Raw genomic sequence first — 115,343 nt, 5'->3', positions numbered from 1 at the left:
GCAACGGGATACAACGATTATAGTAATCCCAATAATCAGGAGCGCCGCTCTAATCCCGTAGATCTCTACGCAAGCCCCACTAATTTTGCTAACGTAGGCATCTCACAGGAGTCTGTAGACGCATTTTTTATGAGCAATGGCAAAACGATTTATGATGCCGGATCGAATTACAAAGAAAATGGATTCACGACAGTCAATAACCCTACCCATGTCAATAATCATGCGGATCAAAACATTTTCAATATGTATGCCAACCGGGAGCCCCGGTTTTATGCTACAGTGGGCTACAATGGAAAAAGTTGGCATATTCATGCAAATGAGCATAATAATCCAAATGGTATATACTATCAATGGTACGGTCGCGGTAAACCTTCGGGAATCGCCGGTGGCGAGAATTGGCCAAGAGCAGGGTATTTACTATATAAATTTAAAAACAGACGTATCGCACAAGGAATTAGTTCCATTAACGTCGCCGGTGCACCAGGTACTCCATTCACCGTTTACACTTCCTGGGCACGACCTTCTATTTTGTTCCGTTTAGCCGATTTCTACTTGTATTACGCCGAAGTCCTCAACGAAATTAATCCCAACGATCCAAAAATTATCGAATATATAGACAAAGTAAGGCAACGCGCCGGGATACCGGGTTATGCAGAAATGGAAGCAAGCGGTATTAAAACCGGTGTTATCGGTAATAAAGCCGGACAGTTTAAAGCGATTGTTCAAGAAAGACATGTTGAATTATTAGGCGAAGGACAGCGCTGGTTTGACATGCGCCGATGGATGATCTGTGATCCTGTAAGCGTAAATCAACCAGACAAAGGCGGAGTTGATGGTGATATGACACGTATGACCGGAATGAATATGAACGGTTTTGACAATGTACAACAAACTTACGGTCAGAATACCACAACAGTAAAACCTTTAGGTGACCCCGATTCTTTCTACAAACGGACATCCGTAGAAAACCGGCGGTGGGTAAAAGAGTATTATTGGTATCCTGTTCCCCAAGATGAAATCAATAAAAGCAAGGGCCGTTTACTCGTTCAGAACCCCTTATGGCCTGTGGTTATTGGAGCGGCGCAGTAAACAATTATAGAAAACCGAGATATATTACCATATATTTCAATCAACTGTTGTCTTTACCATCAAAGGAGCTTATCAGTCAACTTTGATGGTAAAGACAACATAAAAAATTAAACACCCAAAGGCCAAAATCAATAGTTAACGACTGCATTTTTCAGATTAAAACAACTAAGCGTTTGCCTCCATCGATATTCATTTCCCAAGCGTTTTCAATGTTTTTAAGTGGAATATTTACCGTTTCGATTTCTAATTTTCCGTCAGCAGCAAGCTGAAACATTTCGGGAAGTATTTCGGTAATCAATAACTTTATTTCTTCCGGTCTCCAGGTACCTAAACCCGAGCCTGAAAGCTGAATATCTGTACTGCGTAAAATGGAAGATGACAACGTAATTGAATCGCTCATCATTCCGCCAACAGTAACGTAACGCGTATGGTGCGAAAATCCGCCATTGCCTTTTAATGCCGATAAGATCAGCTCTGCACTTTTTCCCCACAAGTAATCAATAACCACGTCAATTGGATTTTGCTGCTGCAAGGTTTTTAGTCGTGTAATAAACGCTTCATCGTCTTGTTTCAACGAAATGATCTCATCTGCACCTAATGATAATAATTCGTTTAAAGACTGTTCGTTTCTTCCTGTCGCTATCACCTTTTTTGCACCGTAATGTTTGGCAATTTGCACAGCAATTTTGCCGGTAACACCTGTCGCACCGTTAATAAGTACGGTTTCACCTTTTTGCAACCCCGCTCTGAAACGTAATGCCAAAGCTGAGCCCATTACTGCATTTGGTAAAGCTGCTGCTGTTGCATCGTCAATATTTTCGGGTAGTCTTACCGTACGTTTTTTTTCAACAACGGCTTTTTCGGCGATCATTCCACTAACGCCAATTCCGTAAACACGTGTACCGTCTACTAGTACCCCAACTCCATCTCCACCGACCACTTTTGCTGCAAACACTTCGTCTTGTGTGGAATAATGTTTTCCACTTGCCTGCATCCGGTCAAGGTTTTTCACGGCAGATGCTTTCACCGAAATCAATAATTCGTTTTCATTTTGCACTATTGGCTCGGCAAAGTTTGCTACATATTTTGGCATTTCGCCTTTTTTCAATACTACTGCTGCTTTCATTTTGTCTAAATTTTATGCAGCAAAATTAAAAACCGATACTTCAGCAGGCGATAACATTTGTTATTAAATCCGCTTTTTTGCCAATATACTTTTTATCCGACTTAAATGGACCGAAGAAATCCCGAGATAAGAAGCGATATAATGTTGCGGAACACGTTTTATAATTTCGGGTCTTTCTTTTAGCAAATTAATATAGCGTTCCTGCGGCGTATTTTTGACCATTGAGAAAAAATAATTCATATAATCGAATGTCCGTTCAAAAATTTTATCTATAAGCATATCCCGTAACTGTGGAATTTCTTTAATTTCTTCGATTATCCTGTTTAGGTCGGTTTTGTGTACCCACCACAAAACGCTTGGTTCGATGGTTTCTATATTGGTCTGGCTTGGAATATTTTTCCGGAAGCTTTCAATGGAGCCAACAGTTTCATTTTCAAAAAAAAATTGGGAAGTAATATCTTTACTATCATTATTGAACCAAGCACGAATCCCCCCCTTTTCAATCAGAAACATTTTTTTGGAAACTTCGCCTTCGTTCAAAAGTATGGTTTTGGCAGGAACTTCAATGCGATGGAAGCAATCTATATATTCGTTCCATTTATCGTCATCAAGTTGGAATTTATTTCTGAATTGTTCAAACATTTACTTGTCGTACTTGCACTGTCGATATATAAAATAGCTCTCTTTCACTTCTACTAACTTACAAAAAATTACGGTAGTGAAAGAAAAGGGCGGAGTAATATGAATCTATATTATTTTTCTCTCAACTGATAGCAGCAATCCAATCATTTAGGTACAAAAAAATGGTTCGACAAATTGCCGAACCAAACTAATCACATTTTTTCTACCCAATTTCCTGTTTCATCAAATTATCTACAGGTAAAGTTCAATAGCCATTTAAACTTTCCGAAATTTACCCAACAACCAAATTGGGCATATTCGATAAACTAGGATTTGGGTAACCGTATGAAAAAAACCTATCCCTCAAATCAAAAATAAAGCTTTGTTAATTGTCTTTTATTAACATAATTATTCCATCACTTTCTTTTTTTATAACATTCACAACATCTCTAATCTAAAACATGGAATAGTTATTTGTAGACAGATCAACTTCTTCCCTAACTTTCCACAACAATGGCCACATCACGCCCGGCCAAAATCAAAAACGTATTTAACACTAAGTTTTCATGAAAGTAGTAGTATTCAGCTTAACGCTAATCCTGAGCCAACAGCTTCTTGACACAAATATTTTATTGATTTATTACATTGTGTTTGATTTTCATCACTCTATTAGCTTGTTACAAGCCGTTTTTCCAACTTTGGCAATATGAAACAGCTTAAAAGAACAGGCCATGTCCAAATTCCCTTCGGCACGCTCGAACTTGTACTCCTGACAGATGGTTATTTTACACTAGAAACATTACAGCCTACCCTTGCCCCAAAAATACCCTCACAACTAGTCGAAATGGAACTGCAAAGGCTTTCACTTTCAACAAAGGACTATCAAGCGCCTATTATCGTTATGTTGATCAAACAACAGGATCGATATATACTCATTGATACTGGTGAGGGACATTATGACACTGACAATGCCGGAAATTTAAAAGAAAGTCTGCTTTTAGCAGATATTGACCGCAATAAGATCACAGATATTCTCATTACGCACGCACATCGGGACCATATCGGTGGTATATTAAATGTCGATGGTTCACCCAATTATCCAAACGCAACATACTACATGGCTAAACGCGAATTTGAATTTTGGATGTCAGATCATCCTGATTTTTCGAAGAGCGAAAATCCTGAAATTGGTCAATCTAACATCGATTTAATACGAAAAACACTTCTAGGTATTGAGGTCAAATTGCAGCTATTTGAACCGGGCGACCAACTATTTTCCTGCATTCATACAGAATCAGCAGCTGGGCATACCCCAGGACATATCATCTATACAATAAAATCCGACAATAGCGCAATTACAAATCTCGTTGATCTAATACATTCACCTATCCTAGTTTCCCAGCCTCATTGGGGAACCCAATGGGATATTGATTTCAATTGTGCTGTGGATACACGGATAAAAATACTTGATCGCTGTTATCGAGAACAAACACTTGTGGTCGCATCTCATATGCCTTGGCCAGGGATAGGCTTCATAGGTCGAAAAAACAAGTGTAAAGAATTGGAGTGGATTCCTAAAAACATCATTGACTAAAATGTCTTTTCCAAAAAAACACGCAGCAGATTGCGCTACTTCACATAGCGCAGTATGCACGTTTGCAATTAAAAGTCCATTAGCTGCAAGGCTCAGCCTCAGCTCGTTTTGGCAGATGTATACTATATTTTTTACTTCAACCGCTATTCTTCAACCTCTTGCATTCCAGAATGCTCCAAAAACTGACGTGGCGATAATCCATTATGCCTTTTAAAATAATTGGAAAAACCCGCCAGATCATTGAAATTAAGATCTACAGCAACTTGCTTGATCGATTTGTCTGTACTCAGCAATTCAGACATAATGACATTAACAACTTCTTTCGCGATAAAAGCATTGGCATTCATATCGAGGTGCTTCCTGCAGAAAACATTCAGGTAATTTGCAGAAACCCCCAATTTATCCGCATAATATTTTACCGAACGATGCTCTCGACAGAATGCTAAAAGTAACAACGAAAAACGTTTGAGAAGAGGTTCAAGTTTACCTTTTTTCTTGGGTTTCAGTTTTCCCAAAACTTCTCGGTTGAACATTAATGCTATAATCCTGAATTTTGAAAAAATAATCTCCTTCATCCCCTGCTTGAACGCAAGCTCTCGATCAATCCCCTAAACTCTCTCAACATCTCTTGAAAAATCCGAGTCGAAAGGTTCATCACAGGATTCTTTTTACAATATTCAATCGGATAAATAAAGAAATTCTCAAATGCCTTAAAAAGTCGCCCGGAAACAAATACGGTATGTGATTTCGTTCCTGCCCAAATATCCCAATTATGAAGCTGGCCAGGAAAGACTATGTGTAACTGCTTACAGTTTATTTCATAAGCAACCCCATCGATAGTATGCGTGCCACCCCCTCTTTCAAACAACAAAAACGAAAAAAATCAAGTCCGATAGGCTCTTTTCTATACATCTGCCGCTCAGTCTTGAAATATAGAATCTCTTCTTTTGTCCCCCTCAATTCCTGAAAATATTCAAAATGCTCTATTTCATAATTTTTGTTTTTCATCATATCCAATTATTTGCAACAAATGACGTTATTTGCAACAAATGACGCCATCCATACGATTCTAGGGAATCTGTCCCATATGTGTGAGAAAATTTATCAATTCTCCCTCAACAGAAAATAATATCGAATTAAAATAACATTGAATTTATCGATTCTCAAAACGTAAGCAGCAAAATGAATGATTTGATAAAGCATATAGATGAATTTTATAAACGATTTTTCATTTCACCTACTACCAAGAAGAAATGATTGCATTAAAACAGGCCCCTATTCACAAAAAATAGATTAGTAATGCAGCACTCTTCCCACTGATATACTTGTTGAACAAATAGCTCTTTTTATCCCTAATAACAGCGACATGCCTAAGGTCATAAAATGTTGTTTGTGGACCAATGAGAAGATCAAACCAGATAATATTCCAAATTTTAATTGGAAATTTTTGTATTCCAGTCATCCAGGAAATTTTCAAGAACATCCAATGGCAAACAACCATATTTTAACACTGCGGCATGAAAAGCCTGAAAACTAAATTTCTCGCCCTGTAAGTTTTGGCATTTTTTTATCAATTCTTTGATTTTTAGCTCCCCGATTTTATAAGAAAGTGCTTGTCCTGGCCAAGCCATATATCTTTCAACTTCTGCCTTTGCGATATTTTCGCTTATTGATTCATGATCCATCATATATACAATTGCCTGTTGTTCAGTCAGCCTTCCGGTATGAATACCAACATCAATTACTAAACGTATTGCACGGTGGATCTCATTATTTAGCGCACCCATCTTTTGATATGGATCTGTATAGCATCCCAATTGTTCACCCAAGGATTCGCAATACAGCGCCCAACCTTCCATGTAAGCATATAGGGCATTTTGTTGTTGGAAAGTAGGAAGTTCGCTATACTCCTGCTGTAATGCAATCTGATAGTGATGCCCAGGTATTGCCTCATGTATAAATGTGCATTCTAGGCCATAAAAAACTGTATTTATCTTAGTCGGGTCAGGTATCGGAACGAAAAAAGTGCCAGCTCTCTTCTCTTTTAAGTTTCCCTTAATATAATAAGGACCTCCTTGTGACGCCTCTTGGTAAGGATCTACGCGTTTTATAACAAATTTCGTTTTGGGCTCCACTAAAAACATATCTTTTAAATGAGGCTGAATCTTATTATATATTTTTTGATAGGCGTCTAGCACCTGTTCTGGGGTTTTAAATGGTCTAAACCTTTGATCTGTGCGCAAAAATCTAAAATAATCTTTTAAAGACCCCTTAAAGCCATTGAGAACCATATTTTGTTCCATTTCATGGGTTATACGGTCCACCTCTTTAAGCCCGATCTGATAAATCTGGTCGGGACTAAGTGTAGAGCTGGTCGTATATAACTTGATGTAGTATTGGTACATTTTATCCCCGTCAGGAAGACTATTTAAGCCCGATTGTAAAGATGCAAAAGGCATATAATCGTATTGTAAATAACTTGCTAACTTCGCATAGGAATTCAAGACATAGTTCGGTATAACTTCGTTATATAGCATTGTCAATTTTTTCCTTTCCTCATGGGAAAAGTTTTCCGGAAATTGTTGCAATGGCCTGTAAAAAGCACTTTTTAAAGTATCTCTTTCACCGAGCGCGATCAATTGTGGAATCATGCGGCCAACCAGAGACCTTGGTAGAACGACTCCCGCTTTCTTCCCTTTCTCGAAATTTGCGATAGCAGTATCTGCCCAGGCCTTAAAAGAGATCATCCTTTTAGACCAATTTGTATAATCTTCAATGGTATGAAATGGCTGGGGACCATTGGTCGAACCAAATAGCGCAAGGTCTGTTGGAACCGAAGCTATAAACTGATTAAAAGGAATATATTCAAAATGCATAGAGAGCCCCTCTAATCCCGTTTTTAACGTATAATCCAATACATCATAGGAAATACGATCTGCCTCTGTCAAGTTTTTCCTATCGAATTGCTGTAATTCGTTTAAACATGACTGATAGAAATTTTTCTTAGCGGCTAAAAAATCAAAAGAACCCTCATTCTGAAGCAAGTCATCGTAGACATGAATACCATCCGCTGTTGCTTGGAGCGGATTGAAATAGCATTCTTTTTCATAGTATTTTTCAAATAGCCTATGTAAAGCACTTAAATGCTGTCCCATAGATTTGCTCGAGTACAAGATAGAGGAGAGCAACAATACAGTTGTTAAAATTTTATTTTTCATTGGAATTAAAGCTTTAATCATAAATAATCCATCTGGACCATTTTCCTTATGATCAAAGTTAAAATCAACACGCTAGACAAAATTGTACCCAATTAGCCTCAACCTTTTTTCTACATCCGTTGATACTGACTCGGCGTGATCCCCATAAACCTTTTGTAGGTTTTAATAAAATGAGCTTGATCAGCAAAGCCACAATTGAATGCGATTTCTGTGAGTGATTGCTTCTTCGATCTGATCATAGGTAATGCCTTTTCAATTTTAATCCGCCGAAGATAATCTCCAATTGTACAACCAAAATATTGAGGAAAATATCGAGAGATGGTAACGGGATGCAAATTCATCTCTTCAGAAATATAACTTAACGATAATGGAATATTCCAATGATCATACAAAAAATCTTTGATCCGGAAAATCCACGCTGGCCCCATACACTTGATGGTAGTGGTACATGTCAAAAGCAGGATGGAAAGTTGCTCCATTGCCAATATGCTTTGTTGGTCGTCTAAATAATGTTCCCCCATAATCCTTACTAAACCGCTTGTGCCCCATTGAATACCATGCGAGAACATGCAAGATTCATCTGGTACATTTAAATCATATTTAGTTAGAAAATCTTCGGTAAATTCAAGATTGAAGATTCTTGTCCCTTTTATATAACCAATATTCTGGTGGATAATACCGGGATAATAATATAGAGAAGTACCCTGTTGCTGCCGATTTTTCTCATTCTGCCTGATTTCAACACTTCCACCATTCAAAATATGTGAAAAATGTGGATTCTGATGACAATGCCAATCAGAGATAATACCAGCCTCGTAATAAATATCAGAAGTAATGATACCAGCAAAAGAACTTTGGCTAACTTCATTCCCAATATACTTGCCAGCTTCTAATACGAGCAGCTTATTGTTTTCATTTTCCACAGCTTTCCCCCTATTTTAAATGTACTTTCATATTTCCGAAATGATAAATATAATTAAAATTCATGTTCTAAAATGATCGACCCGATTAGCCCTATCACTTATCTAAAGATCCCAACATACTTTCTCTCGAACGAAAGTCCAGCCTTTTTATTTTACAACTTCCTCCCGAGCTATTTCTTCTTTTGGGGACATTCTACAAAAAATACCTGAAACCAGTGATAAGGGTTATGGACCAATTCGTCTATTTTTGCAGGAAAGGAGAGTGAAAAATGAGAAAACTAATGGGATGCTATTTAATCATCTTGGTCATCGGACCATTTTGTTCAAAGGCGCAGGAAAATTTAAAATTTGACGATAATTTCAACCTATGGAACATACAAAAGGGTCAGTCGGCAACTGTTTTTGCCACAAAAGCTTATGTGCGTGCTCAACATAGTCTTAAGGCAGCAATCGTAGATTCTTTATCGGTAGGAAATGTCGTTACGATCACCAGCGCGCCTTTCAAAGGAAATACGCTGAAAAATTTTTATGCTCCTTGGTATGAGATAAGTTATTCCGACGGTAGCAGTAAAAAAAATGGTTTTATTTGGCTCGGACTATTAGCGCTCGGAAAACAAACCGCTTCGGACGGCTCGCAATATATTTACGGTTTTGAACGTTTTATCAAAAGTATCAACGAACAGGAACAGGATCATTTCTCCACAGTGGTAAAACTTCTCGACACAAACGGAAATTTTCTAGCTGAACACACCTTCCCTTTCGCCTATTCAGAACAATCGTTCTCCCAGAGTAAATTACTGCCGGCAATGGGCCTTCAAAATGTCAGACAAATCATCCGCATCGAATTTCTGGGGGAAGCCTGTGGTATACCTTCTGAGTACAACTATGTGGCCTGGACAGGACAACGACTTGTGGATCTTCCCAGCAGGTATTCTGTTAGTGATGCTGGTGTTTTCTATTACGATGAAAAGATTCTTTTCCCTTCCGAACACCGAAAAAATAATCAGATTATCTTTAAATACATTGAAGAGGGAGAAGCTATTGACGACAATGCAGAAAATCCCAATTTCAAGATCACAAAAAAAAGTGAAGAATTTCTATGGAATGGTAATGGCTTTGAAAAGATTTCTACAGCTAAATAGTATTTTCCACAGATTTTAACATACTGGATACATATAAAAATTAATAAATGGAAGAAAAGAATATATATGATTTGTTCTACAGCGGACAACTAGACTTATTTATTATTGAAGGAGAAAACCAACTGCGACAAAACGATCAAGATGTTACGCTTTGGACACACCTAGCCATCGCCTATCATGATCAGGCATTCTATGAAGGCCACGAAGCTATTTTTGATGTTATTCAGGAAAAAATGATCCCCTATTTTCAAAAAGCATTGGCCATCGAACCTGATAATGAAACGACCCTATATCATATACTGAATTATGTTTTGGACAATCAAGCGACATTAGCACAAATTGGTCGTCCAAAATTCCATATTACTGAAGGCAATAAAGGTCTATTCATCGAATACGCAAAAAAACTAATCACTTCCCCCAATATGTCCGGATATGGGCACAACTATTTAACCAATATCTACGAAGGGCTCCAGGACGATACAGCGATGCTTCCAGTTTTGGAGGCGAGCATTGATTTCGTTAAAGAAACATTCAAGGATGAGCGGGAAACCTTGGATCATAATTTTTCCATCTTTTGGATAAAGAAAATATACCTGCTTGACCGTACCAAACAGATCAATGAGTCTAATATTTTAGCTTTAATGGAAGCTGATTTTAAGCATTTCATCAGCAGCAATGAAATGAATTATGTGGATCTCGCTGAAATTGCTTACGAAAATAAAGCAATCGACCTAGCACTGCAGATTTTACTTAAGCTTATCAAAGGGGAAAACTCAGCCGTGCATATCCATCAGGAGTTGGTCAAATGGCATACTCGTTTTGAAGAATTGATTGCCGAGGGGTATGAGCACCCTGAGGTCTTCTACTATCAGCTTATCATTGAGCGCAATTACTCAGAAGAAATCGGAATCCCGCTTGACTATTATTATCTCCATGCACTCAAATTGGTCGATGCCTATCCTGATTCTTACGTTGGTTACCATTTTGCGGCAGCCTATCTCTATGACGAGGGGCAGTATGCCGCGGCTATTCCGCATCTAACAATGGTAGGTGAGCGAAAATGGAATGCAACATCCTGGCGACGCCTAGTTGAATGCACCTTTAAAGCCAATGGAACAGTTTACGATCAGGTTCCTACTTTCCATGACCTTCCCCGTGAATGTTATAATGAAGCTGTCGCGCTATCTGATTTTATTCACTCTCAAGACAACTTAACCACAGTTGATCAATCTGCACTACAATTGCTCGTCCTCGAACTTTATCGTCAAGCCTACGACGCTTTCAAGGAGTATTTTGAACAGAATAAATATGAAAGTGACTACTTTGGGGGCTCCCACAACAGAGCCATGAATTGTAATAATCTAGCCTTAGAATATAAGGCAGCGGGAGAACTGGAAATCTGTTATGCTATCGCCACCGAAGGATTAAGCTATTCCGACTTTGAAGAACTTCATTTCACCCGAGCCGATACCTTGTCAGCATTGGAAGATTATGTACGTCTAGAGGAGGTACTTCAACAGTACTTTGACACCTATCAGATCTCGCTGGAAGCCACCCTGGAGCAGCAAGAATTTACCTCCGAAGAAGATGAAGAAGCCGAAGATACGGAGTCTGTTATATTTCCTCCCTGTTACCGCATGCTTATGCATCAAATCGATGTTGAATACCAGCTAGGACGTTCAACAAATATTCAATCCCGGGCCCAACAGCTGCTCGAGTTTATTTACAAATTCTATATTGATCATCCCAATTTAGACGACTACCAGTATCGTGATTTTGAGGCATCAAAGAATGGGATCGAACATATTATCTATCAGATGATCGAACAGGATAATTTGGCACAACGTATCTCCTATTACGAACAGATGGCTAAACAATACCCACACGAAGCGCAGCCTCAATATGTCTTAATGCAACTATATAATGAAAAGAGCAATTACAAGTCCATGAACCTCGCTGCACAGAAATACCTTAAAAATAAACCGGAATTTATCATCGATAATTTCGATAAAGCAAAGACGCTCTATCTCATCGTTAAAAGCCATTACTATCTTACGGAATTTAGCGCGGGTATAGAAACATTCCAAACGTATGACAGCTGGGTACAGTCAGTCATGGAGCCCAATGATTATGTCCTTTGGTTAAAATTTGGAATTGAACTTTTCGCCGAAAACGGAGATATAAACGAAGTAAATAAATACGTCAATGTTTTCAACGGTATTTATCAGCAATGCGATTGGGGCTACGACGATGATGTCGAATCGGTTAAATTAGCAGAGGCATATGCAAACTATAAAACAGGGAATCTGAAAAAAGCACACAATTTGCTTGATGAAGTGCTCGCCTATTCGGATCATTCTCCTTTAGCTGATGAATATAAACGTACCTGGAAAAAGCCCGGCTTTTTTTCTGGTTTTAAGTTTTAAGTATTTCTTTGCTTTCCGAAAAAAGAATTCCAAACGTCGCTCCATGTTATCTGGTCCTCCCAAACTCAAATAACATGGAGCCGATAAAAAAAGTCCATAATGCCAAAAAAAGTTAAAAGTAGAAGCAGATTCTACCCAAAACAACTATATTTGAGCTGATATGGCACTTAAGCGACTTATACTACTATTTTTAACCTTCGGTTTCCTTTTAAGTGCACCCGACGCTTTTGCCTGCCATAAAATGAATGCACACAGTAGTCACACACAAGGTAATGCTACCACTGACAAAAAGGACCATTGTTGTTCAAAATTTAAATCTTCCAAAAAAAAGGCTTTCTGTAAACATCACAAACCATGTAAAAATTGCAATTGTCAATGCACGTATAGTGGTACATTTTTGGCAATTTCCACCCCCCTTGAACAAGGTCATGAACTTTGCGGTATAGCAATCAAAAAAAATTATAAACCCATAGCGCCAACATTTATTTCTGAGGGATATTTTTGTCCTTGGGTCCCGCCAAAAATAAGTTAATCCATACATTGATCATTTATCAATCATTTTTGATTACTTATTTTTATTTATTCTTTCATCCAATCATATGAAAATCAAACATTATATCATAACAGGGGCTTTTGTACTATCCTCTTTAACAAACTATGCACAAAACAACACCGTGAACACCAATGTTAAAATTGCTGGAAACTGCGGTATGTGTAAAAAAACAATAGAAAATGCAGGAGCCTCCGCTCAGGCTAAAGTTGAATGGAACGAAGACAACCAAACAGCGACAATAGCCTATGACGCAAAGAAAACTTCCTTAGATGCTGTATTGAAAAGTATCGCAGGAGCAGGCTATGACAATGAAAAGTACCTTGCCGCGGAAGATACTTATGCTAAACTACATGCTTGCTGCCAATACGAAAGAAATTTAGCTCCTCCAGCTTCAGATAGCCCACAAGACGCAAGCATTGAGCCGGTAGCTTCAGTAGATAACATCAGCAACGTAAGCAATTTTCAAAAGATCTATGACCAATACTTTCTGCTTAAAGATGCACTTGTAGCTGCGGATAGTAAACAAGCTGCAGGCCTAGCAAACGATCTTGCCGATGCAATCGCTAAAATACAAACTGCTGATCTAACGAAAGCGGAACAGGACGTCTGGAAAACCAAAACAACATCACTCAAAGCGACAGTGAAGAGCCTACAACAGGCAAAGGATATCAGTAAACAACGAGAAGCCTTCGCGCTATTGTCGGAAGATATCTATAGTTTGTCCAAAAACTCAAAACCATCTTCTTCTGTTTATTACCAAAAGTGTCCGATGTTCAACAAAGGTAAAGGTGCGACTTGGTTAAGCCGTCATAAAGAAATCAAAAATCCTTACTACGGCACACAGATGCTGACATGTGGCAGCTCAATTCAAACGCTTTAACGAATAACGTCGCTTAATCGACTCTTAAAAGGTTTATCTCCCGACGAGATAAACCTTTTTTTGCAATTGATGCCGCAATGGTGGATTTTTATAAACCAAAATAGTATATTTAGTATCAGCAGAAATTGGTTCGCTTAAATAACAACACGCGTATATTATAAAACAAGGTTCAATTCATGGAAAAAGTAATTATTACAGGTGGTGCTGGAGCTATAGGTCTTCATTTAACAAAGCTATTGGTTGCCAATTTCTATGAAGTTATTATTTTTACCAGAAATCCGAAGTCCCATCCCGTACAAAACAATGTCCGATATGTACATTGGGATCCCAGTAAACAGGAGATTGATGTCAAATCAATTCAGGAAGCCGACTATATCATTAACCTGGCGGGTGCAAACCTCAATTCGAAACGCTGGACAAAATCATATCAACAAGAAATTATTGCCAGCAGGGTAGAAAGTGGGCAACTGCTCTATCAAAGTCTAAAACAAATACCAAATCAAGTAAAAGCAGTCATATCGGCCTCCGCTATAGGTTGGTATGGAACAGACGATCAATACCAAAAGAAACCTTTTGAAGAAGGAGATCCACAAGGCGGAAATTTTCTGTCCTGGGTATGTAACCTCTGGGAAGGAAGCGTGAAACCTATCGAAACATTGGAAAAAAGACTCATTGTCTTCCGTTTTGGGGTAGTTATCAGCAAGGATCAAGGTTTACTCAAAGAAATTAACCGTTTCCTACCCTTTCGTTCAATTCCGGTATTAGGCTCTGGAAAACAGATACTCAGTTGGATCCATATGGATGATCTCTGTCGGATGCTGCTCTTTGGCATACAAAATGATACCATAGCCGGAATTTATAATGCCTGTTCATCTGAACCGCTTCCCCTCGCGGAGTTTGCAAAAAGAATAGCCAAACGTAAATACGGTCCATTCTATATTCCCCTACCCGTCCCGTCATTTTTGATTAAATTTATGCTTGGAAAAAAAGGGCAGGAAATGGTGCTCAATGGCACTTGGGTAAGCAACAAAAAGATAGTACATGAAAAATTCCCCTTTAAATATCCCCTTTTGGACAATAATTGTATAGATAATTTACATATTGATTAATTGTTAATTCGCGTTAATTTCTGCCCTTTTTGGGACAAAATCCGTATATTTGCGGCTTATGAAGATTTTTAGATATGGCGCAAAGGGCTCCGAAAAAGCGGGAGTCATTTTAAACGAAAAGAAATATGATGTTTCAGAGGGAAATTTTCAATACAACCGCGATTTCTTTGCGGATATTGCAAATTTAGAAAGACTTCAAACATATATAAATGAAAAAGGCGATACGCTTAAAGAGATAGCCGACGACGAGCGTATCGGTACACCATTGGAAGCTCCGTCCAAAATCCTTTGTGTAGGGCTTAATTTCGATGATCACGTCAAAGAAACCAAATTGCAACAAGCTTCAGAGCCTATTGTATTTATGAAATCTGTATCTGCATTCAATGGCCCTTTTGATGGAATCACCCTTCCGAAGTTCTCCGTAAAATCTGATTGGGAAACCGAATTTGCCATTGTAATTGGAAAAAAAGCTTCTTATGTTACTGAAGAAGAAGCTTTGGACCATGTGTTTGGCTATGTGCTACACAATGACGTCACAGAGCGTGAATTTCAGATCGAGCGTGGCGGAACCTGGGATAAAGGTAAAGGATGCGACACTTTCGCTCCTATTGGTCCATTTATAGCTACCAAAGATGAAATCACAGATATCGATAATTTAAAAATATGGCTTAAACTCAATGGTGAGCTTATGCAAGATGGCAATACAAGTGATTTTATCTATCGTGTGCCCAAATTGATTTCTTATTTAAGCCATTTTATGAGCTTACTTCCAGGCGACATCATTTCCACAGGGTCACCTGCAGGATCCGGCATGGGCAAATCCCCACAAAGATTCCTGAAAGATGGCGATATCATCGAATATGGCATCGATGGACTAGGATCTGCAAAACAAGTGATTTCAGCTTATCAAGCGTTGTAAAAAACATATATCTGGGTTCTTTCATTCTTTTTCCGTCTGAAAGAACCCATTTTCTTTCACTTGATTTTATTTTATCCCTGGCATTTGTGTACATTTATATCAACATCATCCATTTGTCCAACTAAAATTGCTAAATCCCTACAGGGTCAATGATTCAACTAAACAACATATCCAAATCTTTTGAGGTAAAAGCGATACGTATTGATGCCTTAAAAGACGTCTCACTGTCTATTGAAAAAGGTGAAATTTTTGGTGTAATAGGCGCTTCCGGAGCCGGGAAAAGTACTTTGATCCGTTGCGTCAACCTTTTGGAAAGACCAGACAGTGGTCAAGTAATTATAGAAAATGACGACTTGATGTCACTATCTTCCACTGGTCTTATGTTGAAAAGAAGAAAAATTGGTATGATTTTCCAGCACTTCAACTTACTATCATCACGAACAGTGTATGGAAATATATCCTTCCCGCTCGAACTTGAAGGTAAATCGACAGAATTTATCAGCCAAAAAGTGTTGGAACTATTGCGTTTGGTCGGGTTGGAAGACAAAGCCGACGTGTACCCTGCAAATCTCTCCGGAGGCCAAAAACAACGTGTTGCTATCGCGCGTGCATTAGCCAATGATCCTTACATTCTACTTTGCGATGAGGCCACAAGTGCCTTAGACCCCGCAACTACAAAATCCATCCTCAAACTGCTAAAAAAAATCAATAAGCAGCTTGATCTCACGATATTGTTGATTACTCATGAGATGGATGTTATAAAAAGTATTTGCGATCAGGTTGCCGTATTAGACCACGGAGAATTGATTGAAACCGGCCCGGTAGAATCAATATTCGCCAATCCTCAGGAAACAACAACTAAAAACTTTATTCAGTCTTCACTTGAAGTTGAAATTCCACTAAGTTTTCAGGAACGCTTAAAAAGCGCTGGAAACCCACTCGTAGAGATCTATCTAACTTCAAATGAAGAATCCATCCCATTTATACAGCATTTGGAACAACAATATCAAGTCAAGACAAATATCATTACCGCTCAAATAGATTATATCGGCGAAATGAAATTTGGTGTTATATTGGCCGAACTATCGGGTGAAAAAGAAAATGTAACGCGTAGTCTATCTTTCTTAAAAGAAAAGCATTCACAAACTAAAATATTAGGCTATGTCTGATCAGGTATTTAATCTTCTGCTATCGGGTACTTTAGAAACCCTAACCATGACTTTCCTATCAGGTTTCTTTGGTTTTGTCCTAGGTCTCCCACTCGGGATATACCTGTTCTTGACCCGAAAACATCAACTGCTCGAAAACAAAGCCATGCACCAACTTGTTTCATTGCTGGTGAATGTGTTTAGGTCTATCCCCTTTATCATACTTATCGTATGGATGATTCCGTTTACACGCAACGTTGTCGGAACATCAATCGGTATGGCCGCAGCATTGGTTCCCCTGAGTATAGGCGCGGCCCCATTTATAGCAAGACTTGTGGAAAATAGTCTTCTGGAAATTCCAAATGGCCTGATTGAAGCCGCAAGAGCAATGGGTGCAAATGCACAACAGGTAATTTTCAAAGTTTTGCTTCCGGAGGCTCTTCCCTCACTAGTAAACAATGCGACAATTACCTTAATAACACTTGTTGGTTACTCCGCGATGGGCGGTGCTGTAGGTGCCGGTGGACTTGGACAGATTGGCTATCAGTATGGATATGTCGGATATGATACTTTTATCATGAATTCTGTTCTAATTTTATTAATTTTAATAGTATTCCTGCTACAATATACAGGAGATTACATCTCAAAAAAAGTAAACCATCGTTAACATAAATTATATCATATGAAAAAATTGAACTATGCATTTGCAATCTTAGCCTTCAGTCTCGTATCGATTGTGGCATGCAATAACAGAGAAAAGAAAGAGAATATCCTCAAAGTCGGTGTTGTTTCCGGCCCAGAAAAGGAGCTTGCGGAGACGGCTAAGAAAGTTGCAAAAGAAAAGTTCAATCTTGATGTTGAGTTAGTGGCTTTCAACGACTATGTCGTACCTAATGAAGCCTTAAATCAGGGTGATATCGATGTAAACGTATTTCAGCATCAGCCCTATCTACAAGAGCAATCCAAACAACGCGGTTTCACGAAATTAACCATTGTCGGAAATACGTTTGTATTTCCCATTGTTGCCTATTCAAAGAAAATAAAAACAATTACAGAGTTACAACCGGGAGCCGTTATTGCCATCCCTAATGACCCTACCAATGGTGGACGCTCTCTTTTACTTCTCCAACGCGAGGGAATTATCGGTCTAAAAGAAAATGTAGGTATCCAACCTAAAGTAACAGATATAGTAAGCAATCCTAAACAGGTTAAGATCATAGAGATGGAGGCTCCTCAGCTACCTCGTGTTCTTGATGATCCTCAGGTTACAATTGCCATCATCAACAATAGTTTCGCCTCTCAGGCTGGGTTAGATCCCGAAAAACAAGGCTTATTCACAGAAGATAAGGAATCGCCTTATGTTAATCTGATTGTTGCCCGCTCAGATAATAAAAACGATGAGAAGGTGCAGCAGTTTATTCAGGCGTATCAGTCACCGGAAGTCGAAGCGACCGCAAAAAAAGTCTTCAAAAATGGCGCTATTAAAGGCTGGTAAAATTTTAAACAGACAAGTGATAGAATCAGGTCAATTATGCCCTTGTGGCTCTGGCAATACCTATGGGGAATGCTGCCAGCAAATTCATCGTTTCCATGCCAAAGCAACCACAGCAGAGGCATTGATGCGCGCACGTTATAGCGCCTTTGTGACACAACAGATCGATTTCCTATACGATACGTTCCATCCCTCAACACGACGGTTCCAAAATAAACAGGCAATCGGACAATGGGCGCGGGAGAATAAATGGATGCAACTCTCTATCCTTAAATCTACATTCCACACTGTCGAGTTTGAAGCACATTACCTGGATCCACAGCTGGAAGTTCAAATTCATCATGAAAAGTCTACTTTCAAAAAACAAGGTGATTTATGGTACTACGTTGATGGACGTTGATATAAAATATTTCGCTTGCAAGCTATTGTAAAGGATCCCAGGCCGTCAACAACAGCTTGCAAGCAGCTTTTTATTTTATAAAAAAAATATAGCATCAACAAAGGCTTTATTTTTGCTCGTAATACAAGACATGCCCACCTTCGATGACCACGGTTCTTTGGTGCGGAAATTGAAACTTTCGGTAGTGATTCACCCCAATAGCATAATCCTTTTTACCTGCAATGACCAAAACTGGCACTTTAATCTCTTTTGTTTCTGGCCTAAAATCTTCGCTGAAAGTGCACGCCTCGCCAATGAAAAAGTTGTTAAGATGGAATCTCTGGCTGTAAGCTTGAAGTTGCTATGGATCAATTGGTTAACACGCTCTATCTGATCTTCCAATGAACTATTGAGGTCTAAAGTCGAATTTGCCAATATTAAACCAAACAAATGATCTGGATATTTTTTCGCATAATTTACAGCGATTACCCCACCAAAGGAATGCGCCAATAGATAGATTCTTTCTACCCCTAGAGCATGACGAATAGCTTCAATGTCTTCTACCATGCGATCTAACGAATAATTTCCACTAGTCGACACCTCAGACCTTCCACAACCTCGCTGGTCCAAATACACCATCTTTAGCCGCTTTTCAAAACCACGACCTCCCATCTCCTCAAACGACTTACTCCAGGCTCCAGGCCCTCCATGTACGAAGATACAGACCGGACCATTTCCAGCAGACTTCGCAAAAAGCTTGACCCCATCCTGGGTTTCAATATAAGCAGATGAATCCCGATCGACAGCAGTCGTCTTTGTTTGCGCGAATGCCATATTGATCGTAATCATTACACAAAAAAAATAAAATATAGATCGTCTCATTTTCTTGCATGGATTTGGTTTAAAATTCTATTTGGTTTAAAGAACGGTAGTTATTGCACTAAATATAATAAATAGGCATAGCAAAATCATCAACATGAGCTAAAGACAATAAAAAAAGCAGTCTCAACGGGATGTCAAGACTGCTTTTCTTCAACGAATATTCGTCAGTTATTTCTATTAGATTGCCTCTTCAGTATCTTCGCGGTAAGGAGCTTCTTCATCAAACTCGCCCTCCCATTTAGCAACAACAACGGTTGCCAAACAATTTCCGATTACATTGACAGAGGTACGCGCCATATCCATGAGTTCATCAATACCTAAAATTGCAGCAATGACAAATGTTGGTAAACCAAACTGATCCGCTGTCGCAATCAAAATAATTAATGAAGCCCTTGGAACAGCAGCAACACCTTTAGAGGTGATCATCAATGTAAATGCAATCATTAATTGATGTCCAAACGACAAATGGATACCAGCCGCCTGAGCGACAAAGATCGCAGCCAATGATAAGTAAAGTGAAGTACCATCCAAGTTAAAACTATATCCTGTCGGAATTACAAACGAAACAATCTTACGTGGTACACCAAATTTCTCCATCGCGCTCATTGCTTTCGGTAATGCCGCATCTGAGCTTGTAGTGGCAAATGCAATCGAAACAGGTTCCTTAATCGCATTAATAAAACGTTTCACAGGTATTTTTAGATAAAGTGCTACCGGAAGAAGAACCAGACATAAAAAGCACACTAAAGCAAAATACAGCGTCGCCAAAAGCATGAAAAGATTCTTTAGGATATCCACACCGAGATGCCCCACAGTGTAGGCCATAGCGGCCCCAACCCCAATAGGTGCAAAGTACATAATCATGTTCGTAAACTTAAACATCGTTTCAGACATACTCTCGGTAAAATCAACCAAGGGTTTACGCTTTTTCTCATCTACCATTGCCAATCCAATCCCAAACAAAATTGAAAATACAACAATCTGTAAAACTTGATTATCGGCTACAGATTTGACGATATTTTCAGGAAACAAGTCGCGTATAAAAGAAGTGAACTTGTATATAGGATGCACATGGTCCGGAAGTGTTTTGAGGATATGCTCATCCATACTTTCCTTCGCTACAGGGAGTTCTTCATGTGGCATATGTGCAACATCAACGCCCACTCCTGCCCGAGTCAGATTTATAGCACCTAAACCAATAAAAATAGCACATGTCGTTGCGCAAAAGAAATAAAGCATAGATTTCCATGCCATACGTCCCACCTGTTTCAAATCAGAATGGCCTGCAATTCCATAAACAAGCGTAGAAAAGAGAATCGGTCCCACAATCGTCTTGACTAACTTGATAAAACCTTTACTCAAAGGTTGCAGGGAAATCGCTAGATTTGGAAAATCCAACCCGACAAATATCCCCATAATCATACAGGTCAAAATCCAGGTGGTCAAATTTTTCTTAAAGAGCGCATTTACAACCAAAACGGTAGCAACTATCCAACGGACAGCCATTAGAAATTCATGCGAAAAGCCTACAACATCAAATTCGTATAATACAGCAATGATACAAGCTAATGTAACTGTGATCAGGGTAATCAACCCTATTTTGGTTTTTAACATTTAAAAGATTTTAATGGTCAAAAGAACAAAAATAAAAAAATACTATGCTTTTGCAAATATTATTATTCCAAATAGCCAAGTTTCGCAACAAAATATCGATTTCGCCAAAATAGAAAGGCACAAAAAAGGCAGGAAAATTTCTTATCCTGCCTTATATTTTAACGGAGTACTAAATTATTCCGCGTGTAACCAAGCTTTTTTCGCTAATAGCTCATCGTTCGATTCACGTACATCTTCGTCATCCACACAACAATCCACAGGGCAAACCGCTGCACATTGAGGCTCATCGTGAAAACCTACACATTCTGTACACTTATCTGAAACAATATAATAGACTTCATTAGAGATTGCTTCTTGAGACTCGTTGGCATCTAGTGTAACACCATCGCCAAAATCAATAACCCCATCCAAAGCCGTCCCATCTGAGAATTTCCAAGTTACACCAGCATCGTATATTGCATTATTTGGGCATTCCGGTTCGCAAGCACCACAGTTAATGCATTCGTCTGTAATTTTAATCGCCATTTATAACCTCACAATTATGATAAATAAACTATTTTTGCATTATCAATATGAAACAAAGTCTGATTGAACAATAAGGCTAGTTGATTCACGTTGATTAATGTTAACAGCACAAATATAATACAAATTTGTGTATTCATCTTTTAAAATTTTAATATTTTGACAAAGCAACAACGAATAAATGCATTTGTAAAATTAGGCGAACAGCTGCAAAAGCGCCCTGAAGATTTGATTCAAATCATTCAATTCGCCCAACATAAAAACCCCTGGTATACCCCTCAAAATGTTGAACGCGCCATTCAAGCCATTGCTACCAATTTGACAATAGAAAAGCTGAATCACTGGTTGACGCCTTATCCAGATCTTCATTCAACGAAAATTGTAGGTTTAATTCTGGCCGGCAATATTCCATTGGTTGGCTTCCATGATATCCTATCGGTACTGATCAGCGGCTTTACAGCCAAAATCAAAGTCTCATCGGACGATGCAGGATTGACAAGCTATGTGCTCAACCTTCTTAAACAAATTGACCCATACTTTAATGATGCCTTTGAAATTGTCGACATACTAAAAGATTTCGATCTGGTTATTGCAACAGGGTCTAACAATAGCTCCCGATACTTTGATTACTATTTTGGCACCAAACCACATATTATTCGTCGCAATAGAAATAGTATTGCCGTTATCGGTGGCCAAGAATCTCCCAACCAGTTGGAATCACTGGGACACGACATCTTTAATTATTTTGGGTTGGGCTGTCGCTCTGTATCAAAGCTATTTATTCCAAAAGATTACCCAATAGCACATTTCTTTGAAGGTATCGCTGCTTTTAACAGCATGACAGAGCATTTTAAATACAATAACAATTACGACTATAACAAATCCATCTATCTGATCAATGGCGACAAGCATTTTGATAATGGATTTTTATTGCTCAAAGAAGATGAGCGCACGGCTTCTCCCCTTGCTGTGGTTTATTACGAAACATACGAAACACTGGCTGAAGTTGAAAATAAACTCAAACTAGCGCAAGAAAATATCCAATGTATTGTATCAGAAATAGCATTAAATGTGCCGTCGCCGGTATTTCATTTTGGAGAAAGCCAATGCCCTGCTTTAGATGATTTTGCTGATGGCGTGAATACACTGGATTTTTTATTCGCAAACCAATAAGCTTCCTTTAAATTCATAGTAAATAAATTGCATTAAAAATACTAACTTTGAAATCATGTATATCATTAAAGTAAAAGGTGTCGCCAAAATCCCTGATTATGTTCAATTAAGAGATGATGCCTTCACCTTGTTGGCATATTTTAGAGTCGACCGCCCAGATAAATCACTCGATAAGGTTGGATTAGGAGAAAAGGCAGAATATATCATGCAACTGGTTAAAGAAATGCCTTTTGGGCAAATTAAAAAATTAGAATTTTAGCTTCCATGATTGAAAATAAAGTAATTACATTAAAAAACGTTGATATCTTCCAACAAAAACATTTGGTATTGTCCAATGTCAATTTAAACATTGGTAAAGGAGAGTTTATTTATCTTATCGGTCAGTCCGGTAGTGGAAAAAGTAGTTTACTAAAAATCATTTACGGCGATTTATACATCGGCAATGGTGAGGGAATGATTGCGGGCTTTGATCTTAAAAAGCTGCACGAAAATGATGTTCCCTACCTGCGTAGAAAATTGGGTATTGTATTCCAGGATTTTCATCTTTTATCCGATAGAAGCATCGAGAAAAACCTCGAATTTGCACTGAAAGCAACAGGCTGGAAAGATAAGAAAATGATCGATAGCCGTATATTGGATGTACTGGAAAAAGTTGGACTTCGTTCCAAACTTAAGAAAATGCCGCATGAACTTTCTGGCGGTGAACAACAGCGTATTGTAATTGCCCGCGCATTGCTAAATAACCCCGAAATTATTCTGGCAGATGAGCCTACCGGTAACTTAGATCCTGCTACATCAGAAGAAATCGTCTTATTATTACGTGACATTGCCAATTCGGGAACAGCTATTTTAATGGCAACCCACGATTATACTATTATCCGTAATATGCCATCCCGCATCATCAAAACCGCCGATGGGGTATTACAGGACAATGTCAGTATCTAGACGGAAAACTGACATATAAAAAATGAGATTCCGACAAATTGTTAGGCTTTTTTAATAAAATCTGACAAGCTGTCGGAATTTTATTGTTTGGCAAAAACTTTGACAAACGAAGCATAGAGTAAATTTTTGAATCTAATTTTAGCATTGAAGATATGAATGAGCAAGATAATTATTACGATGAAGGTCAAGATCCAGTAGAAACAAATTCTTCTGAACAACAAGAACAGCCTGCGGATAATATAGCAGAAGAACTGTCTACTGAAGAGAAATTGGCTGCAGAATTGGCAGAGGCAAAGGATAAATACATTCGTCTTTCTGCTGAATTTGACAATTATAGAAAACGTACAAGCAAAGAACGTGTTGAATTGATTCAATCAGCGGGAAAAGATGTCATCAGTAAGCTATTACCTACACTAGATGATTTTGACAGAGCATTAACAGCCATGGAAACAGCGACAGATGTTGAATCTGTAAAAACAGGAATGGATATTGTTAACAACAAATTCAGACAAACGTTGTCGCAATTGGGGTTAAAGGAAATGGAAGCTACAGGCCAAGCCTTCGATCCTGAATTACAAGAAGCTATCACGGCAATTCCTGCACCCACAGCAGAATTAAAGAATAAAGTAGTGGACGTGATCGAAAAGGGGTACTACTTAGGTGACAAAGTGATCCGTCACGCAAAGGTAGTTATAGGTCAATAATATTAAGACGATGTCAAAAAGAGATTATTACGATATACTTGGTGTCTCGCGATCAGCGGACGAGAAGGAGATTAAATCAGCATATCGCAAATTGGCGATAAAATACCACCCGGATAAAAATCCTGGTGATCATGAAGCTGAGGAACAGTTTAAGGAAGCTGCTGAGGCATACGATATCTTGAGCAATCCACAAAAACGTCAACGTTATGACCAATTTGGCCATGCCGGTAATTCGGCAAGTGGTGGCTTTGGCGGTGGCGGTGGCATGAATATGGAAGACATATTCAGCCAATTTGGTGATATCTTTGGTGGAGGACATCCATTTGAAAGTTTCTTTGGCGGCGGTGGTGGCCAGCGTGGCGGCCGTCGGGTAGCTCGTGGAAGCAACTTACGTATAAAAGTTAAATTAACACTCGAAGAAATTGCCAAAGGCGTCGAGAAAAAGGTAAAGGTTAACAAACAAGTGGTCTGTCATTCTTGTGACGGATCTGGTGCTAAAGATAAATCTTCTTTCCATACCTGTAAAACCTGTGGGGGATCCGGATCGGTTAGAAGAGTAACAAATACCATCTTAGGACAAATGCAAACAACAAGCACTTGCCCTACTTGTAATGGTGAAGGCGTTGAAATTACAGCAAAATGTACAACTTGTAGAGGTGAAGGACTCGAACGCGGTGAGGAAACAATCGCAATCAATATTCCTGCAGGAGTAAGTGAAGGCATGCAACTTTCCATGAGTGGAAAAGGAAATGCTGCTCCGCGTGGTGGTGTACCAGGAGATTTAATTATCCTGATCGAAGAAGTACCACACGAAAGTTTAAAACGTGACGGACTAAATGTGATCTATGACCTATACATTAATTTCGTAGATGCGACCTTAGGCACAAGCGTTGAAGTCCCTACAATAGATGGAAAAGCGAAGATCAAAATTGAGCCCGGCACACAAGGTGGTAAAATTTTACGGTTAAAAGGAAAAGGTATTCCTGAAGTCAACTCTTATCACAAAGGGGACCAACTTGTATACGTTAATATATGGACACCAAAAGCCGTATCTAACGAAGAAAAAGAATTATTGAACAAACTGAAAGAATCGCCAAACTTTAAACCTCAACCAGGTAAAAGTGAAAAATCATTCTTCGAGCGAATCAAAGAATATTTCGATTAAAATCGGTCTTTCAAATACAAAAAAAAGCCATTTGTCCGCTGTTGACAAATGGCTTTTTTTATCTTCTTACTTGAAATTGACAATTAAAAACAAAAAGTCAGCCCAATATCATTATTACTAAATAGAATCTATAAAAATAAAAATACATTAAATTTTAATTAATTGAACCACTATTATTTACAATAATGACAAAACATCTAGACAATCTAGTGACAAAAAATCAAAATAAGATTTCGATATTTGACTAACAAATTTAAAAAGTCAGGAAGTAATTACTGGCACATTAAAACAAACTATTAAATAAAAAGACATGAAAAAAGTTTTACTAACATTAACTGCCATTGCAGGTTTAACAATAGCAGCAAAAGCTCAAACTGAACAAGGAAAAATTATGGTTGGTGGTCAAATAGGATTCGAAACTTCTAAAGTGAAAGATACAGACTATAAAAACAATTCATTCTCTATCAACCCAACAGTTGGTTACTTTGTAAGTGACAACTTGGCAATTGGTACTGGAATCGGTTACAATTGGGGCAAAACTGAATCAGACAAAAATAATAGCGTTAAAAACGATGCTTTTCAAGTTTCTCCTTTTGCCAGAAAATACACTGCAAACGGCCCAGTAAGATTCTTTGCTCAATTGTCAGTTCCGATGGCATGGGGTACAACAACCACTGAAGTAAGTAACGTAGAGTCAAAGAATAAATTCGAATCATATGGTGTTGAATTGGCTCCAGGTTTAGCTTACTTCCCAACAAGCAAAATCGGCATCGAATTAAAAGTTAGAGGTTTATACTACAACTATAATAAAGATAAAACTCATGACGTTGCAGTAAATACATTTGGTTTGAATGTAAACTCACTAGCGCCAACTTTAGGTGTACAATTTCACTTCTAGTCGATAAGGAGTTTATCAATAGAAAAGGCTATAATTTACTTATAGCCTTTTTTATATCCCTAATAACCATACATCATACATAACGCTTAACAATCCGGAGTTTGTGTGTATAACGACCGAGTTCTGCATTAAAAATACCCTCTGAATCCATCCGATCAACACCGACTTTCGCTGAGGCATGGATAATCGTATCGCGATCCAGCATAATCCCTACATGGGTAATCCTTCCTTCGGCATTGTCAAAAAAGGCCAAATCGCCTACTTTTATTTCTGAAATAAAATCTACAGTCTCCCCTTTTTCAGCTTGCTGATAAGCATCACGAGGCAAGGAAAGATCAAAACAACTATAAATCAATTGGGAGAAACCGGAACAATCAATCCCCCATTGCGAACGCCCGCCCCATAAATAAGGGGTGTCCTTATAACTCAAAGCCAATCGCGACACCTCAGTCTCAAATTGATTTCTAGTAAACGGATTGATACTACCTTGATAAGTTAATCTCAATGGAGATAAATTGACAGTATTCTCTGCATCTAGGTAAAGCTTGGTTCCATGACAGAGCTGAAATTGTGCGGTATCAGTAAACAGAATTCCCCCTTCCCTTCCAACGATAATTGGTGTTCCGGTCAGATAATGTTGCATATCCAAGTCGTTTAGTTCCTGAAACTGCCCGTTTTGAATCCAGCCTAAATAGTCCGTTTCCAACAGACGTATTGATGTCCAATCGGCCTGTTCATCAAGGATCTCAAAATGTTCACCAAACAATACCTGAGAAACCATCTCACTACGGTGTGCCTGTTCTAAACGTAACGGAACGAGAGCTAGTGTACAAATACCATATTTCATGTGCTAAACAAAACAAAATCGTCAAAAATGTGATTATATATTATATGACGAAGATAAATTAATTATAGTAGAAATGGAGAATACAAATTCAAAATTCAAAAGGATACTCGTCGCTGTTGACGACGAACCATGCTCAGAAAAGGCTATACTATATGCCAAAGAAATGGCCGCGGTATTTGGAGCCTCCATAGCGCTTGTCACTGTTGTTCCCCCTACTTCTCCGGCCAGCTTTGGTGCGGACCCGCTATTAGGTCAGCAACCCATCATCGTTCCAGAAGTATCGGAAATGGAACAGGATAATGCACAAAAATATCTTGAGAAAATAAGCCGCGAATTTACAGGTGCAGGCGAAGTATATCTTTTTAATCGAATCGGATCCATTAAAGAAGAAATTCTGGCTGCGTCCCATGAGTGGTCTGCAGATCTTATTATTATGGGGACCAATGGACGGACGGGCTTTGACCACTTTATTTCCGGCTCTGTATCCGAATCAGTCATTCGTAAATCTACCTGCCCTGTACTCGTTGTTCCAAGTAAATGTGACTGATATTAAACGGTCCATATGTATAAAAAAAGGCTATTTTTTCATTGGAAAAAATAGCCTTTTTGCTTGTATTATATATATAAATTACTTTTTAATCAATCGCGCCACAAACATACTATCCGCTTTCTCTTCATAACCTTTCAAATAGTCCATACGTTCTATTTCAAAACCAAAATTATCTACAATGTAATTGACAACATCTTCGTTTTCTGCTTTAAAAATAGAGCAGGTTATATAAATCAAAGGCTTGCCCGCTTTAACATGCCCCACCACATTACTTGCAATATTCTTTTGTAGTGCATTGAATTCGGCAATCTTAGCGGCCCGAAACTGTCTAACCATTTCTGGTGTACGCCCCCATGTTCCTGATCCAGTACAAGGCGCATCCAATAACACCCCGTCAAATCGTTCGCTCCCAAGAATTGCGAAGCTATCCTTGGTAAGATCGAGTATTTTTTTTCGGTAATGCTTTATTCCGGCACGGTCAAAACGTTCATCGAGATTTCGGAGAATACTCATGCGAACATCGGATACTAAAAGATTAACAGTTGGACAAGCATCCATCAATAAGAGCGATTTGCCACCCGAAGCAGCACATGCATCCCACCATGATTCTCTTTCAGCGGGCTCCATATAATCCAAAGTGCGCTGCGAAGACAGATCCTGCACTTCTATAATCCCATCCAAGACATCAAATCGCTGCAAGGATGTTCCATTATTCAAGGCGATAGTCTGATCGCCAATCACGGAATAAGGAATCTGATTGTTATCCAAAATAGCGCACACGATCTTTGTCTTCCCGCGTTTCGCCCGAATATATAAGTTGGGCTGGATCAACTGGCTCTCTAAAAATTGCACCAAGTCAACCTCTTCAGAAATATAATCCGCAAATGGAAAGAGATCATTCAGTTTAAAAACACCTTCAGACGTTAGAAATGCGATTTTGTCTTTCAGCGGCAGATGGAGTTTATCGCTATAGGAAGGCTCAAAAAGGGCCACCAAAGGACTTTCCTGTTCACATAGAAATTCCGCAAGCACCAATCTACGCTGTTGTGACAACTGCGAAGCCGCCATTCCCAGACGAAAATAATTATAACATAAACGGGAGGTAGATTTCCGGTCCGAAGATCCCATTTGCTTATTCAACTTAAAAAAAGTAGTTAAATAACGCGAAAATGGTTGGTCAGCTTCAAAACCATCCATTGCCCGCTCAAAATTACGTATTTGTTGATGAACACGTCTTTCACTGAATTCAGCCATTCAAAGATTATTTTCTTTCAAATTTTTTGTTGTGATAAACCATTATACCCAAAGCTCTATTAGCATAGCCCCATTTTGGATAAAACTCAAATTTGTAATCGCTATTCAATCCCGAAAACTTATCTTGCGTCATTCGGCTAACATAATCCACGCCGTATTTGTGGATCAATCGACCGAAATACAATGCCGCATCATAACCTTTATAAGAAAACTCGGATGGATCCACTTTATAAGCCGATTTATAATTTCCAATAAATTTTCGGGTATCACTATCACTCTCATTCACTAAGTTGGAAGAGGTAATAGTAAGTCCATAAAAATCCATATTTTCGAAATTCTCAAACGAAAGCTTAGCCATATTTGGATGTCCGTATAACTTAAATTGATTACCAGGATTCAAAAAGCGTTCGTCCATATTATCCAATAGGGCTTTCACAAGATTCTTATTGGCGGTACCACTTACAATATGATTTGAACCGGTCAATACAAGACTGTTATCCAGTTCGGCAAGATTATAAACCGTTTTTACTTTTGCCTGTGCATTAGCCTTTGAAACTTCGCTAACAAAACTGACTAGAAACTGCTTACTTTCATCGTCACCGGCATCATATACGACGATCTGATCACCTGTATAGTACTGGTCAGCAACATATTTTGCTAATGTTTCTGCGTGTGTACGAATAGAAGGTGTGATGGAAACCAAATTGGGTAGGCTAAATTCAGAAGCCATAGTCGCCGCCAACGGAGAAACTTGTAACACATTCTTGTTTGCAAATGTTTGCCCAAAGCTTTTTATCTCACGAGGATATACCGGACCAACCACAAGTACGGCATCTTTGACATTCGCCGAAGTCCCTAAGGTCGCATTATAAGCAACATTGTCTCGAGAATCAATTACTTGTAGATCAAATAAAGCCCCCTCTTTGGCAATTTTGTCAAGGCCCAACTGAAATCCCTGATAAAAATCAAGTGCCAAGGAAGATCGCTCCACATCTTCTTTTGTAATCGTCCCGGCAATACCACTTAACTCGAATGGTAATAGCAAGGCGATGCGATTATTTTTCACAGCATGGCCGTTGACATCCTGGATATCCCCCACTTTGGCAATGGTCTTATCTTTGTCAACTGCTGGTTTAGTCACAGCAGTTTGCTGTTCGCCTTGACCAGAGGAAGGCGAACGCAATACTGTGCTTTTTTTGGTTGTGCAGCTTGCAAGACATAATGCTACAAGTGCCGCAACCCATATTTTATTCCCACTCAATTGTAGCGGGCGGTTTTGAACTGATATCATATACAACTCTGTTTATTCCTTTCACATGGTTGATAATTTCATTTGAAATTTTTGCCAACAGGTCATATGGTAAATGTATCCAATCCGCAGTCATTCCATCAAGAGAACCAACTGCACGTAAGCTAACAACATGCTCGTAAGTACGCTCGTCACCCATTACGCCTACAGAACGCACTGGCAAGAAAATTGTACCAGCTTGCCATACTTTATCGTACCAGCCAGCTTCCTTCAGATTATTGATAAAGATCGCATCAGCCTCTTGTACAATACGTACACGCTCAGGTGTAATATCACCTAAAATACGAATTGCCAAACCTGGTCCAGGGAAGGGATGTCTGCCTAAAATTGCCTGATCCACTTCTAAAGCTTTTCCTACTCTTCTTACTTCATCTTTAAACAACGTTTTAAGTGGTTCTACGACTTTCAATTTCATGAAATCAGGTAAACCACCAACGTTATGGTGTGATTTGATTGTTGCTGAAGGTCCTTTCACTGAAACCGACTCGATAATATCTGGGTAAATTGTTCCTTGTCCCAACCATTTCGCTTCAATTCCTTCAGGTAATTCCTTTTGGATTTCTTTTGCAGCTTCATCAAAAACATCAATAAATGAATTACCAATGATTTTGCGTTTCTCTTCTGGTTCAGAAACCCCAGCTAATCTACCATAAAATAAATCCTTGGCATTTATTCCTTTAATATTTAACCCCATATTTTTGTAAGAATCCAACACCTGCTCGTATTCATCTTTACGAAGCAGACCATGGTCTACGAAAATACAATGTAATTTTTTTCCGATTGCCTGGTGCAACAATACTGCTGCTACTGTTGAATCTACTCCTCCTGACAAAGCCATGATAACGTGATCGTCACCCAATTGCGCTTTCAAAGAGGATACTGTTGTTTCAACAAATGCGTCTGGTGTCCAATCCTGTGCACAACCACAAATGTTTACAACGAAGTTTTTCAATAAGATAGCCCCATCAGTACTATGTGTTACTTCCGGGTGGAATTGTATACCATAGGTGCGGGTACCTTTTACTTGATAAGCAGCAACACGAACTTTATCCGTACTTGCTATAATGTCAAAATTTGCAGGAACTTCTTTGATGGTGTCTCCATGTGACATCCATACCTGCGATTGAGTTGGTACTCCTGCCAATAATTCATTCTCACTATTGACAAACTGCAGATTTGCACGACCATATTCACGGATTTCAGAAGGTAATACTTCACCACCTGATTTCTGAGCAATGTATTGTGCTCCGTAACAAACTCCTAAGAGTGGGAAACGATCCTGAATAGCGACAAAATCAATTTGCGGTGCATCTTCTTGTCTAACAGAATAAGGACTTCCTGAAAGGATAACACCTTTTACGGAGTCATCAAAATCCGGCAATTTATTGAACGGGTGTATCTCACAATACACATTTAGTTCTCTGACACGTCTAGCGATCAACTGTGTGTATTGAGACCCGAAGTCTAGAATTATAATTTTTTCTGGCATGCTGCAAAGGTAAGTATTACGAATGAATTATTAAATGTCAAATCAGGAAATAATGCCTGCTTTTAACAGTTCTACTTCCATTTCTTTCTGTAGAATTAGGGCTTTCTCCCGCGCTCTTTCAGCGAAATCACGTCCTTTTGAAGCATAGATAATTCCCCTTGTGCTGTTTACTAAAAGTCCACAATCTTTGTTCATACCAAATTTACAAACATCTTCAAGCGAACCTCCTTGCGCCCCCACTCCCGGCACCAATAAAAAATGATCTGGTGCATGTTCCCTAATTTTGATAAACCGCTCTCCGCGTGTTGCTCCGACAACATACATCAAATTGTCAGGTGTACCCCAGGTATTGACTTTATCGATCACCTGTTCGAACAATTGCAGCCCTTCTTTGTTTTCAAAATTTTGAAAGTCCAAGCTACCCTCATTCGATGTCAAAGCAAGTACGATTGCCCATTTATCGTTAAAATCCAAAAATGGTGTCACCGAGTCCTTCCCCATGTAAGGTGCGATTGTAATACTGTCAAATCCAAGACCAGACGTCTTTTCATCAAAAAATGCCATTGCGTAACGTCCCGACGTATTGCCAATATCCCCCCTTTTTGCGTCAGCAATACTGAAACAATCCTTTGGTAATGCAGCCCAGGTTTTTTGAAGCGATTGCCAGCCTTTGATTCCATAACATTCATAAAACGCAATATTGGGCTTATAGGCAACGCATAAATCAGCTGTTGCATCTATGATAGCCTTATTGAAGCTATAGATGGGATCCTCATCATCTAAAAGATGCTCCGGGATTTTGGTGAGGTCTGTGTCTAATCCGACACATAAAAATGAGCGTTTCGCTTTTATTTGATGAATAAGTTCTGCTCTTGTCATGCTATATTTAGAGATCTTAAAAATTATTTATTGATTAAATCTTGAATAAATTTACCTACATCAGGGCTCGAATAATCCGCCATACCTTCATGCCGTGTGGCCACCTTTCCTGCTTTGTCCAATATCACCGTTGAAGGAATAGATCCCGAGAGCCATTCTTTTGGAATATCGCTGTTTGGAAAACTGATTGGCAAAGTCAGCTGCTGTCCTTTCACGAAGGTCTCGGCCTTTGCTTTGTCGCCCTCAATCTCCACAATCAAAAACACCATATTGGGATTATCTTTATAACGATCATATAACACATTGATCGAAGGCATTTCTGCGCGACAAGGTGCACACCACGTTGCCCAAAAATTAATAAAAACCACTTTGCCCTTCAAATCCGCTACTTTTACGGTGTCCCCAAGCTGGTTAACAAACGACACATGCGCGAATACATCGGGCGGAGTCGTCACAACGAACTCTTTAGAAGTCGACGGAACCTCCAACTTCGGCTTGAAAAAGCCTATTTTCATTAAAAATTGCTGGAAATAACTTCTACTTGTTGGCCAAATCAACAAACCGATGAGCAGTACAAATACAACGTTTCCGATTATCTTTTTTGTCTTCGGACTCATAGGTAATCCCGCTATTAAGAATCAAACTTATCCAATAGTTTCAACAACGTCGCGAAATCCTTTGGATAAGGTGCCTCAAAAGCCATCTTAACTCCGTTCAATTCAAACTCAACATGTTTTGAATGTAGTGCAAAACGCTTCATAATAGGCTGTTCCTCTTCATCTTTGGACAATGTATATCCTCTTTTCTTAATTTGGGACAAATACACAGGTTTACCGCGATACATGTCATCCCCCACAATAGCGGCATGTTGTGTCGCTAGGTGAATACGGATTTGGTGCATACGTCCTGTAATGGGTTTACATTCCACTAAGGTATAGTTCTTGTAGTATTTGATCGAATTGAAGATGGTCTCTGCTGGTTTGCCGTTTGCACGATCAATAGATACATTTTTATTACCTTGGTTCAAGATGGGCAAATCGACAAGCAAATCCTGAAAAGTATGTGTACCTCCTATGATTGCATGATAAATCTTATTCACCTTTCTTTTTTCAAATGCAATGGAGATTGTACGGTATGTTTCTGGATTTTTTGCAATTAATAAAATACCCGAGGTCTCTTTATCCAGGCGGTGGCACACCTGTGCATCAGGATGATATTTCTTCGCCAAACGAAGAATATTGACCTCCCCACCCTCACGTTCATCTAAAGAAGCGATAAACGGCGGTTTATTGATAACAATCAAATTTTCATCCTCATGGATGATTAATTCTGAAAATTTGGGAAATTTAAATAGACGATTCTCATTTTGTATCATTTTGCAAAAATACAAAACACAAGGCAGAATATTGGTCAATGTATGATAAAAAGCTTACTTTTGAACACACAATATAAGTTAAGATGTCTGTAAACAAAGAAATGAAACGAGTAAGCACAGCAATGCTGCAAGCCATGAAAGAACGTCAGGAAAAGATTTCTATGCTTACAAGCTATGATTACTCCATGGCCAAAATGGTAGATCAAGCTGGTGTTGACGTTATTTTGATTGGAGATTCCGCTGCCAACGTATTTGCTGGCTACGAAACTACCTTGCCTATCACCCTAGATAATATGATCTACCATGCCGCTGCCGTTGCTCGGGGTACCGAGCGTGCCATGGTATTAGCAGATTTGCCATTTGGATCTTATCAGGGCTCTGCCAATGAAGCTTACAATGCAGCTGTACGCATGATGAAAGAATCAGGTGCGCACGCATTAAAACTCGAGGGAGGACTTGAAATCATCGAAAACATCAAAAAAATCATTGCCGGAGGAATCCCTGTATGTGGACACCTGGGCTTGACTCCCCAATCCATCAATAAATTTGGAAATTTTGGTGTGCGGGCAAAAGAAGAGCAAGAAGCCGCTAAATTAATAGAAGATGCACTCGCTTTGCAGGAGGCGGGCTGTTTTGCAATTGTTCTGGAAAAGATACCGGCAAAATTAGCTAAAACAGTAACCGAAAAACTAGCGATTCCAACAGTTGGTATTGGGGCTGGGCCGGATTGCGATGGACAAGTCCTTGTGATTAACGACATGCTTGGAATGAATGCCGACTTCAAACCAAAATTTATGCGTCATTTCGCTAATTTGCACGAACAAATCACAACAGCAGTAGCAAATTATGTGACCGAAGTAAAAGCGGTACAATATCCGAACGAAGACGAACAATACTAGAAGAAAAATATGCGGTTTTTGATCATTGGGCTTATTGTTCTTATTGCTTATCTGATGATACGCAAAAAATTCAATCTATTTGGGTTTACCGAGGATATGTCCAGAAATTTAAAATCAGGTTTTCAGTTGATTGAAGCTTCATCTCCAGTCATCCAGGCAAATCTAAAGAAGAGTGTTTCCAATGCCGTTATGGGGATTATCCTCATTTTGATCACCGTGTTGCTGTTCATGAAGATAAAAATTGTCCTGTTCCTGCTTCCGATTGCCTTTTTCTTGTTGGGCTATCTCTTTCTGTTCAACAACCACTTTAGTAAGCTCAAAAGCCAACAAATATGGTATAATGCCAAAACCAATGAGGTTTTTATTGAACAGCTAAAAGGAGAAAATTATGCTTTTAACATTTTTAAGGACATAGAAGCCGTTCAGAAAATCGAATCAATTCAAACGACCAAAGGGTTATTATACGGCTACTACCGTATCAAGTTAAAGAACAAAATATTGGAAATCCCCTATTTAGTCGCTGAAAACAGGCCTGTCAATAATTTATTTTTCGACACGATTAACCAAAACTTCAACGTAGCTATTCAAAAACGTATTTTTCCAATTATTTAAAAATGAACAGGTTGAACATCCGAAAAGAAAGTGTTATATTTAGGTAATCAATATAATTTGTTAAAACCAAAATATTTTACACTATGGGAAAAGGTGATATCAAGACCAGAAGAGGAAAAATATCAAATGGTTCTTTTGGAAAAAGAAGACCACATGTATCGAAAGCTACCATCAAGCCAAAATTAAAAAATGGGGCTTCAAAAGAAGTGGAACAAAAAGCAAAATCAAAAAAATAGTAATCAATAAAGCTAGAAACTTATTTCTGGCTTTTTTTATTTCAAATCGTTCCCACTACGTCCATTTCGATGTTCATTTGCAAGGTTTTGGTCGTATTGTAAAATCCTTTTGACAACTGATATTGGCATAATAATAAACCTATATTTACCCGTTAAATGTAAAAAGTACATAAGAGACTATATCCGTATGAATAAAAAATCGATCATTTACCTCCTTTTGGCTTGTGCTGTGTTTGGAGGTGGATACTTTCTGATAACTGCTAAAAAAGACAAAAAAGAAGCTGATAAGCCCAATGGGAAAAAAGATATGCCAGTCCCCGCACAGGCTATCATTGCCAAATCTTCCGTCGCCGATAGATCCATTAATCTCTCGGGAAGCATTGACGCAGAAGAGCAGGTTGAAATCAGAAGTGAAGTAAGTGGTCGAATCACCAAAATCTATTTCTCCGAAGGGCAGCGCATCAAACAGGGCGAACCCTTGATCAAGATTGATGATATTGAACTTCAGGCACAATTAAGACAAGCACAAACAACAAACCAGCTGAATGCCGAAAATGAACGTCGGGCCAAACTATTGCTGCAAAAAGGAGCAATCAGTCAGGAAGAGTTTGATATAGCCAGTGCAGCCTTAAAAACCTCCTTAGCACAGATCCAGTTGATTCAGGCACAAATATCCAAAACAACCATCCGCGCCCCTTTTAGTGGCATGATTGGACTTCGGAATATTTCCGTAGGTGCCATTGTCTCATCCAGTACCCTGATTACGAACTTAGTGAAGGACAATCTTGTCAAAATTACTTTTGCAGTTCCCGAAAAATACAGCAATATTATTAAAATAAACATGCCCATTGAGTTCAGCGTAGCCAACGACCCAACCGTCATAAAAGCAAACATTTACGCCGTTGAACCACAAGTATCACTTAACACCAGAACACTCACCGTCCGCGCCAGAGCAACGAACGATCAGGGCAAATTGAAAGTCGGATCCTTTGTCAATGTGATTGTGCCGATCGAAGTGGAAAACGATGCGATATCCATTCCAACAGAAGCCATTGTTCCCGTACAGGACGGAAAAAAGGTCTTTGTATTACAGCATGGCCTTGCCAAGGAAGTGAAGGTTGAAACAGGTGCGCGTACCGACAAAGACATCGTCATTCTATCTGGCATCAGTGCCGGTGACACCGTTTTAACCACGGGCGTTCTGTCGTTAAAAGATGGAGCAAAAGTTAAGGTATCATTAGCTAACTAGTTGTACATGAATTTATCTGCAGTTTTTATTAAACGCCCTGTTTTAACTATTGTCGTCAATATTACCATCATATTGTTTGGCTATATTGGTTTTAGTTTTCTTGGCGTACGCGAATACCCCTCTATTGACCCAGCGATTGTTTCCGTCAGAACAAACTATGCCGGTGCCAATCCAGATATCATTGAATCTCAGATTACCGAGCCGCTAGAAAAGGCCATAAACTCGATCGATGGTATCCGCAACATCTCTTCTTCGAGCAATCAGGGATCCAGTAATATCACCATTGAGTTTGATTTAAAAAAGAACCTTGAGGAAGCCGCAAATGATGTCCGGGATAAAGTATCCCAAGCCGTGCGAAGCCTGCCACAGGATATTGATGCCCCACCGGTGGTATCCAAAGCCGATGCGGACTCCGATCCTATTATTACATTGACATTGCAAAGTGAGACGCGCGATAAACTTTCGCTAAGCGACTACGCCGAAAATGTGATTTCCGAAAGGTTGCAAACCATCCCCGGTGTCAGCAGCACACAGATCTATGGTCAAAAACGTTACGCCATGCGTCTATGGCTCAACCCCGACCGTATGGCTGCCTATGGTATCACGGCTTCGGATATTCGTACGGCATTGAATAGCCAGAATGTTGAGTTACCTTCGGGGAAAATTGTCGGAAACACAACCGAACTCACCGTAAAAACCGTCGGCAACCTGTCTACCCCCGAGCAATTCAATAACATCATTTTAAAGGCCGATAGCAGCCGTATCGTCAAGTTTATCGATATTGGCCGAGCAGAAATAGATGCTGAAAATCTCGAAACAAAAATGGTCAGTAACGGTAAACAGCTGGTCGGTATTGCCATTATTCCGCAGCCGGGAACAAATTACCTCGATATTGCCAACAATTTCTATAAAATGCTCGATCAGATCAAAGAAGATCTGCCGCAAGATATTATACTCAACATCGCTTCTGACAATACAACATTTATTAAAAAGTCTGTTGAGGAAGTCGCCGAGACACTCCTTATTTCGATCATTCTGGTCACCCTGATTATCTATTTTTTCTTCCGCGACTGGGGTATCGCACTACGTCCTCTATTAGACATTCCCGTATCCTTGATCGCGACATTCTTTATTATGTATATTTTCGGATTTTCCATCAATGTACTGACGCTGCTCGCTATTGTACTCGCGACGGGGCTTGTCGTCGACGACGGTATCGTTGTTACCGAAAATATCTTCAAGAAAGTTGAAGAGGGAATGTCGCCTATTGAGGCGGCCCTGAAAGGGTCGAAGGAAATATTCTTCGCTGTTATTTCCATTTCAATCACACTTGCAGCCGTATTCTTACCCGTTATATTTCTTCAGGGCTTTGTGGGACGGCTTTTCCGGGAGTTTGGTGTCGTCATCGCCTCGGCCGTATTGGTTTCCGCATTTGTTTCCCTCACACTCACGCCGATGCTCAACGCCTATCTGATCAAAGGCGGTGGACACAAGAAGACAAAATTTTACGATTGGACAGAACCCATGTTCGTCAAAATGAATAAAGGTTATGCCAATGCGCTGGAAAAATTCATGAAATTCAAATGGATAAGCTTTCCAATTCTGATCCTATGTTTTGTGATTATTGGCATCCTTTTCTCCTCCATTAAAAAAGAAACGGCGCCTTATGATGACAGAAGCAGCATCTCTGTCAACGTGACGGGCCCTGAGGGTGCTACTTATGAATACATGGACCGATACATGCAAGATCTGGATAAATTAGTCTATGACTCCATTCCCGAAAACAAAATCAGTTTAAACATTACCTCTCCTGGTTTCGGAGCGAGTTCGGTCAACTCCGGACGTATACGGATGACACTGGTAGATCCTGAAGAACGTAAAAAGTCTCAGGATGATATTGCAAAAGAACTGACCAAATGGACAAAAAAATACGATGGTGTCCGTGTCAATGTTTCGCAAACGCCAACGATATCCATGAATCGCAGAGGTGGATTACCTGTTCAGTACATTATCCAGGCACAAAATTTTGAAAAACTTCAGGAAAAGATACCCGAATTTATGAATGAGGTCAACAGCGATCCGGCATTCTCCACAACGGACATCAACCTGAAGTTCAACAAACCCGAACTGCATGTCGAAATTGATCGTCTGAAAGCACTCAGTCTGGGCGTTTCCGTACTTGATGTTTCGCAGTCCCTCCAATTATTGCTAAGCGGTCAACGTTTCGCCTATTTTATGCGTGATGGCAAACAATATCAGGTCATAGGCCAGGTTGAAAACGACCGTAGAGCCACGCCAACAGACCTTGCGTCAATTTACGTGCGTAATAACCTCGGACAGCTTATCCAGTTAGACAACGTTGTAAGCGTTAAGGAAGAAAGCAGTCCACCCCAACTCTACCACAATAACCGTTACATGTCGGCTACAGTTTCAGCCGGTTTGGCGCCGGGCATGAGTATGAGCGACGGCATTGCAGCAATGGATCGCATTAAAGAAAAGGTACTCGATCAAAGCTTCACCACCGACCTCTCCGGCGAATCACGTGACTTCGTTGAAAGTAGCTCCAATACACTATTTGCCTTTGGTCTTGCTTTGTTGCTTATCTACCTGATCTTAGCAGCTCAATTTGAAAGCTTCCTCGACCCATTTATCATTATCCTTACCGTGCCCATGGCCGTTGCCGGTGCACTGATAAGTCTATGGTTATTTGATCAAACCTGGAATATATTCAGCCAAATTGGAACGATTATGCTCATCGGTCTCGTGACCAAAAATGGTATCTTGATTGTTGAGTTTGCCAACCAAATGCGCGAAGAAGGAATGGAAAAATTTGAGGCAATTATGCACTCCGCCGAATCACGACTCAGACCGATCTTAATGACAAGTCTGGCCATTGCCCTGGGTGCATTACCAATTGCCATGTCACTTGGCGCTGCTTCAACGAGCAGAATTGGTATGGGGGTTGTTATCGTTGGTGGTACAATATTCTCCCTTATTCTAACCTTGTTCATTATCCCGGCGATCTATTACATGTGGTCAAGACAAAAAAAGCATAGACCTGAATTTGATAACATTAAAAGCTACGAATAATAAAGACATGAAGAGAAATTTCATCCTACTAGTATTACTTTACTCCATCATGTTTCAAGCTCGTGCACAAGAGATACTGACCTTGGAAGATGCGCTAAAAACAACGTTGAGCAATAACTTCAATATTCTTTTGGCTAAAAATGACAATAACATTGATATGGAGAATACCAGTCTAGGAAGCGCTGGTATGCTTCCAGCAGTAACTGGAACGTTCAGCAGAAGCAACTCCATCCAGAATTCAAGACAGGTCAGAGCAGATGGTCAAATACAGCAGATTTCCAATGCAAAAAATGATAACATGTCTTATGGAGTCAACCTAAACTGGACGATATTCGATGGATTGGGCATGTTTGCCCGTCGCGACCGCTTCAAAGAAATACAACGTCAAGGGGAAGCGGAGATTAAATATCAAGTGATTACCCAACTCAGCGAAGTCATGGCAACCTACTACAATCTGGTGCAACAAAAGCGCCTGATAAATGCCCTAGATACAACCATCACCTTATCGAGATACCGTGTCACGCTTGCCGAAAATCGCCTGGAGATCGGAAAAGGCTCCAAGCTTGATCTCCTGAATGCAAAAGTCGATTTGAATACAGATCAGACAAACCTGCTCAGACAGCAGGAAAGCTTCAAAAATACCAAGACTTACCTCAATCAGCTGATGACGCGCGACTTGAGCTTAGATTTTCAAATTGAAGACGAAATGAAACTTGATACGGATCTTAAACTTGGTAATCTGATCGAAATTGCCGATCAACAAAATCCGCAAATTCAGCTTGCCATCATCAACAATCGGGTGGCCGAACTCAACCTAAAAGCAGTTAAGGCCGAACGTTATCCCAAAATTGGCTTAAATAGTGGGTACAACTGGAACGAATCACACTCCTCCCTCGGTTTCTCGACAGAAAACAAAAATAGAGGTCTTACCTACGGCGTATCGGCTTCCCTTAATATATTCAATGGATTTCTTCAAAATAGAAACGAACGGATAGCCAAATTTCAGATTAAAGGCTCAGAACTACAGATACAGCAACAAAAACAAGATATCCAGGCTCAGGTCAGAACCCTATTCCAAACCTACATCACCAATATGGAGCTGGCTAATGTAGAACGGAAAAATGAGGAGCTGGCAAAAGAAAATTTAAACATCACCATGGATAAATTCCGTATCGGTACCATCACAACCTTAGAAGTAAGAACAGCGCAGTTAAACTACATCAATGTAATGACACGTAGCTATACAGCACAATATGATGCGAAGGTATCCGAGATACGCCTAAAAGAATTAACAGGCGAAACGTATTAGAAATTTCTTTTTACAAGAGGTCCTCTTAGAAAGGAACACAATACTGATGCGCTTCTTAACAGCATCCATCATTAAAAGCGAAAGGCTCCTTAACTAAATGAGGAGCCTTTCGTTTGTCTATTTAATAGTCAATTGCTATAATAGATTTCAGTGGTATTAAAACGCCACTTTTAATCTGAATATATCTATCGGTTAACGACCATACAGTGGTCTCGATACGCTTTGGTCCGGAATCAGTCTCAAAGGCGATTTCAGTTTTGGATTTAAACTCATTTCCCAACCGAAGTGCCCCTTTCAATTTATCCATAAAAGTCGCTGTCTTATCTTCACTCGCCGGGATAAATTTAAATTGAGGAATTTCCTCTTTAGCTATTAGTTCTCCAACCATAATACTAGCATTTAATGTGTAAATTATTGTTTTGCGCTATACTACTTTTATAACGCTTTAAAGCCAATCTTATTTTATCTCTTTCTGCCATTGGCTTATTTAAATCTACCGATTCCCATGATAAAAATCAATTAAATCCTTGAAAACTATCATTTATTTTACAATAAAAAAACGATTGTACTTTGTACACACTGCTCCGCTTTGGGGGGCACCAGCAAGCCCAACAGGCATTTATAACGAGATATCTAAATATAGTGTCATTTCATTTTGAATTTATAGTCCAAATCATTCATATTGCCTATTTTTACTCAAAATAATATGTAAATGGAAAAATCTGTTTTTGAAAAAGAGTGGGAAATTTATTTCACGCAATGCTATTCTAACGGCCGCATTCGTTTCTCCGATTTATCCAATATCCTGCAGCTTACCGCCGGAGAACATGCCAATGCTGTCGGATTCGGTTTTAAAGAAATGGCCAAACATAACCAAACCTGGGTACTTAGCCGCATACGCATAGAGATTGTACGGTTACCCAAATGGATGGACCATGTCAAGGTAAAAACTTGGGTTCAAGAATTGGAGGGCGCACGCTCAACGCGGAATTTTGAAATTACAGTCAATGGACAGATCTATGTTACTGCAACCAGTTATTGGGCTGTCATCAATACCGTGAAAAGGAGCTCTGAAACACTCGCAATTTCCACCGAAGATTTTACCACCTACCCTGATCGCCCGGCAACACAACAGCCATTTTCAAAATTGGATATTTCCCAGACCGTCAAAAATATTGATGAATATAGCGTTAAGCTCTCTGACCTGGATATTGTCAATCACGCCAACAATGTAAAATACCTGGACTGGTGTATGGACAGATTGCCCATTGAGCTTGTATTGACCAATCAGATCAGATCTTTAGAGATGAATTACCTGCGTGAATTACGCTATAATGATACCGTTGAAATTAACGGCTATGCGACAGATCAAGGTTACTTTATGACTGTTACTAAACAGCAACGAATCCACTTTGCTTTGGCTATAGAAACAAAATAAAAAGGGAGGCTTTGAGCCTCCCTTCTATTTTACATATAGCATAATGTTATGCAAATGCCTTATCTCCTTTTTTGTAAGGAAGGTTGCCATCAAATCTTCCTGGGATCTTCACAAAACGCAATGCTTTTGTACAACCCAGCTCTGAGTTAAAGAAACCAGTCAACGTCAACTGTTTGAACATCGTGAACCAGTGTGGTGGATCGTTCTCAACATAATTGTACAATTGATTTTGTTTTTCTTTATTTTTCTCCAGAATATCTTTTTGATCTTCAGCTTGCTTTTTATTAAACTCGTTTGCTTCTTTATCCAAAGCAGCGGCAACAGCTGTTCTGTCTTCAGCAGAAAGCTCCAGGAATGGTTTTCCTTTCACCTCTTTTGCTTTATCATCTAAGCTCCCAAAACCAGTTAAAAATGCTTTTTGTTGCTTCTCCGTATAACAATCGCGAACCATGACCGGAATAAAACTTCCTACCCCTGCTTCTTTCGCACCCGGAGTTGCGGTAGCTGGTAAAATTGCTTCAGCCAAGTCACCTAATAAATCGGTTGTCTTCGCTTCAAACAAGGCTTGTACATCTTTTGTTGCTGAGCGTGTACAACCTTCCAAAAATAAATTAGCGCCGATAACGGTACCTCCTAAAATTAAGGCAACTCGTTGTAATGCTTCTCTTCTATTCATACTACTAAATATCTTAATTTTAGAAATTATATTTCATTTCCCAACCTTGTCTGTAATTACGTTTTACATATTGATTGACGTTATCAAAATTGGTGACACGCATGTTATCGTTATCCCACAACAATTTTAAGTTACGTCCAGGATATTTACCATCAATACGTAAATCAGCACCTCTGATCGCTAGGTTAGCCATTAATAAAGCTTCTGTCAACGGACCTGCTATTTCAAAAGGTGAACTCACTTCTTTCTTGCCGTATCCAGCTTGACAAGCTTCAACCCATTGCGCATAATGTCCGCCTTCTTGTCCTTGAACACGGGCATATTTCTGTGCCACCTGCTCTTTTCTTGAAGTTGGCAACAAGCGTGCATTCTGGCCGTAGGTATCAGCAAGGATTTTACCTTTTGTACCAACAAGTAAAATACCATTACCACCATCACCAAAAATTTCGTTTGGACCTAATTCATCCGGACGAGCAGGCTGAATACCACCATCCATCCAATGTAACGTAACAGGACCATTTGTACGTGGCGTTTTAGGGAAAGTTAATGTCGCATGGCTCGATGGAGGGCAACTTTCAGGGAAATATCCGCGTTTGAACTCATCCACATACACCGATCCTACAGTTGCCTGTACATCTTGTACATAAGTCAATCCTAAGGTACTGAAAGGAACTTCCAACAAGTGGCAACCCATATCACCCAGTGCACCAGTACCATAATCCCACCAGCCGCGCCAGTTGAAAGGCACCAATTTATCAACATACTCTTTATGCGGCGCTGTACCTAACCAAAGGTCCCAATCCAATTCTTTTGGAATTTCAGCTTTACCTGTAGGCCATGCAATACCTGAAGGCCATACCGGACGATCTGTCCAACAATATACCGTATGTACATCACCGATCAGACCTGCTTCATACCATTCACGTACAAAACGCGGTCCATCATTCGATGCACCTTGATTTCCCATTTGGGTAACAACCCTATATTTCTTAGCTGCATGCGTCAATGCTCTCGCTTCCCATACATCGTGAGTCAACGGTTTTTGAACGTACACGTGTTTACCCAATTGCATAGCTGCAAGCGCTTGAATCGCATGTTGATGATCTGGAGTTGATACAGAAACGGCTTCTATACGTTTGTGCTCCTTATCCAACATCTCACGGTAGTCTTTGTAATATTTTGCTTTCGGGTAGCGTTTCAACGCACCAGCTGCACGACGGTCGTCCACATCACACAAGAAAGCTAGATCTGCTTTTCCTGAATCATGAAATGCATTGATGTCACTAAAACCTTTACCCCCTACACCAATACCTGCTACTTGTAATTTGTCACTTGGAGCTGTAAAGCCATTTCCGCCCAATACATGGCGAGGGACGATCATAAAAGCCGCAGCAGCAGTTGCTGCGCTCTTTATAAAACCTCTTCTACTCGTCTTATTTGAGTTATTTTCCATTGTTATCAATCTTTAGCTATTAGATGTTACCTTTTTTCAATTCGCTCACTGCGAAATCAACCGCACGAGCAGTAAGCGCCATATACGTCAATGAAGGGTTGACACAACCTGCAGAAGTCATACATGCACCGTCCGTTACGAAAACATTCAATGCATCCCAAACTTGGTTGTTACCATTTAATACCGAAGTTTTCGGATCACGTCCCATACGGGCAGTTCCCATTTCGTGGATACCTTGGCCCAGACCATATACGTTATCGTACGTATACGTATCTTTTACGCCAATGCTTTCCAACATTTCCTTCATTTCATTTTGCATGTCACCACGCATCTTCAATTCATTATCCTTGATCTCAGCGTCAAATGATAATACAGGTAAACCCCATTTATCTTTTTTGGACTTGTCAAGTGTAATTTTATTTTCGTGATATGGCAAGGTTTCTCCAAAGGCTGTAAAGCCAACCGTCCAGTCGCCTGGCTCACAGATTGCATCTTTCCAAGCGCCACCTACTTCCATCTCTGCTACTGCACCAGACCAGCGTCCACGACCTGCAGCACCTTGGTAGCCAAATCCACGTACATAGTCGCGTTTTTTGGTATCACCTTCTACGTTTACAAAACGTGGTACATACAAACCTGTCGGTCTACGTCCAAATACATAGCTATCTAAATAGCCTTCCAACTTACCACCAGCACCACAACGGAAATGGTGATCCATCAAATTGTGGCCCAATTCACCGCTGCTACTTCCTAAACCACCTTCCCAAACATCTGTAGCTGAGTTCATCAATACCCAAGTCGAGTTTAATGCAGACGCACAAACAAAAATTACTTTAGCGAAAAACTCATAGGTTTGGTTTGTTTCAGCATCAACAATCTCAACGCCTTTTGCCTTTTTCGTGTTTTTATCGTAGATAATCTTTGTTACGATAGAAAAAGGACGTAATGTTAAGTTATTTGTCTTTTTTGCTGCAGGAAGAGTCGCCGATTGCGTACTGAAATAAGCACCAAAATTACAACCCAACCAACATTGATTTTGATATTGACAATTTACACGGTCATGATGCGGAACAGTAATGTTTGCTGTTCTACCCATGATGAAATGACGTTGACCACCGTATTGTTTTTTCAAACGCTCAGCCAGGTCTTTTTCAACGATGTTCATCGCCATTGCCGGCATGTAATCTCCATCTGGCAAAGACGGTACACCGTCTCTATTTCCAGAGATACCCGCAAATTTTTCAGCATAACTATACCAAGGAGCAATTTCATTATAACGAATCGGCCAATCTACACCATGACCATCTTTTAAGTTAGCTTCAAAATCCAAATCGCCCAAACGATAAGATTGTCTTCCCCACATTAAAGAACGTCCACCAACATGATACCCACGGTACCAGTCAAAACGTTTTACTTCGGTATATGGACTCTCTTTTTCATTTACCCAAAAATCCAGGTTCTTCTCATTCAAAGGATAATCTCTACGCAAAACCGGATAATCTTCGATCATTTGTTGCGTACGACCGCCAGCATGAGGCCATTCCCATGGATTTTTATTTGGCGCAGTATAATCCTTGATGTGTTCAATGTTACGACCACGCTCCAGCATAATTGTTTTCAGCCCTTTCTCTGTCAATTCTTTCGCAGCCCATCCACCACTTATCCCCGAACCGATTACAATTGCGTCATAAGTATTTGTTGCCATCTCTCTTCTAATTATTTGTTTTTAAATAGTTATTTTTTCTGTTTAGTGTGCAGCATTTGTACTGTCGATCTTTTCATCCTTAAATAGGGCTAAAAAGATAAAAAATACAACCGCTGCGATTATTGCAGGTACAACCCAGGTATGATTCCAGAATGCCGCCATATCAGTTGCTTTCAATTCTTTGTACTTATCTCCAACATAACTTGCTACCCAGAAACCGATCAATTGTCCAACACCATAGGTTGCCAAAGTGATCAAGCCCTGTGCTGCTGATTTGTATTTAACACCAGCTTTGCTATCTGTATAAATCTGTCCTGAAACAAAGAAAAAGTCATAACAGATACCGTGCAATGCAATACCGATCAACAACATAAAGGATAATTCGCCCGCATTGCCATAAGCAAATAGCAGGTAGCGGATTACCCAAGCCAACATACCGACCAAAATTGTTTTCTTAAAGCCAAATCTTGTAAAGAAAATTGGTAAGGCCAATAAGAACAATACCTCAGACCCCTGACCGATTGTCATTTTACCCGTTGGATTTTCCAATCCTATTTCAGTAAGGAACAAGTTCGCATTCGAATAATAAAATGCCAATGGAATACAGATCAATACCGAAGAAATGAAAAAGATAAAGAAGTTCTTGTCTTTTAACAATTTAATAGCATCTAGACCAATAATTGATGCAAAGGATGGTTTTTCTCCTTCATCCAATTTAACCGGTGGTGTTTTAGGTAAGGCAAAAGAAAATACGCCTAGTACCAATGAAGCTACACCAGACATTAAGAATGTATTTTTCAAAGCACCTTCTGAAGCTGCCGCATCCCATCTAAAGATATAACTAATTGCTAAACCTGCTACAATCCAACCAATTGTTCCCCAAATACGTATACCTGAAAATTGCTTTTCTGGATTGGTCAATTGTCTAAAGGAAACCGAACTGGCTAAAGCCAATGTTGGCATATAAAGCACCATATAAGCCAATACATACGGATAAAATGTCGACATGTCTGCAGCACCATACATCTGATACATTAATACTGCACCGACCAAGTGTAAAACACCCAAAATACGTTCCGCATTAAAATAGCGATCTGCAATCATTCCGACAATAAAAGGAGCGATAATCGCACCCAATGATTGTGTTGAAAATACATTGGCCATTTCAAAATCTGTTGCATGTAGATTTTTGCTCAAGAAAGTACCTAATGTGACAAACCATCCCCCCCAAATAAAAAATTCGAGGAACATCATGAAGGATAGTTTAAATTTTATTGTTGATGAAATCATAAAAAAAATGGTGTTTTACAATGCTACTAATTGGTTTTACCTGCTCAATTTAAGAAATTAAATCTAATTGTCAATAGTACACTATTAAAATATTACAAAAAGCTATCGACCTCGCGATAAGCGGCCACCAAGCGATCCTCCCCCTCTTTACCAGGTTTGGAAATGCCATGTTCCATTCCCATGATACCCTTATATCCTTTACTATGAATGTGTTTGAATACGTTTTTATAATTGATCTCGCCTGTAGTCGGTTCTTTACGACCTGGATTATCGCCGATTTGAATATAAGCAATTTCATCCCAGCAACGATTCATATTTGCAATTAAATCTCCTTCGGTACGCTGCATATGATAAATATCATATAAAATTTTACAGGATGGACTGTTCACCGCTTTACATAAAGCATAGGTCTCATGTGTTTGCTGCAAAAATAAATCTGGTGTATCACTTAAGGTTTCCAACACCATTACTAAACCATGTGGTTCAAAGATCTCCGCACCCTTACGCATGGCAGTAAGTATGTTGCTGAACTGATTACCCCAAGGCAGTTTTCTTTCATAAAAGCCAGGTACCACAGTCAGCCATTTTGCATTGCAACGCTTGGCAGCTTCGACGGACTTCTTGCATGTTTCGACAAACTTGTCTAAATACTCTTGTTTACCCGTCGCTAAAGAAGGCATCCAGTTTTGTCCGCCATCCACAACAAATACACCCATGGTCATGCCTAACTTAGCTAATAAATCACCAATCTTCTTCTGCTCGTCCAATGTTCTGCCCAAATAGCCATTATCTTCTATTCCGCGAAATCCCAAATCATACATATACCGAATTTCATCGAGGAAATTATCACCTGCATGATTTTTGAACATCCCCTGATGCGGGGCATAATTTAAGTTGAATGTCTTTCCTTTATCCATCGTATTTGCTGTATTTTGAGTGGTTGACGCAAAAGTCTGTCCAGCTAGTCCTGCCCCGGCGGCCAAAAGACTACCTTTAATAAAATCCGATCTCTTCATTTTATTTATAATTGATTAATTTTTAAATAATTTACCAAATCCATCCGAATAAATCGCTTCAATGGACTGATTTTTATTTTTAAAAATGACAAAAACCTCCACACCCTTCAATTTTTTGGCCTTTGTCTTAATTTGTTCGGGTTCCATGCCCATAAAATAATTATCCAGTGCATCCGCTTCCATAGCAGTCTTCGCATAGACGCTAACACTCAATATATCGGTCATGTATGGGAAACCCGAAACAGGGTCGATATGATGACCCAATTTTTTCCCTTTGTACTTAATAAACTTTTCGAAACTGCCGGCCGTTGTGAGCGCCCCTTCTTTGAGCTGCGCAACAGCGGTCATCAATTCCTCCCCACCCGCATCATCGGGCTGAACAATACCAATGGAAAAACCCTGTCCACCTGGCGGAGTCCCCAAAGCCCTGATTTCACCACCCACCTCTACCATATAATTGGCAATTCCCTTACGGCCAAGATAGTCGGCCAAAACATCCACCGTATAGCCCTGCGCAATACCATTGACATCAATTTTAATCCCCTTTTTCTTTTTGATCAGCCGATTGCCGCTAACCTTCAGATAGTGCATTCCCACCAGTTCCTTCGCTTTTAGCACCGTCGCCGAATCTGGAGCGACCGGGCTCTTATTAGCACCAAAGCCCCATAGGTTGACTAGCGGGGCAATAGTAATATCGAATTGACCTTTCGATAATTTATGATATTTAAAGGAAGCTTTTATCACCTTGGCCATGTGGCTATCCATCACGACAGACATCACCGTATCTGTATTGAACTTGGATATTCTCGAGTCCTTACGGTAAATTGACATCGACAAATCGATCGCCGTTAAAATACTGTCAACTTCCGACCGTCTAACAAGACTGTCGGAAGCGAAGTAAGTGATATGGAATTGAGTCCCCTGCGCGGGTCCTTCCATCCGAATTTTATGGAGTTTCGTTGATGGTATTTGCGCCTGTACATCAATGCAACAAATCGTGACAAAAAATAGAAGACACAAATTCCACCTTAATCCCATCGGCCCAAAAACTTAAATATATAGGTTTGTGTTTTGACCAGGCATCGCTACAGGGTAAAAACCTTCTGCATCGGGAAGTAACTTTGGTTTAGCATCCCAAGCAAGTACATCTGGTCCCAATTTGATGGTCGATTTCAAGGCTTCATCCCACTTGATCACCTTACCCGTATAACAAGCGATACGTCCGATAATACCTGTCAACGTACTATAAGCACCATATTCTGCATTATCAAATTTATATTCGCCTTTCGAAATTGCTGTAAAAAGTTCCTTATGTTCTTGTTGATAAGGATTTGGATTGCCCTTGGCATCATGGCGATAGATTTCTTTTCCTTTCCAGTCGTACAATACAGCCTGTCCACCTGCAGAAAGATAAGCACGTCCTTTTGTTGCCTGGAATTGCTCGTCTACACGGTTATGTATACCCTCAAAGTGTCTACATTGACTATAAACAACACTGTTGTCAGCATACGTTAATTCTAATGCGAAATTATCATAGATTTCACCATACTCTTTGCCGGTACGGTGTGCTCTGCTCCCCGTACCTTGGATTGATACAGGATAAGCACCTTTCACCCAATTGGCGATATCAATATTGTGCACGTGCTGCTCAACGATATGATCGCCACACAACCAGTTAAAATAATACCAGTTGCGCATTTGGTACTCCATTTCAGTTTGCTCTGGCTTACGCGGACGCACCCATACACCTCCTGAGTTCCAATAGACTTGTCCAGAGGTAACATCACCGATTGCACCTTCGTGAATACGTTTGATAGCCTCACGGTAATTCGTTTGATAACGGCGTTGCAAACCAACCACAACATTCAATTTTTTACGTTTAGCTTCTGCAGCTACACGTATGACCTGCTGTACACCAGGGATATCAACAGCTACCGGCTTCTCCATGAAAACATGTTTACCTTGACGGATCGCTTCCTCAAAATGCATTGGTCTAAATCCTGGAGGAGTTGCCAAGATAACAACATCGGCCAATTGAATTGCATCTTTATACGCATCGAACCCTACAAATTTATGGTTGTCACTTACATCGATCTTATCTTGCCATTTTTCTTTGAGCGTTTTATAAGTACTCTCTAAATTATCTTTAAAAGCATCTGCAAGTGCCACCACTTTAATGTTCATTCCCGAACTTAACGCATCAAATGTAGCTCCAGTTCCGCGGCCCCCACAGCCCACTAAGGCAACTTTGATAACATCTGAGCCAGCGGCATATGCACCTGATAAAGGCATTGAGCTCAACACAGCGCCCCCAGCAACTACAGCAGAAGTTTTAATAAAATCTCTTCTTTCTAGATTTTCCATAACAGTTTTATATTGATTATTTTATATTAAAAGTCTTTGATTGGCTGTTTGTCGTAATAAGCCATAATTTCTTCGTGACTTGGTGGATTAAGGGGTCTTACCAGTCTCATACCCACGAATGGGGCTTCCGGAAACCACCAGTTACTTTTTGGAATTTGTGGATCCAACTGTTTCCACACGGGATCTGAAGCACCACGCGCAGCAGAGCGCATGTCCTCTGCCCCGCTGTCAAAAGCACCACCGCGTACAACATGTGGATACAGGGTTGTCGGAACGACTACGGGGTTGGTCAATACCTTTCCTTTGCCTTCATTGTAACTATCGGCCTTATATTGATCATAAGTCCACTCGGCAACATTGCCATAAATATCATAAAGGCCCCAAGGGTTCGGTTTCTTCTGTCCTACAATATGTGTTTTCTGTTCACCATTATCTTTATACCAGGCATAATCTGCTAATGGCGTTGCTTGATCGCCGAAAAAATAAGTTGTCTTTGAACCAGCTCGAGCTGCATATTCCCACTCAGCCTCTGTTGGTAAACGATAAAACACACCGGTACGGACATACAACCACTTACAGAATTGGATGGCATTGTAATGTGTCATCGCCAAGGCCGGGTGCCCCTCTTTTCCAAAACCAAAAGTCATATCCAAATAGGGTTTGGTAGGTCGCGTAACAGCATCAATCTCTTTGGATACTTTACCGTCCTTGCTCTTTGCAATCTCATAATCTTTATACAGAAATGGCTCAAACAGATCCCAGGTTACTTCATACTGCCCCATCCAAAATGGGTCCAACTTCACCTCATGTGCAGGTTTTTCATCCTCTTTCCCCCCGCTTGTAGTTCCCATTTTAAAACTACCACCAGGGATTGCTAGCATTTTGAACGTCAGATTAGTCCCTTCAATGGGTTGCTCATACGGTTCGAACGTCTTCTGAGCCATAGCGTGCACGCCAGCAAATAACAAAACAGGAATAAAGATTCTTTTTAACATATTTAGGTTTGTAATTAGAGACTAAAATATAAAATAAGGTGTATACTTTACACTTTGACACTATAACTTTTTTATTACAGTTTAATTCTTAACATAATAGTCCATTCGTAATAACGATTTAGCAAGATACTGATTAGGGTCCCGGGGGAACTTAACTAGCCTGAAAATCAAGATCAATAAAAAAGGTTTTCCATTTTCATGGAAAACCTTGATATCTTATCACAGCATGCGTGTGTCTAAAGCAGAATCTTACGACTTACCGCTTTATCTATGGTAATATACCCCGGATAGAACACCGACTGCCCTGCGATATTGATAGAAGGTTTAACTTTTAACGTAAATATCCCCTTTTTATTCTCATCGCTTGACATTAAAAAATCCTGCAGGTCCGAATTCTTCAACAAATCATAGATATTGGTCGCTATACGCACATTGGCCACTGTAGATTCTCCGGGCTCTATTTGTAACGATTGATTCACAATCCCTTCCACAAGCTGCTGTCCACCGTAAAGAATGATATACTGGAACTTATTGATAGACGCTTTTTTAAGCGTCGGATTATCAATTTTAAGTCTAATAACTGCTTCCAATGGAATATCTTTCCGCAAATAGGCCAATGCCAAGCTCGGCGCCGCTCCCAGGTCAATTTGATTATTCCTGATCAGTCGTTGCAATGATGTTCCGGCCAATCGAATACTATCTACCGATTCCACATCGAATTTACATTTCGCCAAATTTTCGATCTGTGCCTTTTGTCGATTCACACCACAGCCGGAAATAAACAAACCCAGCAGAACCAAACATCCAAATAAAATTTTCTTGCTCATAGCCACTATTTTCCTCCAAATTTATATAAAACTCCCAGTGTAAACAATGGGTACCCTGCTTTTAAATAGGTATTACTTTTAAAACCGAATACCATACCGTTCGTATATTGCAGCTTCCATCCTTTCCCTAACCCCATTCTTGTATAAAATACAGGTTCAATAAGCATATTATCTTCTTTCTCTGCCGGAAGACCATCAATAGCAAAATTCTTCATACGCATATTGCTCAGTCGGATGATGGTACCGTAATCGATATCATGCCGGTTGCCAAACAATTTCAGGGCATCCTTTTTCTCCGATGAAAAGTTTACCTGCACAAACACCTTGTCAAAATCCATGTCCTTCGTTTCTACAACGGCCTGTCCCATCGTCGACGAACGCTTATCAACCACACTGGTATTACCCAGCCCATAACCCCCGTAAACCTCAAATACACGATTATTTTTTCTGCCAAAGCGTGTATAATAACCTATCCCCGCTTCGCCCATCTTTTGCGCATAGTCTTTGATATTGGATCTATTATCAACATATGAACCATTGGCAATGACAGCCACATGATCAGTTACAGCTACCCCCAGATTTGCAGATACATTGGCCTTTGTATTGATATTGCCGGAAACATAGACCTCGCCAGCTTCTGTAAACATCGGCGCTGAAGGCACATTGGGCATATAAATCGAACTACAGGAATAAAATGAACAGGCAAATAACCCGGCACACAAACCATATCCAAAATTGTTGTATTTCATATGTAAGTATTTATTCAATCGTGCTTGCATCCAGTGATATTTACGAATGCTTCGCCTATTGTCTTAAAAACACCTATCCTTTATAAAAATTGTACCAAAGCGGTTACATTTAACAGAAAATAACAATTTAAACAGTCCAAAAAGCTTAAAAAGCTCAGTACCAAGCCCGATAAATTCAGCATACTAGGTAGCAATTCCGCAGAGCAGCCCGCTATACCGCTCCAAAATCACCCGGTAGCAGGCACATCGGAACAGTAGCTAAAAGTATAAACAACAAAAAAGGCATCAATTTCTTGATGCCTCTCCAATATTGTTGCAAAACCTTATGCTTGTTCTGTAGGAACTACAGATACATAAGATTTATTGTTAGCTTTTTTACGGAAAACTACTTTACCGTCTACTAAAGCGAACAATGTGTGGTCTTTACCAATACCAACGTTTGTGTCAGGATTGTGTTGTGTACCGCGTTGGCGTACGATGATGTTACCAGCGATTGCTTGTTGACCACCGAAGATTTTGATACCTAAACGCTTGCTATGTGACTCACGGCCGTTCTTAGAACTACCCGCACCTTTTTTGTGTGCCATTTCTTTATCTTAATTTAAGACTATTTGTCTGATTAAAAATTCAATTATAACGTAATACCAGTGATCTGGATTTTAGAAAATTGTTGACGGTGACCGTTTTTCTTTTTGTAGCCTTTACGACGTTTTTTCTTGAAAACGATAACTTTATCGCCTTTTAAATGAGACAAAATTTTAGCCGAAACTTTTGCACCAGCAACGCTAGGTGTACCAATGGTGAATTTACCACCGTCTTCTGCTAACAATACATTGTCAAATTCAATACTAGCGCCTTCATCTCCTTGTAAACGGTGTACAAAAAGGAACTGGTCTTTTGCAACCTTAAATTGCTGTCCTGCTATATTTACTATTGCGTACATTGTTAATTAATTAAATGTGTTATTAAATGAAGGGCAAAAGTAATCAGTTTTTATCATAATTCAAAGACAAATTTACTTTTTCGTTTCCATTTAAACGTTATCAGTTGAACAGCATTGTCTTAATCTGTATCGGGACAATGCTGTTCACCCCTGTTTTCGCTTACCAAACCAAAATTCTCTTCTCAGGTGCTACATACATTTTTGCCGTAGGCTGTACATTAAATGCTTTATAGAAGGCCTCCATATTGTATACGGGACCATTTACCCTAAATTGTTCGGGGCTATGTGGATCAACTTTTAAACGTAATCGCATGCGCTCATCGCTGCTCTTTACGCGCCACACTTGCGCAAAACTCAGAAAGAAACGTTGATCTGGTGTAAAGCCATCAATTTTATCCTGCCCCTGCCCTTGCTTGGTTAATTTGAAAGCGTCATAGGCAATATTTAAACCGCCGATATCCGCCAGATTTTCACCTAAAGTAAGCTCACCGTTTACATGTTGATTGTCCAACAGGGTAAAACTACCATATAACTTTGCTACCTGATTGGCGCGTTGCGTAAACTGTTTCGCATCCACTGCGGTCCACCAATCGTTCAAGTTACCGTCTTTATCATATTGACGCCCCTGATCATCAAAACCATGTGTCATCTCGTGTCCGATAACGGCACCGATAGCGCCATAATTGATCGCATCGTCCGCATTGGCATCAAAGAATGGAAACTGCAAGATGCCGGCCGGGAATACAATTTCATTATACGGTGGATTGTAATAGGCGTTCACCGTAGGAGTTGTCATCAGCCATTCCGCTTTGTCAACCGGTTTGCTGATTTTACCTGCCATTTCTTTATAGGCATGCTTTGCAGCAGACTGTAAATTGGCATAGTAGGTATCTTTGGCAACTTCCACGTCACTATAATCTTTCCACTTCTCCGGGTAGCCGATTTTTTTGGTGAACGCTTCCAATTTTTCAATTGCTTTCTTTTTGGTCTCAGGCGTCATCCAGTCCAATTTCTCAATCCGGCTCTTATAGACTTTTTGCAAATTGTCGACCAATTCGAGCATTCGTTTTTTTGCCTCGGGTTTGAAATACTCATCCACATACAGCTTCCCGACAATCTCGCCAAGGTTCTCGTCGGCCGAGCTCACCATCAGCTTCCAACGCTCTTTCTCCTGTTTCTGTCCATTCAGGGTTTTTCCGAATAATTCAAACTTTGCATCCCTGAAACCTTTGCTCAGTGCCGTCGCAGAAGCGTTCGCTAGATCTGCTTTTAGTTTTGTTTTCCAACTATCTAAGGACTGTGATTTCAACAAATTATTTAAAGCAAGATAAAATTTAGGTTGCTGTACCAAAATGGTATCGGTCTTCACATCCAAGCGTTGCAAAATATCTTTCCAATTGAGGTTTGGCGTTTGCTTCTGAAATTCCTGTACCGCAAATTTATGGTAGTTTTTGATGGGATCCCGCAATTCCACAGGTGTAGCATGCGATTTGGCAATTTCTGTTTCCAAGCGCAGCACTTCCTCTGCCGACTTTTGCGCATTTGCCCCTTCGCCGATCAGCCCGAATAATTTTACCAGATACGCAACATAAGCCTCCCGGATTTTCTTCGCTTTGTCATCCTGATCCAAGTAATAACTCGCTTCAGGCAGGTTGAGTCCCCCCTGAAAAAATTGCAATGCATTTTTAGTGCTGATCCGGTCATCTGCGGCCACATAAAATGTAAAAAGATCACCATCACCCTCCTTAAATCCATCCGCAGCATAAGCGATCAATTCATCAATACTTTTCAACCCATTGATTTTTTGAATGGCCCCTTCGATCGGTTTCGCGCCCAATTTATCAATCGTCACCGTATCCATACCACTCGCATAGAAATCGCCGGCCTTTTGCTGATCGGAACCTTTTTTGTTGTCAGACTTCGCCGCACCTTCCAAAACAGATTTTAGGTTTGCTAGGTTTTCATCAGCAAGAATATAAAATGAACCCCAGCCAGTTTCAGAAGCCGGGATCTGGGTGTTTTTCATCCAGCTTCCATTCGCATATTGGAAGAAATTATCTCCTGGATTCACTGTAGTGTCCATGCCTGAGACATCAAAAAAATTTGTGCGGACCTCCTGAGCAGTATCGCTTTTCTTATTTGACTGACATGACATCATCATTAAGACCATGGATAGCGTCCCCCATTTGACTTTTTGTATCATATTTTAAGAGATTAAAAGAGTATTTAAATTTACTTCAAAAGTTTCACTTCATACAAATCCTTCCGTCTATCCTTCTTGACTTTAACAGTACCATACTCATGCAGGTCTCTTAGGGCATAAAGATCAACGTCGGCAATAAGCACCATTTCGGCATTCGGTGTCGCCTCAGCTTTAATGGCATTATTGGGAAAAGCAAAGTCCGAAGGGGTAAAAACAGCGGACTGCGAATATTGTATATCCATATTATTCACACGGGGTAAATTGCCCACAGAGCCGGCAATAGCCACATAACATTCATTTTCTATCGCCCTAGCCTGTGCACAGGTACGCACCCGGATGTATCCGTTTTGGGTATCCGTCATAAAGGGCACAAATAGGATCTGCATCCCCTGATCGGCCAAAATACGGCTCAGTTCAGGAAACTCTACGTCGTAACAGATCAACAGTCCCACTTTACCGCAATCGGTATCAAACACCTTCACCTCACTTCCGCCCACCATACCATAATATTTAAATTCATTTGGTGTGATGTGAATTTTTTTAAACTCATCCAGCTTACCGTTGCGATGACAGAGGTAGGAAACATTATAGAGCTTTTTGTTTTCCATCAAAGGCATCGACCCTGCAATGATATTGACGTTGTAGGAAACGGCAAACTGTTGAATGCGATCGATAATCTCTGAAGTATGCTGCGCAAGCCTTTCCATTGCCAGGCGCTCCGGGAGATCGTTATAGGGGCTCATGAGTGGCGTATTGAAAAATTCCGGAAACATGATAAAATCTGTTCCATAATCACTCACTGTATCCACAAAAAACTCGATCTGATCATAAAATGCCTCTAGGTTATCAAACAAACGCATCTGCCATTGCACCAGACCCAAGCGGATCGTCTGCTTCGTCGTCGAAATCGAGCGCGTCTCTGACTCATAATAAATATTATTCCATTCCAACAGAGTAGCGAATTCCATGGATTCAGCATCTTCGGGCAGATAATGCTTAAGTATTTTTTTGACATGAAAATCATTCGAAAGCTGAAAGGTCAGCGTCGGATCATAGATCTCTTTACGTTTGACTTTCTCGATGTAAACCCGCGGACTCATTTTATCCGCATAGTTATGGTAATTGGGAATACGCCCCCCGGCAACAATACATTTGAGGTTCATCTGTTCACACAGCTCCTTACGTGCATCATAAAGACGGCGTCCAAGACGTAACGCCCGATGTGCCGGATGAACAAACACTTCTATCCCGTACAGTGTATCTCCATCATCACTATGTTTGGTAAACTTACCGTCATCGATAATATCATAATAACTATCGTAAATATTATTCTTCTTTGAATTTAGGATAATCGACAAGGCACAAGCGACCACATGTCCATCAATCTCCACACATAACTGCCCTTCGGGAAATAATTCTATCAAATCCTGAATATTTTCCTTTGACCAGGTTTCGCCGACACCATCATAAGCCTGTTCCATCGATTTTTTCAAATCAACATAATCCTTCTTTGTCAAGTTACGCACTTGAATATCCATATAAATCTCCTTTTTGAAATTAGTTATTTAAATTTAGTAAAAGTAAAGGCCAAGTCCAAAACTAGCAATAGGCAACAAGCGAATACTAGATGGCACCCTATTTTATATTTTAGACAGTGCTTACTCAGTGATTGTTCAGTGCTCGTTCAGTGCTTGCTCAGTGTAGACTGAATATGCACTGACTTATTACTGTCTAAACATTGATTAAAAAATGTTAATAGAAACTACCTGGTATGCAGATGTTTCAATTTTAATATAGATCTTGATGATCTTATCCCTTAACAGGCAGTTAGGCAATCGTCTTTTTCATACATGAACCGAATCGGGGTATCGGAAAGACTTTTCTAAAATTAAGGACATAAAAAAAAGCGCCAATGTTCAATTGGCGCTTCGATATCTCAATGATAGCTGCTATCAACTATGCTTGACCTTGTGGCGTTCCAAAAGGGAATGCAACTGTAGGATCGCCACCTTGTTGAGGTTGTTCAGCAACACCTAAGTCCATTTTAATTGGGCCATTTAATGCTTCGAAACGGTTCACGTTATCAACCAATGCACCTAACAAGCGTTTTGCATGCTCCGGAGTCAAAACGATTCTTGATTTCACTTTTGCTTTTGGCACTCCTGGCATCACACGGATAAAGTCAACCACAAATTCAGTATTAGAGTGAGTGATAATCGCAAGATTTGAGTAGATTCCTTCTGCTACTTCTTCTGTCAACTCAATGCTCAATTCGTTTTGATTTTGGTTATTTTCCATAATAATTCTAATGATAAGTTAATATATTCTTAAATTCTACTTTGTAAATGTTCTAAAGTCTTGTCCGTTCTCAATATTCAATAACGTCTCGTAGATCAATCTGATTACGTTGTCAACATCTTCTTTATGAACCATCTCCACTGTTGTGTGCATATAACGAAGAGGTAAAGAAATCAATGCTGACGGTACACCACCATTGCTATAGGCAAATGCATCCGTATCAGTTCCTGTAAAACGAGAAGAAGCCTGACGCTGGAAAGGAATATTATTCTTCTCAGCAACCTTAACCAGCAGTTTATTCAGATTAATCTGAACCGCTGGAGCATAGGACAATACCGGACCTTTTCCTGAAAACAGATCTCCTTGCGTGATCTTATTGATCATCGGAGTTTGCGTATCATGTGTCACATCGGTTACGATAGCGACATTCGGTTTGATACGATCTGCGATCATTTCGGCACCACGTAAACCAATCTCTTCCTGCACCGAATTTACGATATATAATCCAAATGGCAATTTCTTTTTATTCTCTTTTAGCAAACGAGCAACCTCAGCGATCATAAAACCACCGGCACGATTGTCCATAGCCCGCCCAACATAATAACGGTCGTTGAGGATAGAGAATGTATCTTCGTATGTAATAACACAACCCACATGTATACCCAGGGCTTCAACCTCTTCTTTGGTACTACAGCCGCAGTCCAAAAAGATATTTTTCAGCGAAGGATTTTCTTCTTTCTCTCCCGAACGTGTATGAATTGCCGGCCAGCCGAATACAGCTTTGACAATGCCCTTTTCCGTATGGATATTCACGCGCTTAGACGGTGCAATCTGGTGATCCGAACCACCGTTACGAATCACATAGATCAGTCCATCTTTGGTAATGTAATTGACAAACCAAGAAATCTCATCCGCATGAGCCTCTATAACGACCTTGTACTCTGCTTTTGGATTGATTACCCCCACAGCTGTACCGTAGTTGTCAACGAATGTATCATCGACATAGGGCTTCAAATAATCTAACCACAGTCGCTGTCCTTCCCACTCAAATCCTGTAGGAGAAGCATTATTGATATATTTCTCAAAAAATGAAAGCGAATCTTTAGTCACAACCGCGTTGTGCTTCGGCTCTTTTTTCTTGTTTTTTTCTGCCATCTTTTCCTTTTCTATTTACTTTCGTCAAAATATGAAAATTTCAATGAAATGCAAAAGTAAAAATGTTTTTTGAAATATTGTTTGTGCAATTTATTTTAGGTCATAGCCCCCTATTTTAGTAAAAAGGATCAGCAAAAGACAATATTTCATTCACGATGAATGAATTAGGTTCGCAGTCCAATGATATTATGCTTAAAAACAAATTGTAGGAATAAAAAATGAGATTAAAGCTTATCTTTACTCCAAAGTAATTTAAACAGCTATAAAATTTATGAATTCAATATTAAGTGCAATACATTGGAATATTGACCCGGAAATGTTCAACTTTGGCGCCTTTGCCCTTCGCTATTATGCCTTATGCTGGTTATTAGCGTTTTTTGTTTCATACGTGATTATGTTGCGTATATTCAAAAAGGAAGGCCGCACACAAGAACAGCTGGATCAGCTTTCAATTTATATTTTCCTGGGCACTTTGATCGGCGCTCGATTAGGACACTGCCTATTTTACGATTTTGACTATTACAAAGATCATATACTTGAAATCTTCCTTCCATTTAAATGGGATAAAACAGGATTTCATATCACCGGCTTTGCAGGTTTGGCTTCTCACGGTGGCGCCATCGGAATTATCCTCGCGCTATATTTATTCTGCAGAAAAACAAAAACCGACTTTCTATGGCTAGCGGACCGATTGGTTGTTGTAGTCCCTATTGCAGGTGCACTTATCCGTATCGGAAATTTCTTCAATTCTGAAATAATTGGTACGCCTACAGATCTACCTTGGGCTATCGTGTTTGAACGTGTCGACAATGTACCGCGCCATCCGGGACAGCTTTATGAAGCAATCGCCTATATTTTGATCTTTATTATCATTGGTTCCCTATTCAAATCGAATCCCAATCGCCAAAAAGGTCAATTATTTGGCATATTCATGGTCTTATTATTTGGTGCACGTATGGTCTTGGAACATTTTAAAATTGACCAGGAAGCCTTCGAGCAAAGTATGGCTTTAAACATGGGCCAATTGCTGAGTATACCTTTTATTCTGGTGGGTTTCTACTTTATATTCCGGAAAACCAAAGCTTAAAACAGGGCGCAATATGTCCTTGTTTGCAAATACAAAATTTAACAGGCATCTTTTCTAGAAAAGATGCCTTGTTTTTTTTCCAATACCTGCAAAGATTACTATATTAGGCTTCAATAAATAATATATCCTTTTACAACAAGAAACTTAAGCCTAAAATGAGTCTAGCACAAGCAGCATCTGTCGAAGCAAACGAAAAGATGCTTCAATACAATGGTCAATATGGAGCGTACGGCGGATCCTACATCCCCCCGGTACTGGAAGAACAATTAGATAAACTGGCTGCTTTTTTCGATAGCCATGTCCAAAAAGAAGAATTTCAGAAAGAGTTTATTGCGATCTTAAAACATTATGTCGGTCGCCCCTCACCTTTATATTACGCGAAGAATTTAAGCGAGTATATCGGTTCCAAAATCTATTTAAAGCGGGAAGATCTCAACCATACGGGCTCCCACAAGATAAACAACTGTATCGGTCAAATTCTTCTGGCCAAACAAATGGGAGCAACAGAGATCATTGCCGAAACTGGCGCTGGTCAACATGGTGTTGCAACAGCAACAGCAGCAGCATTGTTAAACATCCCCTGTAAAGTATTTATGGGTGAAATCGACGCTGCGCGCCAGGCCCTAAACGTCAAGCGCATGGAATTGTTGGGCGCCGAAGTTGTAACGACCAACTTAGGTAGCCGTACATTGAAGGATGCCGTCGATGCGGCCTTGATGTATTACGTTGAAAATCCAACATCCTATTATCTACTGGGATCGCACGTTGGCCCACACCCCTATCCAAAAATGGTCGGCTATTTTCAAAGCGTTATCGGTAAGGAAGCACGCCAGCAGATTCTTGATCAGGAAGGGCGCCTTCCAGACAGCATCTTCGCCTGTGTAGGTGGTGGCTCAAATGCTATTGGCTTATTTTCGGGTTTTCTCGATGATCATGAGGTCGAAATTCATGGTGGCGAAGGCGGTGGCACCGGAACTTATCCAAAAACAGCTGCGACACTTTCTTTTGGCAAACCAACCGTATTCCAGGGAACCTTTTCGTACTGCCTTGTCGATGATGAGGGCAATCCGATCCCGTCAACCTCGGTGTCTGCGGGCCTTGACTACCCGGGGATATCGCCGCAACATGCCCAACTAAAAGATAGCAATCGTGCAAACTATCACCCCGTGACAGATGCAGAAGCGATCGATGCCTACAAGTTACTTTCTCGACTGGAAGGTATTATTCCGGCCATTGAATCATCACATGCTGTTGCTCTCGCGGTGAAATTGTTAAAAGACAAAAACAAAGTCGCTATTGTGAATCTCTCGGGACGTGGCGACAAAGATGTTGACCGCGAATTCTAGGCGGCAGCATCAAAATACATGTTTAGACCGAGTGCAGGGCCCTAGGTTAGGCAGTCGGTCTAAACATTTTATCCATTAGCTAACAATCTCCAAGATGAAGCGACCAAGAAATCGTCGAATAGTTTTAAAAACAGTAATCAGCCTCCTCGTCTTGCTTTGCCTGGGTCTGATAGGCTATAATCTTTATCCAGAACCAACGTTGGATCAGCATGCCAAAGTAGACAAGCTTATCGTCTATAAATCAAAAAGAACACTATTGGCCTATAATAAGGGAAAGCTCCTAAAATCTTACCGTATTTCATTGGGCGGCCAACCTGTGGGCTCCAAAGAATTTGAAGGCGATTTAAAAACACCCGAAGGGCTTTACACGATCAACGACAAAAATCAATATAGCAGCTATCACAAAAACCTGGGGGTCTCCTACCCGAATGAACAGGATATCGCCCACGCCAAAAGTTTAGGAAAAGATGCCGGTGGCGACATTAAGATCCACGGACTTCGAAACGGACTAGGCTTTATCGCTAAATTGCAGCGCCACATGGACTGGACTTTCGGTTGTATGGCACTTACAAACGCAGAGATTGACGAACTTTTTTATGCTGTTCCGATAGGCACAGCTATTGAAATAAAACCCTAACTGAAATAAAGACTTAACTGGAATAAAGACTTAACTAAAATAACTCTTGACTGAAACATACCCCTAACGACCTCAAGGCTAAAGCGCCGAATGGCCCGCCCATTACGCCCATTACGCTCATTACGCTCATCCGCTGGCCGCTTAGCCGTTCCCCCCTATTTTACCCTACACCCTGTTTTCAAAATACTACAAGATAAACCCTAAATATTACAACGCCATGTCTAATAAATTATCGATTTTTGAGTTTACATTAGTAACTTGTATTTAAAATAATTCCGATGGAATATCCAATGTGATAAACACAAATACCGATGACCACATCACAGCATGCACGGCATCCAAGATTTAAATATACCTGCATAAAATCAACAGGATATTCCATAGGACCTCTAAAAGACAACATGCGAAGCATTCATGAAACCATAGGATGCAGACACAAATCAGTAATAATTTATATATGAAACTTGCAATAAAGAATATGGTATGCAATAGATGCATTATGGTTGTTGAAAATGAATTGGCTAAGCTCAATCTCCATGTTAAGCATATTTCTTTGGGCCAGGTTGAGATTGAAGAAGAGCTGACCAAAGCGGAGAGCAAGCAACTTGCTTCCAATTTTTCGGCACTTGGTTTTGAACTGATTGACGATAAAAGAACCGTCATCATCGAACAGGTAAAACATGTCGTATTGGATCTTATCCGTAATCAACATAACGATACCACCCTTAATCTTTCCGAAATCATCAGCACGAAAGTGCACCATGATTACAACTACATCTCCAATCTTTTTTCGGATGTTGAAGGCATAACCATCGAAAAATACTTCATCGGCCAGAAAATTGAATATGTCAAAGAATTATTGGTTTACGACGAACTTACCCTGAGTGAAATTGCCTATAAACTCAATTACTCCAGTGTTGCTTATTTAAGCAATCAATTCAAAAAAGTAACCGGATTGACGCCAAGCCACTTTAAGCAAATCAAAGACAATAAACGCAAACCACTTGATAAGATCAACGACTAAGGACCTGCGATGCGCTTCACAGCGCAGGAAGAAATCAAAGTTTGACCGCTTCTGCCTATCGCAGAAAAAGAATTTACAACGCCACTTTTGGGACATTACCAACTGTCAAGACCGCTAATACGTGATTCACAAAAAAAAGAAAAGGCTTCCGAGCGGAAGCCTTTCTTTTAAAATTGCCCTTTCAAATTAGCAACCCTTATCTTAAATATCTCTAATTCTTTTTGTTGTTGATTGATAAAAGAATTTTCCTCCAGTTTTCCTACCACAATATCGCGTTCTTCATCATTGGCATAAACCATGTTTTTGAACTGATTTTTGTAGTCTTTGGCCCGGGATTTATAAATCTGTTCACCAATCCAGATCCGGTGTCCAAGCGCCTGATCCAACAAAGATACAATTTTATCTGTTGATAAAACCATACCTTCCAAATTTAAGACTTCTATTAAAGACAAGAGTGCATGTACACGTTTATCTAAGGGGTATGCTTTACTTTTATCATGATAGAATTCATGAATATCATCCCATGAATCTATTTTTTTTGATTTGACATCATCCAGGAAAGTTTGCAGGGCATTGCTTTCGATCAGCTGTCCACCTATATTTTCCCAGCTTGTACGCGATCTACCCGATAAGGACCCGATAATAATATCCTGCAGTGACAGCCCCTCCTCAAGGGCATCCATCAAGTGCAGTACACCATAGTATTTAATAAACGAGCGATATAAATGATAAGCTTCACCAACCTTCTGAATAACAGTCGGTCTGCGTGAATTTTCGGCTCCTTGCAGCACAATTGTCTGATCTTTTAGGTCCATGTTGTTGGCAAGCAGTGCCCGACCGGCAACAATACGTTCGTGCTTATCCTTCCCCACGGCGGTGTGGAGACTATCTGCCACGGCCAAGGCCAACATATCCATCCCTTCAAACATCTCGTTCACCGTATCCGGTGCCAACATATCGTATTCAAAATATTGATTTTTGAAATGTCGATTGTCCCGCGCCGCATACTTATTGGCATTCCGTACCAAAGCATACATATTGTACATAAACCAATACCCCGGAATCAAGACCAGTTGATCATGTTGTACGTCATTGCTCACTAAGGTAAAAGGCAACTTGATATCCAGTTCATGCAGAAAATCCCCTTTCACAATAAGGCAATACGATGCAAATCTGGAGTTGTGTTTTAGGCTGACGCAGAGCCCAGGCCAAAAACCACGTCCCGCAATAATTTCACCATCCGCAGCTCTGGAGTTGTGATTGGATCCTACGGTTGCTCCGGCAGCCATATTACTTTGGCCCATCACCAATGCCGCACATAAAAACGAGTTGTTATGGTGCTGTTCATGCGCTGGAAAAATCAAGGAATTTAACACTTCACAACAGGAAATTGTCGAGTTGTCACCCAAATAAGAGTTGATCAAACGCGCGCCATATTTCAATTGTGAATAGGACGCCAGGATAAAACGTACAGCTTTAACGCCGTAAAATATACGACAGCCATAGCCAATAATTCCATTAACAAGCTCACAGCCTTCACCGATCTGCGTATACGATTCCTGTGAGGAATTGACGGTTACATTTTTCAGCTTGCTGACCCCTTTGATATAGACATCTGTCCCGATCTTGACATTCTTGATCGTTAACGTATTTTTGATGACGCAACGGTCGCCAATCTGGCTGTAATAGCCCCGTTGACTTCCAAATTTCTGATCAGTCAGTTCTCCAAATCGTTGCTGCAAAGCATGATCATGTCGATTGCGGGTCCAAAGGTATACATCTGCAGCCTGCATACCATCAAAAGGGTAAACCGAACGGGCACCATTTTCGTTGCAGAGCTCCAGCTCGATCCGTTTATCTGACTCTTCACCATCACGGAGAATACCATTCCCGAATTTGGCTGTACTACCAGTCTCCATTTCCTTGATCTGACTCAACAGCACCTCATTACCAACAATAAAGTAGGACAAGTAGCCGACATAGTGGACAGCAACATCGTCGCCAAAGTCTGAACTGATGATCGTCGAATGATACAGGCCAATGGGCAGCTGCAAATTGCGGTAATCCAGGTAACTCGGACTCAAATTGCCGATACGGACCAAACCATAGAATTTACAGTGCTGAACCTGATTCGGATCAAAGATTGCCGATACTTTGACTTTGGACCAGTCGCTGGACCAGTTTCCATTGTTAATCAACTGTTGAACCTCCGTTTCCGTCAGGTCACGGTAGTCATTACGCGGGTTTTGCTGAAAGCGCAGGGTATATTCGTCCTGTCCTGCTGGAATAAACTCATCTGGGATAAATCCATAACCCAGCTGTTCCAAAGGTTTCTTCTTCAATACACTCATCGGCCTCCTTACTCTACAGTTACCGACTTCGCCAGGTTACGTGGTTTGTCCACATCCAAGCCTAGCTCTACACCAATATAATACGATAGTAATTGCAATGGTACAACCGAAATCAATGGAGCAATGATCTCATCTGCCTCCGGAATTTCCATAAAATCATCCGATAGATTTTCAGAAACGGTATCGCCTTTGGTAACCACCGATATAATCTTTCCCTTACGCGCTTTGATCTCCTGAATATTTGAAACAATCTTCTCGTGATAAGTATCTTTTGTAGCGATAAAAACAACCGGCAAGTTCTCATCAACCAATGCGATAGGTCCATGTTTCATTTCTGCTGCAGGATAACCTTCGGCATGGATATAAGAAATTTCCTTGAGTTTAAGCGCGCCTTCCAGGGCAACCGGGAAATTATACCCCCTACCCAAGAAAAGGAAGTCTCGGGCATCTTTGTACTTTTTGGCAATGGCCTTGATTTTATCGACCTGCGTATCCAAAATCCACTCCACCTTTTCAGGCACTTCATTTAATTCCTGCGCAAGTTTTTGATAACGTTCTTCGCTGATCGAGCCTCTCAAAGAAGCAATCTTTAAGGCAATCAGGTTCAATACAGTCAACTGTGCCGTAAATGCCTTTGTACTCGCTACGCCGATTTCAGGTCCAGCATGTGTATAGGCACCTGCATCAGAAAGTCGTGCGATAGAAGATCCAACAACATTGACAACACCCAATATGATAGCGCCTTGTTTTTTCGCATTTTCCAATGCAACCAATGTATCAGCCGTTTCACCACTTTGGGAAATCGCCAAGATAACATCCCCCGGATGAATAACCGGATTACGGTAGCGGAATTCCGACGCATATTCAACTTCTACATTAATACGGCATAATTCCTCAATAACATATTCTGCAATAAGTCCGGCATGCCAGCTCGTACCACAGGCAACAATCACAATGCGATTGGTATTGCTGATCTCATTCGCAAATTTTTCAATGCCACTCAATGTAATCTGATGGGATTGCAGATCCAGACGTCCACGCATGGAGTCAAAGATCGTTTGCGGTTGCTCGAAGATCTCTTTCAACATAAAGTGATCAAAGCCACCTTTTTCAATAGCCGACAACTCCAGATCCAATTTTTGGACATAAGGCGTGATGCGCTCATTACCCAGATTTTTAAGGATCAACTCCTCCGGAGTGATAATGGCCAGTTCGTAGTCATTGATATAAACGACTTCTTTGGTGTATGCTAACATCGGGGAAGCATCTGAACCCAAAAAATGCTCATTTTTACCGATACCAATCACCAAAGGACTTCCTTTACGCGCTGCAATAATACGATCCGGATGACCGGCCTCCAATACAAGGATCACATAGGCCCCTACGACCCGTTTCAAAGCAATACGAATCGCTTCTTCTAAAGAACATTCATTCTGCAATTGGATCTCTTCGATAAAGTTGACCAGAACCTCTGTATCGGTATCACTTTTAAATGTATAACCTTTATTGATTAATTCTGATTTTAAGGAAGCATAGTTTTCAATGATGCCATTATGAATCATCGCAATACGTCCGCTATTGGAATAATGCGGATGTGCATTCCGATCAGAAGGTTCGCCATGGGTAGCCCAACGGGTGTGGCCTATCCCTGTGGTCGACTGTAGATCTTTGTCATACACAAACTCCTCCAAGTTTGCGACTTTACCTGTTTTTTTGTAAACATCGATCTGATCACCTTTATGCAATGCCACTCCAGCACTGTCATAACCACGGTATTCTAACTTTTGTAATCCGTCAATGACGATACCATACGCCTGACGATAACCTGTGTATCCTACAATTCCACACATGTATCTCTCAATTTTAAGTGTATATTTTGTTAATGCGCCGCAATGTAATAAAAAATATCTACGCAATCGATTGATTAACCTAAAATTAACACAAAAAAGGCGGCTAATGAAACATTAGCCGCCTTTTTCTATTGTAAAATGTATTATTTTTTAGTGTTCTGCCACATCTACATGGTCATAATCTTCCTTCATCAAGGCTTCATAATTTGTTTTTTCCTTCTTGCCAAAACGGCGTTGAAGACTATCAAAAATGGAGTACACCACTGGTACAACAACCAGGGTTAAAAATAAAGAAGATAACAAACCTCCGATGATAACAATCGCAAGACCTCTATTCATATCGGCACCGTCTCCAGTAGCGATTGCAATAGGAATCATACCAAATACCATGGCAATTGTCGTCATCAAAATCGGACGAAGACGTGCATGATTGGCTGCCACCAATGCATCGTGCGTGTTATCGCCAGCTTCCTTACGATGGTTGGCAAAATCAACCAGCATGATCGCATTCTTGGCCACTAGACCAATCAACATGATGATACCCAAAATCGTAAAGATATTCAAGGTCTGATTTCCCAAAGCCAAGAATAACAGGGCTCCGATAAACGACAATGGAATCGAGAACAAGACCACAAATGGTGTGATAAAACTATCGTATAAAGCAACCATTACCAAATATACTAGGATAATAGATGCCAATAAGGCAATTCCCAAAGTACCAAAACCTTCGGTTTGGTTTTCCATATTACCACCCCAGATAAAGACGATTCCCGGTTTACGCGGCAATTTTTCAAACTGTGCCTGCCACTCTTGCGCTACGGTACCCATTGGTCTACCGATCGCCTGTCCCTGAATGGATACTGCCGGCGACTTGTCGCGACGTTCCAACAAAGTAGGTCCCGAACCATAAGTTACATTGGCAAACTGCTCTAATGAAATAGACGCACCTTTATCATTGATAAACTTCAGATCACGTACATTGTCGATATTGGCACGACCATTTTCCGCATAGCGGATATTGATATCGTACTCATTATCGCCGGCTCTGTATTTGTTATCCGTATTTCCTGAAAATGCCGTTTGCATCGTCGTACCCACAGTAGAGACATTTAGCCCCAAAGAGGTCATTTTATCACGGTCGATCTTCACATTGATCTCGGGGTTACCCGCTTCAGAGGTCAATTTGACACCCGCTGCTCCAGGGATCTTGCGTAATTGATCTGCCGCCTTCTCCGCAAATTCCTGTGCATCTTCGACAGAAGCACCAATAATGGTCAGCTTTAATGGCGCCTGCTCCGCTCCCATGATACCCACATTGACGGTTTTAATTTTTGCACCGATCAGTTTATTTTCCAGTTCACGCTTTAAGGTCGCTGAATACACCTGTGAGTTGCCCTCAAAATTTTCTTTATCGAGGATCACGTGGATCTCCGATTTGTAACGCGAACCCGTTGTCGAAGCCATACCATCCGAAGACTGCCCCACTGTCGTAATAATTTCTTTGACATCGGGTTTCGATTTAATATAAGCCTCCGCTTTCTGCGTCAATAAGTTGGTCTTCTCCAGGGAAGCATCTTTATCGAGTTCCAACTGGATGAAAAACTCCTTACGGTCGATACTCGGGAAGAAATCCGAACCGATATAACCTTTAGCGATCAGGATAAATGATGCAAAAAGTAAACCGATTGCTAAAAATAAAGTTGCCACCTTGGTTTTCCAGGTTCTTAGGGCCCAAACTAACAATCCTGCAACCCAATGTGTAAAGCTGTTCAAACCGCTTTCAAAACCATGAATAATACGGCCAAAGAAAGAAGTTTTGCTCAAGTGCTCCAATTTACCGAAACGCGAGTATAACCAAGGCACTACCGTAAATGACACCAATAAGGATAATAAAGTCGAGATGATTACAGTCACACAGAATTGTGCCAGGATATTGGCCACCAAGCCCGTAGACATCGCAATCGGTAGGAACACCACCACAATAACTAAGGTGATCGCCGTTACCGTAAATCCAATTTCCGAAGCACCATCAAATGCCGCACGAACCTTGTTTTTACCCATCTCCATGTGGCGGTGAATATTCTCGATAACAACGATCGCATCATCCACGAGGATACCTACCACCAGGGATAAACCTAGTAAAGACATCAAATTCAGGGTATAGCCCATCAAAAGCAAGCCAATAAAGGTAGCAATCAAAGATAAAGGAATCGCCACCATGGTGATCGCCGCATTACGTAAACTCTGCAAGAAGAACAACATGATAAAGCCCACCAATGCAATGGCAATCATTAAGTCGTGGATCACGTTATCGGCCGCATTCAATGTAAATTCTGAAGAGTCATTGGCCACCAGAATTTTAATATTCTGTGCCGCATAATCCTTCTCTACACCACTAATTACTTTTCCACTTTTATCGTGTACAGCAATCGTTTTCTTAACCGCTTCGGACACCGCTACCGCATTTGCATCAGACTGTTTAAAGACCTGCAATAAGATCGTATTCTGACGGTCCAGGCGGGCCACTTTTTCAATCTCTTTGATACCATCCCGTACATCGGCGATATCGCGCAGATAGATCTGCACCCCTGCCGGCGTTGTGATCGGGAGGTTACGCAGCTCCTCGATCGAAGTTACTTTACCCGAAAGACGGATGGTTGTCCGGTTATCGCGGGTACTTACGTTACCTGTCGGGAAATCGAGATTGGATGCAGCTACTATTTGCTGTACCTGAGAAATTGTCAGTCCATAACCTTCAATTTTCTTCGGATCTACAGAGATCTGGATTTCACGCTCCTCGCCACCGATCAGGTCTACTTTTGCAACACCATTGATCCGCGCAAAGACCGGCTGGATTTTATTATCCAAAAGATCATAGAGTTCTTTCTCCGATAAGTTGGAAGTGACGGCCAAACTCATGATGGCCACATCATCCAGGGAAAATTTGGAGAGTGAAGGTGTCTTTACATCATCCGGCAAATCGTTGATTACGGCATTGATTTTCCGTTGAGCATCGGTAAGTAGGAAGTTGACATCCGCGCCGTTGTTGAGGGTAATCATGACAATCGATACCCCTTCCAACGAAGTCGACTCCACCTTTTTGATACTTTCCAGGGATGAAATGGCATCCTCTATTTTTTTGGTCACCGAGCTCTCAACCTCTGCAGGTGAAGCTCCCGGATAGACCGTCTGTACCGTAATGACGTTAATTTCAAATTTAGGGACCAATTCATAGCCCAATCGCGTATAAGAAAACAACCCGCCTAATGTCAGTATTATAAATAATACGATAATTATACTGGGGCGTTTTATCGATATTTCGGTAATTTTCATTCGAATAATTTATTTTTAATAGCCATGCAACCGGGGTTCCATCTGCTACTGATTACAGTATGCTCTATTTAATTATCTCTACAGGGCTTTGGTCAAATAGATTGATCTGACCCGAAACAATCACCTGATCGCCATTTTGCAAACCACCTAAGATCTCGATGTAATCACCAAAGTTTCTACCCGATTTGACATTTGTTTCGATTGCTTTACCGTTTTTCAGCACAAAGATCTTGTTGTCACTCACACTACCCACAAAAGCATTTCGTGGTACGATCAATGTATTGCTGGCAACGCCTTCGCCGAAGATGGCCGTACCATACATACCGGCACGCAATTGGTTCGATGCATTATTTACTTCGATTTCTACTGGGAAATTTAAGCTACCATCCGATTTAGGTGCAATAAAAGTTACTTTACCAGTAAAGCGTTGGTCTGCATACACACTCGCTGTCACATCAACAGATTGACCGATCTTTAAGGTCGCCACATTCTTTTCGTCTACATTGACACGCAATTTCAAGGTAGCAACATTCACAATATCGAAGGCCGCAGCACCGACACTCAGGTAAGTTCCCGGTTCGATTTTACGTGAATTGACGATACCTGATACCGACGTTTTGATGGTTACATCGCCAGCATTCAATTTAGAAGCTCTTAAGTTATTTTTCGCATTCTCAAATTGCAATTTCACCTGGTCTAACTGTTGTTTGGTTACACCTCCCGTAGAAAAAGCACTTTCAAAGCGATTCAGATCAGCCTGCGCGTTGGTATATGCGGCTTGCGCATTCGCCACGTTCACATTCAGTTTATCACCCTCGATGATCGCCAAAGTCTGTCCCGCACTCACATGAGAACCTTCATCAACCAATACTTTCACTACCCGGCCGGCAGTTTCAGCCGAAACAGTTACTTCCTGTTTCGGAGAAAATGTTCCGTTAGCAGTATAGCGTAAATCCATGGAAGATACTTTTGCTGTATCGATACGCACAGCAATAGCCACATTTTTCTTGGCTACTTCTGCTGTTTCGGCTTCGTTTTTCTTTTTATTCTTATTTAACACAAAAAATATTCCTGCTAGACCAGCAGCAATAATAAGTAGGGTAATAATTCCGCGTTTCATATTGTATTAGTCAATTATTCGTTAATGAGTGATTTAAGTTTTCCATTTGCTTTGATCAGCTGAACTTCAGCAATTTTATAATCCAGCAAGGAAGTGTTTAAATTATTTTGTGCATCTGCATAAGCGTTTTCTGCATCCAAAAGATCAGTCAATGTCGCTAGACCATTTTTATAGTTGTTGTTTGTATCTTCCAATACCGATTTCGCCAAATCCACATTTTTGCGATTCGACTCGATCGTCAACAAGGAGTTTTTGATCTGAACCTTTGAATTCTCTGCTGCCATACTTAAGGCCAGTTTCGTATCAGCAATATCCACCTGTAACTTATCAATATCAATTTGCGCCTGACGAACTTTCGATCGTGTCAGGAATCCGTTGAAAATAGGAACGGTCAGATTAAGTCCGATACCCGAAAAGCCGGACCAATTTACACCTTCAGCTTTAGAAAATATTGGGAAAACAGGTCCCAAACCCTGTCTTCCATAGTTGGCAGTCAACGACAGCGTCGGATAATATTTGGAGATCTCTGCTTTTTTATTTAATTCAAGCAATTCATTTTGTTTTGCCAACACCTGAATCTCCGTCCTGTCAGAAACGTCTAGCGGATTATATACAGCATCTAAGGCAACGGTCTCAAAGGTGGAGCTCGGCATGGAAATCTGCTCCGACATGGACATGCCAATCACAAATTTCAACGCATTTTCCTTTAGCTCAACGGCATTTATCAGCTGTTGTCTAGAGGCTTTTAAATTCGTCACGGCAACGTTTGTACGGTCCAAATCAATCTTCTTCGCTAACCCATTTTTAAACAACCCCTCGATAACATCCCTTGTTTTTGTTGTGCTCTCCAAGTTGTTATCTACAGTTTTCAATTGCAATTTGGACTGATAAACATCATAATAACTATTTGCCACTTTCTCAATAAGCTGCTCATCTGTTAAAGTCTTGTTGACTACATAAAATTCACGTGTAGTTTTAGCAGCCTTCAATCCAGTAAATACCGTTTGATTAAACAGCTGTTGGTTTAAACTTATTGAATTTGTGGATTGCCATTTTTGTCCAAAAGCTGCCATAACGGTTGTCCCTGGCTGACCAACAAGCTCTCCTGGTAAAGCAACTTTTTGGATCATTGGATTGTAGGTAATTCCACCATTAAAATTCACTTGTGGCAATGCGCCTGATTTAACTTCCGCGATTTTATGTTCGGCATTTATGACATCGAGCCCTGCCTTTTTCGCATCAGCTTTGTTCTGCAAAGCAAATTTAATGGCATCACTTAAGCTCAATTGTTGCTGTGCATGACTCTGGAAAACCATCGTACCTAATAAAAGGCTGGCTAGTATTCTGATTGTTTTCATTCCTAATTTATTTGTCCTAATTTTATATCTACTTTTTATTTATACCATTAAAGAACAGCTTGGTAGCCAGCTTTTGTTTCTCCAACACTTCATCAAAACGATCCTGATTTGGAATCCCCGAAATGATATCCGAGATATTGCACATCAAGGATAAGCTCTTCATCAATTCCACATAGATTTCGGCCGTTTCATAAAGATGCTCTTCATTCAGTTCTCCTTTTTGAGCGCCCACTTGAAGAATTTCATACAGCGCCTGTACATCACGATTGTGGAGACACTGAAAAAAATCCTGCATGGAAAGTCCCTTGATCCATTCCAGATTTTCGTTCATGTGCAGCATATAGTATTTCCGGACAAATGCATCGCGCAGTTCCAGTATTTTCATGATCAGCTCGTAGGTAGTGCCCACATGCACAGCCACCATCTTCTCCTCCTCTTCCCTATATTCATCCGTCAAACGCACAATCACATCCCGTATAAGTGCATTCTTTTCCGAATAATAGTAGTACAAATTCGCTTTGGTAATTTTTATATCCTCCGCAATTTCATTCATCGTAGTCTTACTAAAACCGTAATGCATAAAACGTCTTATCGCCGCATGAATGATTTGATCTTTTCTATCTTCCATTCTTCAAAAAACTCCTTTCTACTTTCTGACTTTTATCAGAAATTGTTCAAAAATATAAAAAGTAACATGTTGGGCAAAATAAATTTTGAAATTGTAATAATTTTGATATTAACCTGACAACAAAAAAGGCAAACTCTCGAGTTTGCCTTTTATTATACGAACAGATCTGTTAGAATGCGACCGTGTTCTGAAAATGTTTTAAAAATTTTCGTTTATCCAGTTTATAGAGCCGTGCTGCACGATAGGCAACTCCAGTCTGCACTTCGTCGAGTTCTTTTAGAAAGCCATAATTTTGCATTTTCTTTCTAAAATTGCGTTTATCGAGTGGTTTATTCAAGATTCCCTCATACACCAGCTGTAACTGGGTGAGGGTAAATTTTTCGGGCAGCAGCTCAAAAGCAATCGGCTTATAAGCAAGGCGCCGCTGCAATCGCTCCAGACAGAGGTCCAAAATCTGCTTATGGTCAAATGCCAGTTCAGGTACATTCCGAACGGGAAACCACTTCGCCTGTTTCATATAATTTGTAACAGGTTTGGTTTTCAATTTGGTATTATCCAGCTGCACGAGGGCGTAATAGGCCACCGTCAGAATCCGCCCCTTTGGATGCCGTTTTAATCCGGCAAAGGAATGCAGTTGATCCATAAATACATCTTTCAAACCTGTATTCTCATACAAAATTCGTTTTACGGCATCTTCCATCTCTTCGTCATTATCCACGAAAAAACCTGGCAATGCCCACCAATCCTTAAAAGGATATTCATTTCTTTCGGCCAAAAGAACTTTTAATTCTCCTTCGTGAAAGCCTAATATGACACAGTCAACGGTAAAATTACTATACAAAACTTCTAAATTTATTTATGTGCAATATACTGAGCTAAATTTAGCGGTTACTAATCATCGGGTTATCTGTAACAATTATACGCTTCCTAAACGTGATGCGCAAAAAAATATTGAAAAATTTATTCAAAGTGTAGAATATACACTATAAAAATCTTATATTCGTAAAACCTAAAATATAGCGTGTGATAAAAGAAATTAAAAAAATAGGTGTATTGACGTCGGGAGGTGATGCTCCTGGGATGAATGCCTGTATTCGTGCTGTTGTTCGAACAGCATTACATAAGGGATTGCAAGTAACGGGTATTTATCAAGGATACCAAGGTCTGATCGACGCAAATTTCATAGAAATGGATACGCGTTCGGTCAGCAATATTATACAACGTGGTGGTACAATATTAAAAACAGCGCGTTGCATGGAGTTTAAGACGCCGGAAGGCCGTCGAAAAGGATATGACAATCTGATCGCTGCCGGTGTGGATGCATTGGTGGTCATTGGTGGTGACGGTACCTTTACAGGGGCTAATTTTTTCTCCAAAGAATTTGAGATACCTATTATAGGTATACCCGGCACGATAGATAACGATCTTTATGGTTCTGATTATACCATTGGTTACGATACGGCCAACAATACTGTAATTGAAGCTATTGATAAAATCAGAGATACTGCGGCGTCACATGAACGTCTTTTCTTTGTTGAAGTAATGGGCCGGGATTCAGGTTGTATTGCTTTGAATGCAGGCATTGCTGGCGGAGCCGAAGCAATCTTACTTCCAGAGAAAGAAACCGCCATTGACGATTTAATCCGTCATTTAGAAGACGGTGCCATTAAGAAGAAATCGTCGTCTATTGTTATTGTCGCAGAGGGCGACCAAAACGGCGGTGCTTATTATGTCGCAAAAAAAGTAAAAGAAAAGTTTGATCATTACGACACGAAAGTTAGTATATTAGGGCATTTGCAACGCGGTGGTTCTCCAACGAGTTTCGACCGCGTGCTTGCGAGTAGATTGGGCTTTGCTGCTGTCAATGAATTATTGGCCGGAAACACACGAGTTACTGTTGGGCTTCGTGGTAATGAAATCAAGACAACTCCAATTGAAGAAGCAATCAGCAATAAGGAAATTAAACTTAGCCCTGATTTATTGGAGATGGCTGAGATTTTATAATCATAATTTGAACAGACATGATAGCAGTAGTATATAGTGGGTCTCGATTTTCCGACTGGAGATTGGCTGACAAGGGGCGGATCACCACGGGGTTCCGCATGAACGGGATCAATCCTTATCTTCAAGATGAGCGCTCCATACTACAGCATTTGCATAAAAACACCAACCTGATCAACAACGCCGAAAAAATCAGACGGATCTATTTTTTTGGTGCGGGATCTTCGTCGAAGGAACGTAAGGATAAAATAAAAAACGTCCTCGAACGTTTTTTCGTCAATGCGCGCGTACGGGTTGATCATGATGTCATTGCTTCGGCAATTTCGACTTTCGGCGACGAAAGAGGAATTATTGGCATCATTGGCAGTGGATCAAATGCAGCTTTTTATACAGGGAAAAAAATCATTGACAATAACTATGGTCTAGGTTATATTCTGGCCGATGAAGGGGCGACAAACTGGAACAGCCAGCAGTTGCTCAAACATTATATGACAGATACCTTACCTGTTGATCTGCGGGACAAACTGGAAAGAGAATTTAACATCGATAAGAAAACCATTTTGGAAAGGGTGTATATTTCCCCACAACCGACAAATTTTCTGAATTCATTTACCGACTTTGTCCTCGAAAATAAGGATCATCTATTCATGAGTCAATTGGTTAAAAATGGGCTTCGTACGTTTATAAAAACCTACATCAAGCCATTGATGAAAGAATATCCGGACAGTGATGTAAACTTTACGGGTTCAGTAGCGTTTAATTATGAGCACTTGCTTCGGGAAGTTGCCACAGACGAATTTAATATCAGTATTGGTACTGTTGTAAAAGAGCCGATACATAATTTAATTAAATATTATATCAATAAAAATTAAGAATATGAAAATTGGAATTAACGGATTTGGCCGTATTGGTCGTTTAGCATTTAGAGCGGCTATCAATCGTCCAGAAATTGAAATTGTTGGTATCAATGACTTAGTTGAACCAGATTATATGGCTTATATGTTGAAATATGATTCAACACATGGCAAATTTGACGGTTCTGTAGAAGTAAAAGACGGTAATTTGGTTGTTAACGGAAAAACTATCCGTGTTACAGCTGAGAAAGATCCTGCAAACTTGAAATGGAATGAAGTAGGTGCTGAAGTAATCATCGAATCTACAGGTTTCTTCTTGACTCAAGAGTTGGCTCAAAAACACATCGATGCAGGTGCTAAAAAAGTAGTGATGTCTGCTCCAGCGAAAGACGACACCCCTACTTTCGTAATGGGTGTAAACCACAAAGAATTGAAAGCTGATCAACACATCGTTTCAAACGCTTCATGTACAACAAACTGTTTAGCGCCTATCGCTAAAGTATTAAACGATAAATTTGGTATCGTTGAAGGTTTGATGACAACAGTACACGCGGTTACAGCAACACAAAAAACTGTAGACGGTCCTTCAGTAAAAGACTGGAGAGGTGGTCGTGGTGCATACCAAAACATCATCCCTTCATCTACAGGTGCTGCTAAAGCAGTAGGTTTGGTTCTTCCAGAATTGAAAGGTAAATTGACAGGTATGTCTTTGCGCGTTCCTACAGCAGACGTTTCAGTTGTTGACTTAACAGTACGTTTGAACAAAGGTGCTTCATACGAAGAAATCAAAACTGCGATGAAAGAAGCTTCTGAAGGCGAATTGAAAGGTATCTTAGGTTATACTGAAGACGAAGTTGTTTCTTCAGATTTCTTAGGTGATGCACGTACATCAATCTTCGATGCAAAAGCAGGAATTTCATTGAATGATAACTTCGTTAAAGTTGTATCTTGGTATGACAACGAATGGGGATATTCAAACAAAATCGTTGACTTGGTATTAGAAGTTGGTAAATTGTCTTAATCAACTCGACCAGTAATCCTATAAAGGGGCTATTCTACACGAATAGCCCCTTATTTTTTTCCTTAAAAATCAGCAGGTTGGCGTTTAAACGCAAAAAAAAGCGCTTTTAGCTTTCGTAATTCAAATAATCCGTCTATATTTGCATCATCAATAAGGCAGACAGCTAAATTGAAAAGGTGCCATAGCTCAGTTGGTAGAGCAAAGGACTGAAAATCCTTGTGTCGCTGGTTCGAATCCAGCTGGCACCACCAAAAAGGAAGAACGCAAGGTTCTGATAGATTGAAAGAATAATAATTCCAATGCGAAAATAGCTCAGCTGGTAGAGCACAACCTTGCCAAGGTTGGGGTCGCGAGTTCGAATCTCGTTTTTCGCTCACCTGCCTAGGTGGTGGAACTGGTAGACACGCAGGACTTAAAATCCTGTTCCCGTTAAGGGAGTGCGGGTTCGATTCCCGCCCTAGGTACAAAAAGAGACGCCGAATATCGGTTGTCTCTTTTTTTTTATACCAATATAAACCCTTTGCCCCAAATTTAATATTAGGCCATTTCGAGTTCGATTTGAGCGCAGTACTACGATTAATATCATCGTAACATAATTTTTATGTTTCCAATTTGGGATTTTAGAAAAATTAATCGTAATATTGCAATAACATTATGGGACTTACTAAGACAGAAATATTCACAGAAGAGCAGAATCAGCTCGCCACAATGCTCAAAGCATTGGGCCATCCTGCCCGTATTGCGATCCTTCAATCCATCATCCGTGCAAATTCGTGTATATGTGGTGATCTGGTTGAGGAACTAGGATTGGCACAGCCAACAATTTCCCAGCACCTTAAAGAATTGAAGAATGCGGGTATTATCCAGGGCACCATTGAGGGTGTACGGGTATGCTATTGCATTGAACCGAAAGCGTGGAAATTATTGAAAACAAACCTGGCAGCTTTCTTTGACTCTTATAAAGAGAACACAAACTGTTGCTAAAAAAATTTACATCAATTAATCGTTAAATTGCAATATAACATGAGCAACTCCGCATTTATCAACTGGGAAACGTTTAAAACGCAGCTCCAGCAAAACCCGAATCAAATTTTACAATTTGAATATGCAGAAGGTAAATGGGTAGATCCCTCCTACCATATTACAGAAATCAAACAGGCTCCTATCGTATCCGTCGATTGTGGTGGCGTAATGAACTCCTGGACTGAAATCATTGTCCAACTATGGGAACCAAGGGAAACAGAAGAAGGCCGTGCAATGCAAGCAAGTAAAGCGATGTCTATCGTGGATATCGTTGAAAAGAAATTGCCGCTTAATCCCAATGCTATTGTAAAAATTGAATTTGGCAACTCGCAGTTCGATACACGCCAAATGTATCCGGGTAATTTTACCGTGTCCGGACAAGATTTAATCGTTAACCTTACTCCAGATTATACCCAGTGCAAAGCCATTAACCGTGGAGGAAGCTGTGGCAACACGTCAGCTGGAGAAGAATGCTGCGCACCCGTTGCTAAAGCCGAACCTGTAAAGCTGGAAATGGTTAATCTGGCTGCTGATGGCCCCGTTTGTAAACCTGGTGGCGGCTGCTGCTAATCAAAACATTAAAAAATGGAAAAAATATTGGTACTCTGCACCGGCAACAGTTGCCGCAGCCAAATTGCAGAAGGATTTTTAAGACATTTCGCAGGTAGCCGAGCCGAGGTTTATAGCGCCGGTATAGAAACGCATGGCGTTAACCCTAAAGCCATTCAGGTTATGGCTGAAGCCGGCATTGATATCTCATCCCACACCTCTAATCATGTCAATGAGTATGCGGCAATAGACTTTGACTATGTAATTACGGTCTGTGATAATGCCAAAGAGAGTTGTCCATATTTTCCTTCAAGGGCTAAAAAACTACATTACAATTTCCCAGACCCGGCAAAAGCTACCGGGACGGAGGAAGAAGTTATGAATGAATTCAGAAGGGTACGTGATCTTATCAAAACATACAGTGCTGAATTTGTAGCGGAAAATCTCGATAAATAAACATACCCACTAACAAAAAAATATGTCAGCCAACAACTGCGCCCCAGCACATGAAAGGAAAAAACTGAGTTTCCTCGACCGATACCTTACCTTATGGATTTTCCTGGCGATGGCAATCGGAGTATCTATTGGATTCCTTTTCCCGTCTTCATCTGATTTTATCAATTCTTTCTCGAGCGGCACCACCAATATTCCACTTGCCATTGGCCTGATCCTGATGATGTATCCACCACTTGCCAAGGTGAAATATGAAAATATGGGCAACGTATTTAAGGACACAAAGATACTGGGGACTTCCCTACTCCTGAACTGGATCATAGGGCCTATTTTAATGTTTATCCTGGCGATTGTATTTCTTCGGGGCTATCCCGAATATATGATCGGCCTTATTCTTATCGGGCTAGCCCGCTGCATTGCAATGGTCGTTGTATGGAATGAGCTAGCGGAAGGAAACCGCGAGTATGCTGCAGGACTCATCGCCCTCAATAGCATTTTTCAGGTTTTATTGTACAGTGTCTATGCTTATATCTTTATCACCGTTCTGCCTCAAGTATTTGGGATGAAAGGTCTTGATGTCAATATTTCGATCGGTCAGATTGCGGAAAGTGTCGGAATTTATTTGGGTATTCCCTTTGCAATGGGCATAATCAGCCGTTATGGCCTGATTAAGTTAAATGGAGAAGAATGGTTCCAAAGCAAATTTGTGCCGCTGATCTCTCCCATCACCTTAATCGCATTATTATTTACAATTGTAGTCATGTTCAGCCTGAAAGGTGAACTGATCGTTCAGATTCCTATGGACGTTGTCAGAATTGCGATTCCTTTGGTGATCTATTTTGCCATTATGTTCCTGGTGAGCTTTTTTATCGGTAAACGAATGGGCGCAGATTATTCCAAAAATGCAGCCATTTCTTTTACAGCTTCCGGTAATAATTTTGAGTTGGCTATTGCTGTTGCTATTGGCGTCTTCGGCATCAACAGTGGCCAGGCATTTGCCGGTGTTATCGGTCCACTCGTGGAAGTGCCCGCATTGATTGCCTTGGTCAATGTAGCTTTTTGGTTAAGAAAGAAATATTACAAAGGCCAGGTGATATAGCCCAAGAAAATTATTTATTACCGGAAAATTGATAAATTAGTTGATATGTTCCATTCAGCTCATTCTCGCAGGCACTGGCCTACACTCCTGCTGTCCGTACTCTTCTGCTTAAATGGCTTAGACCTCAGCGCACAGTTGTTTCATCAGGACAGCCTAAAATTAATAGCCCGACAGTTTGTCTTTACCGAAGGGCCGGCAGTGGACAAGACCGGGGACATCTATTTTACCGACCAGCCCAATAACAAAATCTGGAAATATAGCACCAAAGGGCAACTTTCGCTCTTTAAAGATTCTGCAGGCCGCGCAAATGGATTGTACTTTAACCATCAGGGTCAGCTCCTTGCCTGTGCCGACGAAAAGAACGAAATCTGGTCAATCAGCAAAGATGGTCAGGTTACCGTCCTGCTGACAGCTGTCGATGGAAAGAAACTGAATGGTCCAAATGATCTTTGGGCAGACAAGAAAGGGGGCATCTACTTTACAGACCCCTTTTATCTGCGCGATTATTGGACCCGGAAAAAGCCAGAAATAGCGGGGCAGAAAGTCTACTATCTTCCTCCAGGAAAAGCGAAAAAACCCATCGTAGTAGCTGATGATGTAAGCAAGCCGAACGGCATTGTCGGCTCGCCCGATGGAAGATACCTCTATGTCGCAGATATTGAACGGAATAAAACGTACAGGTACACCATTGAATCTGACGGCAAGCTCAGCGGACAGACGGCGCTTATCGATCAGGGATCTGACGGGATGACATTGGACCATCAAGGAAATATTTACCTAACGGGCAAAGGCGTCTTTATTTATAGTCCGACAGGCCTGCTGATCGGTCATATTGAAGTAAATGAACCATGGACATCCAATGTCTGTTTTGGGGGTAAAGATCGTACGGTTTTATTTATCACCGCTTCAACAGCCATCTATAGGATCCCCATGCATACCCAGGGAGTGGATTAATACCAAAGAAAGAAAAAAACAATCACCTGATATTTCGTAACTTGCCATACACCGCAGCATTTTAAAATGGACTGTTTCCAATGTTATTTTTTTCAATTATCAGCACAGATGTCCCCTTTTGTAATGCTCGATCGTTTGATGGTAAATACTAAAATTTAAAAACGATGAAAGAATTTATGCTAATCTTCAGACTAAAGGCCAGCGCTGATTTCAAGCCTTCTCCAGCACAAATGCAGGAGCGTATGAACTGGCTGGCCAGTATCGCTGCTCAGGAAAAATTGGTGGATAAGGGAAAAACACTTTTACCGACGATCGACAGTGGACGACATATATCCGCTGATCAAGTAGTTACCGACGGCCCCTTTACCGAATTAAAGGAATACGTCAGTGGCTTTATTGTGGTGCGGACCGAAAACATTGATGAAGCTGTAGAAATTGCCAAACAGAATCCAATATTTAAAATTGGAGGAAGTATTGAAGTGCGTGAGCTCCTAAAATCCTAATTCCGTTGGAAAAGCCTACATCAACAGCTGAGTTGATACCAGGTCTGTTTCGCGACCTATATTCCAAAATGACGGCTGTATTATGCCGTCATTTTGGATTGTCCGACATCCAGCTTGCGGAAGATATTGCGAGCGATACATTTTTAAAAGCTTCGGAAGTCTGGCCGATTACCGGCATCCCAGCAAACCCACAGGCCTGGCTCTACACTGTCGCCAAAAACAAGGTAAAAGATTACTTTAAACATAAGGCTGTCTTTGAACTTAAAGTCAAAGACAATATCTTAAAGGAACTGAATAAAAAGACGCTGCCAGACGACATAGACCAACGTACCATTAGCGACAGCCAATTGGCGATGCTATTTGCCATCTGTGACCCGATAATACCCATAGCGGGACAGATTAGTTTAGCATTGCAGATCTTATGCGGATTTAGTATCCTAGAGGTCGCCCAGGCGCTGCTCACAAATAAAGAAACCATTAAGAAGCGCATATTTAGAGCAAAAACAGCCTTAAGGGATAGCAAATTTGAACTAAAAGAATTATCCGATAGCCAAATAAGCGCTCGCCTAGCCGCAGTATTGAAAACGATATATCTTCTTTTCAACGAAGGATATTATGCTCAACATGAAAATCACATCATTCGAAAAGAACTATGCATGGAGGCCATACGATTAGCTCTCCTATTGACAGCACATGAAACAACCAACCTGCCACAGACCAACGCTTTAATAGCGTTGATGTGTTACCAAAGCTCGCGGCTTGATGCCCGAATGGATAAGGATGGGGCAATCGTACTTTTTGAACAACAGGATGTGCAACAATGGGATAGCGATATGATCGATCAAGGTAATTTCTATATGGTACAGGCGACCGATACGCAGGAAACCTCCAAATACCATATCGAAGCAGCCATCGCTTATTGGCACACCGTGGTGGATAACCAATCGAAATGGGAATACATTTTAAAATTTTATAATCAGTTGATTCTGATCGAATACTCGCCTGTGACGGCCCTCAACCGGGCATTTGCCTATGCCAAGGTCTATGGGGCGGAGGCGGGTATCGAGGAAACAAAAAAGCTTAATCTCATTAAAATGTCCCATTATTTTGGATTACTGGGCTACCTCTATCGGGATCTTGACCAAGCCGAAGCAATTGATAACTACACTAAAGCGCTGAATTTAGCTTCTTCATTAACTGAACAGGATGTTTACCAAAAACAAATCCTTGCAATCCGGTGATAATCGATACCAGATCCCAAAGCAAAAGACTTGGGATCTGGGCTAAAAACAACGGTTAAGGTATCAGCTTTATTCCCTTGTTTTGACCTTAGTGTGGAAAGTCAGCCAATATCGCGTTGTAATCGGGTGAAAAATTAGGGAAGGCCGTACCTTCTATCCGATAAGTCTGGATTTTCGTTATCCCAACATATGTTCGGAAGACAGCAGTTAAATAATCCGCGATGTAGTCTTGTACCGGCGATGAACTTTGCGTTCCACCGGAAGCAATAGCCAAATAGACATCTTTATCCGCGATAAGTCCAACACGATTACCCGTGCCATCATACGTATAGGTAACACCAAAACGAACCAGTTGATCGATCCATGCTTTAAGGTGCGCAGAAATGCCGAAATTATGCATTGGCGTACTGATGACGAGCATGTCTGCCGCATTAATTCGCTCAATTAAATCATTCGCATAGGCCAATGACTTAATCGAACAATAATCTGGCGTATCTACTGGAGTATAAAATCCCTGAACCATCTCATGGGTATACAAAGGCGGAGGTGTATCAACCAGATCCCATGTGATCACGGAGATTGAGCCGTATTTTTTTCTGATACGATCGATAATTTCTTTGCCCAAATTTGTGCTATAGGAGCTGTCTGCTCTTGCACTTGATGTAATGTGTAAAATGGTCTTCATTCGTTTTAACTATTTTACGACTTAACGACCAAGAAAAACAAAAGGGGACACTCCATTCTTCGAAATAACACCCAATCCGAACATCACTCTCGTTCCGATTACCCAATTCAACCTTAACGATGTACCAATCGCGCTCTCTTCTTACATTCCATTATCCGCACTTACCTGTGCCTTATAGCGATCAATCTTTTGGTAAACTTTGTTAAAAAACATTTTCTTGTCCCGTGTTCCGGCCGTATTTAACAACCTGGAATTTTTGAGCTGATGCTGATAGAAATTGAAAGCGTGTCGACAGCTGTCTTTATCATTGGTAATGAAATAGCCCAGCATCGTATGCGGAACGAATAATGACTTTCTGTCGTTATTTCCAACAAGGACATTATTGTTTAAAATCAATAGCTCATGGTAGTACAGCTGGTACTGGTCATTGTTTGGCACACAACTTTTCTCCAGTGAAAACAGCAGTTCTTTAAGCTGCTCACAGAGCATCTTTCCGTTTTCGGCGGTCAGTAAGCCGGCCTGGGAAAAATAGATGATCTGCTGGAGTGTACTGTTAATTGTGGTATCATTCCAGATCTCTTTCACCCGGATGGACGAATAATAATCGTAAAGCTTCTGCCCCCTACTATCGATGGGTGTTTTCGACAAAAAAGATTCGAAAGACAACTCCAAACCGTCTGGACTCAATAAATTGAGCCATACATATTTTTTGAATATAGACAAAAGCCCTGTATTGATGGTATAAAAGATCGGAATATCCTTTGCCGAGTAATACAGGTAAGTCTGAAGATTGGGTTCAAACTCCGTTAACGATTTAAACGAATGCTCCAGATAATTTGAAAGATCATTAAAGGACTGGATTTCCGCTGTTTTTTTTACTAAGATGTGATCACTTTGCTGAAATAGCTTATCCAAAGAAATTGAAAAGCGATTTGCAAGCTGCACCGTCTCTCCTATTGAAAATTTGCTCTTCATTGAAATTCTGCGGTGCGCCGCATCATAACTAATATCAAGCGCGTCTGCAATCACCTCAATAAGAGATTTCGAGGGATCAATTTTTCGCTGTATTTCCTGAATCAACTTTTCCTGATACATAAGCCAACTATTTTTTTGCGATAATCACAAAAATAAAAATTTATATTATTGTTTCCCACAATTTTAACTGCGATTATCACAATAACTTTGGAAGACAATACACATTTATTTTATTAAAAGCCAGCTATGAAAACCGTATTAAATAAACAAGAGGAATTCGCAAGCCGATTCCCGATCTTGACAGACACCCGTCTATCGCCATCGCTCTTCCATGGCAACATTGAAAACTTCATCGGCATGAGTCAAATCCCTACAGGGGTCATCGGCCCCCTTAAAGTTCATGGCACTTCAGCCAACGGAAATTACCATATTCCCCTTGCCACAACTGAGGGTGCATTGGTTGCATCCTATCACCGCGGATCTAAAGCCTGTTTGCTCGCTGGCGGGATTACATCGATCTGTCTGCAAGAAGGGGTTCAGAGAAGCCCCGTATTCAAATTTGAGAACATCAAGGATTTAAGTCTTTTTGTTTCCTGGTTCCTCGCAGAGAAAGAAAACTTTCAGGAAATCGTCAAACGCACAAGCAGATTTGCTAAGTTAACCGATACCCGCATACAGATTGAAGGCAACCATTTAACCATATCCTTTGAATATTTCACTGCCGATGCGGCCGGCCAGAATATGGTTACCATCTGCACAGAGGCCATCTGCCGGTTTATGATTGACTCTTGTCCTATTAAGCCAAGTCACTGGTTTATTGAGGGAAACAGCTCGGGAGACAAAAAAGCGACCGCCGCGGCTTTCAATCATGTCAGGGGTAAAAAGGTAACAGCTGAAATAACATTACCGGCCAACATCGTGTCCGAAATCCTTAAAACTTCAGCCGAGCTGATGGATCGCTATTGGCGTACGTCCACCATGGGTGTTATCCAAAGTGGAGCTATAGGTGCACAGGGGCATTATGCCAATGGATTGGCCGCTTTGTTTTTGGCAACAGGTCAGGATGTCGCCTGTGTCGCCGAAGCGGCAACGGGTATCACGCGAATGGAGCAGAATAAAGACGGATCACTCTATGCAGCCGTGACTTTACCCAATCTTATTGTCGGCACTATCGGTGGTGGAACAGCACTTCCGACCCAAAGAGAGTGCCTGGAAATGATGGACTGTTATGGCGAAGGGAAGGCCATAAAATATGCCGAAATAGCTGCAGCCCTTGCACTCGCAGGAGAATTATCTATTGCCGCGGCCCTTTCGGCAGGTCATTTTACACAGGCACATCAAAAATTAGGCAGAAAAAAATCACTATAAAATGGAAACTAAAAAAGAAAACAGATGGAATGTGCCCAATGCACTTTCCGCCTACCGCATACTGGCATTACCCTTTATCAGCTATGCCCTTTTAACGGCAGACAGGGATCTCTTTATCCTATTGCTGTCCATCAACCTGATTAGCGATATCCTCGATGGATTAATCGCCAGGCTATTTAACCTTCAGACGGAATTTGGCGCCAAAATAGATTCGATCGCAGATATCGGAACATACCTCATGGCATTCATCGGGATGATAACATTGGAAAAAGAATTTGTAATGGCCTATAAAATCGAATTTATCCTACTTATTGCCCTGTGGATTGTTCCCCAGATCTATGCTCTTATCCGATTTAAACGCTTTCCCAGCTTCCATTTATGGTCCTATAAATTAACGGGCTATCTCCAGGGCATATTTATCTTTAGCTATTTTGTATTCGGATTTAACAGTTTTTATTTCCACCTGATGCTAACCGTAAGTTATTTGGCCTACCTGGAAGAATTGGTCCTCGTGATTATTCTCCCGAAGCTGCAATCCAATCTGAAAAGTATATTCCTTATCCAATTACAAAAAAAAGCTTGATTATGTATGTATTGATGGCGAATATAGTGTTGTTATTTTTTGGCATCGGGGCATTGGTCACAGGCTATCTCAATAAGAATAGTCAAGTTGCGCAAGCCAGAGAACGCTGGTTAAAACTGGGTTTTTACTTTCTGATTTTAATCCTTGTCTTTTTTTCCATTTATACGGACTATGTCAGACTTTTGGCTATTTGCATTGGAATAGTCGGTTTTTACGAAATTGTCAAGGCCCACCTAAATTCAGAACGACCGCTGCTATTCTTATGTCCTGTAGTGGTCCTTTATCTCGCTCTTATAGCGGCGTTTATAAACTTCGGGCATAGGGCATCGACAGAAAAGGTTTGTTTTATGTATTTTATGGTGGTGATTTTTGATGGATTCAGCCAGCTCTGCGGTCAATTATTCGGCAAAAGAAAACTTATTCCCTCGGTTAGTCCCAATAAAACTGTTGAAGGTCTAATTGGCGCTTTGGTCATTGCCACTGGCACCAGCCTTTTCCTCTTTCCATCCATCGACCTGTCCATCACGCAAACTTTAAAGACCGCCCTTTTTATTTGCTTTTCCGCATTGCTGGGCGATCTATTGGCTTCGTGGTACAAACGAAGCTGTCAAATTAAAGATTACGGCACCCTCATTCCAGGGCATGGCGGAATACTGGATCGATTTGACAGCTTTATATTCAGCGGAGCCATGTACGGACTAATTTATCTTTAAAAACAACATCATGAAAAACGATTTAGAGAACATGCTCCTATTAGGCACCCTTTTCTTGCTGCTATTCGGACTTGCTGAACTATTGTATCAACAGTTTAAGGTCAAAGCTGAGTTTACCCGAAAACTCGTCCATGTAGGTACGGGGATAATCTGCATGTCATTTCCGATTTTGATCAGCAGCCACTGGTCTGTTTTCATCCTATGCGGATTGTTCACTTTGATTTTATTGCTGTCCATCAAGTTCGATTTATTGAAATCTATCCATGCAATCGACCGAAAATCTGTCGGTAGCCTGGCCTATCCTGCGGCAGTCTATCTTTGCTTTCTCGCACAGGTATTGTTGGACAAAGGGTCTATTTTTTATTATTTGCCCTTGCTCACCTTGGCAATATGTGATCCGATGGCAGCATTATCTGGCAAAAAATGGCCTTATGGTTCTTACCGCCTATTCGGTGCGCGAAAAACACTACTAGGGTCCGCAGTGTTCTTTGTATGCGCTTTGATTACCGTGATTGTAATTGGACACTATATGCAAGAGCCAAGCCTGCACATGAGCGAAATCACCATGATATGTACCCTGGCTCTCGTCGTGACCATAGCCGAAGCATGTAGCAAAGACGGTTACGACAATATAAGCATTCCGGTCAGTAGCATGCTCAGTCTGTATATTCTATTTCCCTGATAACGAACAGTCCAGAAATCTTAATTTCGTTTGCAAAGTTATTGAATACGAATTCTTTGGCTATATTTATGCTATCATTGTTAGATCTATATGAAATCAACTCCTTTAAAAGTTATTGTTTTTTTCATTCTCACGATACAATTCTGTTTCGGCCAAACTTCTCAGGACTCGATTTTAAGCAGCAACCCTTTGAAAACTTCGCTGGATAGCTTAGTTCAACGGTCGGCAGAACACTATCTACAATCTCCGATTACCGTTGACCTATCAATCGGAATAATAACAGGCGATTTAGCACAGCAATACCATTTTCGGTTTAGGTTCCATTGCAAAAACGTTCGTCGGCATAATGCTTGCGCAGGCCGTCATCGAAAAGAAAGTAAATCTGAATGATGATATCCGAAAATATTTGCCTGGGGATTATCCAAATTTGCAGTATAAGGGGCATCCTGTTCGACTGGTAGATCTGGCAAACCATACTTCAGCCCTACCTTCGATGTCGAGAAATTATGATGATAAATATCTCGATAGCATCACCAAATTGCCCCACAAAGCATTTCGGGAGTTTTACCGTGTTTATACCGCCGACAGCATGTTCCGGGATATGCACAAATTTGTGCTTGATACGGTTACTGGCACAAAATTCCACTACAATGGAAATGCGATGATGGTGTTGATTGCCCTATTGGAACGCGTTTATCATAAACCCTACAACGATCTGGTAACATCATATTTAACAGATCAACTGGGTATGAAGGATACAAAACCACAACTCTTAGCAAAGGATGAGCGGAGGCTCATCGCCGGTCATGACGAACGTGACAAAATCTTGCCCTTTATTCCAGACTATGGTTACAGAGCTGCTCCCTCCATGTTTTCAACACTCGGTGATATGCTCAAGTATGCATCCGCTAATCTAAAGAACAACCATGCAGCCATTGCACTAAGTCATAAAACTACGTTTACAAGGCCCGACGGTATGCACATGGGATTGGGTTGGATGATGGATAAGGAGGAAAATGGTATCTCCTACCTTATGCACACGGGGCGCGACGGTTGTGGCTTCACTGTACTATGCTACCTATACCCCGAAAAGAATACCGCTATTATCATCCTTGCAAACGATAGTAGCGGCCAGGACAGATTAGCGGAACTGAAGGATAACATCAGACGAACTTGGCTTACCGAATAGCTAGCGTCGCCGTCCGGCAACAAATTTGTGCAGTTTTGCTTTTACCTCCTTGCCGGAGCCAATAATAACAACCATAAACCCGCCAAGGATGGCCAGGGCAATGCCGCATTATTTGGCAGTCCGATGGGTATAGCCCTGTGGTCAGACCAGTATATTGTCGTCTGTGATAACGACTACAACAACCATTATTATAGTATCCGGGTTGTCAATAGCTATGGTGTAGTGACCACCATTGCTGGTGGCAACAACCCGACCAACAGCAGCAAAGACGGTATCGGAAAAGCAGCACAGTTCAATGGCGCCAATGTCATTGCAGTGTTTTTATCCGTCCGCTTTGGGTTTTCTTTTCGCCGATTATTTTATATTTTTGTACATCTTCCAGCAATAATCTAATTTAGTCGGGAACAACCATTATGCAGTTTAACTTCGCCTTTGATTCCAGTCCGTTTAAAACCCTGATCGCTTTTCATAAGATTATACCATCCTTTGAAGCAGCGGCCCTATCGCCGGTTGGCTTTCAGGCCAGCTATGCCCGATCGCTGCTGGAAGAAATCAGCAAATACCCCGAACTTATCGATGGGGTCGAAAAAGCAGAAGACCTGCTGCGCTATGAGCCTATTATCAAGGTGCTGCTGGCCGACCTGTTCCCGAGCTCACTGACACATAATGAGATCAAGGCCGTCACCATTCCCTTCCATCTCTATACGTTCAACCATACCGCAAGACTGGAAAAAATATTAGCGGATGCCGGCGATCACTATGAATTTAGCCTTCGTGATATCTCGCCCGATACCTATTATATTCTCAATTGCTGCGTTATCATCAGCCAGTATTATGGGTTTAAGGTGGATGCCATGGATGCTCCCCTCTTTTTGGATATTCCAGACAAGGATAATATCATCCATCATTACCGCGTCCTATTCAATGCCGATTTTATCGATGTCCTTCCGACAGAACGGGCACTCGATCTTACGGTTGAAGATATTACCGAACTGGTCGACAACTTTTCGGATATTGCCCTATGGAAGTCCAAATTCCCCGAGCAGAGCTGGATCCTGAAAGGTTTTTCCATTATGACGCTTTTTGATGCGACCATTGAAAATGCGGTATCCAGCTTCAAGAGCAATCTGCTGCGCGAAAAAAGCGCTGTCCAGCTGGCAGAAATAGAAAGCATTTTCCGGTCGATTTATAAAATAAATGATCTGCGCATCGGATTGACCTCCTTTGAAAAGGTCAGGAACGAGTACAACTTACGGATTGTCGAAAAACAGCTGTACAGTCATCTGCTTTACGACTCGACGATCGAGGAATGTGAAAACATGCTCTGCAGCGAGACCTTGGAGAACCTGCTCACCAAGGACGAATATTTTGTTGTACCGGATATTGACAAGCTGTCGCTGGATGATCCAAAGCAGGCCTATTTTATCAACAAGCTCAAGCAGCAACAGGTGAAGAGCTTTATTTTTGTTCCCCTCGTCGAAGGCGACAAAGTGCTGGGTCTACTGGAAATGTCCTCATCCAAGGTGCGGGAACTCAATTCGGTCAATGCCAACAAGCTCAACTTCATCTTGCCCTTTATCAAAGATAAAGTATCGAAAGCCTTTGCCGAAACTGAAAATCAGATCGAAGCGGTGATCCAAAAGGAATATACCGCTATACACCCGAGTGTTAAATGGCGGTTTCAGGAAGAAGCCATGCATTTCCTCAACGACCGCGCCTTTGGAAAAGACTATGCCCTGCAGGAAATCGTCTTTGACCATGTTTATCCGCTCTATGGGCAGATCGACGTACAGGGCTCCTCAGAATCCCGCAATCAGGCCATCCGTCAGGACCTCATCAATCAGAGCAAGGAACTGATCGCATTGTTCACGGCGGTCAACCAAACGCAGCGATTACCGCTCTTTGAGCAGAAGGTCTTCGACCTGGAAAGAAACCTGACTACGCTGCAGCAAGCGCTGCTGACCGATACGGAACAGCTTATGCTCGATTATTTTAACCAGGATATTCACCCTATTTTGGAGAATTTCAGGAAAAACAACAAAAATAGCGTCGCCACCGAAGCCATCGACCGCTATTTTGAGCGGATCAACCTCTCTATCGGCGGTTTTTACGAGGCCCGACAGGATTATGACAACTCTATCACGCTGATCAACAAAAAGCTGGTGGCCATCCTCGACGAAAAGCAGGTAGAAGCCCAAGAATACTTTCCTCATTATTACGAGCGCTACAAGACAGATGGTATCGAGCACAACATGTATATCGGGGCCTCCATCGCTCCCGGTCGGAATTTTGAACTCTACTACCTACGCAATTTACGGCTGTGGCAGCTGCAGGTGATGTGTGCGATGGAACGCGAGTTTAGGCAGCTCCAGCCCGCCCTTCCGCATCAGCTGGAGGTGACCTCATTGGTGCTGGTCTTTGCCACCCCCATTTCCATCCGCTTTCGCATGGACGAGAAGCAGTTCGATATCGACGGCTCCTACAATGTGCGCTACGAGATTGCCAAGAAACGCATTGATAAAGCCAAGATCAAGGGCTCGACGGAGCGCATCACACAAAAAGGCAAACTGGTTATTGTCTACTCCAATGTACATGAAGAAACAGAATATCTGGGATACATCAACCTACTGCAGCACAAAGGATTACTAGACGATAATATCGAGCAGTTTGAGGTGGAAGATCTGCAGGGACTGGTTGGCCTGAAAGCGATCCGTGTGGGATTCAATTTTCAAGATCTGCACTAAAGTAATTCCTGGTGTTCCATCAGGTAGGCCAATGCCTCACGTACGGCTTCCTCGCTGCTTTTTGGATTAAAGCCGAGTTCCGTGCGCGCTTTGCTGATGTCAAAATCCTGCTGCAGCCCCGAAAACATCGCAATATCCTTGGTGGTGATCACCGGAGCTTTCCCTTGCAGCCGTGCCGCAAATTGCATCAGGCCGGCAATCGTATAAAGCAATATTTTGGGAACAGCTGCCGGAATCTTGAGCTGAAGTTGTGGATATAGCTTTTGTGCCAGCCGGGTCGTATCGCTAATACTCATGCACTTTTCATTGGCGAGGATATAGCGTTCTCCCGGTTTTCCGTGTAGGGCGGCAAGGTAGCAGCCCTCGGCGACATCTTTGACGTCTACCCAATTGAGGGATATCCCCGTATCGACAGGAATCTGCCTGGTCAGAATAAGGCGTAGCACATCGTACGATACATTGATGGGCAGAGCGGCTTCGCTGCCGATCATGGCACCGGGCATGACCGACACGAGTTCGATCCCCAATTCACGTGCTAGCTGAAAGGCTAACTTTTCGCCATCGTTTTTGGAATTGTAATAGGCATCCCTCCGGTCGGGGTTATAGCCATTGCTCTCCCGTGTGGGGGTATGCGTATAATCCAGTGCAGCGATGGAACTTACATAGATGATTTTTTTGACGCCTGCCGCCGCCGCGGCTTCGATGGTATTGCGGGTCCCCTGCATATTCACGTCGTAGATTTCCTTTTGCGGATCCCGGGCCCATAGTTTAAAAGCTGCGCCCACGGCATAGAAGGTATCCACTCCCTGCAACGCCCTTGTAAAAGAAGCCTTATCGGTGATATCTGCCGCCACAAGCTCGCAGGGCAAATCTTGTAGTGCAGCGCTATTGTCGAGATTTCGCACAGAAGCGCGTACCTGAAAACCCCGTGAAAGTAATAGTCTCACCAAGTTGTTGCCCAGGTGCCCATTTGCGCCCGATACCAGTACCAATTTTTTTGTTGTCATGTGTCTGATTTTAAATGATAGCACAAAGTTCTGCTTTGACCATTCAAAACCAGTTCACAAATGTTACCTAATGATCTGTTTGCGGATACGGCTCAAACTTTTGGGGTTCATGCCGAGGAATGATGCGATATATTGCATGGGTACGTTGTGCAGCAGATCCGGCTGTTCGGTCATGAGCTTGAGGTAGCGTTTTTCGGCCGTAAGCGTGGCTAGCTCTTTCGATCTCTTCTCATTATAACTCAAGGCCTGTTGAAACACATACACACTAAAATCTTTAAATGCAGGCGATTGTGCAGTTAGCATATCGAGGTTTGCTTTGGTGATACGCAGCAGTTTGCAGTCGGTGATGCTTTCCAGGTTTTCTTCGGAACGCGTCTGATTGCTAAAATTCTGGTAAGAGCATATAAATCCCGGCGGACAGTTGATATGTGTCGTCAGTTCGTCGCCTTTATCGTTATAATGGAACAGACGTACAAAGCCCGACACAACGAAATAGAGGTAAGTCGGTACCTTTCCCTCCTCTTCGATGATTTGATGTTTGGCATAGCGCACTGGCTCCATATAGTTCTTACACAGATCAATCTCTGGCTCCGATAACTGGCTGTGTTGTTTGATAAGCTGAATAAACTTTGCGTGCATTGTATCTATTTTATTCGTGCCCCTCACCCTTGCGCTATGTACATTCCTAATGCTTTGAGCGTGATATTGCATCCGGGGAAACGTTTCGTTGACTAAACAAATATACTAAAAGCGATTGACATACTAATAAAATTAGTAAACAAATATCAATTTATTGAAATAAATACTTGATTTGAATCACGATTTGAAAAAGCAAAGTCACGCTTTGCGAGAGCCTTTTATGAAGCAGTGGATATTGCTTCATAACAAATGACGCAGCCCGGGGGCTGCGTCATTGAAAAAATAGTCTTTGCGAAATGCCGCTTAGGGTTTGCGGTTGCCTACCCTCACCGGTCTGTCTGGTTTATACTCATCCCAGCCCTTAGACCGCAAATGATATACGTTATCCAAAATTATTTATCTCTTTCGTTACGGTGCAGATGGGGTTGTTTGCCGGTATGTTTCTTGATGAAACTTCTGAAATTTGCGACATTACTAAAACCTATTTCGAAAGAAATCTGCGAAATGGATAAATTCGAATGTCTGATCAAACGAATAGCCTCCCCGACTACAATTCCAGAAATAAATGCTTTTGCAGATTTCCCGCTATTCGCTGCGCAGAGCTCGGAAAGCCTTCTGCTTGTAAGTTTTAATTTATTGGCATAAAAACTGACTGAGGTACTTTCACGATAATACTTGTATACCAAAATGTTAAAGCTGTTAAACACGATTTGTTCCGATGAACTGCACAGCTTTGATAGGATCCCCTGAAGAGAGAGCCTGTAATGCCCTTCAAGCAAAATTGACTCGACACAGTGATGAGCGACCAGATCCAATATTTCCGGTCCCTGTACCCGCGCCATTTTTATGCGTTCAATAATAGCCGTATCAAAATAGACCTGATTTCCCATTTTACCCTCAATCTGTATGGCATTCTGAATGCCATAGAACAATATGGAGTTGAGAATCTTCACGTCGGATTTCGATCTCAGATAAAACGCTGCGGTAAATGATAGCACATAGCCCCCTATTGGCGCATCGTTCATGAATTTGATTCGCTTTCTCGGCCCTACAAATAGTAGCTGTCCGCTATCCAGCGTATAAAACTCCCTATTTACAGCAATGACGATCGGTTCATCTATTTTTATGATGTAATAAGTATCACTTGCTATATCACTTTCGGTTTGTTGGAATTCGGCGAGTGTACAAATCCCAAAATCCTGTAGCCCTATTTCTAGGTCCTTACTATTCATCATCGTCTTGATAAGCGTTTATACAGTTATCAGCACTAAAACCTCCTGCAGTTCATCTTCACTTGTCTGAGATCATAAGCTGATCCTGTTTGGAACCCAAATCGGATTGGAAGCTGTGCTATGTTATCATGCGCTGTTATCTGTGTATCAAAAGACAGTCAGCTTTGACTGCCTTTTGCCTACATATTTTATCTTGTGGTATACCCGCCATTGGCGAAAATAGTCTGTCCGGTTATCCACCAGCCATCAGTTACCAGAAACTCAATCAGTGGTGCAATGTCCTTAATATCGGTAAGTCCACCCAGTGCAGACGCCGACTTGTGATAGGCTACAGCATCTTCAGATTCCTGTCCGTAGAAGAAAGGTGTATCCATCGGACCAGGAGCTACCGCCGTAACTGAAATTCCGCGCGGTCCAAATTCCTTAGACGCAGCCCTTGTAAAATGTTCTACAGGAGCTTTCATTCCCGCATATGTCGAATAAAGGCCTGTATAGGCTGCTAATAAAGACGTAACGACAGTGCAGATTTTGCCGTTATCATTGATCCGCTTGCCGGCTTCGAGAATAAAAAAATAAGCGACCTTCGAATTAATATCACTCATGCTGTCGTACTCAAGCTCTGACGTCTCTACAAACGGTTTTTTCAGTACTTTACCGACCGTATTGATTGCGATATCAACCTTACCGAACTTTTCTTCGGCTTTGTCAAATAGCGCTTTTATATTTGATAGCTGTGTAAGGTCGCCCTGGACAAGCAGTCCCTCGGCACCAAACGCCTGTACATCCGACAATGTTTTTTCTGCCTCGGCTCTTGTGCTCTCACTATTGTAGTGAATGACAAGCTTTGCTCCTTTTGCCGCAAAATCCCGGCTCAACAGCCCCCCTAAGTTTTTCGCACCACCTGCGATCAAAACTACTTTTCCATTTACTTCTTGATTTGCCATAAATTTGAAAATTTGAATCCATCGCCCACTGATTTGCCGTGGATGCGCTGGATTACAGGTTTAGATTCTATCAGCGCTTATTCTGGCCTCTCAAAGCTATTTTACCCCGCTAGAATCTCTCAAACCAAATATCAATAATTGAGCTGCCAATCAAAAAAAACAGGGTTTCACAATGCTATCACACTTATCAAAATAGCAGGTAGTCCCGTGGTTATCAATCCATATGCTTCGATAGCTAGAAAGAGTAGCTCGGTCGAAGTGATTTTCATTAAACACTTAACTAATCTGATCTGAGGATTAAACAGTTAACTAACCCGATCTGAGGATGAAACGGAAATATAACGTCCGGAAATATCAAAAAAAAGGACCACCCGTTGAGGTGGCCCCTGATTAATTGATTAATTGTGTGCGTAAATTATAGCCATTGCGTAAATTATCGCTATTTTACCTGCAGGATCGAACGCTGGTGACTAAAGTTTTCCAGACTGAATCTGCCGTGATATTTTCCCATTCCCGAAGCACCTACGCCACCGAAAGGAAGGTAATGCGATCCGACGTGGATCAATGTACTATTGATCTCCGCATCGCCACTGGTGGTTCTTGCGATCACATCATCTGCAAATTGTTGACTTTCAGAAAACACGTACAGCGCCAATGGTTTGGGTCTGCTATTGATCTCTTTCAGTACTTCATCAATATTGCTGTAAGCTAAAATAGGAAGGATCGGACCAAAAATTTCCTGCTGCATCACCGCATCATTCCAGTTGACATCGTCCATCAAAGTTGCTTCAAAATGGCGCGTTTCCAAATCATATTTTCCCCCATAAATAACTTTTTCGGGAGCGGCATCCAGGTATCCCGCTAAATTCCCGATCTGATGCTGGCTTACAATCTTGCCGATTTTCCCTAAAGATTCGTCGTTGTATGTAGCTTTAAGATAAGATTTTAACTGTTCGATAAAGGCGCCCTTCACAGATTCATGCACATAAACGTAATCCGGAGCAACACAGGTCTGTCCGCAATTGATCCATTTGCCGGCAGAAATGCGCTGAACTGCTTTTTCGATGTCCGCATCATGGTGCACGATCGTTGGGGATTTCCCCCCCAGTTCCAGTGTAAGCGGAATCAGTTGTTCGGCAGCGGCTTTCATGACAATTTTGCCAACATTCGGACTTCCCGTAAAAAAGATGTAATCAAAAGGAAGGCTCAATAGATAGGTATTTTCTTCAATAGCGCCCTGAAAAACGGCAACATATTTTTCATCAAAAGCTTCGCTAACAATATCTTCAATAACCTGGGCAACATGGGGCGTGTTTTCAGAAGGTTTGATGATAGCCGTATTTCCGGCCATCAGGGCACCGATCAGCGGACTAAAAGTCAACTGCACCGGGTAATTAAAGGGACCTATGATATAGTTTACACCGTAGGGCTCATAAATGTACTTACTGATGACTTCCGCTCCCGAAGCATGCGGTTTTGATTTGACATAGGTTGGTTTTGCCCATTCTTCCATATTTTCGATCATATCGTCGAGTTCATCGAGAACAATCTGAACTTCGACGTACTCTGCTTCTGCCCTGCTTTTTCCAAGATCGATATTCACTGCTTCACAGATCGCATCCGTATAACTCGCAAAAACTTTACGGAAATTTTGCAACTGTCTTTTACGGAATGTGATTTCCTTCGTTGCTTGCGTGCCGAAAAAGTCTTTCTGTTTTTCGAATACTTCTTTTATTCTGTTTTTAATTTCTGTAGTCATTTGTTTGTGATTTTATGCATTTTAAAACACGCATAGCGCATAAAGTGTTTGTTTTAATAAAGTAAAAGTGTCTAGCGTGTTTATATCTTGTAGACCAAGATTACGGTGCTTTGATACAAAACAAAGGTAAAATAATTTTATATTGTGCAAAACATAATATTGTCATATATATTAGCTGAAACCTGTATTTATAGCACAATTTAACGTTATTATTACCCTTGCAGAGTACGTAATTTTACCCATTCAAAACTGGACTGTAATACCTATTTTAGGCTCATTAATAAAATTTTCTATCTGAAAGATCTATGGCGGACATCAATACCATTGAAGGGTTGCAACAGGAAAACCGGAAGCTGAGGAACAGCGTTTCCGAACTGTCTGAATTTATTGACAAAGCCTCCCTATCCCTGCATTGGGTCAACAGCGAAGGGATTATCATCTGGGCCAATCAGGCAGAACTTGATCTGCTCGGTTATACTCCGCAGGAATATATCGGTAAGCCGATCAGGAACTTTCACGCCGACCAGGAGATCATTGCGGATATCTTGCAGATGCTTGCCGCAGATCAGCGCATTATCGACCGCCGCGCGACACTCATTTGCAAGAACGGTGATCTGAAGTATGTCAACATCAATTCGAGCGCACTGATGAAAGACTCGGAGTTTGTTCACTCCATGTGCTTTACCAAAGACATCACCGAAGCTGTTCTGGCTGAACAAAAGAAAGATAAACTCACAGCGATGTTGGGGGAAAAGGAAGAACGCCTGCGGCTTGCCATTGTCTCTTCAGGAATGGGTACCTGGGACTGGGATTCAGCATCTGCAAAGGTCAGTATTTCCGAACGTTCGCAACATATATTAGGCCTGCCCAATGAGTTATGCCGTAAAGAACAACTTATCGACCTTGTACATCCCGAAGACAGGCCTACGATCTTTAAACAGATTCAAGAGCTAAGTGAGCGTAAAACTGACGGCCATTTTGATTTTACCTGTCGGATCATTAACGGCTACAATGGTCTAATTGCTTTTATCCGGGTACAGGGATCGGCCTATTTTAGTAGAAGCGAACATGCCGGAAGAATAATCGGTACAATCATAGATATAACAGACCAGAAAATAGCGGTCGAAAGAAGCGCGGAACTGGTGGCGATCGTAAATTCATCCTATGATGCAATAATCGGAAAGACTTTGCAAGGAATCATCACAAGCTGGAATGCAGCAGCCGAAAAGCTCTTTGGGTATTCTTCAAAGGAAATGGTCGGTCAGTCTATATTAAAATTGATCCCTGAAGAAAGACATGCGGAAGAAAATTACATTCTGGAGCGTCTTTGCCGAGGACATTCCATAAAGCATTTTGAGACAGTGCGTAGGACAAAATCAGGCAAACTGATCGATTTATCACTGACGATATCCCCTATAAAAAATGATTTGGGAGAAATCATCGGAATTTCCAAGATCGCCAGGGATATCACAGCGAAAAAGCAAGAAGAGCATCGCAAAAATGTCTTTATCTCTATGGCCAGCCATGAACTCAAGACACCGCTGACAAGTGTCCTGTTGAGTGCACAAATTATGCAGCAACATAAAGAACTGTTCGGGGAAAAGAGCGCGGCGATGGGATCAAAAATCGAAAACCAGGTAAAAAAGATGATGCTTATGATCGGCGATTTCCTCAGTGTTGCAGAAGTTGAACAGGGAAAACTACAGCTCAATAGATCATCTTTCAACCTAAGGGAACTGATGCGAGACTGCATAGCAGATCTTGGTACACATAACCACCGCATTGAACTGAGCTGCGATGCCTCCAGCGAACTTTTCGCAGACCGGCCAAAGATAGACCAGGTGCTGGGGAACCTATTGAGCAATGCCGTGAAATATTCTCCTAAGGGTGGCACAATAACTATCGGCGCGGAAAGCGTCGACGGAAAAATTCGCATTTTTGTACGCGATCAGGGATTAGGCATTGAAAAGAAACATCAGAAAAATTTATTCAAGGCTTTTTATCGCGTAGATAATCTGAACACCTCTTATATATCAGGATTTGGCATTGGCCTGTATATCGTGGCTGAAATATTGCGCTGCCATGGCACAAAGATCCAGCTTGAAAGCGAGAAGGATAAAGGGTCAACGTTTTACTTTGACTTAAACATTCCTCTAAATTCCAGTGGCGTCTGAGCCGTTTTCTTTTTGAACAGTTTGCTGAAACTTTGTGCATGCTCAAAACCCAGTTCGTAAGCAATTTCATTTACGGTAAGTTGTGTCGTTGATAATTTCTCTTTTGCCCGCTCAATAAGTTTATGGTGGATATACTGCTGCGTGTTCTGGCCAATGAGCGAGCGTAGCATATCGCTTAGATAACCCGCAGACACATTCAACTGCTCCGAAAGAAAATGGACCGTTGGCACTCCCTGAATTACCGAATGATCATGATCCAGATAATCATCCAACAGCGCTTCTGCCTTCAGTAGAATATCATTGTTTATATTTCTTCGCGTAATGAACTGCCGCTTGTAAAACCGGTTGACGTAGCTCAGCATTAACTCCACCTGCGATATAATGACTTCTTGGCTAAATTCGTCTATCCGATTGTCAAGTTCATTTTTCATGAAATTCAAGATCGCTATCATCGTTTCTCTTTCCTGATCAGATAGATGTAACGCTTCATTCACAGAATAGGAAAAATAGCCGTACTTCCTAATTTTATGGGCTAAAGCGGAACCCAGGAAAAAGTCAGGATGGATCAGCAGCAGATAAGCATAGGTATCCCTATTATATTCTGTGCTGCCCACCAATTGATTGGGCGCAAAGAAAAGCATACTTCCTTCATTAAAATCATAGTACCCCCTGCCGTACTTGAGTTTTCCGCTGTTTTTTGTTATAAAAGTTATCTTGTAGAAACTCAGGACATCGTATATTGGAGCCATAGCGGTATTGAATGGATTATCCTGATTGAAATGGACCAGGCTAATCAGGGGATGCTGCGGTTTTGGTAGGCCAAAAGCTTCGTGACTCTCGGATATAGATATAAAGCGTTTTAACTTATCCTCTTTCTTTTTCATACAATAAATTTATAAAAAAACCTCTAGCTTGTAGCTAAAGGTCTTCCTTTGTGTAATTCTACCACGGCACTTGACCGCCTTGTTCTGTGCGATAGGTAGCCGGTCCCGTAAAGCTTCCATTGGGTATATCTTCCGCCAGTGCCACGCGTATCGGCTCAAGTGAGCCTTCTTCCACCGTATCTGTACCTTCAAAGTTATTCAGGGCTGTCGCTGTAAAACCCGGACTTACCAGATGTACCTTAACATTTGTATTTTCCAATTCATTTGCTAGAGAAAGGAAAACACCATTTAAAGCGGTTTTCGAAGCGCCATATACGGCATCAAATCCACTACGGAATGCATTGTCCGGATCTGCATTCAGCGTTAGTGAGCCTAGAGAACTTGAAACGGTTACGATTCTAGATTGTTTTGCATTCCGAAGTAAGGGCAACAGGGCCTGTGTTATGGCAAGCGTGCCAAAGACATTGGTTTCCCAAACCTGGCGCATTTCAGCTATGGATGTGACGCTTGCCTTCTGCGCACTCAGAATTTCCCACATTGTACGACCGGGGATCCCTGCGTTTGAAATCGCCGCATTATTGACCAGCAAAGTAAGGTACCCAAACTCATTTTCTATTTTACCGACAGCATTCCTGATTGAATTATTGTCGGTAATATCCAGTTGAATGGCATGTGCTTCACCCCCTATCTGATTGGCGGCATCCTTTCCTTTTTCTAAATCTCTTGACCCAACAAACACATGATATCCATTTTCAGCAAGAGCTTTGGCAATCTGAAAACCAACACCCGTATTGGCACCTGTAACAAGGGCTACTTCTATTTCATTTGTCTGCATGTTAAACTTATTTAAATGTAACAGGACAAAGTTCCGCAACTATGGGCGGTCAATTGTAGCTGAATTGAGGATATTTCTAACCAAATTAAGGGTAGATATAAATTCACCGCTAACCTACAAACCTGACAAACTTTAGTTGAGTTGCATTGTAGGAAAAAATAAACGAACGACGGTTCCTGTCCCTATTTTACTGGAAATATTAATAGACCCACCTAAACGCTCAATAAGCTCTTTTACCAGAGGAAGGCCTATTCCTGAAACCTGATCCGGTTGAAGATGTAATCTTTCATGGGCCATAAATTCCAGATTAAGATTTACATCGGGAATACCGACGCCATTGTCTTCCAGATAGTATACAATTCCTTTACTTGTCTCCTCACTGTAGATATGTAGATAATCATCGGCTGTCTGTGCCGCATATTTTATGGCATTTGAAATAAGGTTAAAAAATATCTGATAAATAGCATTGGCATCTGTACGCAGTGCGAGAAGCTTTCCCAATTTAAATTTCACCTGCGAATTTGGATATATCAACTTGACTTCTTCCGTCCATTCCATCATTCTTTTATCCATCTCCAAGTACTCTATCACAGGTTTGTGGTCTCTTATTTTATTTAGCTGGAGTTTTTTATCAAGTATAGATTCGATATTCTGTATAGCCATATTCATGTTTTCAAGCCATTTTTGGTTAACATCTTGTGGCAGGTTAATATTTCTGCTCAAAAAATGATTTCCCAATTTTAGAACTGACAATGGATTTTTTAAATCATGAGATAACGTATTTGCAAAAGCATCAAGCTTTCTATTAAAGATCAACTGCTCATTTTGACTTTCGGCAATGTCATAAGCTAGCTTTCTCTCGGTCACGTCCCACGAAGAATGAAGAATGCCATAGGTATTCCCATTATCATCAAGGAGAGCTTTGTATTCAAAATCAAAATAGCGCTTTACAACTTGATTTCCACAGACAATATCTGCTGGAGTATCCTTTGCGGTGTACGTGATTCCCGTCTTCCAAACATTTTTCAATATGGATGAAAACCCTTCTTTATGAAAACTTGGAAAACATGAACAAAACGTTTTGCCGACTATACTGCTATCAGCTCGCCAGGTCTCTAGCATAGACTTATTGACGTAGGCTATATGTAGATCGGGGCTGCTGTATATAGCAGTTGCCAAGGGAGACATATCAAGTATCGGCAGCAAAAACTGATCGTTGCGCATCATAATTAACTAATTGTGTAAAAATAAATCAAAAAATATGGAAATATCGTTCAAATACATTCACACAAATAGTGCCATATTGGAAGAATAAACTGCTTTTAAACTATCGTATACACAAATTATGGTGCAAGGAGCCGATCCTGCTACCCAGTTAGCGGCAAAAAAATTACATAAAATAAAGGTTTACACACTTTATCATGGGTAAAGTAGTTAAATAGGTAAAAAAATGAAATAGCCATAGATAAAATTCAATTCATGTGGAATGATTAATTGCGCGCGGGATAGCTTGGCACGGGATAATCCCTGTCGACATGCATCTGATTGATCAAAATCTCCTTGATCAGGTGATTCATTCGCTTATCATTGACTTCGATTTTTACGATTTTGTGGCTATAATAAGTGTCGCTTTCAAATTCACTTTCGATTTTCTCGGCAAATGCAGGCGATAGTGATTTGTAGTTAAGTACAACTTCGGTTTCCTTTTCTGCTATTTTTTTTAACGTCAAAGTCCAGATTACCCCATATTCCGGAGAGAAAAAGACTTTTCTTGGCGGCGGTACTTTCAATTTTTTATTCTTTAACGAGTACGTATACAGCATATGAATACTTGGTTTGGAAACATCTTTTGCCGCAGTCGTGACCAATTTATGGTACTCTTTTTCGTTATCCACAACCGTTTCAATGCTTATCCCCTGCTCCTCGATTTCAAAACGGGCAGTCGAATCTGTACTTCCCAGCGCTGTGATTTTAATTTTGCTGTCGACAAACTGACCGGACATATCGGGGATGCCCTCTTTTACGCGGTCAAAACTTGCAGCTAAACGCATCGGGATCAATTTCGTCGTCAGCGTTTGCCCATGTAGGCTACCCGCTGCAGCAATAAAAAAGAGCATTATACCAACATATTTTCTCATCATGATTGTTTTAATTTAGCGATTTCAAAACGATTAAAATCTGATCTTGAGACCTGATATTAATGTAAATTACACTTTTTGTCAGTTGTTTTCTGCTATTGATAAATATTTAGCTAATCGCATTTACAATCCGCTGGATATTAATTCATATTCGCAACAGTTGGCCAATCAGTTTAATACAATAGCGCTACCGCACAGCAGCTAACTACCGTTGAATCGTAGCCACATAGCGCCCAGTTGAATCGTAGCCGTTTAGCGTACAGTTGAATTGTAACCGCGTAGCGTATAGTTGAATTGTAGCCGCGTAGCGCCCAGTTGAACCGTAGCTGCGTAGTACAGTTGAACCATAGCCGTGTAGCGTATAGTACCTAAAAAGGTGTATCAAAGCCCGAGCTATAAAAAACTTAGCGTTTTTCCATCGCTTTCATGGCCAGTCCGGCTGCAATACCACCGATAACATACCAGGCAACCGTCATTAACTTCGTACGATTGGTCTTTTTTATGGGTTTGGCATCGAGTCCGGCCTGTTCCGGAATAGTCAATGTTGCGAGCCCTACCACAGTACCGAGCAAGGCTCCTTTCAGCAGCCTATTTTTCTGACCGCCATAGCCGATAAGCGTATATAACATGGTATTTGAGGCCACATCGGCGCCAAATGTAGCTGCTACCAGCGTATTACCTTGGGGTGGTTTAAATCCGGCGAAGCGTACTGTTTTCTTCATCGCCTCCTCACCCACTTTATCTACTTCGGGCGACTGGGAATCAAATCTTTTGGCAGCGCTGTGCACTATATTGAGGACGAGTGCACCGATCAATCCGCCCAGCATATTTTTATTCAATCCGTTCATAGGTTGTCTTTTTACTTTTTCAATCTTGCTTGTTAAGTTCTCAATCTTGCCGAGCCCATAGATCAACAGGTTATTTTAGAACGAATAGACCAGAAACCTCAAAGATGTGCCGGTCTTTTCTAACTATTTATCCATCAAATGGATTGATAGAAAGACAAGAGTAAGATTGAAATCGTTTAAAAAAGCTTCAGTTATCTTTAACAGAAAACAGCCCTTTTATCTCGGCATGTCTCTTTTCGATCAGAAGAACCGTATGATCGTATTCATCCTGAACCTTCTGATCCCTAAAGAATGGATGCAGCTCACCTTCGACCAACTTATGCTCGGCAAATTTTACCAGAAGTGATTTGAGTTTCTCCCTTAATCGGCCGATCTCTTCATCATTTAATGTGGCTTCTCTAATCTTACGTCCCACATCCGCATCACCATCCTGCCATTGATCTTCAAATTTTTCCATAATTTAATTTATTTTAAAGTATTCCATTCAATACCGAATCAGTCCCCTGTCTTCTCGCTCCAATCTCGATTTCTTCGATCCGCTATACATACCCCCACACTCCTTTCGGTTTCCACTTTTCACACGTTTATTGCCGCTATTCACATACTTTCACACCTTTTATCGCCCTACTTTTGGATAACAACTTTTTTGCGGGTTGTTATTTAATATAATATTAATGGACACTGGGGCGAAGGGATTCGTTCCAGTATTTTTTTACACGAATCCGCACAAAAAAACAGCTGCTAATGCACATAAGGACCGCTGGCCTTTCGCATTCTTCCACGGTATTGCAGTGGATTGGAACCCGAATGTTTTTTGACGAAATGCCGAAAATTGGATTCTTCTGAAAACCCCATTTCATAGGAGATCTGGGAAATAGAAAGATCCGTATGTTCAATATAGCGCAGCGCCTCTTTCAAAACGATGTCGATAATGGCATTCTTTGCCGTTTTATTCCAGACTTCTGTACATAGATTCGTTAGCTTTCTTGGCGTAATATGTAGTTTGTCTGCATAGAATTTGACGTTGCAATTTTCTTTATAATGTTTGTGTACGAGTATGGAAAAACGGTTGGCCAATCCCTGCACCGTACTGTCCCTACCCCTGCTGAGTTCCTTATCGAAATCTGTTTCCCATATCCCTTGTAAAAGGACCGACTCGATGAAGTTGTGCACGATCAGCGAAGTCACCGCGGCGTTTCTTGATTGATAACCTTGGATATTTCCGATAATCTGCATCTTCATCTCTTCCTGTTTTATCCGGCTTTTAACGGCCTTGAGCAATCTTTCACTGTCAAAAAATAATCCCGAATTGATCAATGTCCTATCCAGGGCCGACCTTTCGTAAAACCGTGAAGTAAAGCGGATCAGATACCCGTTCGAAGTGCCCGATCCCCTGAGGGTAAAATCTTTCGCCGGACCAATAAAAATGAGCGTATTGCCTTCCATGCAAAAAGAATCATTCTCCAGGCGGATCTCAATGTCGTCAAATGGTATCAGGATAGTGAAAAGATCCTGACCATGATACCAGTAGGGAAACCGCTGCTGCTGCCATTCCTTTAAAGGTATAATTTCAAATTCAGCCGCTTTACTGTCCATAAATGAGCTATGCTATGTATCTATCCTTTGCTTAATGGAGATCCGATGTCATCATCAAGCCAATATTTAATTTCGTCCAATGTCATTCTCAGGTTGGTTTTACTGAAAATGAAAAGTGCACCGTTGGCCTTAAACCGTTCAAGTTCGGTGATATTATCTGTGGTCGTATACCCGAATACTTTAATCGATGGAAACCGATCGCGGATATGAAGAGCGGCCTCATGTCCATCCATTACAGGCATATTAAGATCCGCAAGGCATACGTCGGGCAGCTCGGCGGTACTTTCGAGTTTTTTCAGGAGCTCCAGTCCGTTGCTGCAATTAAAACGTAGATCAAATGTTTCATTGTTGACAAGCACTATTTTCATGAGCGTCCGCTGAAAGAGACTATCGTCCACAAATGCTATTTTTATTTTTCTTCCAATCTCAGTTGCCATCTTCTCCCTTCTGCAAAATATCCAATGGCAAATAGTCCTGTTCAGTTCCCGCTACGAAAGTAATCTGTATAGCCCCGAAAGCATTCTCCATTTCCACGCTGGTTGCATGAATTGCAGGTGGTATATATTCTCGTTTGGCCTTTAATTGATCCTTCATTTTCGATTCTGTTTAAGTTTGAAATATATGCGTTAGTTACATAGCACTGTAGTCCAATTCAGACTACAACTTTTTTTCAATTAACTGATTCATAAAGGATAAAAAAATGAAATTATCTGTCTGAATAGGATTTGTCATGAAATGAATAGCGATTAAGGTGTAGTTTTTAATAATATTTATTAGATTATTTTTTGTAAGGTAAAATAGTTACATTTGATTATTGGAACTGTAGTCTGAATTGGACTTCTCTGGAAAACTTATATATTTATTTTCAGAAAATTAGATTCAAGTCCAATGATAAACTTCAAATTTACGCTGCTATATTCCTCCCCCTTTTCAACAATATCCCTCACGATCCTTGATGATTCTCAGACGGAACATGTGATCAATACTCCCCTTAAAATTTGCCCGGATTTATGGGATTTTGAAAAACAGCGCCCCCACAATATTTACCTCAAAAAAAATAAAAATTTAAATGCCAAGCTCGATAGGCTAAAAATCGGAATCGCCGAATACCTGAGTAATGTGGCGGCAAAAAACAGCAAAATTTCGCATATCAAACTCCGCAAGATCATAAAAGAAAATTGTGATGGCACAAAGAGTTGTCGCCCCGCCAACAGCCTTCTAGATTATGTGGAAGCTTATATCCGGAGCCGTGCCCACCTTATTTCTGAACCGACTTCCAAGCGTTACCGGGTATTCCTCCATTTGCTCGAGCGATTTGAAGGCCATCGCAAAAGACACCTTTTGCTGCACGAAGTCAATGCATCCTTTGTCAAAGAGTTCCTTGAATTTGGCGAGCTGGAAGAATACAATAAAAGTACGATCGGCCGCACCATACATTTTGTCCGCACGGTGCTCAATTTTTTGGAGAAAAGAGGGGTCAGAACCTACGTATATGAACTTGAGCTTCCCAAGGAAAAAAAAGTCAATCTTTTTGTCACCCTCAGTGAGGATGAACTGGTAAAACTCAAGGAAACGGATGTCCCTCCAAGACTACAGGCAGCTCGGGACTGGCTAATCATCAGCTGCTACACCGGCCAGCGCATTTCAGATTTCATGAATTTTGATATCCAGAACCTCGAGATAATCAAGGGAAAACCCTGTATCTCATTTGTCCAGCAGAAAACGCAAAAAGAAATTCTGCTGCCTTTACATCCGGTACCATTGACCATATTGTCGGGCAATTTAAACGTATTTCCCGAGAAGCTTACTGCGCAAAAGTATAATCTGCAGATCAAAGAAGTCGCGGAACTTTCCGGTATCAATAGCCTGGTCAAAGTCCGCAAAAGAAAGGGCTTCCGGGCGGTAGAAATGTTTGTTCAAAAATGGGAAGCGATCACGAGCCACATCGGAAGAAGAAGCTTTGCCTCAAATTTTTACGGTAAAATCCCTACTCCGCTACTGATGGAAGCTACAGGTCACAGTACCGAGCAGATGTTTCATCGCTACATCAGTACCATTGATACGGAGCGGACAAGAACGTTGGGACAGTACCTGGAAGATGCTTATAACGAAAAATTCAGGGTAGCTTAATTAGCGATTAGATCCGTAATTCAGTTACAAGTTTCCGTAATTGGGGTAAACATGCTGCAGGCGCAGCTTCGTAATTTTGGGTAACAAAAATAAGAAGCAGATGAAAACAAGAAAATTAGGCACGCAGGGACTTGAAATTCCAATGATCGGCTTAGGCTGTATGGGGATGAGCAGTTTTGCGTCCACTGGCGATATCTACGGCAAGGCCGACGAAAAAGAATCCATAGCCACCATCCATCGGTCCTTGGAACTGGGTGGCAACTTTTTGGATACGGCCGATCTGTATGGGCCCTTTGAAAACGAAAGGTTGATCTCCAGGGCCATACGCGGCAAGCGCAACGACTATATCCTCGCCAGCAAGTTCGGCTTTGAGATTGATGATAACGACCACGTGACCTGGCGTATCAATGGTCGGCCAGATTATATCCGAAAGTCTATCGAGCGCTCGCTGAAAAACCTCGATACCGATGTGATTGACCTCTATTATATGCACCGCCCCGACCCCAATGTACCCATTGAGGAAACCGTAGGTGCCATGGGCGAGCTGGTCACAGCGGGCAAGGTCAGGTACCTGGGCATTTCGGAAGTCAGTGCCGAGCAGATCCGCAAGGCACATGCGACCTTCCCGATCACGGCTGTGCAGAATGAAATCTCCCTGTTCGGACGCGAAGTAGAGACCAATGGCGTATACGATCTGACACAGGAGCTGGGTATTGGCCTGGTCGCCTACTCCCCTTTGGGCCGTGGATTTATCACGGGTGAGATCAAGTCGCCGGACGATATCCCCGAAGATGATTTCCGCAGGCTTATCCCGAGGTTTCAGGGTGAGCAGTTTTATAAAAACCTCGATCTGGTGCGTGAACTCGAACAGATTGGAAAAGAAAAAGACGTTACCTCGTCGCAGCTGGCCCTTGCCTGGCTGATCCAAAAAGGAATCGTGCCAATACCGGGGACAAAAAGAGTGCGCTATGTGGAGCAGAATATCGCAGCTACAGACATCCTATTGACCGCCGAAGAGCTGCAACGCATTGAGGCTATTCTGCCGGTCGGACTGGATACCGGATCCCGCGATGTAAGTATTCCGCTGCAATCATAAAAAATATAAATGCCATGCCAGCAGAAAGCGCATGGCATTTTACTTAAATTAGGCTATCATTTAACAGGCAAAAAGAGCATGTCAAAGAAAGAACCCGTACTGATCAGGATCAATAGTATCGCCGACTATCATGAAGCGCTGCAGCTGCCCAAACCGCAGCATCCGCTTTTTAGCATCACCGATTTCTCCAAAAACAAGCATATACATCCAACGGTCGAGACCACCTTTCAGCTCAACCTGTACTGCATTTCCATCAAAGAAGATGCACAATGCGTATTGGGTTATGGCCCACATCAGTACGACTTCCGGGAAGGCCTGATGACCTTCTTTAAACCCGGGCAGATGATCAGTGTTGATCCCGATACTGCCCATGCCGAAGTAGGTTATTCCCTTGTTTTCCATCCCGATTTTATCCGCACCTATGACCTGGCACACAAAATCGGCAGCTACAGTTTTTTCGATTACGAAGTCAACGAAGCACTTTTTCTGTCCGACCGGGAAAAGGAGCAGATCCGAAATATCGGAAAAGGGATTTTAAGCGAATATGACAGTCCGATCGACAGCTATAGCCAGGATGCCATTGTCAGTTTCATCGAACTGTTGCTGGTGTATTCGCAGCGGTTTTATAACCGGCAATTTATTACGCGTAAAGTACACAATGTGCCCTTGGTAAGCCGGTTTGAACAATTGTTGGATCAGTATTTTGAAGCCGAAACCCAACACAAGGGCTTGCCGCAGGTGGGCTACTTTGCTGAGCGGCTGAATATGTCGAAAAACTATTTAAGCGATTTATTACGGTTACAGACCGGTGAAAGTGCGCAGAACCATATCCAACATAAGCTCATCGAAAAAGCGAAAGATCTGCTGTCCAGGTCGGAGCTTTCCGTTGCCGAAATTGCCTATCAGCTGGGTTTTGAACAGCCGCAGTCACTCAATCGTTTATTCAAAAAGAAAACGGAGCTTTCACCACTGGAGTTTAGACGGAAGATGGCTACAAGCTAAGAAAGCATCCTTAAAATCTGCTGTATATTGAGCTGCGGACCACCATACAGCAGAATTTTTGCCTTAAAGGCGATATCGAAGCGATAAATTGCGCCAGATTTCTGTCGCAAAATGCTGATCTGAGTGTCTATTTTCAAAAAACCACTGGTCGCCTTTTTTTACGAGTTTTTGATCAATTCCATCAAGCGAAATTGGCAATTCCGTATCGAGCTTTGATAAAGACTTTTTCAACAACACCAGCTGATAATCCTGTCCTTTGTAAGTTAAACGGAACACCTGTGAACGATGTGGTTCCCCGCTTATCCCGTCAATTGTGCCTTGCATAAATATAGATCTTCTAAAATTTTTAAAATACAGCAATTACGCCAATACGAATACGCCAAAAAGTTTAAAATCGAGCAAAAATCAGCTTAACATTGCTTCGTTTTTATAACGAATATCAACAAATAATCGTGCCAAAGTCGATAAATTTCCTGCTCCATTGGCGATGATTTTTTTCACACATTTTGATTTCGTCATTTTGGCTACAATCAAGCTCAATTTGGCAACAGGTACCCGATGCCTTCTTCAGACATTTGTGGTATGGAATCAAACAATAACAGCATGCAAAAGACAATTTTCATTACAGGAGCTTCTTCCGGTTTGGGAAAAGCAACTGCCAAACTATTTCAACAGGCGGGTTGGAATGTGATCGCAACCATGCGAAATCCCGAAAATGAAACCGAACTTGCCGGGACCGAAAACATCACGCTATTAAAATTAGATGTTACCGATCCGGCCCAGATCAAAGAAACTGTAGCAAAAGCAATCGCTATAAGTAACATTGATGTCGTTTTCAATAATGCAGGTTATGGGTTAATGGGTGCCTTTGAAACGTTGAGCGACGAAAAAATACTTCGCCAAATCGACACGAATCTATTGGGCGTATTGCGGGTTACACAAGCCTTCATTCCCCATTTTAGAGCACAGAAAAGTGGTTTATTTATTTCAACCACATCAATTGGTGGATTTATGGGGTTCCCGTTACATTCAATGTATCATGCCACAAAATTCGCCTTGGAGGGCTGGAGCGAAAGCATGTCCTTTGAATTGAAAAAATTTGGAATAGCCATCAAAACAGTTGCTCCGGGAGGAATAGCGACAGATTTTGCAGGTCGTTCTTTGGATCTAAACCGAGCTTCGGACTATCAGGACATCGAAGACAAACTGTTCGAACAAATGGGTCTGATGATGCAAAATGCATCCACAGCCGAGCAAATTGCCCAAGTGGTATATGAAGCCGCCACGGACAATAAAGATCAGGTACGTTATCTGGCAGGTGAAGATGCATATGCACTCTATGAAAGACGATTGCAAATCGGAAAAGAAGCGTTCAGGCAGGAAATTGCAAAACAATTTGAGGCCTAATTTTTTAAATCAGCACCTGCCTTGCGAGGCAGTTGTTTTTTGTAAATTTGTATAACAAAAACAGGATGCATAGTATCAATTCCATATCCGAATTTCATCGGCAATTGTCCTTGCCGGCCCCATTACATCCGCTCGTCAGCGTAATTGATGTAGCTGGAATAAAACCCGATGAAAGCGACATCTGGGAGCAGTTCTGCGTGAATTTCTATAGTATCTCGCTGAAAAAAGATGTTACTGCAAAAATAAAGTACGGCCAACAATATTACGATTTCGACAAAGGAACAATGAACTTTATTGCGCCCAAGCAGATTCAATCGTTGACGATTGCCGAAATCAGAAAGATGAATGTCGAATGCGGAAAAGGTTACATGCTGCTATTCCATCCTGATTTCTTGTATACCCACCCCCTGGCCACTAAAATAAAAAACTACAATTTCTTTTCGTATGCGCTTAACGAAGCATTACATCTCTCCGAACGGGAAGAAAAAGACATTATAGAAATTTTTCTTAAAATCGAACAAGAATATCAGCATATCGACAAGCATACCCAAGATATTATTTTGTCGCAAATTGATATGCTCTTGCAATACAGCAACCGCTTCTATGAGCGTCAATTCATTACTCGGAAAGCGGTTAACCATGCGCTGCTGACCCAATTGGAAAAATTGCTGGACGATTATTTCGACAGCGAAGAAACCCTAAAACAGGGGCTTCCAACCGTAGATTATTTAGCCGAAAGCCTCCATGTATCAGCACGTTATTTAAGCGATTTACTACGTTCCGTTACCGGTAAAAACACACAGCAGCACATTCACGACAAGTTAATTGAAGAAGCCAAGGAAAAACTTACGGCAACAAGCCTTTCTGTTGCCGAAATTGCCTATAAGCTCGGTTTTGAACATCCGCAATCGTTCAACAAACTGTTTAAGAAAAAAACCAATTTTTCACCTTTAGCGTTCAGACAATCGTTTAACTGACAAAACAGTATAAAATAAATTTTAGTGCGAATTGTGTGTTACATTTAAAGAAACCTGCGCTTCCCCAATGCTTTCATGGCCATCCCTGCGGCCAATCCTCCGATCACATACCAGGCCACGGTCATCAACTTGGTACGGTCGGTCTTTTTTATCGGCGTAGCGTCCAGACCTGCCTGCTCAGGAATGGTCAATGTCGCCAGGCCTACTACTGTTCCGAGCAGTGCTCCTTTGAGCAGCAGATTTTTCTGACCGCCGTAGCTGATGAGGGTATATAACATGGCGTTGGAAGCTACGTCTGTGCCAAAAGTTGCTGCCACCAGCGCGTTGCCTTTTGGCGGTTTAAATCCGGCAAAACGAACTGTTTTTTTCATTGCTTCCTCGCCTACTTTATCGACTTCAGGCGCTTGATTATCAAACCTTTTAGCCGCGCTATGAACGACATTGAGTACAAGCGCACCGATCAGTCCGCCCAGCATATTTTTATTGAATCCATTCATATGGTGTTCTTTTTGTTTTCAATCCTGCCTGTCACATGTATGTACAGTTATTCTGAGAACAGCGTGCAGCCTAAA

General features: G+C 41.0%; 110 protein-coding genes and 3 tRNA genes (1 of these 113 only partly in view). 55 read left to right on the top strand and 58 right to left on the bottom strand.

The window, feature by feature from the left end; all coding sequences use genetic code 11:
• Positions 1-1,089, top strand: the 3' portion of a protein-coding gene (locus GVK91_RS00845; protein WP_159726452.1) for a RagB/SusD family nutrient uptake outer membrane protein. It extends 993 nt beyond the left edge of the window; the window shows 1,089 of its 2,082 coding nt (coding positions 994-2,082); the start codon falls outside the window, past its left edge; its stop codon occupies positions 1,087-1,089.
• Positions 1,090-1,240: 151 nt separating this feature from the next.
• Here GVK91_RS00845 and GVK91_RS00840 read toward each other — a convergent pair whose 3' ends face one another.
• Together GVK91_RS00840 and GVK91_RS00835 are read right to left on the bottom strand one after the other, a co-directional pair.
• Positions 1,241-2,215 (bottom strand): zinc-binding dehydrogenase, encoded by a 975-nt coding sequence (locus GVK91_RS00840; protein WP_153844694.1) that lies wholly within the window; start codon positions 2,213-2,215, stop codon positions 1,241-1,243.
• A 63-nt stretch (positions 2,216-2,278) separates the two neighbouring features.
• Positions 2,279-2,857, bottom strand: coding sequence for a Crp/Fnr family transcriptional regulator (locus GVK91_RS00835; protein ID WP_159726450.1), 579 nt, complete (start codon positions 2,855-2,857; stop codon positions 2,279-2,281).
• 685 nt (positions 2,858-3,542) lie between these two features.
• On the opposite strand from GVK91_RS00835, the gene GVK91_RS00830 reads away from it, so the two are divergent.
• Positions 3,543-4,430, top strand: coding sequence for an MBL fold metallo-hydrolase (locus GVK91_RS00830; RefSeq protein ID WP_159726448.1), 888 nt, complete (start codon positions 3,543-3,545; stop codon positions 4,428-4,430).
• Between the two features lie 143 nt (positions 4,431-4,573).
• Here GVK91_RS00830 and GVK91_RS00825 read toward each other — a convergent pair whose 3' ends face one another.
• The 4 genes from GVK91_RS00825 to GVK91_RS00810 form a co-directional block, all read right to left on the bottom strand.
• Complete coding sequence (locus GVK91_RS00825; protein ID WP_159726446.1) at positions 4,574-5,005, bottom strand: helix-turn-helix domain-containing protein; 432 nt, start codon at positions 5,003-5,005, stop codon at positions 4,574-4,576.
• Between the two features lie 238 nt (positions 5,006-5,243).
• Positions 5,244-5,441 (bottom strand): hypothetical protein, encoded by a 198-nt coding sequence (locus GVK91_RS00820; protein WP_159726444.1) that lies wholly within the window; start codon positions 5,439-5,441, stop codon positions 5,244-5,246.
• Positions 5,442-5,863: 422 nt separating this feature from the next.
• Positions 5,864-7,648, bottom strand: coding sequence for a DUF885 family protein (locus GVK91_RS00815; RefSeq protein WP_159726442.1), 1,785 nt, complete (start codon positions 7,646-7,648; stop codon positions 5,864-5,866).
• 110 nt (positions 7,649-7,758) lie between these two features.
• A complete protein-coding gene (locus GVK91_RS00810; RefSeq protein WP_227550082.1) occupies positions 7,759-8,571 on the bottom strand; it encodes an AraC family transcriptional regulator in 813 nt (270 codons plus the stop codon).
• Positions 8,572-8,852: 281 nt separating this feature from the next.
• On the opposite strand from GVK91_RS00810, the gene GVK91_RS00805 reads away from it, so the two are divergent.
• From GVK91_RS00805 to GVK91_RS00765, 9 genes are all read left to right on the top strand, one after another.
• A complete protein-coding gene (locus tag GVK91_RS00805) occupies positions 8,853-9,713 on the top strand; it encodes a hypothetical protein (RefSeq protein ID WP_159726440.1) in 861 nt (286 codons plus the stop codon).
• Between the two features lie 47 nt (positions 9,714-9,760).
• Entirely contained in the window at positions 9,761-12,139 is a 2,379-nt protein-coding gene (locus GVK91_RS00800) for a hypothetical protein (RefSeq protein ID WP_159726438.1), read from the top strand.
• A gap of 599 nt (positions 12,140-12,738) precedes the next feature.
• Positions 12,739-13,572 (top strand): DUF3347 domain-containing protein, encoded by an 834-nt coding sequence (locus GVK91_RS00795; protein WP_159726436.1) that lies wholly within the window; start codon positions 12,739-12,741, stop codon positions 13,570-13,572.
• A 176-nt stretch (positions 13,573-13,748) separates the two neighbouring features.
• Positions 13,749-14,681 (top strand): TIGR01777 family oxidoreductase, encoded by a 933-nt coding sequence (locus tag GVK91_RS00790; protein ID WP_159726434.1) that lies wholly within the window; start codon positions 13,749-13,751, stop codon positions 14,679-14,681.
• Positions 14,682-14,739: 58 nt separating this feature from the next.
• On the top strand, positions 14,740-15,600 hold the full coding sequence (locus GVK91_RS00785) for a fumarylacetoacetate hydrolase family protein (RefSeq protein ID WP_159726432.1): 861 nt from the start codon (positions 14,740-14,742) through the stop codon (positions 15,598-15,600).
• Between the two features lie 149 nt (positions 15,601-15,749).
• Positions 15,750-16,769: a methionine ABC transporter ATP-binding protein gene (locus tag GVK91_RS00780; protein ID WP_159726430.1), complete on the top strand. Its 1,020-nt coding sequence runs from the start codon at positions 15,750-15,752 to the stop codon at positions 16,767-16,769.
• The gene (gene metI / locus GVK91_RS00775; protein ID WP_159726428.1) at positions 16,762-17,415 is read left to right on the top strand and encodes a methionine ABC transporter permease MetI; all 654 of its coding nucleotides are present in this window, start codon (positions 16,762-16,764) and stop codon (positions 17,413-17,415) included. Before GVK91_RS00780 ends, metI begins: the two co-directional genes overlap by 8 nt.
• 15 nt (positions 17,416-17,430) lie before the next feature.
• Positions 17,431-18,243 (top strand): methionine ABC transporter substrate-binding lipoprotein MetQ, encoded by an 813-nt coding sequence (gene metQ, locus GVK91_RS00770; protein WP_088161762.1) that lies wholly within the window; start codon positions 17,431-17,433, stop codon positions 18,241-18,243.
• Positions 18,221-18,640, top strand: coding sequence for a YchJ family protein (locus tag GVK91_RS00765; protein ID WP_159726425.1), 420 nt, complete (start codon positions 18,221-18,223; stop codon positions 18,638-18,640). Before metQ ends, GVK91_RS00765 begins: the two co-directional genes overlap by 23 nt.
• Positions 18,641-18,829: 189 nt before the next feature.
• Here GVK91_RS00765 and GVK91_RS00760 read toward each other — a convergent pair whose 3' ends face one another.
• The 3 genes from GVK91_RS00760 to GVK91_RS00750 form a co-directional block, all read right to left on the bottom strand.
• Positions 18,830-19,468 carry an alpha/beta fold hydrolase gene (locus GVK91_RS00760; protein ID WP_159726423.1) on the bottom strand — a complete coding sequence of 213 codons (639 nt, stop codon included), beginning with the start codon at positions 19,466-19,468 and terminating at the stop codon, positions 18,830-18,832.
• A 210-nt stretch (positions 19,469-19,678) separates the two neighbouring features.
• On the bottom strand, positions 19,679-21,115 hold the full coding sequence (locus tag GVK91_RS00755; protein ID WP_159726421.1) for a dicarboxylate/amino acid:cation symporter: 1,437 nt from the start codon (positions 21,113-21,115) through the stop codon (positions 19,679-19,681).
• Between the two features lie 174 nt (positions 21,116-21,289).
• Positions 21,290-21,640, bottom strand: coding sequence for a 4Fe-4S dicluster domain-containing protein (locus GVK91_RS00750; RefSeq protein WP_046672889.1), 351 nt, complete (start codon positions 21,638-21,640; stop codon positions 21,290-21,292).
• 156 nt (positions 21,641-21,796) lie between these two features.
• Here GVK91_RS00750 and GVK91_RS00745 point away from each other — a divergent pair, with 156 nt between their 5' ends.
• From GVK91_RS00745 to GVK91_RS00720, 6 genes are all read left to right on the top strand, one after another.
• Positions 21,797-22,810: an acyl-CoA reductase gene (locus tag GVK91_RS00745; protein ID WP_159726419.1), complete on the top strand. Its 1,014-nt coding sequence runs from the start codon at positions 21,797-21,799 to the stop codon at positions 22,808-22,810.
• Between the two features lie 55 nt (positions 22,811-22,865).
• Complete coding sequence (locus tag GVK91_RS00740) at positions 22,866-23,069, top strand: fructose-6-phosphate aldolase (RefSeq protein ID WP_153844709.1); 204 nt, start codon at positions 22,866-22,868, stop codon at positions 23,067-23,069.
• A 5-nt stretch (positions 23,070-23,074) separates the two neighbouring features.
• Positions 23,075-23,755 (top strand): cell division ATP-binding protein FtsE, encoded by a 681-nt coding sequence (locus GVK91_RS00735; protein ID WP_046672892.1) that lies wholly within the window; start codon positions 23,075-23,077, stop codon positions 23,753-23,755.
• Positions 23,756-23,907: 152 nt separating this feature from the next.
• Positions 23,908-24,459, top strand: coding sequence for a nucleotide exchange factor GrpE (locus GVK91_RS00730; protein ID WP_046672893.1), 552 nt, complete (start codon positions 23,908-23,910; stop codon positions 24,457-24,459).
• A gap of 10 nt (positions 24,460-24,469) precedes the next feature.
• The gene (dnaJ, locus tag GVK91_RS00725; protein ID WP_046672894.1) at positions 24,470-25,624 is read left to right on the top strand and encodes a molecular chaperone DnaJ; all 1,155 of its coding nucleotides are present in this window, start codon (positions 24,470-24,472) and stop codon (positions 25,622-25,624) included.
• Between the two features lie 310 nt (positions 25,625-25,934).
• Entirely contained in the window at positions 25,935-26,522 is a 588-nt protein-coding gene (locus GVK91_RS00720) for an outer membrane beta-barrel protein (RefSeq protein ID WP_153844710.1), read from the top strand.
• A 73-nt stretch (positions 26,523-26,595) separates the two neighbouring features.
• On the opposite strand, the gene GVK91_RS00715 is transcribed toward GVK91_RS00720, so the two are convergent.
• A complete protein-coding gene (locus GVK91_RS00715; RefSeq protein WP_159726417.1) occupies positions 26,596-27,369 on the bottom strand; it encodes a C40 family peptidase in 774 nt (257 codons plus the stop codon).
• Positions 27,370-27,442: 73 nt separating this feature from the next.
• Here GVK91_RS00715 and GVK91_RS00710 point away from each other — a divergent pair, with 73 nt between their 5' ends.
• A complete protein-coding gene (locus GVK91_RS00710) occupies positions 27,443-27,916 on the top strand; it encodes a universal stress protein (RefSeq protein ID WP_120334088.1) in 474 nt (157 codons plus the stop codon).
• Positions 27,917-27,997: 81 nt separating this feature from the next.
• Here the strand turns inward: GVK91_RS00710 and GVK91_RS00705 are convergent, their stop codons facing one another.
• Genes GVK91_RS00705 through GVK91_RS00680 form a run of 6 tightly spaced genes read right to left on the bottom strand, consistent with a single transcriptional unit; the run spans position 27,998 to position 34,225 of the window.
• Positions 27,998-29,173, bottom strand: a complete 1,176-nt coding sequence (locus GVK91_RS00705; RefSeq protein WP_159726415.1) for an RsmB/NOP family class I SAM-dependent RNA methyltransferase — start codon at positions 29,171-29,173, stop codon at positions 27,998-28,000.
• A 7-nt stretch (positions 29,174-29,180) separates the two neighbouring features.
• Positions 29,181-30,464: an ABC transporter substrate-binding protein gene (locus GVK91_RS00700; protein ID WP_159726413.1), complete on the bottom strand. Its 1,284-nt coding sequence runs from the start codon at positions 30,462-30,464 to the stop codon at positions 29,181-29,183.
• Positions 30,421-31,971 (bottom strand): glutamine-hydrolyzing GMP synthase, encoded by a 1,551-nt coding sequence (gene guaA / locus GVK91_RS00695; protein ID WP_159726411.1) that lies wholly within the window; start codon positions 31,969-31,971, stop codon positions 30,421-30,423. The genes GVK91_RS00700 and guaA overlap by 44 nt, the downstream gene beginning before the upstream one ends.
• A 42-nt stretch (positions 31,972-32,013) precedes the next feature.
• The gene (gene pyrF / locus GVK91_RS00690; protein ID WP_159726409.1) at positions 32,014-32,850 is read right to left on the bottom strand and encodes an orotidine-5'-phosphate decarboxylase; all 837 of its coding nucleotides are present in this window, start codon (positions 32,848-32,850) and stop codon (positions 32,014-32,016) included.
• A 23-nt stretch (positions 32,851-32,873) separates the two neighbouring features.
• Positions 32,874-33,467 carry a TlpA disulfide reductase family protein gene (locus tag GVK91_RS00685; RefSeq protein WP_159726407.1) on the bottom strand — a complete coding sequence of 198 codons (594 nt, stop codon included), beginning with the start codon at positions 33,465-33,467 and terminating at the stop codon, positions 32,874-32,876.
• Between the two features lie 14 nt (positions 33,468-33,481).
• Positions 33,482-34,225, bottom strand: a complete 744-nt coding sequence (locus GVK91_RS00680) for an RluA family pseudouridine synthase (RefSeq protein WP_159726405.1) — start codon at positions 34,223-34,225, stop codon at positions 33,482-33,484.
• Positions 34,226-34,308: 83 nt separating this feature from the next.
• Between GVK91_RS00680 and panB the strand changes: the two genes are divergently transcribed.
• From panB to GVK91_RS00650, 6 genes are all read left to right on the top strand, one after another.
• Positions 34,309-35,124 (top strand): 3-methyl-2-oxobutanoate hydroxymethyltransferase, encoded by an 816-nt coding sequence (gene panB, locus GVK91_RS00675; protein ID WP_159726403.1) that lies wholly within the window; start codon positions 34,309-34,311, stop codon positions 35,122-35,124.
• Positions 35,125-35,133: 9 nt separating this feature from the next.
• Positions 35,134-35,736 (top strand): hypothetical protein, encoded by a 603-nt coding sequence (locus tag GVK91_RS00670; RefSeq protein ID WP_145326891.1) that lies wholly within the window; start codon positions 35,134-35,136, stop codon positions 35,734-35,736.
• A gap of 83 nt (positions 35,737-35,819) precedes the next feature.
• Positions 35,820-35,972, top strand: coding sequence for a 30S ribosomal protein THX (locus GVK91_RS00665; RefSeq protein WP_159726401.1), 153 nt, complete (start codon positions 35,820-35,822; stop codon positions 35,970-35,972).
• 187 nt (positions 35,973-36,159) lie between these two features.
• Positions 36,160-37,221, top strand: coding sequence for an efflux RND transporter periplasmic adaptor subunit (locus tag GVK91_RS00660; RefSeq protein WP_153844720.1), 1,062 nt, complete (start codon positions 36,160-36,162; stop codon positions 37,219-37,221).
• 6 nt (positions 37,222-37,227) lie between these two features.
• The gene (locus tag GVK91_RS00655; protein ID WP_120334078.1) at positions 37,228-40,311 is read left to right on the top strand and encodes an efflux RND transporter permease subunit; all 3,084 of its coding nucleotides are present in this window, start codon (positions 37,228-37,230) and stop codon (positions 40,309-40,311) included.
• Between the two features lie 7 nt (positions 40,312-40,318).
• Positions 40,319-41,620, top strand: a complete 1,302-nt coding sequence (locus GVK91_RS00650) for a TolC family protein (protein WP_159726399.1) — start codon at positions 40,319-40,321, stop codon at positions 41,618-41,620.
• A gap of 121 nt (positions 41,621-41,741) precedes the next feature.
• Here GVK91_RS00650 and GVK91_RS00645 read toward each other — a convergent pair whose 3' ends face one another.
• Entirely contained in the window at positions 41,742-42,008 is a 267-nt protein-coding gene (locus GVK91_RS00645) for a hypothetical protein (protein ID WP_172462508.1), read from the bottom strand.
• Between the two features lie 324 nt (positions 42,009-42,332).
• Here GVK91_RS00645 and GVK91_RS00640 point away from each other — a divergent pair, with 324 nt between their 5' ends.
• Entirely contained in the window at positions 42,333-43,058 is a 726-nt protein-coding gene (locus GVK91_RS00640) for an acyl-[acyl-carrier-protein] thioesterase (RefSeq protein WP_159726397.1), read from the top strand.
• Between the two features lie 46 nt (positions 43,059-43,104).
• On the opposite strand, the gene GVK91_RS00635 is transcribed toward GVK91_RS00640, so the two are convergent.
• The 16 genes from GVK91_RS00635 to GVK91_RS00560 form a co-directional block, all read right to left on the bottom strand.
• Positions 43,105-43,734, bottom strand: a complete 630-nt coding sequence (locus GVK91_RS00635; RefSeq protein ID WP_075992886.1) for a gluconate 2-dehydrogenase subunit 3 family protein — start codon at positions 43,732-43,734, stop codon at positions 43,105-43,107.
• 19 nt (positions 43,735-43,753) lie between these two features.
• Complete coding sequence (locus GVK91_RS00630) at positions 43,754-45,187, bottom strand: Gfo/Idh/MocA family protein (protein ID WP_159726395.1); 1,434 nt, start codon at positions 45,185-45,187, stop codon at positions 43,754-43,756.
• Positions 45,188-45,206: 19 nt separating this feature from the next.
• On the bottom strand, positions 45,207-46,892 hold the full coding sequence (locus GVK91_RS00625; protein WP_153844724.1) for a GMC oxidoreductase: 1,686 nt from the start codon (positions 46,890-46,892) through the stop codon (positions 45,207-45,209).
• Positions 46,893-46,934: 42 nt separating this feature from the next.
• The gene (locus GVK91_RS00620; RefSeq protein WP_159727138.1) at positions 46,935-48,179 is read right to left on the bottom strand and encodes an MFS transporter; all 1,245 of its coding nucleotides are present in this window, start codon (positions 48,177-48,179) and stop codon (positions 46,935-46,937) included.
• A gap of 95 nt (positions 48,180-48,274) precedes the next feature.
• Complete coding sequence (locus tag GVK91_RS00615; protein WP_075992889.1) at positions 48,275-49,198, bottom strand: hydroxypyruvate isomerase family protein; 924 nt, start codon at positions 49,196-49,198, stop codon at positions 48,275-48,277.
• A gap of 15 nt (positions 49,199-49,213) precedes the next feature.
• A complete protein-coding gene (locus GVK91_RS00610; protein WP_159726393.1) occupies positions 49,214-50,137 on the bottom strand; it encodes an FAD:protein FMN transferase in 924 nt (307 codons plus the stop codon).
• Between the two features lie 111 nt (positions 50,138-50,248).
• Positions 50,249-51,562 (bottom strand): Gfo/Idh/MocA family oxidoreductase, encoded by a 1,314-nt coding sequence (locus tag GVK91_RS00605; RefSeq protein WP_153844726.1) that lies wholly within the window; start codon positions 51,560-51,562, stop codon positions 50,249-50,251.
• A gap of 26 nt (positions 51,563-51,588) precedes the next feature.
• Positions 51,589-52,557: an SUMF1/EgtB/PvdO family nonheme iron enzyme gene (locus GVK91_RS00600; RefSeq protein WP_153844727.1), complete on the bottom strand. Its 969-nt coding sequence runs from the start codon at positions 52,555-52,557 to the stop codon at positions 51,589-51,591.
• Between the two features lie 236 nt (positions 52,558-52,793).
• Entirely contained in the window at positions 52,794-53,384 is a 591-nt protein-coding gene (locus tag GVK91_RS00595) for a hypothetical protein (RefSeq protein WP_120334071.1), read from the bottom strand.
• Positions 53,385-53,389: 5 nt separating this feature from the next.
• Positions 53,390-54,133 carry a hypothetical protein gene (locus GVK91_RS00590; protein WP_153844728.1) on the bottom strand — a complete coding sequence of 248 codons (744 nt, stop codon included), beginning with the start codon at positions 54,131-54,133 and terminating at the stop codon, positions 53,390-53,392.
• Positions 54,134-54,456: 323 nt separating this feature from the next.
• Positions 54,457-54,720, bottom strand: a complete 264-nt coding sequence (gene rpmA, locus GVK91_RS00585; RefSeq protein WP_046672918.1) for a 50S ribosomal protein L27 — start codon at positions 54,718-54,720, stop codon at positions 54,457-54,459.
• Positions 54,721-54,764: 44 nt separating this feature from the next.
• Positions 54,765-55,076 carry a 50S ribosomal protein L21 gene (rplU, locus tag GVK91_RS00580; RefSeq protein WP_028068281.1) on the bottom strand — a complete coding sequence of 104 codons (312 nt, stop codon included), beginning with the start codon at positions 55,074-55,076 and terminating at the stop codon, positions 54,765-54,767.
• Between the two features lie 160 nt (positions 55,077-55,236).
• A complete protein-coding gene (locus GVK91_RS00575; RefSeq protein ID WP_159726391.1) occupies positions 55,237-57,279 on the bottom strand; it encodes a M13 family metallopeptidase in 2,043 nt (680 codons plus the stop codon).
• A gap of 29 nt (positions 57,280-57,308) precedes the next feature.
• On the bottom strand, positions 57,309-58,817 hold the full coding sequence (locus GVK91_RS00570) for a carbon-nitrogen hydrolase family protein (protein ID WP_075992894.1): 1,509 nt from the start codon (positions 58,815-58,817) through the stop codon (positions 57,309-57,311).
• Positions 58,818-59,235: 418 nt separating this feature from the next.
• A complete protein-coding gene (locus GVK91_RS00565) occupies positions 59,236-59,577 on the bottom strand; it encodes a DUF3467 domain-containing protein (RefSeq protein WP_153844730.1) in 342 nt (113 codons plus the stop codon).
• Between the two features lie 36 nt (positions 59,578-59,613).
• Positions 59,614-60,732: a M42 family metallopeptidase gene (locus GVK91_RS00560; RefSeq protein ID WP_088161775.1), complete on the bottom strand. Its 1,119-nt coding sequence runs from the start codon at positions 60,730-60,732 to the stop codon at positions 59,614-59,616.
• Between the two features lie 271 nt (positions 60,733-61,003).
• Between GVK91_RS00560 and lgt the strand changes: the two genes are divergently transcribed.
• The 4 genes from lgt to GVK91_RS00540 all read left to right on the top strand — a co-directional run bounded on the left by lgt (position 61,004) and on the right by GVK91_RS00540 (position 64,826).
• Positions 61,004-61,819, top strand: coding sequence for a prolipoprotein diacylglyceryl transferase (lgt, locus tag GVK91_RS00555; RefSeq protein ID WP_120334068.1), 816 nt, complete (start codon positions 61,004-61,006; stop codon positions 61,817-61,819).
• Positions 61,820-61,974: 155 nt separating this feature from the next.
• Positions 61,975-63,165, top strand: coding sequence for a tryptophan synthase subunit beta (gene trpB, locus GVK91_RS00550; protein WP_220801536.1), 1,191 nt, complete (start codon positions 61,975-61,977; stop codon positions 63,163-63,165).
• Positions 63,166-63,259: 94 nt separating this feature from the next.
• Positions 63,260-63,802 (top strand): murein L,D-transpeptidase family protein, encoded by a 543-nt coding sequence (locus GVK91_RS00545; RefSeq protein ID WP_153844732.1) that lies wholly within the window; start codon positions 63,260-63,262, stop codon positions 63,800-63,802.
• Positions 63,803-64,259: 457 nt separating this feature from the next.
• Positions 64,260-64,826, top strand: a complete 567-nt coding sequence (locus GVK91_RS00540) for an AraC family transcriptional regulator (RefSeq protein WP_120334066.1) — start codon at positions 64,260-64,262, stop codon at positions 64,824-64,826.
• 167 nt (positions 64,827-64,993) lie between these two features.
• Here GVK91_RS00540 and GVK91_RS00535 read toward each other — a convergent pair whose 3' ends face one another.
• The 7 genes from GVK91_RS00535 to GVK91_RS00505 all read right to left on the bottom strand — a co-directional run bounded on the left by GVK91_RS00535 (position 64,994) and on the right by GVK91_RS00505 (position 76,307).
• Positions 64,994-67,177 (bottom strand): DUF4954 family protein, encoded by a 2,184-nt coding sequence (locus tag GVK91_RS00535; RefSeq protein ID WP_159726389.1) that lies wholly within the window; start codon positions 67,175-67,177, stop codon positions 64,994-64,996.
• A gap of 8 nt (positions 67,178-67,185) precedes the next feature.
• A complete protein-coding gene (gene glmS, locus GVK91_RS00530; protein WP_159726387.1) occupies positions 67,186-69,027 on the bottom strand; it encodes a glutamine--fructose-6-phosphate transaminase (isomerizing) in 1,842 nt (613 codons plus the stop codon).
• A gap of 150 nt (positions 69,028-69,177) precedes the next feature.
• Entirely contained in the window at positions 69,178-72,360 is a 3,183-nt protein-coding gene (locus GVK91_RS00525; RefSeq protein ID WP_159726385.1) for an efflux RND transporter permease subunit, read from the bottom strand.
• Positions 72,361-72,424: 64 nt separating this feature from the next.
• Positions 72,425-73,480 (bottom strand): efflux RND transporter periplasmic adaptor subunit, encoded by a 1,056-nt coding sequence (locus GVK91_RS00520; protein WP_153844736.1) that lies wholly within the window; start codon positions 73,478-73,480, stop codon positions 72,425-72,427.
• A 14-nt stretch (positions 73,481-73,494) separates the two neighbouring features.
• Positions 73,495-74,838 carry a TolC family protein gene (locus GVK91_RS00515; RefSeq protein ID WP_075992904.1) on the bottom strand — a complete coding sequence of 448 codons (1,344 nt, stop codon included), beginning with the start codon at positions 74,836-74,838 and terminating at the stop codon, positions 73,495-73,497.
• A 28-nt stretch (positions 74,839-74,866) separates the two neighbouring features.
• On the bottom strand, positions 74,867-75,466 hold the full coding sequence (locus GVK91_RS00510) for a TetR/AcrR family transcriptional regulator (RefSeq protein ID WP_159726383.1): 600 nt from the start codon (positions 75,464-75,466) through the stop codon (positions 74,867-74,869).
• Between the two features lie 169 nt (positions 75,467-75,635).
• On the bottom strand, positions 75,636-76,307 hold the full coding sequence (locus tag GVK91_RS00505; protein WP_075992906.1) for an NUDIX domain-containing protein: 672 nt from the start codon (positions 76,305-76,307) through the stop codon (positions 75,636-75,638).
• Between the two features lie 182 nt (positions 76,308-76,489).
• Here GVK91_RS00505 and pfkA point away from each other — a divergent pair, with 182 nt between their 5' ends.
• From pfkA to GVK91_RS00440, 13 genes are all read left to right on the top strand, one after another.
• A complete protein-coding gene (gene pfkA, locus GVK91_RS00500) occupies positions 76,490-77,470 on the top strand; it encodes a 6-phosphofructokinase (RefSeq protein ID WP_088161781.1) in 981 nt (326 codons plus the stop codon).
• Positions 77,471-77,487: 17 nt separating this feature from the next.
• On the top strand, positions 77,488-78,339 hold the full coding sequence (locus tag GVK91_RS00495) for a hypothetical protein (RefSeq protein WP_153844740.1): 852 nt from the start codon (positions 77,488-77,490) through the stop codon (positions 78,337-78,339).
• A gap of 4 nt (positions 78,340-78,343) precedes the next feature.
• Complete coding sequence (gene gap, locus GVK91_RS00490) at positions 78,344-79,342, top strand: type I glyceraldehyde-3-phosphate dehydrogenase (protein WP_070561154.1); 999 nt, start codon at positions 78,344-78,346, stop codon at positions 79,340-79,342.
• Between the two features lie 175 nt (positions 79,343-79,517).
• Positions 79,518-79,593 (top strand) — tRNA-Phe (locus GVK91_RS00485).
• Positions 79,594-79,643: 50 nt separating this feature from the next.
• Positions 79,644-79,716, top strand: a tRNA-Gly gene (locus tag GVK91_RS00480).
• Positions 79,717-79,721: 5 nt separating this feature from the next.
• A tRNA-Leu gene (locus GVK91_RS00475) sits at positions 79,722-79,806 on the top strand.
• A gap of 190 nt (positions 79,807-79,996) precedes the next feature.
• Positions 79,997-80,326: a helix-turn-helix transcriptional regulator gene (locus tag GVK91_RS00470; RefSeq protein WP_075992909.1), complete on the top strand. Its 330-nt coding sequence runs from the start codon at positions 79,997-79,999 to the stop codon at positions 80,324-80,326.
• A gap of 39 nt (positions 80,327-80,365) precedes the next feature.
• On the top strand, positions 80,366-80,935 hold the full coding sequence (locus GVK91_RS00465) for a DUF6428 family protein (RefSeq protein ID WP_159726381.1): 570 nt from the start codon (positions 80,366-80,368) through the stop codon (positions 80,933-80,935).
• A gap of 15 nt (positions 80,936-80,950) precedes the next feature.
• On the top strand, positions 80,951-81,370 hold the full coding sequence (locus GVK91_RS00460) for an arsenate reductase ArsC (RefSeq protein ID WP_075992911.1): 420 nt from the start codon (positions 80,951-80,953) through the stop codon (positions 81,368-81,370).
• A gap of 22 nt (positions 81,371-81,392) precedes the next feature.
• Complete coding sequence (gene arsB, locus GVK91_RS00455) at positions 81,393-82,466, top strand: ACR3 family arsenite efflux transporter (RefSeq protein ID WP_159726379.1); 1,074 nt, start codon at positions 81,393-81,395, stop codon at positions 82,464-82,466.
• A gap of 45 nt (positions 82,467-82,511) precedes the next feature.
• The gene (locus GVK91_RS00450) at positions 82,512-83,420 is read left to right on the top strand and encodes an SMP-30/gluconolactonase/LRE family protein (RefSeq protein WP_159726377.1); all 909 of its coding nucleotides are present in this window, start codon (positions 82,512-82,514) and stop codon (positions 83,418-83,420) included.
• A gap of 164 nt (positions 83,421-83,584) precedes the next feature.
• Positions 83,585-83,923, top strand: coding sequence for a YciI family protein (locus GVK91_RS00445; protein WP_145326913.1), 339 nt, complete (start codon positions 83,585-83,587; stop codon positions 83,921-83,923).
• A gap of 5 nt (positions 83,924-83,928) precedes the next feature.
• Complete coding sequence (locus GVK91_RS00440; RefSeq protein WP_235032732.1) at positions 83,929-85,164, top strand: RNA polymerase sigma factor; 1,236 nt, start codon at positions 83,929-83,931, stop codon at positions 85,162-85,164.
• Positions 85,165-85,252: 88 nt separating this feature from the next.
• On the opposite strand, the gene GVK91_RS00435 is transcribed toward GVK91_RS00440, so the two are convergent.
• Together GVK91_RS00435 and GVK91_RS00430 are read right to left on the bottom strand one after the other, a co-directional pair.
• Positions 85,253-85,849 (bottom strand): FMN-dependent NADH-azoreductase, encoded by a 597-nt coding sequence (locus GVK91_RS00435; RefSeq protein WP_145326914.1) that lies wholly within the window; start codon positions 85,847-85,849, stop codon positions 85,253-85,255.
• 141 nt (positions 85,850-85,990) lie between these two features.
• Positions 85,991-86,944: a hypothetical protein gene (locus tag GVK91_RS00430; RefSeq protein ID WP_145326915.1), complete on the bottom strand. Its 954-nt coding sequence runs from the start codon at positions 86,942-86,944 to the stop codon at positions 85,991-85,993.
• A gap of 126 nt (positions 86,945-87,070) precedes the next feature.
• Between GVK91_RS00430 and GVK91_RS00425 the strand changes: the two genes are divergently transcribed.
• The 7 genes from GVK91_RS00425 to GVK91_RS00395 all read left to right on the top strand — a co-directional run bounded on the left by GVK91_RS00425 (position 87,071) and on the right by GVK91_RS00395 (position 94,103).
• On the top strand, positions 87,071-88,192 hold the full coding sequence (locus GVK91_RS00425; RefSeq protein WP_153848186.1) for a hydroxymethylglutaryl-CoA reductase: 1,122 nt from the start codon (positions 87,071-87,073) through the stop codon (positions 88,190-88,192).
• A 1-nt stretch (position 88,193) separates the two neighbouring features.
• Positions 88,194-88,775 (top strand): CDP-alcohol phosphatidyltransferase family protein, encoded by a 582-nt coding sequence (locus GVK91_RS00420; RefSeq protein ID WP_145326917.1) that lies wholly within the window; start codon positions 88,194-88,196, stop codon positions 88,773-88,775.
• Positions 88,776-88,777: 2 nt separating this feature from the next.
• Positions 88,778-89,488, top strand: a complete 711-nt coding sequence (locus GVK91_RS00415) for a phosphatidate cytidylyltransferase (protein ID WP_145326918.1) — start codon at positions 88,778-88,780, stop codon at positions 89,486-89,488.
• Between the two features lie 10 nt (positions 89,489-89,498).
• Positions 89,499-90,170 (top strand): phosphatidate cytidylyltransferase, encoded by a 672-nt coding sequence (locus tag GVK91_RS00410; RefSeq protein WP_145326919.1) that lies wholly within the window; start codon positions 89,499-89,501, stop codon positions 90,168-90,170.
• Positions 90,171-90,474: 304 nt separating this feature from the next.
• Positions 90,475-91,359 carry a serine hydrolase gene (locus GVK91_RS00405; RefSeq protein WP_159727136.1) on the top strand — a complete coding sequence of 295 codons (885 nt, stop codon included), beginning with the start codon at positions 90,475-90,477 and terminating at the stop codon, positions 91,357-91,359.
• 27 nt (positions 91,360-91,386) lie between these two features.
• Positions 91,387-91,752 carry a hypothetical protein gene (locus GVK91_RS00400; protein WP_145326921.1) on the top strand — a complete coding sequence of 122 codons (366 nt, stop codon included), beginning with the start codon at positions 91,387-91,389 and terminating at the stop codon, positions 91,750-91,752.
• Between the two features lie 20 nt (positions 91,753-91,772).
• Positions 91,773-94,103 carry a GAF domain-containing protein gene (locus GVK91_RS00395; protein WP_159726375.1) on the top strand — a complete coding sequence of 777 codons (2,331 nt, stop codon included), beginning with the start codon at positions 91,773-91,775 and terminating at the stop codon, positions 94,101-94,103.
• On the opposite strand, the gene GVK91_RS00390 is transcribed toward GVK91_RS00395, so the two are convergent.
• From GVK91_RS00390 to mdlD, 5 genes are all read right to left on the bottom strand, one after another.
• Complete coding sequence (locus GVK91_RS00390; RefSeq protein ID WP_159726373.1) at positions 94,100-95,110, bottom strand: NAD-dependent epimerase/dehydratase family protein; 1,011 nt, start codon at positions 95,108-95,110, stop codon at positions 94,100-94,102. The genes GVK91_RS00395 and GVK91_RS00390 overlap by 4 nt on opposite strands.
• A gap of 63 nt (positions 95,111-95,173) precedes the next feature.
• A complete protein-coding gene (locus tag GVK91_RS00385; protein WP_159726371.1) occupies positions 95,174-95,749 on the bottom strand; it encodes a Crp/Fnr family transcriptional regulator in 576 nt (191 codons plus the stop codon).
• A 392-nt stretch (positions 95,750-96,141) separates the two neighbouring features.
• On the bottom strand, positions 96,142-96,984 hold the full coding sequence (locus GVK91_RS00380) for an AraC family transcriptional regulator (protein WP_159726369.1): 843 nt from the start codon (positions 96,982-96,984) through the stop codon (positions 96,142-96,144).
• A 185-nt stretch (positions 96,985-97,169) separates the two neighbouring features.
• Positions 97,170-97,925 (bottom strand): SDR family oxidoreductase, encoded by a 756-nt coding sequence (locus GVK91_RS00375; RefSeq protein ID WP_153848195.1) that lies wholly within the window; start codon positions 97,923-97,925, stop codon positions 97,170-97,172.
• A gap of 439 nt (positions 97,926-98,364) precedes the next feature.
• Entirely contained in the window at positions 98,365-99,684 is a 1,320-nt protein-coding gene (gene mdlD / locus GVK91_RS00370; RefSeq protein ID WP_153848196.1) for an NAD(P)-dependent benzaldehyde dehydrogenase MdlD, read from the bottom strand.
• 305 nt (positions 99,685-99,989) lie between these two features.
• Here mdlD and GVK91_RS00365 point away from each other — a divergent pair, with 305 nt between their 5' ends.
• On the top strand, positions 99,990-101,858 hold the full coding sequence (locus GVK91_RS00365) for a PAS domain S-box protein (protein ID WP_159726367.1): 1,869 nt from the start codon (positions 99,990-99,992) through the stop codon (positions 101,856-101,858).
• Here the strand turns inward: GVK91_RS00365 and GVK91_RS00360 are convergent.
• The 9 genes from GVK91_RS00360 to GVK91_RS00320 all read right to left on the bottom strand — a co-directional run bounded on the left by GVK91_RS00360 (position 101,816) and on the right by GVK91_RS00320 (position 108,753).
• Positions 101,816-102,742, bottom strand: coding sequence for an AraC family transcriptional regulator (locus GVK91_RS00360; protein ID WP_159726365.1), 927 nt, complete (start codon positions 102,740-102,742; stop codon positions 101,816-101,818). The two genes, GVK91_RS00365 and GVK91_RS00360, sit on opposite strands and share 43 nt — an antisense overlap.
• 58 nt (positions 102,743-102,800) lie before the next feature.
• Positions 102,801-103,577, bottom strand: a complete 777-nt coding sequence (locus GVK91_RS00355) for an SDR family NAD(P)-dependent oxidoreductase (protein WP_159726363.1) — start codon at positions 103,575-103,577, stop codon at positions 102,801-102,803.
• 132 nt (positions 103,578-103,709) lie between these two features.
• Entirely contained in the window at positions 103,710-104,804 is a 1,095-nt protein-coding gene (locus GVK91_RS00350; RefSeq protein WP_159726361.1) for a PAS domain-containing sensor histidine kinase, read from the bottom strand.
• A gap of 263 nt (positions 104,805-105,067) precedes the next feature.
• Entirely contained in the window at positions 105,068-105,718 is a 651-nt protein-coding gene (locus GVK91_RS00345; RefSeq protein ID WP_159726359.1) for a transcriptional regulator, read from the bottom strand.
• A 401-nt stretch (positions 105,719-106,119) separates the two neighbouring features.
• Complete coding sequence (locus tag GVK91_RS00340; RefSeq protein WP_153848202.1) at positions 106,120-106,563, bottom strand: hypothetical protein; 444 nt, start codon at positions 106,561-106,563, stop codon at positions 106,120-106,122.
• Between the two features lie 187 nt (positions 106,564-106,750).
• On the bottom strand, positions 106,751-107,020 hold the full coding sequence (locus tag GVK91_RS00335; protein ID WP_159726357.1) for a hypothetical protein: 270 nt from the start codon (positions 107,018-107,020) through the stop codon (positions 106,751-106,753).
• 284 nt (positions 107,021-107,304) lie between these two features.
• Positions 107,305-108,159 (bottom strand): AraC family transcriptional regulator, encoded by an 855-nt coding sequence (locus tag GVK91_RS00330; protein ID WP_159726355.1) that lies wholly within the window; start codon positions 108,157-108,159, stop codon positions 107,305-107,307.
• A gap of 20 nt (positions 108,160-108,179) precedes the next feature.
• Complete coding sequence (locus GVK91_RS00325; RefSeq protein ID WP_159726353.1) at positions 108,180-108,596, bottom strand: response regulator; 417 nt, start codon at positions 108,594-108,596, stop codon at positions 108,180-108,182.
• A complete protein-coding gene (locus tag GVK91_RS00320) occupies positions 108,586-108,753 on the bottom strand; it encodes a hypothetical protein (RefSeq protein ID WP_153848206.1) in 168 nt (55 codons plus the stop codon). Before GVK91_RS00320 ends, GVK91_RS00325 begins: the two co-directional genes overlap by 11 nt.
• A 294-nt stretch (positions 108,754-109,047) precedes the next feature.
• Between GVK91_RS00320 and GVK91_RS00315 the strand changes: the two genes are divergently transcribed.
• The 3 genes from GVK91_RS00315 to GVK91_RS00305 all read left to right on the top strand — a co-directional run bounded on the left by GVK91_RS00315 (position 109,048) and on the right by GVK91_RS00305 (position 112,387).
• Complete coding sequence (locus GVK91_RS00315) at positions 109,048-110,289, top strand: site-specific integrase (protein ID WP_159726351.1); 1,242 nt, start codon at positions 109,048-109,050, stop codon at positions 110,287-110,289.
• A 100-nt stretch (positions 110,290-110,389) separates the two neighbouring features.
• Positions 110,390-111,385 carry an aldo/keto reductase gene (locus tag GVK91_RS00310; RefSeq protein WP_159726349.1) on the top strand — a complete coding sequence of 332 codons (996 nt, stop codon included), beginning with the start codon at positions 110,390-110,392 and terminating at the stop codon, positions 111,383-111,385.
• A 78-nt stretch (positions 111,386-111,463) separates the two neighbouring features.
• A complete protein-coding gene (locus GVK91_RS00305; protein WP_159726347.1) occupies positions 111,464-112,387 on the top strand; it encodes an AraC family transcriptional regulator in 924 nt (307 codons plus the stop codon).
• Positions 112,388-112,450: 63 nt separating this feature from the next.
• On the opposite strand, the gene GVK91_RS00300 is transcribed toward GVK91_RS00305, so the two are convergent.
• Complete coding sequence (locus GVK91_RS00300; RefSeq protein ID WP_159726345.1) at positions 112,451-112,711, bottom strand: hypothetical protein; 261 nt, start codon at positions 112,709-112,711, stop codon at positions 112,451-112,453.
• Positions 112,712-112,990: 279 nt separating this feature from the next.
• On the opposite strand from GVK91_RS00300, the gene GVK91_RS00295 reads away from it, so the two are divergent.
• Complete coding sequence (locus tag GVK91_RS00295) at positions 112,991-113,794, top strand: SDR family oxidoreductase (protein ID WP_153848211.1); 804 nt, start codon at positions 112,991-112,993, stop codon at positions 113,792-113,794.
• 65 nt (positions 113,795-113,859) lie between these two features.
• Complete coding sequence (locus GVK91_RS00290) at positions 113,860-114,771, top strand: AraC family transcriptional regulator (RefSeq protein WP_159726343.1); 912 nt, start codon at positions 113,860-113,862, stop codon at positions 114,769-114,771.
• 44 nt (positions 114,772-114,815) lie between these two features.
• Here the strand turns inward: GVK91_RS00290 and GVK91_RS00285 are convergent, their stop codons facing one another.
• Entirely contained in the window at positions 114,816-115,268 is a 453-nt protein-coding gene (locus GVK91_RS00285; protein ID WP_159726341.1) for a hypothetical protein, read from the bottom strand.
• Positions 115,269-115,343: the final 75 nt, after the last annotated feature.

The sequence above is a fragment of the Sphingobacterium sp. 18053 genome (assembly GCF_902706145.1).
Lineage (GTDB): Bacteria > Bacteroidota > Bacteroidia > Sphingobacteriales > Sphingobacteriaceae > Sphingobacterium > Sphingobacterium paramultivorum.
This window is presented reverse-complemented; position numbering and strand designations above follow the sequence as displayed.

Bases quoted from the DNA above. Each gene is read 5' to 3' on its own strand.
- GVK91_RS00365 (WP_159726367.1), top strand. From the start codon at position 99,990: ATGGCGGACATCAATACCATTGAAGGGTTGCAACAGGAAAACCGGAAG.
- GVK91_RS00705 (WP_159726415.1), bottom strand. From the start codon at position 29,173: ATGGCTGAATTCAGTGAAAGACGTGTTCATCAACAAATACGTAATTTT.
- trpB (WP_220801536.1), top strand. From the start codon at position 61,975: ATGAGTCTAGCACAAGCAGCATCTGTCGAAGCAAACGAAAAGATGCTT.
- GVK91_RS00460 (WP_075992911.1), top strand. From the start codon at position 80,951: ATGGAAAAAATATTGGTACTCTGCACCGGCAACAGTTGCCGCAGCCAA.
- GVK91_RS00300 (WP_159726345.1), bottom strand. From the start codon at position 112,711: ATGCAAGGCACAATTGACGGGATAAGCGGGGAACCACATCGTTCACAG.
- GVK91_RS00715 (WP_159726417.1), bottom strand. From the start codon at position 27,369: ATGAAATATGGTATTTGTACACTAGCTCTCGTTCCGTTACGTTTAGAA.
- GVK91_RS00685 (WP_159726407.1), bottom strand. From the start codon at position 33,467: ATGAGTCCGAAGACAAAAAAGATAATCGGAAACGTTGTATTTGTACTG.
- GVK91_RS00425 (WP_153848186.1), top strand. From the start codon at position 87,071: ATGAAAACCGTATTAAATAAACAAGAGGAATTCGCAAGCCGATTCCCG.
- GVK91_RS00665 (WP_159726401.1), top strand. From the start codon at position 35,820: ATGGGAAAAGGTGATATCAAGACCAGAAGAGGAAAAATATCAAATGGT.
- GVK91_RS00295 (WP_153848211.1), top strand. From the start codon at position 112,991: ATGCAAAAGACAATTTTCATTACAGGAGCTTCTTCCGGTTTGGGAAAA.
- GVK91_RS00650 (WP_159726399.1), top strand. From the start codon at position 40,319: ATGAAGAGAAATTTCATCCTACTAGTATTACTTTACTCCATCATGTTT.
- GVK91_RS00790 (WP_159726434.1), top strand. From the start codon at position 13,749: ATGGAAAAAGTAATTATTACAGGTGGTGCTGGAGCTATAGGTCTTCAT.
- GVK91_RS00760 (WP_159726423.1), bottom strand. From the start codon at position 19,468: ATGATTACGATCAATATGGCATTCGCGCAAACAAAGACGACTGCTGTC.
- arsB (WP_159726379.1), top strand. From the start codon at position 81,393: ATGTCAGCCAACAACTGCGCCCCAGCACATGAAAGGAAAAAACTGAGT.
- GVK91_RS00615 (WP_075992889.1), bottom strand. From the start codon at position 49,198: ATGAAGAGATCGGATTTTATTAAAGGTAGTCTTTTGGCCGCCGGGGCA.
- GVK91_RS00535 (WP_159726389.1), bottom strand. From the start codon at position 67,177: ATGAGTGTATTGAAGAAGAAACCTTTGGAACAGCTGGGTTATGGATTT.
- GVK91_RS00595 (WP_120334071.1), bottom strand. From the start codon at position 53,384: ATGAGCAAGAAAATTTTATTTGGATGTTTGGTTCTGCTGGGTTTGTTT.
- GVK91_RS00840 (WP_153844694.1), bottom strand. From the start codon at position 2,215: ATGAAAGCAGCAGTAGTATTGAAAAAAGGCGAAATGCCAAAATATGTA.
- mdlD (WP_153848196.1), bottom strand. From the start codon at position 99,684: ATGACTACAGAAATTAAAAACAGAATAAAAGAAGTATTCGAAAAACAG.
- GVK91_RS00600 (WP_153844727.1), bottom strand. From the start codon at position 52,557: ATGTTAAAAAGAATCTTTATTCCTGTTTTGTTATTTGCTGGCGTGCAC.
- GVK91_RS00605 (WP_153844726.1), bottom strand. From the start codon at position 51,562: ATGGAAAATCTAGAAAGAAGAGATTTTATTAAAACTTCTGCTGTAGTT.
- GVK91_RS00290 (WP_159726343.1), top strand. From the start codon at position 113,860: ATGCATAGTATCAATTCCATATCCGAATTTCATCGGCAATTGTCCTTG.
- pyrF (WP_159726409.1), bottom strand. From the start codon at position 32,850: ATGACAAGAGCAGAACTTATTCATCAAATAAAAGCGAAACGCTCATTT.
- GVK91_RS00800 (WP_159726438.1), top strand. From the start codon at position 9,761: ATGGAAGAAAAGAATATATATGATTTGTTCTACAGCGGACAACTAGAC.
- GVK91_RS00540 (WP_120334066.1), top strand. From the start codon at position 64,260: ATGAAACTTGCAATAAAGAATATGGTATGCAATAGATGCATTATGGTT.
- GVK91_RS00815 (WP_159726442.1), bottom strand. From the start codon at position 7,648: ATGAAAAATAAAATTTTAACAACTGTATTGTTGCTCTCCTCTATCTTG.
- metI (WP_159726428.1), top strand. From the start codon at position 16,762: ATGTCTGATCAGGTATTTAATCTTCTGCTATCGGGTACTTTAGAAACC.
- panB (WP_159726403.1), top strand. From the start codon at position 34,309: ATGTCTGTAAACAAAGAAATGAAACGAGTAAGCACAGCAATGCTGCAA.
- dnaJ (WP_046672894.1), top strand. From the start codon at position 24,470: ATGTCAAAAAGAGATTATTACGATATACTTGGTGTCTCGCGATCAGCG.
- GVK91_RS00380 (WP_159726369.1), bottom strand. From the start codon at position 96,984: ATGATGAATAGTAAGGACCTAGAAATAGGGCTACAGGATTTTGGGATT.
- GVK91_RS00335 (WP_159726357.1), bottom strand. From the start codon at position 107,020: ATGGAAAAATTTGAAGATCAATGGCAGGATGGTGATGCGGATGTGGGA.
- GVK91_RS00345 (WP_159726359.1), bottom strand. From the start codon at position 105,718: ATGATGAGAAAATATGTTGGTATAATGCTCTTTTTTATTGCTGCAGCG.
- GVK91_RS00750 (WP_046672889.1), bottom strand. From the start codon at position 21,640: ATGGCGATTAAAATTACAGACGAATGCATTAACTGTGGTGCTTGCGAA.
- GVK91_RS00435 (WP_145326914.1), bottom strand. From the start codon at position 85,849: ATGAAGACCATTTTACACATTACATCAAGTGCAAGAGCAGACAGCTCC.
- GVK91_RS00545 (WP_153844732.1), top strand. From the start codon at position 63,260: ATGAAGCGACCAAGAAATCGTCGAATAGTTTTAAAAACAGTAATCAGC.
- GVK91_RS00390 (WP_159726373.1), bottom strand. From the start codon at position 95,110: ATGACAACAAAAAAATTGGTACTGGTATCGGGCGCAAATGGGCACCTG.
- GVK91_RS00820 (WP_159726444.1), bottom strand. From the start codon at position 5,441: ATGATGAAAAACAAAAATTATGAAATAGAGCATTTTGAATATTTTCAG.
- GVK91_RS00520 (WP_153844736.1), bottom strand. From the start codon at position 73,480: ATGAAACGCGGAATTATTACCCTACTTATTATTGCTGCTGGTCTAGCA.
- GVK91_RS00330 (WP_159726355.1), bottom strand. From the start codon at position 108,159: ATGGACAGTAAAGCGGCTGAATTTGAAATTATACCTTTAAAGGAATGG.
- GVK91_RS00495 (WP_153844740.1), top strand. From the start codon at position 77,488: ATGATAGCAGTAGTATATAGTGGGTCTCGATTTTCCGACTGGAGATTG.
- GVK91_RS00385 (WP_159726371.1), bottom strand. From the start codon at position 95,749: ATGCACGCAAAGTTTATTCAGCTTATCAAACAACACAGCCAGTTATCG.
- GVK91_RS00610 (WP_159726393.1), bottom strand. From the start codon at position 50,137: ATGGAAGGACCCGCGCAGGGGACTCAATTCCATATCACTTACTTCGCT.
- GVK91_RS00355 (WP_159726363.1), bottom strand. From the start codon at position 103,577: ATGCAGACAAATGAAATAGAAGTAGCCCTTGTTACAGGTGCCAATACG.
- metQ (WP_088161762.1), top strand. From the start codon at position 17,431: ATGAAAAAATTGAACTATGCATTTGCAATCTTAGCCTTCAGTCTCGTA.
- GVK91_RS00700 (WP_159726413.1), bottom strand. From the start codon at position 30,464: ATGATATCAGTTCAAAACCGCCCGCTACAATTGAGTGGGAATAAAATA.
- GVK91_RS00735 (WP_046672892.1), top strand. From the start codon at position 23,075: ATGATTGAAAATAAAGTAATTACATTAAAAAACGTTGATATCTTCCAA.
- GVK91_RS00350 (WP_159726361.1), bottom strand. From the start codon at position 104,804: ATGATGCGCAACGATCAGTTTTTGCTGCCGATACTTGATATGTCTCCC.
- GVK91_RS00430 (WP_145326915.1), bottom strand. From the start codon at position 86,944: ATGTATCAGGAAAAGTTGATTCAGGAAATACAGCGAAAAATTGATCCC.
- rplU (WP_028068281.1), bottom strand. From the start codon at position 55,076: ATGTACGCAATAGTAAATATAGCAGGACAGCAATTTAAGGTTGCAAAA.
- GVK91_RS00795 (WP_159726436.1), top strand. From the start codon at position 12,739: ATGAAAATCAAACATTATATCATAACAGGGGCTTTTGTACTATCCTCT.
- GVK91_RS00645 (WP_172462508.1), bottom strand. From the start codon at position 42,008: ATGGTTGGAGAACTAATAGCTAAAGAGGAAATTCCTCAATTTAAATTT.
- GVK91_RS00670 (WP_145326891.1), top strand. From the start codon at position 35,134: ATGCGGTTTTTGATCATTGGGCTTATTGTTCTTATTGCTTATCTGATG.
- GVK91_RS00325 (WP_159726353.1), bottom strand. From the start codon at position 108,596: ATGGCAACTGAGATTGGAAGAAAAATAAAAATAGCATTTGTGGACGAT.
- lgt (WP_120334068.1), top strand. From the start codon at position 61,004: ATGAATTCAATATTAAGTGCAATACATTGGAATATTGACCCGGAAATG.
- GVK91_RS00785 (WP_159726432.1), top strand. From the start codon at position 14,740: ATGAAGATTTTTAGATATGGCGCAAAGGGCTCCGAAAAAGCGGGAGTC.
- GVK91_RS00575 (WP_159726391.1), bottom strand. From the start codon at position 57,279: ATGATACAAAAAGTCAAATGGGGGACGCTATCCATGGTCTTAATGATG.
- GVK91_RS00630 (WP_159726395.1), bottom strand. From the start codon at position 45,187: ATGGAAAATAACTCAAATAAGACGAGTAGAAGAGGTTTTATAAAGAGC.
- GVK91_RS00710 (WP_120334088.1), top strand. From the start codon at position 27,443: ATGGAGAATACAAATTCAAAATTCAAAAGGATACTCGTCGCTGTTGAC.
- GVK91_RS00680 (WP_159726405.1), bottom strand. From the start codon at position 34,225: ATGATACAAAATGAGAATCGTCTATTTAAATTTCCCAAATTTTCAGAA.
- GVK91_RS00765 (WP_159726425.1), top strand. From the start codon at position 18,221: ATGGCGCTATTAAAGGCTGGTAAAATTTTAAACAGACAAGTGATAGAA.
- GVK91_RS00830 (WP_159726448.1), top strand. From the start codon at position 3,543: ATGAAACAGCTTAAAAGAACAGGCCATGTCCAAATTCCCTTCGGCACG.
- GVK91_RS00420 (WP_145326917.1), top strand. From the start codon at position 88,194: ATGGAAACTAAAAAAGAAAACAGATGGAATGTGCCCAATGCACTTTCC.
- GVK91_RS00560 (WP_088161775.1), bottom strand. From the start codon at position 60,732: ATGGCAGAAAAAAACAAGAAAAAAGAGCCGAAGCACAACGCGGTTGTG.
- GVK91_RS00315 (WP_159726351.1), top strand. From the start codon at position 109,048: ATGATAAACTTCAAATTTACGCTGCTATATTCCTCCCCCTTTTCAACA.
- GVK91_RS00625 (WP_153844724.1), bottom strand. From the start codon at position 46,892: ATGGCAACAAATACTTATGACGCAATTGTAATCGGTTCGGGGATAAGT.
- GVK91_RS00415 (WP_145326918.1), top strand. From the start codon at position 88,778: ATGTATGTATTGATGGCGAATATAGTGTTGTTATTTTTTGGCATCGGG.
- GVK91_RS00525 (WP_159726385.1), bottom strand. From the start codon at position 72,360: ATGAAAATTACCGAAATATCGATAAAACGCCCCAGTATAATTATCGTA.
- GVK91_RS00825 (WP_159726446.1), bottom strand. From the start codon at position 5,005: ATGAAGGAGATTATTTTTTCAAAATTCAGGATTATAGCATTAATGTTC.
- GVK91_RS00305 (WP_159726347.1), top strand. From the start codon at position 111,464: ATGTCAAAGAAAGAACCCGTACTGATCAGGATCAATAGTATCGCCGAC.
- rpmA (WP_046672918.1), bottom strand. From the start codon at position 54,720: ATGGCACACAAAAAAGGTGCGGGTAGTTCTAAGAACGGCCGTGAGTCA.
- GVK91_RS00470 (WP_075992909.1), top strand. From the start codon at position 79,997: ATGGGACTTACTAAGACAGAAATATTCACAGAAGAGCAGAATCAGCTC.
- GVK91_RS00465 (WP_159726381.1), top strand. From the start codon at position 80,366: ATGAGCAACTCCGCATTTATCAACTGGGAAACGTTTAAAACGCAGCTC.
- GVK91_RS00730 (WP_046672893.1), top strand. From the start codon at position 23,908: ATGAATGAGCAAGATAATTATTACGATGAAGGTCAAGATCCAGTAGAA.
- GVK91_RS00655 (WP_120334078.1), top strand. From the start codon at position 37,228: ATGAATTTATCTGCAGTTTTTATTAAACGCCCTGTTTTAACTATTGTC.
- GVK91_RS00590 (WP_153844728.1), bottom strand. From the start codon at position 54,133: ATGAAATACAACAATTTTGGATATGGTTTGTGTGCCGGGTTATTTGCC.
- GVK91_RS00375 (WP_153848195.1), bottom strand. From the start codon at position 97,925: ATGGCAAATCAAGAAGTAAATGGAAAAGTAGTTTTGATCGCAGGTGGT.
- GVK91_RS00780 (WP_159726430.1), top strand. From the start codon at position 15,750: ATGATTCAACTAAACAACATATCCAAATCTTTTGAGGTAAAAGCGATA.
- GVK91_RS00570 (WP_075992894.1), bottom strand. From the start codon at position 58,817: ATGGATATTCAAGTGCGTAACTTGACAAAGAAGGATTATGTTGATTTG.
- GVK91_RS00395 (WP_159726375.1), top strand. From the start codon at position 91,773: ATGCAGTTTAACTTCGCCTTTGATTCCAGTCCGTTTAAAACCCTGATC.
- glmS (WP_159726387.1), bottom strand. From the start codon at position 69,027: ATGTGTGGAATTGTAGGATACACAGGTTATCGTCAGGCGTATGGTATC.
- GVK91_RS00660 (WP_153844720.1), top strand. From the start codon at position 36,160: ATGAATAAAAAATCGATCATTTACCTCCTTTTGGCTTGTGCTGTGTTT.
- GVK91_RS00835 (WP_159726450.1), bottom strand. From the start codon at position 2,857: ATGTTTGAACAATTCAGAAATAAATTCCAACTTGATGACGATAAATGG.
- GVK91_RS00805 (WP_159726440.1), top strand. From the start codon at position 8,853: ATGGGATGCTATTTAATCATCTTGGTCATCGGACCATTTTGTTCAAAG.
- guaA (WP_159726411.1), bottom strand. From the start codon at position 31,971: ATGCCAGAAAAAATTATAATTCTAGACTTCGGGTCTCAATACACACAG.
- GVK91_RS00740 (WP_153844709.1), top strand. From the start codon at position 22,866: ATGTATATCATTAAAGTAAAAGGTGTCGCCAAAATCCCTGATTATGTT.
- GVK91_RS00285 (WP_159726341.1), bottom strand. From the start codon at position 115,268: ATGAATGGATTCAATAAAAATATGCTGGGCGGACTGATCGGTGCGCTT.
- GVK91_RS00515 (WP_075992904.1), bottom strand. From the start codon at position 74,838: ATGAAAACAATCAGAATACTAGCCAGCCTTTTATTAGGTACGATGGTT.
- GVK91_RS00320 (WP_153848206.1), bottom strand. From the start codon at position 108,753: ATGAAGGATCAATTAAAGGCCAAACGAGAATATATACCACCTGCAATT.
- gap (WP_070561154.1), top strand. From the start codon at position 78,344: ATGAAAATTGGAATTAACGGATTTGGCCGTATTGGTCGTTTAGCATTT.
- GVK91_RS00565 (WP_153844730.1), bottom strand. From the start codon at position 59,577: ATGGAAAATAACCAAAATCAAAACGAATTGAGCATTGAGTTGACAGAA.
- GVK91_RS00450 (WP_159726377.1), top strand. From the start codon at position 82,512: ATGTTCCATTCAGCTCATTCTCGCAGGCACTGGCCTACACTCCTGCTG.
- GVK91_RS00720 (WP_153844710.1), top strand. From the start codon at position 25,935: ATGAAAAAAGTTTTACTAACATTAACTGCCATTGCAGGTTTAACAATA.
- GVK91_RS00510 (WP_159726383.1), bottom strand. From the start codon at position 75,466: ATGGAAGATAGAAAAGATCAAATCATTCATGCGGCGATAAGACGTTTT.
- GVK91_RS00640 (WP_159726397.1), top strand. From the start codon at position 42,333: ATGGAAAAATCTGTTTTTGAAAAAGAGTGGGAAATTTATTTCACGCAA.
- GVK91_RS00635 (WP_075992886.1), bottom strand. From the start codon at position 43,734: ATGAATAGAAGAGAAGCATTACAACGAGTTGCCTTAATTTTAGGAGGT.
- GVK91_RS00360 (WP_159726365.1), bottom strand. From the start codon at position 102,742: ATGAAAAAGAAAGAGGATAAGTTAAAACGCTTTATATCTATATCCGAG.
- GVK91_RS00410 (WP_145326919.1), top strand. From the start codon at position 89,499: ATGAAAAACGATTTAGAGAACATGCTCCTATTAGGCACCCTTTTCTTG.
- GVK91_RS00755 (WP_159726421.1), bottom strand. From the start codon at position 21,115: ATGTTAAAAACCAAAATAGGGTTGATTACCCTGATCACAGTTACATTA.
- GVK91_RS00310 (WP_159726349.1), top strand. From the start codon at position 110,390: ATGAAAACAAGAAAATTAGGCACGCAGGGACTTGAAATTCCAATGATC.
- GVK91_RS00445 (WP_145326913.1), top strand. From the start codon at position 83,585: ATGAAAGAATTTATGCTAATCTTCAGACTAAAGGCCAGCGCTGATTTC.
- GVK91_RS00340 (WP_153848202.1), bottom strand. From the start codon at position 106,563: ATGAACGGATTGAATAAAAATATGCTGGGCGGATTGATCGGTGCACTC.